The organism is Amycolatopsis nivea, assembly GCF_004522235.1.
GTDB classification, from domain to species: Bacteria; Actinomycetota; Actinomycetes; order Mycobacteriales; family Pseudonocardiaceae; genus Amycolatopsis; species Amycolatopsis nivea.
Window position 1 is genome coordinate 1 of sequence record NZ_SDLT01000015.1, and the last position, 112,993, is coordinate 112,993.

Sequence of the window (112,993 nt, forward strand, 5' to 3'; positions counted from 1 at the left end):
CGCTTGACAAACAAAACCCAGGGATGTCTTCACGGACCTCAACGCACCCAATGTGGCATTCGGTGCATCTAACGCACCCAATGCCACATTGGGGCGCTAGCCCCAACCCACGAGACCGCAGCCGATACACCCAACGATCGAGCCACCAAGCCGCTCGCCGCAGCCGATGCGCCCGACGATCAGCGCACTCAGCCCTTGACCGCAGCCGATGCACCCAACCATCGAGGCACCCAGCCCCTCCCCCGCACCCCGATACGAAGCTCCCCTGCGGTTCGGGGGTGCTTGTCAAGGCATCTTTCCCGCCTTGACAAGCACCCCCGAACCGTCAGCACAATCAAGCTTCGGGGTGCCCCACGCAACCACTCCCGGCGCAATGTCGCCGCCAGGCGACGAGCCGAGACACGACCTTCACCGCCGCCGAAACGCCTCCTCAATAACCCCCCACCGCTGCAAATTATGCCGAGCATCAGCCAACGCATCGTGCTGATCCCCAGGCGCAGCAGGCAACTTAGGCTTCCCCGCATCCTCCCACCGCTGCCTCAAATCCCGGGTGAACCGTGGCAACTGCCGAGGCAACGCAGGCATCGGCCCCCACAACTGCGCCAACGCCACATGGTCATACGCCGCGAACCAGGCCCACAGCTCGATCCCCCCAGGCGGCTTCCCGAAGAACTCCAGCAGATCCGCCCGGATCCGCTCCCGGCTCCGCCAAGCCGGATCCGCCGGCGAGGGCAGCTTGGGCAGCACATTCTCCCGCACCCAAGCCCCGGCCCGCCCGGGGTCGAAATCAGTGGACACGGCATAGAACTCGCGTCCGCGCTCGTCAACGACACCGATCGACACCAGGTCAATCGTCACGCCGTCCTCAATAAACTCGGTGTCGTAGAAAAAACGCACCGGGGAACTCTAGTGGGGCCCTACCCGGCCTTCGTCTCCGGCACCCGATCGGCGTCCAGAGCCCTCGGCTGGGCCGGCACCGCGGGCTTCACCCCGGCCGCCTCGGCGGCGAGCAGTTCCTTGGCCTTGGCCGCGTAAATGTCCACGTACTCCTGGCCGGACAGCTCCATCAGCGCGTACATGATCTCGTCGGTGATGGACCGTTCGATGAACCGGTCGCCGGCCAAGCCCTCGTAGCGGGAGAAGTCGAGCGGCTTGCCGAAGCGCACCTCGAGCCGCCGCGGCCACCACATCTTGGAACCGATCGGGTTGACCTTGTCCGTGCCGACCATCGCCACCGGGACCACGACGCCGCGCGATTCGAGCGCGATCCGGGCGACGCCGGTCTTGCCCTTGTACAGCCGTCCGTCCGGGGAGCGGGTGCCCTCGGGGTAGATGCCGAGCAGGTGCCCGTCCTTGACCAGCCGGATCGCGGTGTCGAGCGCGGCCTGCGCGGCGTTGCCGCCGGAGCGGTCGATGGGGAACTGGCCGACGCCGGTGAAGAACCACTTCTTGAGCAGGCCCTTGAACCCGGGCTCGGTGAAGTACTCCGACTTCGCCGGGAAGGTGACCTTGCGCTTGACCCGCAGCGGCATGAAGAACGAATCCGCGACCGCGAGGTGGTTGCCGGCGAGGATGGCGCCACCCGTCTCGGGGATGTTTTCGGCGCCGACGACTTTCGTGGGCCACAGCGTCTTCAGCAGCGGCCCGATGAACACCCACTTCATCAGCCAGTACAGCACCGGGTTCCAGTCCTTTCCTGCCCGCGCGGGCCCCGGCAGGTCAGCGTACGGAACAAGCACCGGCCCGCACAACGCGAGAGCGGGCGGTCACCCGGGGGCAGCGACCGATCTCACAGCGGAACCGGACGGATCCTCGCTTCCGCGACTAGGCCACACAACCCGGCTTCGGCGTGAGAGCATGGAGAGACTCCACCGCTTCGATTCGGAAGGGCGTTCGTGATGGGCGTGCTCGTCGGCGCGGAACCGTTCTCCCACCCGGGTTCCTCCGGGGCCGGCTTCCTGCTCTGCCACGGATTCACCGCGACGCCCGACGGCATGCGCGCCTGGGGCGGGCACCTGGCCGGCGAAGGCTTCGCGGTGCGCTGCCCGCTGCTGCCCGGCCACGGCACGCACTGGCGCGACCTCAACCGCACGACCTGGCAGGACTGGTACGCCACCGTCCGCGAGGCGCTGCTGGCCCTGCGCGCGGAATGCGACCAGGTGTTCGTCGGCGGGATGTCGATGGGCGGGACGCTCAGTCTTCGCCTCGCCGAGGAGTTCGGCGCGGACATCTCCGGCCTCGTGCTGGTCAACCCGTCGGTCACCCGGCTGAGCCTGGACGCCAAGGTGCTGCCGCTGCTGTCGCGGGTGGTCCCGTCGATCCGCGCGATCGGCAACGACATCGCGAAGCCCGGCGAGGTCGAACTGGCCTATCCGCGCACCCCGGTGCGGGCCGCGGCGAGCCTCGCCCGGCTGTGGAAGATCGTGCGCGCCGACCTGCCGAAGGTGACGCAGCCGGTGCTGCTGCTGCACTCGCGGGTCGACCACGTCGTCGAACCCGAGAACTCGCAGATCGTTCTGGACGGCATCTCGAGCACGGACGTGACCGAGGTGGTGCTGGAGAACAGCTTCCACGTCGCGACGCAGGACCACGACGCGGAACTGATCTTCAGCCGCAGTGTCGACTTCGCCCGGCAGCTGCGGGCGGGACAGGTGGGTGCCGGATGAACCGGGGGAAAGGCGCGGACGGGCCCGAGGACGTCGACGCCACGTTCGCCGAGATCGTGGCCGACCTCCGGGCCGAGGGCGTGGGCGTGTTCCTGGACGAGGACCCGTTCTCCGGCGCCGGCCCCAAGACCGCCGAGCCCGAGGCGTCCTCCGGAGCCGAACCCGAAGCGGGCAAGACCAAGCCGAAGCCCGCCGCGGACCCGCCCGCCGCTCCCCCCGTGTCGTCCTCGGAGGGCTGGCGCACCGGCGGCACCGACTGGGACACCACGATGTTCTCCGGCGACCCGGCCGAGGACGACGAGCACTACGTGCCCCCGGAGCCGCCGCCGCTGCCGCGCTGGCGCAAGGGCGCGTTCATCGTGCTGCTGTTCTTCGTCGTCGGGCTCCTGCTGCTGATCGTGCCGAGCCTGATCGGGGTCGGCCCGGCGCTCGCCACCCCGCTCGGCATCCTCTCGCTCGCCACCGGCATCGCGCTGCTCCTGCTGCGCGTGCGCCAGGGCCCGCCGCCCGGCGCGGACCCCAGCAACGGCGCCCAGGTCTGACCGGACGGGCATGCGGATCGACTTCCGGGCGTCCCGGCGTTCCACCGTCGGCGCGGAATGGGAACTCGCGCTGGTGGACCGGCGCAGCGGCGAACTGCGGTCGGTCGCGGAGGAACTGCTCGCCGCGGTCCGCCCGGACGGCGCGCCCGAGCATCCCCGGATCAAACAGGAACTGCTGCTCAACACCATCGAGGTGGTCAGCGGCGTCTGCCGCACGGTCGGCGAGGTGAAGCACGACCTCGCCGAGGCGCTCGACGAGGTGCACCGCGTCGCCGACCCGCTGGGCGTCGAGCTGTTCTCCGCGGGCTCGCACCCGTTTTCCTCGTGGTACCGCCAGAAGGTGACCGACAAGGAGCGCTACGCCAAGCTGATCGACCGCACCCAGTGGTGGGGCAGGCAGATGCTGATCTACGGCGTGCACGTCCACGTCGGGCTCGACCACCGGGACAAGGTGCTGCCGGTGCTCGACGGGCTGCTGCGCTATGCGCCCCATCTGCAGGCGCTGTCCGCGTCGTCGCCGTACTGGTCCGGCGAGGACACCGGGTACGCCTCGAACCGGGCGCTGATGTTCCAGCAGCTGCCGACCGCCGGGCTGCCGTTCCAGTTCCGCGAATGGGCGGAGCTGGAAGGCTACGTCGAGGACATGTTCACCACCGGCGTGATCGACCATTTTTCCGAGATCCGCTGGGACATCCGCCCGGCCCCGCATTTCGGCACCATCGAGATGCGCGTGTGCGACGGCCTGCCGACGCTGCAGGAGGTCGGCGCGATCTCGGCGCTCACCCAGTGCTTGGTGGACGATTTCAGCGACCGGCTCGACAAGGGCGAGACGCTGCCGGTGCTGCCGCCGTGGCACGTGCAGGAGAACAAGTGGCGCGCCGCCCGCTACGGCCTCGACGCGATCGTCATCCTCGACGCCGCCGGCCGCGAACGGCTCGTCACCGAAGACCTCGCCGAACTGCTGGACCGGCTGGAACCGGTCGCCAAGCGGCTGGACTGCGTCCGCGAGCTGCGCGATGTCGAGAACATTCTCCGGGTCGGCGCGAGTTATCAGCGGCAGCGGGCGGTCGCCAAGCAGTACAACGGATCCTTGAAGGCCGTGGTCGCCGCGCTGGTCACCGAGATGCGCGAGGGCGTCCCGCACGTTTAGCTGTGGCCCGGGAGGCAGCGATGTCGCATACGTTCAGCACGCTTGTCGAGCTCAACGGCAAGACCGCCACCGGATTCCGGGTCCCGGCCGACGTTGTCGAGGCGCTCGGCCAGGGACGGCGGCCGAAAGTGCGGGTGACGATCGGCCCGCACACCTACCGCAGCACGGTCGCGGTCTATTCCGGCGACTTCATGCTGCCGCTCAGCGCGGCGAACCGGGAGGCGGCCGGGGTCGCCGCCGGGGAGACGGTCGAGGTCACGCTCGAAGCCGACCTCGCCGAGCGGACCGTCGAACTGCCGGATGAGCTGGCTTCGGCGCTGGCGGCAAGGCCCGGTGCGCGGGCCGCATTCGACAAGCTTTCCTTTACTGCCCAACGGGAACGGACTGAAGCGGTCACCTCGGCCAAGCGCGCCGAGACCCGGGAGCGGCGGATCGCGAAGATCGTCGCCGAGCTCGCCGGGGACGGGCTCCCCTAGCTGATCGTGACGCCGGGTTTGCCGAACCCGCCGAGCACGGTGTCGACGACGCGGGTGGCCAGCGCGTCCGGGTCGGCGGAGTCCTGGTCCTGCGCTGCTTCGTGGATGAGCGCGCAGTAGACGCGGCGCGCCCAGACCAGGTCGACGCCGGGCCGCAGCGCGCCGCTTTCCTCCAGCCGGCGGAAGAAAACGTCGCATTGGGCGAGCACGTCCGGGGTCAGGACGCCCTCTTCGGCCGGGTGCGCGTTCATCGCGAAGCCCCACCGGAGCTTGACGCTCAGCACCTTCGCGGTGACCTGGTAGAGCGCGACCAGCGGCGGCGTGACGTCGGGCCGGACGCTGGCGAGCGCGTTGTGGAACTGCTGCGTCGCCCACAGGGTCATCGCGTCGACCAGCGCCTCCCGGCTGGCGAACCGGCGGTGCACCGTGGTCCGCGAGACGCCAGCGGCCTCGGCGATCTGCTCCATGGTCGCCGCCGGGTTGTCGCTGAGCACCCGTTCGGCCGCCTCGAGGATCGCCTGGGCCGTCCGTTCCGAGTCCGCGCGCAGGGCCCGTTTCTCCATGCTGCCCAGTTTACGCCATGGTTGCCACTCGGTTCATAGTTGCGACACTGATGTTGCAACTGCTAGCTTAGCTGCATCGCCTTTGACACGACTTTTTGGGGGTTTCGCGATGGACCTGCAGCTGACCGGCAAGACCGCGGTAGTCACCGGAGCGAGCCGGGGAATCGGCCTGGCCACGGTTTCCGCGCTGCTCGGCGAAGGAATGCGCGTGGTGGCCGCGGCCCGGACGATCACGCCGGAACTCAAGGAAACCGGCGCGGTGCCGATCTCGGTGGACCTCTCCACACCCGACGGTCCCGGACGGTTGATCGACCAAGCCGTCGCGGAACTCGGCGGATTGGACGTCCTGGTGAACAACGTCGGCGGCGGCGACAGCGCCAGCGGACAGGCCGGTGGTTTCCTGTCGATCGGGGACCAGCAGTGGACGGACCTGCTGGAACTGAATTTCCTCGCCGCTGTCCGGGCTTCCCGAGCCGCATTGCCCCACCTGATCGAACGCCGGGGCGCGATCGTCACGGTGTCCTCGAACGGCGCGCGGATTCCGCATTCGGGCCCGATCGCTTACACCACCGCGAAAGCCGCGCTGACCGCTTTCGGGAAGGCACTGGCGGAGGAGTTCGGCCCCCACGGCGTGCGAGTCAACACGGTCTCGCCCGGACCGGTGCGCACCGCGCTGTGGGAAGGCCCGGACAGTTACGGTGCCGAACTGGCTTCGTCGATGGGGTTGGCGCACGAGGATCTGCTGGCCGCACTGCCCGCCGGTGCCGGGATGCTGACCGGACGGCTGATCGAACCGGATGAGGTGGCTACGTTGATCGCGTACCTGGCGTCGCCGCTGGCGGCGAGCATCACCGGAACGGACCACCTGGTGGACGCGGGCTCGGTGAAGACCGTGTGACGGCTAGCTCTGGCGGGGCGGATGAGTGGCTTGCCTGCTCGCGATTTGTCGCCGCCACCACGACACGAGCCGGAAGGTAGCCGCTCTCGGCTAGCTGCTCGATGCCTCGCGAGGGCGCGTTGCCGAGCGATTCACGATCGGCTGCCACGGGCGTGATCATGCGGAGCGCTGCCGGGCTATGGCCGGGGCCGGGCGGCGTTCGCTCGATCATGCCGCTCCCGCACCAGGATTCCCGACCCGGCCACGCGACTCGCGACCAACCACCACCACGGAGGTGATCCGCCGAAGCCCCATCGGACAGCAGTCGCATCCGCCCGACGTCCGCTCAGCTCGCGCGGCAAGATCGCCGACTCCGGCGCGCAGCTCGCGAGCAGCCGCCACCACAGGCGTGATCCCCCGCAGCGCTGCTGGGCAGCGGCCGAGACCCCGCGACGTTCGCTCACAGCGCCGCTCCCGCAGCAGGATTTCCCGACCCAGCCACGCGACTCGCGCCTAACCACCACCACGGAGGTGATCCCCGAAGCCACACCGAACAACAGCCGCGACCAAGCGAGCCCCGCTCAGCCGCCCAGTTCCCGCAGCAGCGTCCCCGGTCCGAGCACCAACGCGCCAAGAGCACCAACCCGGCCGCGCAGTTCTCGGTCGGCCGTCACCACCACGACGTGGTCGTCCGGGCGTTGGCGGGCGGCGGCGGTCACCTCGACGATCTTCGAATCGCCGTCCGTCTCCGCCGCGACGACCTCGACTCCGGGGATCGGCTCGACTCCCCTGGCCTTGCCCTCCACCACCAGCACCACCCGGGGCCACCAGGACCACGCCGGGCCCGCGCCGATTCCGGTTACGGCGTCGCGCAGACCTTGTTCGGCCGGACCGGTCAGCTGGTCGCGCAGTCGTTCCGCGGCGGCGTGGCGGTCGCGCCACCAGCCGTCGGGGCGGGAGCCCATCACGTTCGCCGCGTCGACGACCAGGACCAGTTCGCGGCCTAACTGCTCGCGCAGCACGGGCCAGGCGGCGGCGAAATCTCGGTGGAGGTCCAGGGCGGCCACCTCGTCCGGCGGGACCCAGCGCATCTCGGCGCTTTCCTCGTTCGCGACCTGGGCTTGCAGCGCGCTGTCGGCCAGGCCGAGGACCGTCGTGTACTGCCATTCGCCGTGGTCCAGCACCGAGGCAGACATCGCGCGGAACGCGGAGGCGGGGATGGCGGCCTCTTCCCACGCTTCCCGGGCAGCGGCTTCGTGCACGGTCTCGCCGACTTCGAGCGCGCCGCCGGGCAGGGCCCACGTGCCGCCGTTGTGCACCCACGACGCGCGCTGCTGCAACAGCACCCCGCGGCTGGGATCGCACAACAACAAGCCGGCCGCGCCGAACGCGCCCCAGTGCTGCCTGCCGCAGGAACACCGCACGAAGCGGTTGGCGGTCATCGGCGTCACCCGGCCCAGCCTTCCACAGAACGTCGTGCGTGTTAATCCCGGTGAGAACCGCACGAGACCCCTCGCCCTGCGGAACCTCGTGCGCGCCTAGGCCGGTTCTAACCGGCGTACGCACTCACAACGTGTCCATCGCCAACGCCGCCGCCCCGACGATCGCCGTGTCGTCGCCCAGGTGCGCGGTCCGGATCCGCGCCAGCGGACGGTGCCGCGCACCCGTGATCGCTCCGGAGTAGTGCTCCCGGGCCTCGTCCAGGAACAGCGGCGCGGACTCCGACACTCCGCCGCCGATCACGATGATCTCCGGGTCGAAGACGTCCGCCACCAGGGCCAGTCCTTCGCCCAGCCATTTCGCGAGTTCCGCCATGGCGCGCAAGGCGATCGGGTCGCCGTCGCGGGCCGCGCGGGCTACTCGGCGGCCGGTGACCGAACCGGGGTCGCCGGCGATTTCCCGGGACAGCACAGTGGACCGGCCGGGGTACCGGGCGAGCAGCTCGACGGCGGTCGCGGCCAGCGCGGTGCCGCTGCAATAGCGCTCCCAGCAGCCGTACTTGCCGCACGGGCACGCGCGACCGTTGCGCACCACCGTGAGGTGGCCGAGTTCCGGCGCGACCCCGTGGGCGCCCCGGTAGATCTCGCCGTCCAGCAGCAAACCCGCGCCGATTCCGGTGCCCAGCGCGACCAGGGCCGCGACACCCGCACCGCGGGCGGCGCCGAAGCGGTGTTCGGCGACGACCGCCGAATTGACGTCGTGCTCCAGCGTCACCGAGAGTCCGACGCGCTTCGCGATCCGGTCCGCCACCGGGGCATTGCGCCAGGCGAGATGCGGCGCGAACATCACCGAGCGCCGGTCGCGGGTCACGAAACCGGCCACGGCCAGGCCGACCGCGGCGACGTCGTGCCGGTTGCGCAGGTCTTCGACGACCCCGGCGATGGCGTCTTCGAGCGCGTTCTCCTCGCTCGGCGTCCCGACGCGCGCCGTGTCGAGCAGCGAGCCGCGCTCGTCCACGACGCCGGCACGCACGCTGGTGCCGCCGACGTCCACCCCTACGGTCAGCAATCAGTTCTCCCGCTCCGGCTGCCAGTCCGCGCGCTTGCGGACGGCGATGTGCTGGACCCGCGACGCCGACTCCGAAGAGGACGCCGCGGTCGCGGGCGGATGCGCGACAGGCCGGAACCCGGGCATGTGCACGCCCTCCTCCGGCTCCCACCGGTCCGCGAGCACCGCCCGCAGCAGCGCGACGAGCTGGGCGGCCTGTTCGAGGACCCTCGCCACGAACTCCGGCCGCTCGCCGCGCACGACGGCGACGATCGCACACAGCGGGCACCACCCGCATCCCGAAGTGCTGTCCTCCACACCGGACCCGCCCGGCGCGCCCGGTTCCTCCGGCGAACCGTGCCCGGCGGCCATGACGCCTTCCAGCCACGGTGCGGCCCGTTCGATCACCATCTCGACCAGCAGCCGGATCTCCTCGGCCAGCTTCAGGCCGTCCGAAAAAGACCCCGCCGCCTGGTCGTCGCCGTGTTCTTCGCTCATCCGGCCCCCCGGTTCCCGGCCAGGCTGACCACCAGGCCGTCGGCGTCGGATTCCGCGCCGGTGATCCGGCACGGGCGCAGCGTCTCGGGCAGGGCGACCAGGCGGCGGAACCCGTCCACGGTGATCGCCAGGTCGTCGTCGACGCGCGCGAGGTCGACCGCCGAATCCCGGTCCAGCGGGAGCGCGACCCGCAGCCGGAAACCGTCCCCGTCGGCGGCCACCGACAACAGCGGCGTGACCGGTTTCCCGTTGCCGGACAACGGATCCCGGGTGCCGTACAGTTCGCGGGCCAGTTCGGCGAGCGCCTCGGCGCCCACCGGTTCGCTCGCCCGGTGCTCGACGCGGGCCAGTTCGCCGGGGCCGAATCCGGCCTCGGCCAGTTCCGCCAGCACCGCGTCCTGCTGGTCCCGCCGGGTGCGCAGCCATTTCGCCGCCGATCCGCGCCAGAATCCGGGCGCGGGCATGAGCCGGTTGGCGATCAGGCCGTCGACCGCGATGCCGCGCAGCGCCAGCGACGTCAGCGTGCGCCGCGCCTCGGCGACCACCACTCGTTCCGGCGTCAGCACCAGCCGCACGGTCGTCACGCGCGGGTCGGTGAGCAGTTCGCGCAGCGCGTCGAGATGCGCGCCGAGCCGACGCACCGAAGCCGCGACGCGCCGGTTGCCGAACACCCGGCCCAAGTAGCCCGACACGGCTTCCGGCAGCGAAAGCAAGCGCAGCGTCTCAGCGGTCGGACCGCAGTCGACCACCACGGTGTCCCACGGACCCTGCGAAGCCAGCCGCCGCACCTCGCTCAGCGCGAGCAGTTCGTCGACGCCGGGCAGCACGGTCAGCTCTTCCGCGTCCAGCACGTCCAGACCGGCTCCGGCCAGCACTTTCCGCAGTTCGCCGCGCAGCTCGTGCCAGGTGCGGTCGGCCAACGCGCGCGAATCGACCTGCGCCGCCCAGAGACCGGCCGGCGTGCCGTCGCGGCGGAGGTCCACTTCGGAGGGTTCGGCGCCGAGCGGCGTGCCGAACGCGTCGCCGAGCGAATGCGCCGGGTCGGTGGACACGACCAGCGTCTTCCTGCCGCGGCCGGCGAGCGCGGCAGCGGTAGCCGCGGCGAGCGTCGTCTTCCCGACACCCCCCTTGCCGGTGAACAGCAGGATGCGCATCTAGCCCTCAGCCCTGCGCTTGAGCTCCTTGAGCGCGGTGTCCATGACCATCTTCTCCGCCTTGCGCCGCAGCAGCCCGATCATCGGCAGCGCCAGCTCGACCGACAGCGTGTAGGTGACGCGGGTGCGCCCGCCGCCGAGCGGCTCGAGCGCGTACCGGCCGTTCTGCGCCTTCTGCATCTGGCCCTTGACCAGGTGCCAGCTGACGCCGAGACCGGAATCGTCCCAGTCGTATTCGAGCGTGTACACGTCCTTGATCGGCCCGGCGTCGAGGGTGAGCTTCACCTGTTTCGCCCGGCCCGCGTCGTCGGTCGCGAGCACCTCGGTCTCGCGGACCGCCTTGGCCCACTCCGGGTACGCGGGGAAATCGGAGATCACCGACATGACCCGCGCGGGCTCGGCGTCGACCTCGATGGACTGCGTGGACTGCTCGGCCATGGGACGAAGCGTAGCCGGACCGCACCGTCACCAGCGCAGCACGTAGGGCTGCCCGGTCTCCTTGAAGTGACCCACGTTACGGCACTCGGTGTGCCCGACCCGGCGCCGCACGGCCAGCGGCTGGTGCACGTGCCCGAACACCGACCAGCGCGGACGCTGCCGCCGGATCAGGTCCAGCAGCGCCTTCGAACCGAGTTCGGCGCGGCGCGCGACCACGTCGTAGGTCAGTTCGGGCACCGCGGGAGGGATGTGCGTGCACAGCACGTCGACCTCGTCCAGCAGCGAAACCGCCGCGTCGAACTCCTCGCGCGCCCGCAGGTACGGCCGCCACGCCGCGCCCTTGCGCGGACGCGGGAGCACGCCGTCGGGCAGCACCGCGCCGCCCGCGAAGCCGAACCGCAGCCCGCCGATGGTGACGACCTCGCCGTCGACCAGGTGGACGCCCTCGCCGGCGAACTCCGGCCACGCCGAAGGCGCGTCGACATTGCCGGGGATCGCGTACGTCGGCGCCGTCATCGACGCGAACAACGTGGAGTACTGCTCGCGGACCGCTTCGTCGACCGCGGCGGCCGGGTCGTCCAGGGTGGCCCACAGCGTGCGCGAATAGGCGACCGTCTCGTCCCGGGTGCCTTCGCGGCGCAGGCGGGCGAACTCGCCGACCTTCTCCGCGCCGAACAGCACGCCCATGATGCCTTTGTCGTGGTCGTGGTAGTCGACGAAGTCGAGCAGGTCGCCCAGCACGACCAGCGCGTCCGCCCCGTCCCCCGCCCGCTTCAGCGCGTCGGCGTTGCCGTGCACGTCCGAAACGACGTGAACCCGCACAAGAGCCTCCTACTCGACGGGCCGGGGCGGGATCCCCGGCTCGCGCCCGTCCTCGAGGATCTCCTTCAACCCCAGCGCCACGTCCTTCGCCGCGCGCGCCCGCCGGTCGAATTCGCGGCGCAGTTCGCGCGGGCTCAGCTCGCGCGGGACGCCGCCGGGACCGGCAGGCGTGGCCCGCAGGAAGTAGTGCAGCACCGTGCCGTCGAGAACAGGTTCCAGCCAGACCTCCATGGTACCGATCAAGGCGCCCGTGACGGTCCAGCGCAGGCCCTTGTCCCCCCGGTCGGTGTAGACCTGCAACTCCAGGTCGGGCCAGTAGCGCCGCCACGAACGGGGCTCGGCGAAGGCGGCCGCGACGGTCGACGGGGGCACGACGAGGAAGGTCTCGTCGACAAGATCGAGAGCTGGCGGTTCGTGCACCCGGACACGATGTCACGACCTCGCCGCGCGCCCCGTGCCAGCATGGTCTTAAGGTCTACGGCACGCTAAGTTGACTGGCGGGTAACCGCACGCGTCGAACACGGAGGTCCACGTGCGCGAATACAGCGCCCCCGCCGGGAAACCGGTGACCGACGACGAGAACCTGGCCGATGTCGTCTGGGCGAACGCGGAGCGGTTCTCCGACGTGGTCAGCTTCCGGAGGCAGGTCGAGGGCACCTGGCTGGACGTCACCGCGAAGGACTTCGCAGACCAGGTCGCGGCCGTGGCCAAGGGCCTGATCGCGGCGGGCGTCGGGCACGGCGACCGCGTCGCGCTGATGTCCAAGACCCGCTACGAGTGGACTCTGGTCGACTTCGCGATCTGGGCCGCGGGCGCGGTCACGGTGCCGATCTACGAGACCTCGTCGCCCGAACAGGTGCACTGGATCCTTTCCGACTCGGCGGCCAAGGCCGTCGTCGTGGAGACCGGCGCGCACCGCAAGGCGGTCGACGAGATCAGCGGGCGGCTCAGCACGCTCGAGAACATCTGGCAGATCGAGGGCGGCTCCCCCGCGGTCGACGAGCTGACCGCGCTGGGCGCCGAGGTCTCCGACGAGGATCTGCACACCCGCCGCCGCGGCGTGACCGCGAACGAGACGGCCACCATCGTCTACACCTCGGGCACCACCGGGCGGCCCAAGGGCGTCGAGCTGACCCACCGGAACCTGCTCGCCGAGATCCGCGCGGACATCGAGGCCTTCCCGGAGCTGATGGAGCAGGGCAACTCGCTGCTGTGCTTCCTGCCGCTGGCGCACATCCTGGCCCGCGCGATCGCCATCACCGCGCTCACCGCCCGGGTCACCCTGGGCCACACGCCGGACGTGAAGAACCTGGTCCCGGACCTCGGCACGTTCCGGCCGACGTTCGTGGTCGCCGTGCCGCGCGTGTTCGAGAAGGTCTACAACACCGCCAAGCAGAAGGCGCACGCCGACGGCAAGGGCAAGATCTTCGACGCCGCCGAGGCCACCGCGGTCGCGTACAGCGAGGCGCAGGAAAAGGGCGGCGCCGGACTGAGTCTGCGCGCGAAGCACCTGGTGTTCGACAAGCTGGTGTACGGCAAGCTCCGCGCCGCGTTGGGCGGCCGCTGCATCGCCGCGGTGTCCGGCGGGGCCCCGCTGGGCGCGCGGCTGGCGCACTTCTTCCGCGGCATCGGCGTGCCGGTGTTCGAGGGCTACGGCCTCACCGAAACGTCGGCCGCGGCGAACGTGAACACCAGCGCGGCGTTCCGCGTCGGCACCGTCGGGCGTCCGGTCGCGGGCACCTCGGTGCGCATCGCGGAGGACGGCGAGGTCCTGCTCAAGGGCGACGTCGTGTTCGGCCGGTACTACAACAACCCGGAGGCGAGCGCGGAAGCCCTCACCGACGGCTGGTTCCACACCGGCGACCTCGGCGAGCTGGACGCGGAAGGCTTCCTCAAGATCACCGGCCGCAAGAAGGAGATCATCGTGACGGCGGGCGGCAAGAACGTCGCCCCGTCCGGTCTCGAGGACACCATCAAGGCCTCGCCGCTGGTGAGCCAGGTGATGGTGGTCGGCGACCAGCGGCCGTTCATCGCCGCGCTGGTGACGATCGACGAGGAGTACTTCCCGGCCTGGAAGTCCCAGCACGGCAAGCCGGAAGCGGCGACGGTGTCGGAACTGGCCGAGGACGCGGACCTGCGCGCCGAGATCCAGGCGGCGGTCGACGAGGCGAACAAGCAGGTGTCGCACGCGGAGTCGATCAAGAAGTTCACCGTGCTGGCGAACGACTTCACCGAAGCCGGCGGCGAGATCACGCCGAGCCTGAAGCTGAAGCGGAACGTGGTGAACAAGAACTACGCCTCCGACATCGAGGCGCTGTACCGGAAGTGACCCGGTCCCGCGAAAACGGGCCCGCGCCGATCGCCGGCGCGGGCCCGTTTTCCGTCTGTCGCCCAGGCTGCGGGAGTCAGGCCTGCGGCGGCTGAGCCTGGTACTGCTGCTGCGGCGCCTGCGCGTACTGCTGCTGCGGGGCGGCCTGCTGCTGTTGCTGCGGCGGCTGTTGCTGCTGAGTGCCGTCCGGGACCACGTACACCGCGGTGCCGTAGGCGGCGATCTCACTGGCCGTGCCGGCGATCTCGTTGCAGTCGAAGCGCAGCGCGAGCACGGCGTTGGCCCCGTGCTGCATGGCCTCCTGGCACAGCCGGAAAAGAGCTTCGTGGCGCGAGTCGGACAGCAGCTTGGTGAGGCCCTTGAGCTCGCCGCCTCCCATCGCCTTGAACCCGGAACCGATGTTGGAGAACATGTTGCGGCTGCGGACGGTGAGCCCGAAGACCTCGCCGAACACGCGGACGACGCGGTACCCGGGCAGATCGTTCATGGTCGACAGCAGGATCGGGAACTGCTGCGGTGGCGCGGCTTGAGTCATGCGCGGATCGTATCGTCGGCGGGCCGCTCACGCTGTGATTCGCGCGGTCCAGTCCAGATGATGCCGATATGCCCAGCCTCGTTCCTCGCCGACGTCCTGGCCCGCGCTGGCCGCCACGAGCTTCTCGACCCGGGCGCGGCGCAGCCGGTCGTAGGCCGCGAACGCCGCGGGCGCGTCCGGCAGATCGCGCAGGCACTGGCCGAGCACCACCGCGTCTTCCAGCGCCATCGACGCGCCCTGTCCCGCTGCTGGCGACGCCGCGTGTGCGGCGTCGCCGGCCAGCACCATCGACGGCGTCGACCAGATGCGGGTGGTCGGCAGGTCGTAGGAATGGCCGCCGTGCACGTCGTCGCCGGTCGCGGCCACGATCGCGGCGCACGGCAGCGGGTCGTCCGCGAACGCGGCGTGGGTGAACTCACGCCAGCCTTCCGGGGTGACGGCGGCGATCTCGGCGCGCGAGCGTTCGGAGTCGGGGACGCGGGCGAACCAGAACGTCGCGCCGTCGGGGTCGGTGGTGTAGCCGAACGCGGCGCGGCTGCCGCGGAACATCCGGTAGCTGCCCTGTGCGGCAGGAAGTCCTTCAGCGCGGGTGTAGCCGTAGACCACGGTCAGGCCGGTGAAGCGCGGCGGCTCGGCCTGCGGATCGATGAGCGTACGGACGACGGAATGCAGGCCGTCCGCGCCGACGAGCACGTCGCCGGACGCGGTGGTGCCGTCCTGAAAAGTCGCGGTGACGCCGTCGGTCGCGGAAACCAAGCGCTTGCCGTGGATGATTTCGACGCCGCGGCGTTCCGCTTCCTGTTGCAGCGCACGGTAAAGCGCGGCGCGGGTGAGGGTGCGCGGGCCGTCGAGTTCGCGGTCGAACTCGTGCGCGCCGAGCGTGGTCCCGTCCGGGCCGACGAGTTCCATGCCGGTGGAGGGGAAGGACGCCTCGATCACCGGGGTGTCGGCGTCGATCGCACGCAACGCGTTCATGCCGTTGTGCATGACGACGAGGAACGCGCCCGCGTCCGCTCCCCCGCTGGGATGCGCCTCGTACACGACCGGCTCGTGCCCGGCGCGCTGCAGCGCCATCGCCGCCACCGTGCCCGCGACTCCGCCGCCTGCGATCAAAACCCGCATCGTGCCCCCCTGGAAACGACCGTGCCGCCGCCACCGTAGCGGGTGGCGGCGGCACGGAACCAGCGAAGATCAGGCGCGCTGCGCGACCGCGAGCCGCTGGGGCGAGGTTTTGCCGTCTGTGAGGGCCTCCCTGAGGGAATCAGATTCCCTCAGGGAGGCCCTCACAGACAAGCAGAAACGGTCATTCGGGGATGAAACCGGTCATTTCGCCGCCTGATTGCGTCCTTTGTGGACGGTCAGCATGCCGGGAGCGGTCGGGCCAAGTCCCTGGCAGGGGAATCAGATCCCCCTCAGACCTGAAGACGCATTTCGCGCGCGGCACGGAACCAGCGAAGATCAGGCGCGCTGCGCGACCGCGAGCCGCACGCAGACGGCGAGGGCGCGGACGGCCTCCTCCNACGCAGACGGCGAGGGCGCGGACGGCCTCCTCCACCTCGGCCAGCTCGGGGAAGGTCGGCGCGATGCGGATGACCGCGTCGGCCGGGTCGTCGCCGTGCGGATGGGTGGCCCCGGCCGGGGTCAGCGCGACGCCCGCCTCCTTGGCCAGCCGCACGACCTCCTTCGCGGTGCCCTCGGGCACGGTCAGCGAGACGAAGTACCCGCCGGTCGGCTTGGTCCAGGTCGCCAGGTCGCTCAGCTCCTCGGTGAGGATGCGCTCCACGGCGGCGAACTTGGGCGCGATCACCTCGGCGTGCTTGCGCATCAGCGCGCGGACGCCGTCGGCGTCCTTGAGGAACAGCGCGTGGCGCAGCTGGTTGACCTTGTCCGGGCCGATGGTGCGCTTGCTCAGCACGCTCTGCCACCAGGCGAGGTTCGCCTCGGACGCGCCGAAGAAGCCGACGCCGGCCCCGGCGAAGGTGATCTTCGAGGTGGAGCCGAACACGAACGCGCGGTCCGGGTTCCCGGCCTCGGCGCAGAGCGCGAGGATGTCGGCCAGCTCCGGCTCGTCCTCGGTGAGGTGGTGCACCGCGTAAGCGTTGTCCCAGATGATCCGGAAGTCCGGCGCGGCGGTGGGCATCGCGGCGAGTCGGCCCGCGACCTCGGCGCTGAAGGTGACGCCGGTCGGGTTGGAGTACTTCGGCACGCACCAGATGCCCTTGACCGCGGCGTCCTCGGCGACCAGCCGCTCGACGACGTCCATGTCCGGGCCGGTCTCGGTCATCGGCACCGGGACCAGTTCGATGCCGAACCGCTCGGCGAGCGCGAAGTGCCGGTCGTAGCCGGGCACCGGGCACAGCATCGCGATCCGGGGCTCGTCGGCCCAGCGGCGCGGCGCGCCCGGCAGGGTGCTGAGCATCGCCTGCGCGATCGTGTCGTGCATCAGCTCCAGGCTCGAGTTGCCCGCGGCGAACAGCTGCTCGACCGGCACCTGCAGCGCGCCGGCGAAGATGCGGCGCAGCTCCGGCAGCCCCTTGAGCCCGCCGTAGTTGCGGGTGTCGGTGCCGTCCTCGGCCTTGTACTGGCCGTTCGGCAGCGTCAGGAGATCCGCGGAGAGGTCGAGCTGCCGGGGCGACGGCTTGCCGCGGGTGATGTCCAGGGACAGTCCGCGCTCGACCAGCGCGGTGTAGTCGCGACGGGCAGTGTCGACATCGACAGGAGCTGTGGTCATACCACCACGCTAAACCGCGAGCGCAAGCCAGTTCGGGTGACCCCCGGCTCTTGTGGGCTAGCGTGGGGCCCGTGCGGTACCTGGTGCATGCCGAGCAGCGGCAGTTCTCCTTGCGGGACAAGGACGCCTGGCGTCCCGGCGACGGCGGGTGGACCGACGAGGCGGTGTCGGCGCACCGCGTCGCGGTAGAGCCGTCGTCGCTCTCCGTGGCGACCGCGCGCTCCGACTGGGTCGAGGTCGATGTGTCGGTAAGCACAGCGATGCCGCCGGTGCTGCCGGACGCGTCCCACGTGGTGGAAGCCGATCTCGACGTCCCCGGCGGCGTGGCGACGCTCGCCGGACCCGCCGATTACGCCCGCCGGGAACACCGGATCGCAGTCCCGCCCGGGCGGTACCGGGTCCGAGTGTCCTATGTGGAGAGCGGCCCGCCGGACGCGGAATGGCACGACCACGAGTTCGGCGAGCATTTCCGGTACGTGCTGGACCTGTGGCCGTCCGCTGGGGCCGCCCCGGTCGCGGTGCTGCGCGCGGGCCCCGGGGTCTGGGACGGCTGATATCCCGTTGGCGGCGAGGGGCCGCGGACGGCAGACTCGGCGGCATGCAGTGGATCACCACCGAGATCGGCGAAGAGTTCGTGCGCGGTGCACTCGAGCTGGAACGCACGCCGCAGGGCTTGCTGCCGCACCGGCTGACCGCGCGGGCGCGGGCGCAGAACACCGACAGCAGGCTCGCGATGGCGGAGACCCAGCCGTCCGGCGTGCGCCTGACGTTCCGCACCGAGTCGACCGCGATCGAACTGGACACCCACCGCACGAAGGTCGGCTACGTGGGCGTGCCGCCCTTGCCGGACGGCCTCTACGACCTGGTGCTGAACGGGCGTCCGGCAGGCTCCGCGACCGTCTCCGGCGGCGACGAACTGATCCTCGACATGATGACCGGCGAGGGCGAAACCCGCCCCGGCCCGCCCGGCACGGTCCGGTTCTCCGACCTGCCTTCGGGCGTCAAAGACGTCGAGATCTGGTTGCCGCACAACGAAACCACCCGGCTGGTCGCGTTGCGCACCACCGGCCCGATCACTCCGCTGCCGCGCGATCGGCGCGTCTGGCTGCACCATGGCAGCTCGGTCAGCCACGGCACCGGCGCGGCAGGCCCGTCGCAGACATGGCCCGCGCTGGCCGCCGCTGCCGCCGGGGTCGATCTGATCAACCTGGGTTTCAGCGGGAGCGCTCTGCTGGACCCGTTCACCGCGCGGGCTCTTCGCGACACACCCGCCGATCTGATCAGCGTGAAGCTGGGAATCAACATCGTGAACGCGGACCTGATGCGGTTGCGTGCTTTCGGCCCGGCGGTGCACGGATTCCTGGACACGATCCGGGAGGGCCATCCGGACGTTCCGCTGGTGGTGGTTTCCGCATTGCTGTGCCCGATCCACGAGGACACGCCGGGTCCGGGAGCGCCGGATTTCAGCACCGGAACGCTCCGGTTCAAGGCCACCGGCGATCCCGCCGCCGTCGCGGAGGGAAAGCTGACGCTGAAGGTGATCCGGGAGGAACTGGCACGGGTCGTCCGGGACCGGGAGGATCCGGCACTGTCCTACGTGGACGGACTCTCGCTGTACGGGGAAGAGGATTTCGCCGCACACCCGCTGCCGGACGCGCTGCACCCGGACGCGGCGACGCACCGGTTCGTGGGCGAACGGTTCGCCAAGCAGGTCTTCGGACCAGGCGGTCCCTTCGCCGGTTGAGGCGCGCTGCTAGTTTTCGAACCATGGCGGACCACACTCTCCGGACACAGCTGACCCACCCCGATCGCGGCGTCCTGCTGTTCGGCATCACGCCGCCCCGCCTCAGCAACACCCCCGAGCGGATCCGGGAGATCACCGCCGCCACCCTGGCGCGGCTGAGCGACCTCGACGTCGACGGCCTCGCCCTGTACGACATCGACGACGAGAGCGACCGCAACCCCGAGGAGCGGCCGTTCCCCTACCTGCCGACCCTCGACCCGGTGCGCTACCACGCGGACTATCTCAGCGAGTGGGACCGTCCGGCGGTCATCTACCGGTGCGTCGGCAAGTACCCCGAAGGCGAGCTGCGGGACTGGCTGCGGAACGCCGACGCCGACCGCGTGCTGTCGGTCTTCGTCGGGGCTTCGTCGAAGGGCAAGGAGGTGCACACCCGGCTGTCCGAGGCACAGGCGTTGCGCCGGGAAGTGCGCCCCGACCTGCTGCTCGGCGGCGTCGCGATCACCGAACGGCCCGACGAGCACCTGCGGCTGATCGCCAAACAGCAAGCTGGCTGCGCGTACTTCATCTCGCAGGTGATCTACAGCGCCGACGCGGCGAAGAGCATGGTCTCCGACTACTTCTACGCGTGCCGTGAGCAGGGCCTCGAGCCGAAACCGGTCCTGTTCACGCTTTCGGTCTGCGGTTCGGCGAAGACGCTGGCGTTCCTCAAGTGGCTCGGCGTCCACGTCCCGCGGTGGCTGGAGAATTCCCTGCGCCACGCGGACGACACGCTGGCCGAGTCGTATGACCAATGCCTGGCGAACGCCCGGGAACTGGCTGCGTTCTGCCGCAAGCTCGGGATGCCGTTCGGGTTCCTCGTGGAGAGCGTGTCCATCCGGAAGGTCGAGATCGAGGCATCGGTGGCTCTCGCGCGCGAGGTGAGCGGGCTGCTCGGCCGGAGCACTACAGCGGATCCAGCGCAGTGATCTTCCACCGCCCGTCAGTCCGATGCGCAGTCACCGACAACTGCCCCACCGACGACTGAGGCGCACCACCACCCGGCAGAATCGTCTGCTGATCCAGGAAAAGCAGCAAACTCGCATCATCACCGTGCAACGAACGAACCCCGATCGCCCGCACCGTCGTGGTCCGGACGAGCTTCTCAGTCGCCGCACGCTGCCGAGCCGCGGTGAACTGGCTCTGGTACTGCCCCACCGCCGAACCAGTCAACACGTCAGCCGCCGCCCGAGCAGTACGGTCCAAATTCGCGTAGTCGTAGGAAAAAAGCGCCTTCACCGCAGCACTGACCTGGTCGGTGACCTGCGACGTCGCCTCCGTATCGACCATCGCCTCGTCGTCCTCAGGCTGCAGCAACGACGCCTGCACCCCGAACCACACCGCGCACGCCAGCGCGACTGCGGTCACTCCCGCTGCGATCGTCCGTCGGTTCACGAGCCCACCGCCTGGACGCCGCCGATTTTCCACGCGTCGCCGTCTCGCGCGAAGTCCACGGCCAAGCGCGCCTGCTTCGCCGAAGGTGCGCCGTCGCCGGTGCTCACGCGGACGTTCAGGACCGCGATCAGCCGGGCGGTTCCTGCCGAAGGATTCAGGTCGGTGACGGCGGCCTGCACCAGGGAAGCCGTCGACACGGTTTTGGTGCGTTTGGCGCGGTCGATCTGCAGTTGCCGGTCGCCGGAGAGGTCCTTGCCGTACTGCCCGGTCGTCGCGGAGATCCAGCGATCCACGTCGACCGCGCTCGTGCGGTAGTCGATCGTGTTGAGCGTGACCAGTTCCGTGCTCGCGGCGGCCAGCACGGCGTCGCGCGCGCGGCCGCGGGCGAGGCTGTCGTCCTGCGCCGCGCTCCACCACGACCAGCCGAACCACGCGGCGGCCAGCACCGCGACGACGGCCAGCGCGGTCAGCACCCGTCCGCTCAGGAAGGAACCCTCAGCCGAATCAGCCATCACGAACCGCCCAGCAACGCCCCGAGCCCGCCCTTCAACGGCGCGGTCAGCTGGCCCAGCAGACCCGGCAGCTGCTGCTGCGAACCCTGGTCCGAAGGCGCGGAAGCCTTGGGCGCGGCCGGAATCGCGGGCGGCTTCCCCGCGTACGGCGCGTTCTGCGCACCCCGCACCTCAGTCGGGCTGCCCGGCGGCTCCGCGCAGTAGGCGTTCATGTTGACCGGCGCTTCGCTCGTGTCGTTGGCCGGACGCTGTTTCGTGCCCTCGTACCCCTTCGTGCACGAATGCGGATCGAAGAAGTTGAACACCACGCCAAGGTGCCCGGTGCCGTCCGGCGAGGTCGACGGCGAGAACGCCGAGATCACCGGGTACGCCACCAGCAGCTCCTCGATCGCGTCCTTCCGCATCGACGTGACCTGCGCGGTGGTGAGCGAGTTCGCGAACAGCACCCCGAGGTCGGTCCCGGACGTCGCGAGCACGTCGCTGATCTGCCGGCTCAGCTGCGGAGCCTCGTCGATCACCTTGCGCACCGCCGGATCCGACGACTTCAGCTGCCCGGCGATCGTCTTCAACCCGGACGCGAACGCCGTGATGTTCTGCGCCTGCCGCTCCTGCGTGGCGAAAACCGTGCGGGAATTCGCCAGCAACCCCTGCGTGTCCGGCACGTACTGGGCGGCCGTCGCGGTGAGCGAACTGGTGCTGTCCAGCAGTTTCTGCAGCTGCGGGCCGGAACCGGCGAACGCGTCGTACGTCTCGTCCACCACGGTCTTCAGCGATTCCGGATGGACGCTCGCAACCAGTCCGTCGAGATGCGTCAGCACCGAATCCGGCGTCGCGGGCAGCGACGCGCGGTCCTGCGTGATCACCGCGCCGTCCTCCAGGTACGGCCCGGATTCGCGGTCCGGCAGCAGGTCCACGAACTGCTCGCCCACCGCCGACCGGTTCGCGACCTGCGCGTGCAGCGCCGACGGGATGTCCGGGCCGCCGGAGTCGATGTCGAGCCGGACGTCGATGCCGTGCGGGGTGAGCGTCATCGCCCCGACCCGGCCGACCGTCACGCCGCGGTAGGCGACCTCGGAGTTCACGAAAACCCCGCCGGAGTCGGGAAGCTGGAGCGTCACGTGATAGCCGCGGTTGCCGAAAATCCGGTCGAGACCGGCGTAATGCCCGCCCGCGTACGCCACCGAAACGACGGCGATCGCGAAGAACACCAGCAGCTGGATCCGGACCTTGCGCGTGTTCATCAGCCGCCTCCCACCAGACCGCCGAGCAATCCGCCCAGTACCCCGCCGTAGCCGGGCTTCGCTCCGCCCGTCGCCGGGGTGTTCGGCAGCGGCAACGGCAGCTCCGGCATCCCTTGCCCGGCAACAGGCGGGGCGGCGCCGGACGTCGAGGGCGTCGGCAGCTGGAACGGCGGCTGCGACGAGTTCGTGAAGTTCTGCACGAGCTTGTCGAGATCGAGGTTGATCCGCGCGTCGACGTTCGCGTAGTCGCCCTTGATCACGTTGCCCGCGTAGTCCGGGAACGGGTAGGTCAGCAGGATCCGCAGCGCGTTCGGCAGGTCCTGGCCCGCCGCGCTGAGCTGGCGCAGCGTCGGCTCCAGCGCCTTGAGGTTCGCGACGAGCTGGTCGCGGCTGCGGTTGACCGTGTCCACCGCGACGCCGGACAGCTTGTTCAGCGCGTTCAGCATCCCCACCAGCTGGTCGCGCTGGTCGGCGACGATCTTCAGCCCGGGCGCGAGTTTGTCCAGCGCGGTGGCGAGGTTCTGCTTCTGCCCGACGAGCGTGGTGGACAGCTTGTCCAGTCCGTCGATCGCGCGCAGGATCTCGCCCTTGTGCCCGTCGAGCTGGGTGGCGAGTTCGTCCACCCGGGACAGCAGCGCGCGCATCTGCGGTTCGTTGCCCGACAGCGCGTCGTTGAGTTCGTGGCTGATGTTCTGCAGCTGGTCGACGCCGCCGCCGTTGAGCAGCAACGACAACGCGCCCAGCACCTCTTCGATCTCCGGGTTGCGGTTCGTGCGCCCGAGCGGGATCTGCGCGCCGTCGGCGAGCTTGCCCGCCGGCTTCTCCGCGGTCGGCGCGCTCAGCTGCACGAACTTCTCGCCGAGCAGACTGGACTGGCGCAGTTCGGCGTGCGCGTTGGCGGGCAATTGGACGTCGCCGTTCACCGTCATCGACACGAGCGCGGACCGGGTGTCCGGGGTGAGCGCGATCCGGTCGATCCGGCCGACCGCGACGTCGTTCACCTTCACGTTCGCCTGCGGCACCAGGTCCAGCACGTCGGTGAACAACGCGGTGACGTGGTACGGATGGTCGCCGACGTCCGGGCCGCCGGGCAACGGCGTCGAGTACAGCCCGTTGAACCCGCCGTCGCTGCACCCGGCGAGCACCAGCACCCCGGCGAGCACGCCCGCCAGTCGTTTCCGGAGGCGTTTCACTTGCCACCCCCGGGTTTCTGCGTCAGCACGTCCGACAACGGCAGCGGCAACGGCGGCAGCTGGCCGTTCTGCAGGGAGTTCAGCGCCTGCGGGATGGACGGCAGTTTGAGCGTGCCGTCGAGCACCGGCGCGAGCTTCTTGCAGATGTTGCCGAGCGTGTCCGGCAACGGCTTCGGCGTGCCCGCGCTGATCAACCGGCAGACCGTGAGGATCGGCGGGTTGGTAATCTCGTTCAGGTTGTCGCGCACCGCGATCGTGCCGGACGCCGCGTCGTAGGTGTTGATGAAGTTCGTCGCCCCGGTCGGCGCGATGTCGAGCACCTCGGCGAGCGCGGCGCGCTGGTCCACCAGCACCTTCGTCAGCGACGCCAGTTTGGCCACATTGGACGAAAGCCCGTTCTTGTTGTCCGCCACGAACTGTTTCACGTCCTGCAGCGACGTCGACAGCGATTCGAGCGCGGCCCCGACGTCGTGCGAATCGTCGGCGAGGAAGCCGCTGACGTCCGCGAGCCGCTGGTAGAACTCGTTCAGCTGACTGTCGCTTTGGGACAGTGCGGAGGTGAAGGAATTCAGGTTCTTCACCGTGGAGAACAGGTCGTCCTTCGAATCGTCGAGCGTGCCGGCCAGTTCGGCGAGCCTGCTGACGGTCGAGTTCAGGTCCTTGCCGTTGCCCTTGAGGTTGGCCGCGGCCGTGTCCAGGAGATCGGAGAACGCGCCGTTTTTGTTGGCCCCGTTGGGTCCCAGCGCGGTGGACAGCTTGTCGAGGCTCGCGTAGAGGTCGTCCAGTTCGACCGGCGTCGCGGTTTTGTCGCGCGCCAGCACGGTTCCGCTCGCGAGCGTCGGACCGCTGTCGTACGCCGGGGTCAGCTGGACGTACCGGTCGCTCACCAGGCTCGGCGACACGACGACCGCGCCGACGTCCTTCGGGATCGGGACGTCGTCGTTCACCTTCATGTCCACGCGCACCGCTTGGCCTTGCGGCGTCACCGCGGTGACCTCGCCGACCGCGACGCCCAGCACGCGCACGGACGAACCGGCGTACAGGCCGACGGTCTTCCCGAAGTACGCCGAGATTTTGGTGCCGCCAGTGTCGCGCAGCACCAGGTAGATGCCCGCGGTGAGCAAAAGCGCTGCCACACAAGCGAAGCCAAGCCAGGTGACCAGACTCCGTCCTGCGCGAGTCTCGACAGTCATCGTCCACCCACCCCCTGGTCAGGCGCGGAGATCGGCGGCGTGCAGCCCTCCGGGTTGATCGAGATCCCGCCTGCCGTGATCGTCGGCGGCAGCAGACCGCACAGGTACCCCTCGAACCAGCGCCCGTTGCCGGTCGCGTTCGCGCCGACCCGGGCGAACGGGGCCATCAGCTGCAAGCTCCGGTCGAGGTTGCCCTGGTTGCGCTGCAACACGTCGGTCACCTTCCCGAGCGCGGCGAGCGTCGGCCCGATCTGCGTGCGGTTGTCCGCGACCAGCCCGGACAGCTGCTTCGAGATTTCCTGCGTGCCCTTGAGCAGCGTGCTGATCTGCTCGCGGCGCTGCTGCAGTTCGCTGAGCAGGAGGTTGCCGTCGCTGATCACCTGCTGCAGCTGCGCGTTCCGGTCGGACAGCGTCTTCGAGATCTTGCTCGTGTTGGACAGCAGCGCGTGCAGATCCGCGTCGCGCGAGGACACCGTCTTCGACAACGCCGACAGCCCGGACAGCGTGTCCTTCAAGTACTTCGGACTGTCCTTGAGGGAATCCGACAGCGCGGTGAAGCTCTGCGCGAGCTGCTGCGTGTCGATGTCGCCGACCGTGGTGGACAGCTGGTTGAACGCGTCCTGCAACTGGAACGGCGTCCGCGTGCGCTGCACCGGGATCGTGTCGCCGGGCTTCTGCGTGCCGCCGCCCTTCGTGTCCAGCGCGAGGTACTTCTCCCCCAGCAGCGTCTTGATCTCGATCGACGCCGTGGACGCGTCGCCGACCCGCACGCCCTTCACCCGGAACTTCACGAGCACCTGCTTGTGCCCCAGCTCCACCGACGTCACCTGCCCGACCTTGACGCCGGCCACCTGCACCTCGTTGTCCGGCGCGAGCCCGGCGGACTCGGCGAACGCCGCGGTGTAGGTGGTGCCGCTGCCGAACATCGGGATGCTGTCGGAAAAGTACGTCACGGCGGTCACCAGCACGATGAGCACGAGCGTGACCGCGCCGACGCTCGCCTGGTTCCGGTCCTTCAGTCGTTTCACGGGCCACACCTCGGCGCGCGTTCGGTGCCGGGGATCGGCACGATCGGCAGCGTCACGTCCAGCGAGGAAATGCCGATGGTGCCTTCGATCCCGCACAGGTAGTAGTTGAACCAGCTGCCGTAGCTCAGGGTCCGGGTGAACTTCTCCAGGTTGCCCGGCAGCACTTGCAGCAGATGCTCGACGAGCGGCTGCGCGTCGTTGAGGTTGTTCGCCAGCTTCCCGAGCTGGGTCACGTCCTGCTGCACGGCGGGACGGGCGTCGGCGAGCAGTCCCGCGGTCGCGTTGGTGAGGTCGCCGAGCGCGCCCACCGCGTCGCCGATCGGCTTGCGCTGCTCGGCCAGGCCGCTCACCAGCCGCTGCGTCTGGTCGACGAGGTCGCCCAGCTGCGGGCCGCGCGCGTTGACCGTGCTGAGCACCTGGTTGAGGTTGTCGATGACCTGCCCGATCACCTTGTCCTTGCCCGCGATCGACGTCGTGATCGACGCGGTGTGCGACAGCAGGCTGGTGATCGTGCCGCCCTCGCCCTGGAACACCTGCACGATCTCCGCGGAAAGCTGGTTGACCTCCTTCGGGTCCAGCGCCTTGAACAGCGGCTTGAACCCGTTGAACAGCACGGTCAGGTTCAGCGCCGGCTTCGTGCGCTCCGGCGGGATGGTGTCGCCGGGAGACAGCGTGTCGCCGCCGCTGACGTCGGTGCCGAGCGAGAGATAGCGCTGGCCGACGAGGTTGCGGTACTTGATGGTCGCGGTCGCGAGCGAGGGCAGCTTGTACGCCGATTCGACGAGGAACCGCACCTCGGCGTAGTTCTGCTCGCCCTGGTCGACCCCGATCGTCTCGACCTGGCCGACCTTCACGCCGGAGATCCGCACGTCGTCGCCTGCTTGCAGGCCGGACGCGTCGGTGAACTTCGCGACGTAGGAGGCGGTGTTGCCGAAGTTCGTGTTCGCGATCGTGGTGGCCAGGACCCCGGTGAGCAGCACGGTGACCACGGCGAAAATGCCGATCTTGATCAGCGCGGGAACGAACGACCTCATTTCAGCTCCACCTCCGCCCCGCGGTACAGCGGCCCGACCAGCAACGCCGACCAGCCCGGCACGTTCTCCGGCGCGGTGTTCAGCGTCGGCGAGGCGAGCAGGTCGAGCAGCTTCTGCTCGTCGGCCGACCCGACGATGCTCGGCGCGCCTCCGGTCGACCCGGACCCGCCGGGCAGCGGGCCGTTCGTGAAGTCGCTGGGCAGCGTCCCGTCCGGATCGTGCGGCGGCGCGGGCTTGCTGGCCCCGTCCTTCACCGCGCCGTCCGGCGGATACTGCGGCCAGCGCCCGGGTTTCGGCACCTGCGGATAGCAGCGCGGCCCGCGTTTGTCGTCGTACTTCGGCTCGTCGACGCCGGGCAGGTACTTGCCGCGGCTCGCCGAGAACTCGATCGTCACGCGGCTGACCTCCGGATGCGCGGTGCCCTTGCCGAACGCCAGCTCCGCGTTCGGCACCGTCCCGGCCAGCTGCTTGAGCAGGCACGGGTATTCCGGCGCGTACTTCGCGAGCACGTCGAGCGTGGGCTGCACGGCGGTGGTGAGGCGGATGATGTTGTCCTTGTTCACTTCCAGGAAGCGCGTCAGGTCGGTGGCGGTGCCGGCGACCGAGGAGTACAAGTCGGTCAGGCCGCGCTGTTTCTCCACGATGGTCTGCGTCGTCGTGGTGAGGTCCGCCAGCGCCTGCAGCGCGTCCGGCGCGGCCTTGTCGTAGATGCCGGAAACGTTGGCCAGCCCGGTGATGTCCGCCTTGAGATCGGGCAGCGACGGGTTGAGCTTGCCGAGGTAGTCCGACAGCTGGGTCAGCGTCTCGCCGAGCTTCTTGCCGCGTCCGTCCAGCGCGGTGGACACGGCGTTGAGCGTGCTGGACAGCTTTTCCGGCTGCACCGCCTGCAACAGCGGCATGACGTGGTTGAGCACCTGCTCCAGTTCGATCGCGGTGCTGCTGCGGTCCTGCGGGATGACGTCGCCCGCCTTGATCGGCCGCTGCGGCCGCTCGGGCAGTTGCAGCGCGACGTACCGTTCGCCGAACAGGGTTTTCGGCAGCAGCCGCGCCGAAACGTTCGACGGGATCACGTCGGTCTTGTCCGGCTGCAGCGCCAGTTCCAGCTCCGCGTGGTCGCCGACCGGCCGCACGTCGCGGATCTCGCCGACGAGCATGCCGCGCACCTTCACGTCGCCGCCGACGCGCAGCTGGCTGCCGACGTGGTCGGTCTCCAGCTTCACCATCGTGACCGGCGTGAACACCTTCCGGTACGCGGCGATCGTCGTGGTGAAGAACAACGCCGCCACGACCAGGAACACCAGCCCCAGCAGCTGGTACTGGAGCCGTTTGCGCAACTCTCGACGGGTGCTCATCCGGATATCCGCACTGTCGTGTTCGCGCCCCAGATCGCGAGGCTCAGGAAGAAGTCCAGCACCGAGATCAGCACGATCGACGTCCGCACCGCGCGGCCCACCGCGATGCCCACCCCGGCCGGCCCGCCGGACGCGGTATAGCCGTAGTAGCAATGGGAAAGGATCACCAGCACGCTGAACACGATCACCTTGGCGAAGGACCACAGTACGTCCTCCGGCGGGAGGAACAGCGTGAAGTAATGGTCGTACGTGCCCGCGGACTGGCCGTAGAGCCAGATGGTGATCTGCCGCGACGCGAGATACGAGGACAGCAGGCCCACCGCGTACAGCGGGATCACCGCGGTCACGCCGGCGAGCACGCGCGTGGTGACCAGGTACGGCATGCTCGGCACGGCCATCACTTCGAGCGCGTCGATCTCCTCGGAGATCCGCATCGCGCCGAGCTGGGCGGTGAACCCGCAGCCGACGGTGGCCGACAGCGCGAGCCCGGCCGACAGCGGTGCGACCTCGCGGGTGTTGAAGTAGGCGGAAATGAACCCGGTGAGCGCGGCGGTGCCGAGCTGGTTCAGCGCCGAATACCCCTGCAGGCCCACGATGAGGCCGGTGAAGAGCGTCATGCCGATCATCACGCCGAGCGTCCCGCCGATCACCGCGAGGCCGCCGGTGCCGAAGCAGACCTCGGTGAGCAGCCGCGTGGTTTCGCGGCCGTAGCGGCGGATCGTGCGCGGCGACCAGGCGAGCGCCCGGCCGTAGAACGACAGCTGTTTCCCGAGTCCTTCGAGGCTCGCGCCGGGGCGCGCGATGATCTCCAGCGTCCGGTCGGACGCGCGCGTCTGCTCGATCGGTTCGGCCGTCATGTCACAACGCCTTCGGGGGCACGACTTTGAGGTACACGGCGGTCAGCACGACGTTGATCAGGAACAGCAGCAGGAAGGTGATCACCACCGCCTGGTTCACCGCGTCGCCGACGCCCTTCGGCCCGCCCGCCGGGTTCAGCCCGCGGAACGCGGCGACCACGCCCGCGACGAAGCCGTACAGGAACGCCTTGATCTCGCTGATCCAGAGGTCCGGCACCTGCGCGAGGGCGTTGAAGCTGGCCAGGTACGCGCCGGGCGTGCCGCCTTGCAGGACCACGTTGAAGAAGTAGCCGCCGAGCACGCCGACCACGCTGACCAGGCCGTTGAGCAGCACCGACACCACGATCGCGGCGAGCACCCTCGGCACCACGATGCGCTGCACCGGGTTGACGCCGAGCACTTCCATCGCGTCGATCTCTTCCCGGATCTTGCGCGCGCCGATGTCCGCGCAGACCGCGCTGCCGCCCGCTCCGGCCACCAGCAGCGCGGTGATCAGCGGGCTCGCCTGCTGCACGATGGCGAGCGCGCTGGCCGCGCCGGTGAAGGACTGCGCGCCGATCTGCGTGGTCAGCGATCCGAGCTGCAGCGCGATGACGGCGCCGAACGGGATCGCGACCAGGGCCGTCGGAAGAATGGTCACGCTCGCGAAGAACCAGCACTGCTGGATCCATTCGCGGAACTGGAACGGGCGCTTGAAGATTGCCCGCAGGACCTCCCAGGACAGCGTGGCGAGCCTGCCGACCTGGGTCAGCGCCGCGGTGCCCGGGAGAGTGACCGAGCCGCTTCCGCCCACCGCACCTCCCAGTAGTCACCCCCGAGTCTTGCCCATCCCCGCCCGCCGATTTCGGTTAGCGGTGTTCACTCCCGTCCCTTCAGCCCCCGGCGGTCACCCTAGGCGCACCAGCACCCGACCTGCTCACAATTTCAGCGCGTGCGTGGCGGTGGCCCCGCCGTCGGCGACGAACTCGCCGCCGGTGCAGTACGAACTCTCGTCGCTGCCGAGGAACACCAGCAGCGGCGCGATCTCGTCGGCGCGGCCCACCCGGCCGAGCGCGACCTTCTTGCCCACCCAGGACACGTCCACGTCCGCGCCCGCCGCGTCGGACACCATCTTCGTGTCGATCATGCCCGGGTGCACCGAGTTGACCCGGATCCCGCGCGCGCCCAGCTCCAGCGCGGCGACCTTGGTCATCCCGCGGATCGCGAACTTGGTCGCGGTGTAGGCGACGAGGAACGGCATCCCGGCCAGACCCTCCACAGAGGACACATTGACGACGGAGCCGCCGCCGGCCCCGGCCATGGGTTCAACGACCGAGCGCATGCCGAGAAACGCCCCGATCTGGTTGATCCGCACGACGCGTTCGTATTCGGCGAGCGGCGTCTTCGCGAGCTCCGAAAAGTACAGCACCCCGGCGTTGTTGACCAGCACCGTCGGCGGTCCGAACTCGGCCACCGTGGTCTCGACCGCGGCGGTCCAGCCGTCCTCGTCGCTCACGTCGAGATGGCAGAACACCGCCGCCTCGCCGAGTTCCGCGGCGAGCGCTTTGCCTTCGTCGTCGAGGACGTCGGCGATCACCACCTTCGCGCCCTGCGCGACGAACGCTCGCGCGGCGGCGGCGCCCTGTCCGCGGGCCGCGCCGGTGATGAGGGCGACCTTGCCGGACAGCCGGTGCTCAGTCATGCGTCCTCCGGGTTCAGGGCAGCGAAAGCAGATCGGTCGCGGCGAACATCCGCTCCGGGTCGCGGCCGGCGAAGTGCCCGCCGACCTTTTCGGCGAGTTCTGCGGTGGTCCAGGCACCGTTCGCGGTGTCGAACCGCTCCTCCACCGACGGCGGTTTCAGCAAGGCGACCATGCCGCCGTGCACGACGAAGACCTGGCCGTTGATCGCGTCCGCCTCCGGCGAGGCGAGGAATGCGACAAACGGAGCAACGTGCTCTACCGACAACGGATCGAGCCCGTCCTCGGGTGCTTCGCCGAAGACATCCGCGGTCATCGCGGTGCGGGCGCGCGGGCAGATCGTGTTGGCGCGCACGCCGTACTTCGCGAGCCCGCGCGCCGCGGACATGGTGAGCGCCGCGATCCCGGCCTTGGCCGCCGAGTAGTTGGGCTGGCCGGGCGAACCGACCAGGAACGCCTCGGACGCGGTGTTCACGAGCCTGCCGTACACCGGCTGACCCTCCATTTTGGAGCGATCGCGCCAGTACGCGGCGGCGTTGCGGGACAGCAGGAAATGCCCTCGCAGGTGCACCGCGATGACCTTGTCCCAGTCCTCGTCGGACATCGAGAACAGCATCCGGTCGCGAAGCACGCCCGCGTTGTTCACGACGATGTCGAGGCTGCCGAAGTGGTCGACCGCGGCCGACAGCAGTTCCTTCGCGGTTTCGGCCGCCGAGACGTCCCCGGCCACCGCGAGCGCCTTGCCGCCCTGCTTTTCGATCTCGGCGACGACATCTTTCGCCTCGCCGATGTCGTTGACCACGACGGACGCGCCTTCGCGGGCCAGCGCGAGCGCCTCGGCCCGGCCGAGCCCCGCTCCGGCCCCGGTGACGACAGCGACCTTGCCTTCGAGCGTCATCGAACCGCCCCAGCCCGGTCGCCGTGCGTGTTCCCTGCGGTCGGTTCCACCCGCGAGCCTCCTCGTCGAAGCCTGCCTGACGCAGCACAGACTAGAATCTGTTCTCGTATTGGGCAAGCCCTGATTAACCGGTCGTGAACAGGGCGTTCTTCGGGCAGTTCGTCACCGCTTGCGAAACACGTTCTACTTCTTCGTCCGGAACCGGTCCGATCACCAGGTTCTCGTCGTCGTCGAGATCGAACACCTCCGGCGCGAACCCGACGCAGACCGCGTTCGCCTCGCAGAGCGACCGGTCGACACTGACCTCCATGCTTCCTCCCGTCCGCCACTCCTGGTACAACTAGAACAGGTTCTAGCTTACCGCCGGGGCCCGGTACGACACCACAACGAGACCGGCGGGGTGGAGGTGACGGGTGCGGATCGACTACACGCCGCGGCAGCGGGAACTGGCCGCTGAGCTGCGGGAGTACTTCGCCGAACTGATGACCCCGGCGCGACGGGAAAGCCTCGCCGCGCCCGGCGGCGAGTACGGCGACGGCTTGGCGTACAAGGAAATCGTGCGGCAGCTCGGCAAGGACGGGTGGCTCGCGCTGGGCTGGCCGCGCGAGTACGGCGGCCAGGACCGCAGCATGCTCGACCAGCTGATCTTCACCGACGAGGCGGCCGTCGCCGGGGTGCCGGTGCCCTTCCTGACGGTGAACACGATCGGCCCCACGATCATGCGGTTCGGCACCCCGGACCAGAAGGCGTTCTACCTGCCGAAGATCGCCGCCGGCGAACTGCATTTCGCGATCGGCTACTCCGAACCGGGCGCGGGCACGGACCTCGCGTCGCTGCGCACGCGGGCGACCCGCGACGGCGACGAGTACGTGGTCAACGGGCAGAAGATGTGGACCAGCCTGATCGAGTACGCCGACTACGTGTGGCTCGCCGCGCGCACCGATCCGGAGGCGCGCAAGCACAAGGGCCTGTCGATCCTGATCGTGCCGACCTCCGCGCCGGGGTTCTCCTGGACGAAGGTGCACACCGTCGCCGGCCCGGGCACCAGCGCCACCTACTACGACGACATCCGCGTGCCGGTCACGTCGCGGGTCGCCGAGGAGAACGCGGGCTGGCCGCTGATCACCAACCAGCTCAACCACGAACGCGTCGCGCTGACCTCGGCCGCGCCGGTGCGGAAAGCGCTGGCCGACGTCGTGGAATGGGCGCGCGCGGAGTCGCTGACTGACCGCGAGTGGGTCCGGACGCATCTCGCGCGCGTGCACGCCTGCGCGGAGTATTTGAAGCTGCGGAACTGGAAAATCGCCTGGGCCGCCGCGGCCAGCGAGCTCGGCCCGGCGGAGGCGTCGGCGACCAAGGTGTACGGCACCGAGATGGCGATCGAGGCGTACCGGCTGCTGATGGAGGTGGTCGGCGCGGCCGCTGTGGTGCGCGACGGCTCCCCCGGCGCGGTGCTCGCGGGACGGCTGGAACGGCTGCACCGCTCGGCGTTGATCCTCACTTTCGGCGGCGGCACCAACGAGGTGCAGCGCGACATCGTCGCCGCCACCGCCCTCGGCCAGCCCGTGACCCGTTAATAACCCGACCAAAAGTAGGCCGACCCCCCGCACGGCACGTAACCGTTGCCACGAAAGCCATTCGGCCGTGGCTGTGGTCGGGTTATTAACAGTCTGCACAGTAAGGAGTTCTCACGGTGGACTTCTCTCTCACCGAAGCACAAACCGACCTCGCCGCACTGACCCGGCGCATTCTCGCCGACCAGGTCACCGCGGAATCGCTGGGCCCGCACGGATCCGGCGGTTTCGAGGCTCCACTGTGGACTACCCTGGCCCGCTCCGGCGTCCTCGACGCGGCCCTGCCCGCGACGGTGGGCGGCGGCGGTTTCGGCTTGCTGGAACAGTGTTCAGTCCTGATCGAGATCGGCCGCGCGGTCGCTCCGGTCCCCTATCTGTCGTCCGTCGTCCAGGCTGGCTCGGTGCTCACCGATCCATTGCTGGCTGAGCGCTGGCTGCTGCCGGTTTCGCGCGGTAAAGCCGTGCTCGCGGTCGCTTTGGGCGGTTCGTTCGTCGCTTCAGACGGACGCCTCACCGGTACGCAGACCGCGGTCCCCTTCGCAGCCTTCGCAGACGCCTTACTCGTCGAAGCCAACGACGGCGTGTACATCGTCGAGAAGGACGCTGTCGGGGTCTCGATCGAAGCGCAGTCCACCACGGACCACGCCGACGCGGCTTTGGTGACGCTGTCCGACACCCCCGGGATCGCTCTCGGTGACGTCGGCGAGCAACTGCGCCTTCGCGGCACTCTCGGCGCTTGCGCGCAGCAGTTGGGCGTCTTGGAACGCGCGCTCGAACTGACAGCTGCGTACACGCGTGAGCGCAAGCAGTTCGACAAGGTGCTGGGCAGCTTCCAAGCCGTCCGACATCGTCTCGCCGACGCGTACATCGACGTCGAAGCCGTACGGCTGACGCTGTGGCAGGCAGCCTGGAAACTCTCCGAAGGCCTCCCCGCCGCCGCTGACGTGGCCACCGCGAAGTTCTGGGCTGCCGAAGCCGGACACCGCGTCGCGCATACCGCAGTGCACCTGCACGGCGGCGTCGGCATCGACGTCGAGCACCCCGTGCATCGCTACTTCGCCGCCGCGAAGCGCCTGGAGTTCACCAGCGGCGGCGCAACAGAGCAACTGCTGGGTCTCGGCGAACTGGTGGTCAGTCCACCGGCGTGATGTGCCGCAGCCGACGCGGTCCGGTATCCGGCCGCGTCGGCGGTGCGCCCACCACCAACCGCGCGTTGGCGACAAACGCCCCGTCCGGCGACGCGAGGATCGGGTCCAACGCCAACGACCGCACCTCCGGGTTGTCCTCCGCGAGCGCCGCGACGCGCAACACCATGTCCTGCAACGCCGCGAGGTCCGCAGGCTCGTCCCCGCGATACCCGGTCAACAAGGGCGACGTACGCGGCTCGCGGATCAGCGTCGCCGCGTCAACGTCCGTCAACGGCACAGCCCGGTACGCACGGTCTCCGAGCAGCGTGCTGACCAATCCCGACAGCCCGAACGAAACCAGCGTGCCGAACGACGGGTCGTCCTGCAGCCCAATGGCGCACGACAGCCCCTTCGGTGCCATCTGTTGCACGTACACGTCTTCGTCGCCAGACACCGCACACAGGTCTCGGTACGCGACACGTACGGACTCTTCGGACATCAGGTCAAGCCGTACGCCAGCGAAGTCCGGCCGCCCGCGCAACCGCTCATCGACGGCTTTCAGCGTGACCGGATACCCCAGCTCCGCCGCCGCGGCCACTGCCTTGCTTTCGCTGGCCGCCACCCGGAACGGCACCACGTCCACGCCGTAACAGCTGAGCAGCCGCACCACATCGTCGTCGGAGAGCAGCGTCGAACTGCCGTCCTCCGGCAGCAACTCGCGCACGATCTCCTGCGCCTGCTCCACGTGCAGACCGCTAGGCCGCACCAACGTCCCCTGCGGCCGCTGCCGCCACGCGGCGTACCGCACGACGCGCGCCAACGCGTTCACCGCACGCTCCGGACTCGAGTACGACGGAATCGACCCACGCGTCGGCACCCCGTCGTCCGAAAGCACCGCCAACTCGTGCGGCACGCCTTCCGCGGCGAGGAACGTCGAGACGATCGGCTTCGACTGCTTCACCTCCGACACCGCTTCGCGCAACGCTCGCGCGTACGCGGCCCCAGGAATCGCCACCGGCGGCGCGAACACCGCGATCAACGCGTCGGTGTCCGGCGAATCCAACGCCTCCCGCACCGCCGTCGCGAACTCGTCGGGCCCAGCCTGCGGCCCGATGTCCACCGGATCGAACGCGAGCCGCAGCCCCTCCGCACGGGCGGTGTCGGCGGCCAGCAACCCGATCGCACTGGAGTTCCCGACAATCCCGATCCGCGGCCCCGCCGGCAACGGCTGATGCGCGAACACGAGCGCCGTGTCGAACAGCTGCGCCAACGACTCCACGCGCACGACGCCAGCCTGCTCGAACAACGCCTGCACACTGGCTTCGTCGACCTCCGCCGACGTCGCCGCGAGCTGCGGCCGCACCGCATGCCGCCCCGACTTCACCGCGACGATCGGCTTCGACCGCGCCAACCTGCGCGCCAGCCGCGCGAACTTGCGCGGGTTGCCGAACGATTCCAGATACAGCAACACCAAATCGGTATCCGGATCGGTTTCCCAGTACTGCAGCAAGTCGTTGCCGGACACATCCGCCCGGTTGCCCGCCGACACGAACGTCGACAACCCGAGCCCACGCGATCCCGCGTCGGCCAGAATCGCCGTCCCCAACGCCCCCGACTGGCAGAAGAACCCGGTCCGCCCCCGCTTCGGCAACCGCGGCGCAAGGGTCGCATTGAGCCGCACGTCCTTCGCGGTATTCAGCACGCCCAGCGCATTCGGCCCGACCACGCGCATCCCGTGCGCCCGAGCCTCGCCGACCAGCCGCAACTCCGCGTGCAACCCCAGCGGCCCCGACTCCGCGAACCCGCCGGACACGATCACGAGCGTCTTGACGCCCTTGGCCAAACAAGCGTCCAGCACGGACTCGACGGCCTCCGCCGGAACCGCCACCAACGCCAGATCCACCGGATCCGGAATGTCCAGCACCGACGGATACGCCCGCACCCCGCGCACCGACCGATGCTCCGGATTGACCGGATACACCGCCCCCGCGAAGTCGGCCGCGAGCATGTTCGCGAACGCGACATGCCCGACCTTGGTGGGATCGGCGGACGCCCCGATCACCGCCACCGTGTTCGGATGAAGCAGATTGTGCACACTCCGCGCCTCGGCGGCCTGCTCCCGCGACCGCGCGACCGCGAGCGACTCCTCCGTCGGATCGATGTCGAACTCGAGATGCAGCACGCCTTCCTCGATCGCACGGCTGACCTGGTAACCCGCGTCGCGGAACACGCGCACCATCGCCGCGTTCTCGCTCAACACCTCGGCGACAAACCGCCGCAACCCGCACTCCGATGCCGCGGCGGCGAGATGCTCCAGCAGAATCGACCCGAGCCCGCGCCCCTGATGCTTGTCGTCGACAACGAACGCGACCTCCGCCGAGGGCCCGTGATCGAGCCGCTCGTAACGCCCCACCGCGACCACGTCGTCCCCGAGCAAGGCCACAAACGCGACCCGATCGTGGTGGTCCACAGTGGAAAACCGCTCCAGATCCCGCGGCGGGATGCGAGGATAGGCACCGAAATACCGGAAATACCGGGTGCGGTCGGAGAGCCTGCTGTGCAGGGCCACGAGCCCGTCAGCGTCGCTCGGCACGACGGGTCGCAAGTGGACAGTGCCACCGTCGGAGAGGACTACGTCGGCTTCCCAATCGCGGGGGTAGTCGTAGGGATCACGCTTCCCATCGGGGGCGGAGCTTTGCGTCTCTCCCGACGGGCCGCCCGCCGTGTCCGGTTTCGGTGGCTCTCCCGACGCGCTGCTCGCGTCCGGCCTCGCTGCCGCAGACTCTCCAGGTGCTGCCTTGCCTTCTGCCGCAACGGAATCAGGCCGTTCCGATGCCGCGCCACCCGCAGCCGGGTCCGCGCCGGACTCGCCCCGGGCAGGTCCGCCCGGCGAACCGCTGTCTCCGTGCCCGCCCTCCGCAGCCGATGCAGCCGCTCCGGCCGGCGTCCCGGCTGCACTGGGCCCGCCCGCGGCGTAGCGGATGTCGCGTCCGGAAGTGGGCGCACCAGTTCCGCCGGGCTCCCCGGCCACGTTGGCCCCGCCAGCCGCGTGACGAGCGTCCCGTCCAGAAGAGCCCCCGGGAGTCGGAGCATCAGTTCCGCCGGACTCCGGCGTTCCGGCCGCGCCGGGCCCGCCCGCCGCGTAACGAGCGTCGCTCCCAGGGTTCGGAGCATCGGTTCCGCCGGGGCCGCTCATCGGATGAGTATCGGGAGCGGGGTCGCCCGGGCCGGGGTTGCCGGGGCCGGGGCGGCGAGGTTGGTCGGGCATGGTCAGTCCCTCGGATCGTCCGGGTCGAGGCCGTGCAGCGGGAAGATCGCGCGGCGGGTGTCGCGGATCGCGATGTCCACCGGGTCGTCCGCGTCGTCGCCCCACGGTTTGAAGGCGGTGTCCTTGCCGTCGGTCATCGCGGCGGGGAGGTCGGCGGCCGGGGCGGCGCGGCGGACCGTCGAGACCCAGCCGGGCGGCAGCGGCGTTTCCGGCGGGACGTCGCGGTCCAGCACTGTCGCCATCAGGTGCGTCCACGAGCGCGGCACGACGCGGATCAGCTGGTATCCCCCGCCGCCGACGGCGAGCCAGCGGCCGTTCGCGTAGCGTTCGGCCAGGTCGCGCAGCGTGGAGTAGATGGTGCGGTGGCCGTCGACCGACAGGGACATGTCGGCCATGGGGTCTTCCTCGTGCGAGTCCACCCCGCACTGGGTGACGAGCAGCTGCGGCTGGAACTCCTGCAGCACAGCCGGAACCACCGCGTCGAACGCCCGCAGCCACCCGGGGTCCTGCGTGTGCGGCGGCAGCGGGACATTCACCGCGGTCCCCGCTGCCTTGCCCTTGCCGACCTCGGCGGAGTAGCCGGTGCCGGGCCAGAGCGTGAACGGGTGCTGGTGCATCGAAACGGTGAGGACGCGCGGGTCGTCGTAGAACGCGGCCTGGACACCGTCGCCGTGGTGCACGTCGGTGTCGACGTACGCGATGCGGTCGAAGCCGTGGTCGAGCAGCCACGAGATGGCGATCGCGCAGTCGTTGTAAATGCAGAAGCCGGACGCGTGATCGCGCATCGCGTGGTGCAGCCCGCCCGCGATGTTGACCGCCCGCCGCACCTCGCCGTCGGCGATCTTGCGCGCGGCGAGCAGCGTCGAGCCGACGACCAGCGCGGTCGCGTCGTGCATCCCGGGGAACACGGGATTGTCGTCGGTGCCGAGCCCGTGCCCGACGTCCCACCCGACATCCGGCGCTTCCCGCACGGCGGCCAGGTACTCGGGTGCGTGCACGCGGAGCAGTTCCTCGTCGCCCGCGGCGGTGGGCACGAGCAGTTCGACGCCGTCGAGCACGCCCAGCTCAGTAGCGAGCCGCACGGTGAGGTCGAGCCGGACGGGGTTGAACGGATGCTGCCCGCCCAGGTCGTACTTCAGCAGCGACGGATCCCAGACAACTGCAGGCGACGACATGCTTCGCACTGTACTTCCCCGCCACGCCCCGAGCCGGGTTTCGCGGCGGGGCAGGACTCACCCGCGCGTCACTCCGCATCGCCTCCCCGAGTTACGCAGCAAGACAGCCTCGGCTGCGCGTCATGCCCTAAGCCGGATTTCGCGGCCAGGCAGGTTTCAGCCGCGCGTCCAGACGACGCCGCGTGCTTCGTATTCGAGCATCTCCTCCAGCCCGGCCGCCGCGTCGGAGCCGAGTTCTCGTTTCACCAGCCACAGGGCCAGGTCCAGCCCGCTCGTGATGCCACCCGAGGTGACCACGTCTCCGTCGTCGACCACGCGGGCTTTCTTGAGCACGCCGCCCTGCTGAACGAGCGTGTCGACCGCGCCGTGGTGTGTCGTGCACGGGCGGCCGCGCACCAGTCCGGCCGCGCCGAGCAGCAGGGTGCCAGTGCAGAGCGACGCGAGCGTCAGCCCTTTGCGCGGCGCGGCCGCGAGCGCGTCTGGCAGCACCTTGCGGTCGATCTCCGCCCAGATGCCCGGGCCTTTCCGCTTCCCGTAACCGCCGCCCGGCACGACGATGACGTCGGCGTCCTGCGGTGACCAGCCGCGCTCGACCTCGACCTTCGTCCCGTACGCCGCGCGCACGACGCCCGGCCCGTCCACGCGCACGTATGACACGTCCGTGCCGCGCTTCGCGTGCATGCCCGCTGCGGAGAACACCTCGTACGGACCGGCGAAGTCCTGCTCCTCGACGCCGTCGAACAGCACGACCTGGACCCGCAACGGTCGACGCTCGGCCGTTGCCCCGGTCGTCGCCGCAGCCTCGGCCGGCAACGCAGCCATCGCCGCTCCGGCTGCCGCCGACCCGCGCAGGAATGTTCTCCGCTCCATGAACGCCGCCTCTCGCCTGGAAAAGCCTTCCGGACGAGAAGTCGGTGCACGGCGCGGAAAGTTCCGGCGGAGTCAGCCGCGTTCTGGACCGGTGGCCGCGGGACGCTCCGGATCGCGCGACCAGTGCGACCACGACCCCGCGTACAGCGCGGCCGGCTCCGGATGCCCGGCGACCTCCAGCGCGAGCACCACCGACGACGCCGTGACGCCCGAACCGCAGTAGGCGCCGACCGGGACCCCGTCGGCCAAGCCCAGCGACGCGAACCGCTCGGCAAGCTCGGACGGCGACTTCCAACGCCCGTCCGCACCGGCGTGCTCGGACGACGGCGCGCTGACCGCACCGGGGATGTGCCCGGCACGCGGGTCGACGGGCTCGGTATCGCCGGTGTAGCGGACGTGCGCCCGCGCGTCGAACAGCACGCCTTCGCGAGCGAGCGCCGCCGCGTCGTCCGCCGACAGGACCGGCATCGCGCCCGGCCGGACCTCGATGTCGCCCGGCTCCGGCGAAGGCACTTCGGTCGTCACTTCCCGCCCCTCGGCCAGCCACGCTGCGTAACCGCCGTCGAGCACCGCGACCTCCGGATGGCCGACCCAGCGCAGCAGCCACCAGGCGCGCGCGGCGACCGAACCGTCGGCGTCGTCGTAGACGACCACCGGACGCCCGGCCCGGACCCCGGCTTTCCGCAGCTCACGCTGCAGCACCGCCGGATCGGGCAGCGGGTGGCGGCCGCCCTCGCCGGGCGGCGCGGCCAGCGCCGTGTCGAGGTCGGCGAACACCGCCCCGGGCACGTGTCCCTCCTGGTAAGACTCGGCTCCCGGCGGTCCGCCGAGCCGCCAGCGGACGTCCAGCACGACAGGACGGTCTCGGTCGGGGAACGCGGCGAGCTCAGCGGGCGAAATCAACGGTCGCATGCCCCCATCCTGCTGGTCCGGACGCGGTTCGCGCATCAGGGCAGGACTTTTCGCCGGGGCCGGGCCGTTACGCCGAGGCGGGCCGTCGCTGTCGGGGCCAACGACTACGATGAGCTACGCGGACGAAGGGGACAGCGTGAACGATCTCATCGACACCACCGAGATGTACCTGCGTACCATCTACGAGCTCGAAGAGGAAGGTGTCGTCCCGCTGCGGGCCCGGATCGCGGAGCGCCTGCAGCAGAGCGGGCCCACCGTGAGCCAGACCGTGGCCAGGATGGAGCGCGACGGGCTGGTCGTCGTCGCGGACGACCGGCACCTGCAGCTCACCGACCACGGCCACGACCTCGCCGTCGCGGTCATGCGCAAGCACCGGCTCGCCGAGCGCCTCCTCGTCGACGTCATCGGGCTCGAGTGGGAGCACGTGCACAACGAGGCGTGCCGCTGGGAGCACGTGATGAGCGAGGCCGTCGAGCGCAAGCTGGTGAAGCTGCTCGACCACCCGACCACGTCGCCGTACGGCAACCCGATCCCCGGCCTCGACAAGCTCGGCGACGGCGATCCCGCGCCGCGCGCCGAGGACGGCCTGGTGCGCCTCGACGAGTTCGCCCGCACCGGCGGCGGCGAGGTGGAGATCCGCCGCATCGCCGAGCACGTGCAGCTGGACGAGTCGCTGCTCACCGAGCTGCGGACGGTCGGGATCGTGCCCGGCGGCCTCGTCACGGTCGGCAAGGCCGTCGGCGGCAGCGTCACCGTCGAGGTCAAGGGCACCGAAACCACGGCTCAGGTGTCCACCGCGGCGCTGCACGCCGTGCTGGCGCTCGCCAAGTGACCCCGGCTGCCGACGCGGCGCGCGCGTTCCAGGAAGTCCACGGGCGGGCCCCGGCAGGCGTGTGGTCCGCGCCCGGCCGGGTGAACCTGATCGGCGAGCACACCGACTACAACGACGGTTTCGTGCTGCCCTTCGCCCTCCCGCACCGGCTGGCCGCGGCCGCGGCCCCGCGCGAGGACGGCAAGCTCCGGGTCGCCACCCTCGGCGACGACGGGCAGCTGCAGCACTCCGGGCCGCACGACATCGCCGCGCTCGAACCGGGTTCGGTCGACGGATGGGCCGCGTACCCCGCCGGGGTGGCGTGGGTGCTGCGCGACCAGGGCTACGCGGGCGGCGCCGACCTGGTCATCGCGGGCGACGTGCCGTCCGGGGCGGGGCTTTCCTCCTCTCACGCGCTGGAATGCGCGGTTTCGCTGGCCCTGCTGGGCGTGGCCGGGGTGGAACTCGAAGACGGCGGAGCGGGCACTCCCGCACGACCCGAGATCGCGCGCTGGGTGCAGCGGTCGGAAAACGACTTCGTCGGCGCGCCCACCGGGCTGCTCGACCAGACGGCGTCGCTGTGCTGCGAGGAGTCGCGGGTGCTGTTCCTCGACGTCCGCTCGGGCGAGATGGAGCAGGTGCCGTTCCCGCTCGGCGAGGCCGGGCTCCGGGTGCTGATCATGGACACCCGCACCAAGCACTCCCACACCGACGGCGGCTACGGCGCACGGCGGAGCGGAACCGAGCGCGCGGCGGAACTGCTCGGCGTGAAGGCCCTGCGCGACGTCGCGCTCGACGGGCTCGACGAGGCCCTCGCGCAGCTTCCCGAGGACCTGGTTCCGCTGGTGCGCCACGTGGTCACCGAGAATCAGCGGGTGCTCGACGTGGTCGCGTTGCTGCGCGAGAAGAAGCTCGCCGAGATCGGGCCGCACCTCGACGCCTCGCACGTGAGCATGCGCGACGACTACCGCATCTCGACGCCGGAACTGGACCTCGTGGTCGATTCGGCCCGCTCGGCCGGTGCGCTGGGCGCACGGATGACCGGGGGCGGGTTCGGCGGCTCGGCGATCGCGCTGGTCCGCGACGAGGATCTGGACGGAGTGCGCACCGCGGTCGAAACCGCCTGCGAGCAGGCCGGGTTCCGCCGCCCGCGGATGTTCACGGCGGTGCCGTCGCGCGGCGCGGGCCGCGACGAAACCTGATTTCCGGAGCAACCCCCGGAGGGTCCGTCGCGTCGCTCTGAGGGGAGACTGTGCCGCAGAGTCGCCACCCCTCAGCAGAAAGGCCTTGACGTGACGGACCAGCAAAGCCCCCTGAAGCTCATCGTGACGGGCGGCGCGGGGTACGTGGGCAGCGTGTGCGCCGCCCGCCTCATCGAAGCGGGTCACCAGGTCACCGTCGTGGACGACCTGTCGACCGGGCACGCGGACGCGGTGCACCCGCAGGCGCGCTTCGTCGAGGGCGACGCCGCCGAGGTCGCCGCGGACCTGCTCGGCGAAGGTTTCGACGGCGTGCTGCACTTCGCCGCGAAGTCGCTGGTGGGCGAGTCGATGGCCGACCCGGCGAAGTACTGGGAAGGCAACGTGGTGACGTCGCTGCGGCTGCTGGAGGCGATGAAGAAGCACGGCACGCCGCGCCTGGTGTTCTCCTCCACTGCGGCGACCTACGGCGAGCCCGACGTGTCGCCGATCCCGGAAACGGCCCCGACGCAGCCGACCAACACCTACGGCGCGTCGAAGCTCGCCATCGACCACGCGATCACCAGCTTCGCCCGCGCCCACGGCCTCGCCGCGGTCAGCCTGCGCTACTTCAACGTCGCCGGCGCGTACGGCGCGTTCGGCGAACGGCACACCACCGAAACCCATCTCATCCCTCTCGTCCTCCAGGTCGCGACCGGCGACCGCGAGCACATCTCCATCTACGGCGACGACTACCCGACGCCGGACAAAACGGCCGTCCGCGACTACATCCACGTGGTCGACCTCGCCGACGCCCACCTCCTCGCCCTGCGCCACGCCGTCGGCGGCGAGCACCGCATCTACAACCTCGGCAGCGGCACCGGGTTCTCGGTGCTGGAGGTCGTGGAAGCCTGCCGCCGGGTCACCGGGCACGCGATCCCCGCCGTGGTGGCCCCGCGCCGCGCCGGCGACCCGTCGGTGCTGGTCGCGTCGAGCGACAAGGCCAACGGCGAACTCGGGTGGACGCCCAAGCTGACGGACCTGGACGGGATCGTGTCGGACGCTTGGCAGTTCACTCAGTCGCGTCAGTCCTGACGGCGGTTTCCGGCCGCTGCGGGCCGGGTGTGCTTTTCGGTGCGGGGCGGGGATTCGGAGGGATCCCCGCCCCGGCATCGTTGCGGCGAGCATTGTTCGGGCACACCGACGCCGGACGCCGAAAGTCCACTTAGGACTCACCGGTGCCACGGCAACGGTGGGTGACGCGGACGGAATTCGGCTCGCCCGCTTCCATCACGGGCCGCAAGGTTCCGCACCGCGCGTAACGGGCCAGGCGGAATCCGCCGCGGGTGGCGGAGTTCGGATCCATGCGACCGCTGGTCCGCGCGATGGAGTGCCAAACGGAAGACGACTCAAGCGCTTTCACCGGGCATGGTGAGGTTTCGCCTGCATCCGACCGCCGCCCCGCACCGCGCGCAACGAGCACCACGCAGTCCGGCTCGACCGAAGCCATTCCGGCGCACTGCCAGGAAGCCTCATCCCGTCACCGTGGCGGTCAAACCATGGCTCACCGCGGCTGGCGAGGAAATCGGGCTCCGGCAACCGTCATCTCATCCCCCTCGGCGGCCCCGATCTTCGCCCCTGGCCAGGATCCTCGGCGCTCCCCGGCTCCGGCGGCGGGGTCAGACCGAGATCAGCCGCCGTGCTGAAGTCGGCTAGGCCGGTCAGTTTCGCTGGGTCCGTGCCGATGTTCCAGGCAGTCTGCAGCAGTTGCGCCACCAAATGCTCCGGATCGGCTTCCACGGCGTTCGCCAGTGCCATCCCGGCTAGTGCGCCTTCCCCGCACATCAAGGCGGTATAGCCGAGATGCAGTGCGGCTTCGGCTCGGTGCGGCGGGGGCAGTTCGCGGACCAGCGTCAGCCATACCTCCTCCACCTCGCGGGTCAGCGACGTGTGCGGCGGGACCGCGAGGGCCATGCAGGCGTCGCGGATCGGGGTGAGCATCAGCGCGTGGGCGAGCCGCACCGCTTGGTCGTCGTCGGGAGGGCCTTCGCCGTGGCGTTGGCGGAGGAATGCGGCGCGGAGTTCGGTTACCGCGGCGTCCAGGACGTCGCTCGCTGACATGTCCGGGCCGCACAACGGTTCTGGGGACGCCGCCAGCAAGTCGGCGCGACGGGCGATCGCTTCCGGGGAGCGGGGTTCCAGCACCGCGGCCAGTTCTTCGCGGCTGCGGAAGACGACGAAGCCAGCCTCGGTGGTCGCGGCGGCGAGGACGGTTTCCTGCGGATCTGGCAGCACACCGCCGCAGTCCGGGTCCCGGTAGCACAACCATGGCGCGCCGGGTTCGATCTCGGGGGTCCACAGTGCGTGGAACAGGCGAAGGTTGTGCCGTGCCAGGCCGCGTTCCAGTTCGGCTGCGAGTGTCTGGTGGGGTGGGCCGTTTTCGTCTGCTGAACCGCCGACGATGACGGCGGTGACACCGTTGTGCTCGGGGTCGTCGAAGCGTGGGATCAGCGCATCCGCTTGCTGTGCTTGGAGTTCTCGCGGCGGGAGGTCGGCGCGCACCATCAGACCGATCGTCGTGCCGGGGACGCGGTGGCCGAGCAGCACAAGGGAATCAGCGGGACGGAAACCGAGGAGGTACGGGAGCGAGGCGATGAGGTCGGCCGGGTTGCTGAGGGTGGCCCGGGAGAGGCCGGGCGGCGTCGAGGTGGTCACGCCTCCACTCTGCGCCGCGCACAAGCGAATCGGGGCTGGCAAAGCAAATCTGTGGACCGCAGCAGGCAGTTGTGGACAACCAGGTCCCAAGCGAGGAGGACCGAGGGAAATTGTCGGTGCCGTGTGCATCGAAGACGAGCGTCCACAATAGACAAAAATGCTGCCGGAGCCGATCGGGCTCCGGCAGCATTGTCAGAGGAAACTCAGCCGCAGTGTTCGAACGGGCTCTCGTACGCGGACGAGCCGACCGAACCGCCCCACCTGACGCACGTCGAACCGGCGCTCTTCTTCACCGGGCCGGCGTAATAGGTGAAGTTCCCGGAATCCGTCGCCCTGGTCGAGCCCTTCACCTCCAGGAACGCCGAAACCGGGCTGGCCGTCCCGAGGGAGACCGCCTTCAGGGTCGTCACGCAGTTCTCTTTGGAGGACGAGTTGTACAGCAGGTACGCGGTGCCCGCTGTCCCCAGCGCCTGCTGGTCGATCACCGAGAAGCCCGACCCGCACACCTGCGTCGCCGAGTACGGGTTGCCGCCGCAGCCGTTCTTGCTCGTGAAGTCCTTCTTGCCGTAGTATGGCACCGCGACGCCGTTCAGCACGGCCTTCTGCGTCACACCGTTCAAGTTCTCCTCGAAATGCAGATGAGGCCCAGTCACGCCGCCGGTCGCGCCCGCTTTGCCGATCTCCTTGCCCTGCCCGACGCTCTGGCCCACCGAGACTTCCTGCTCGGACAGGTGCGCGTACCGGGTCCGCCAGCCGCCGCCGTGGTCCAGTTCGATCCAGCGGCCGTAGCTGGTGCTGCCCTCGTTCGCGACGCGGGTGACCGTCCCCGGCGCGGCCGCGAGGACCGGCATGCCGGTGATGCCGGACTTCTGGAAGTCGACCGAGTTGGCCGGGTTGTGGCCGCTGAAGGTCGCCGCGGTGACCGTGACGCCGCATTTGAACGGCACCTGGAAGTTGGGGGCCGCGGACGCCGTCGACTGGGCGGCGAGCGTCAGGCCGCACGCGGGCAAGGCCACCGCGGCCGCGACCGCCGCGAACCGTCTCAATCTGGACATGGGGCGTACCTCCTGGTGGGGGAAATGTCCGAGCGCCTCCAGCCAAGCCCGAGCCAGTACATTTTCCGTACAAGACGACTCGGGAGGGCCCATGGGCACACCGGCGGCCTCGCTCGCGAAGGCGCGGCGGCGGTTCGAGGGCGCCGACTGGGTGCGCTGGGGCGTGCTCGCCGTGCCGGCCCTGTTCGCGATCCCGAACGCGCGCCCCTGGTCGTGGCCGCTGATCGGGCTGGTCCTCGTCCTGTCCGTCCCGGCGCTCTGGCTCACCCGCGAGTCGCGGCCGCGCTGGCTGATGCCCGCGACCATGATCGCCGTCGTCGCGGCGGCGGGCGCGCTCTGGATCCTGCAGCCGGGCAGCTGGACCTCGACGACGATGTTCGGCGCGACCTTCTACGCCCTGCGCGTCTCCGGCCGGATCGCGGCGGCGATCTCGCTCGCCGCGGCTTCGGCGACGATCCTCACCTGGTCGATCGTCTACGACCTCGACTGGCTGAACGCTGTCGCGCTCTTCGCGATCCTCGTCGTGATGGTGCTGCTCGCCGCCAACCGCCGGAGCCGCGCGGAACGGCTGGAGCAGACCGAGCTCGCGCTCGCCAGGGCCCAGACCGCCAGCGAGGAGCACGCCCGCGCGGCCGCCCTCGCCGAACGCACGCGCATCGCTCGCGAGTTGCACGACGTCCTCGCGCACTCGCTCGCCGGTCTCGCGCTCAACCTTCAGGGCGCACGCCTGATGATGGTCCGCGACGGTGCGAGCGAAGAGTCTCTCGCGCAGATAGAACGCGCGCAGAAGCTGGCGACCGACGGTCTCGCCGAAGCACGCAAGGCTGTCGCTGCGCTGCGCGAAGACGCCGTACCCGTCGAGCGCTCGGTCTCGGACCTTGTCGCCGCGTACAGGCTCGACACCGGCTCTCGCGCCGACTTCGTGATCGAAGGCGAACCGCGCGAGCTGGACGCAGCTGTCGGCACGACGCTCGTACGCGCCGTACAAGAAGCCCTCGCCAACTCGCGCAAACACGCCGCAGGTCCCGCTGTAGACGTCACGGTGGCCTTCAAGAACGAAGAAGTCGACTTAACGATCATCGACCACCAGGGCCGCCGTCCGCCGGAGCCGCCGTCGCCGGGATACGGTTTGCGAGGCATGGGCGAACGGGTCGCGCTGTTGAACGGGAAGCTCGAATGCGGCCCTGGGGAGGACGGATGGCGGATTCACCTGACGGTGCCGGCGTGACGCTGCGCGTGGTGCTGGCCGATGATCAGGCTGTAGTGCGCGAAGGTCTCGTCACGCTCCTCGGGCTGCTGCCCGGCATCGAGGTGGTAGGCGCGGCCGTAGACGGCGTACAGGCTCTCGAGCTGGTCGCCGAGCATCAGCCGGACGTACTGCTCGTCGACCTGCGCATGCCGCACCGCGACGGCGTCGAGACGACTGAACTGGTGCGCGCGCAGCATCCGAAGACCGAAGTCGTCGTCCTCACCACCTACGCCGACGACGACTCCCTGCTCGCCGCGCTCAAAGCCGGCGCGCGCGGGTTCCTCACCAAGGACGCCGACGCCGAAGCGATCGCCCGCGCCCTCCGCTCAGCGGCCGCTGGTCAGTCCACTGTGGACGGCGCGCTCCAGCAACGGCTGGTAGCCGCCGCGACGAGCCGCGCACCGGTCCGCACGAAGGAGCTGGAAGGCCTCACCGCGCGCGAAGTCGAAGTGTTGCGGCTGATCGCGGCCGGTCTGTCGAACACGGAGATCGCGCGCACCCTCGTGGTCAGCGAGGCGACGGTGAAGACGCACGTCAACCACCTGTTCTCCAAGGCGGGCCTGCGCGACCGCGCGCAGGCCGTCGCCTTCGCCTACCGCGCCGGGATCGCCGAGTAGAACGCCTTCTTCCCGCCGACGATCGGCAACGTCACCGTCGTCCCGGTCAAGTCCAGCGACAGCCCGGCACCCGGCTGCGGCCGCAGCGTGAAGTCGTGATCGCTGGACGCCAGCACGAACTCCAGGCGATGCCCGGCGGCCACGATGTAGTCCTTCGGCATCAGCGAAACCTCGATGCGGTACCGCTGTCCGGGGGTGATCGGCGACGTGACCGACGGACTGATCCGGTTCTGCGGATCCGTCCAGCCGCGGCTGATCACGTGGGAGGTGCCGTCCGGCGCGCGGTCAAGCAGCACCGCGGTGACATTCGCGGCCGGACGGTCGAACGACAGCCGAAGCTCGGCCTTCGCGGTGCCGGACAACCGGACCGGCTCCGTGGTCGCGGAAGTGCGGTAGCGCAAGCGGTTCCCGGACGACGCCGCGTCGGCGAGCTGTTCGATCTTCTTGCTCGCGTCGTCGGCCAGCGTTTCGACGGTCGGACGGCCGGGCACGGGCTGCCGGTCGAGTGCCCCGGTCGAACGTCCGCCCGGCCACGGGTGCAGCTCGACGTCGGAAGTGCCCGGCGCGGGCCAATCGGCCTCGTCGACCCACGACTTGTCCTCGCGCTGAATGGTCGCCTTCGGCTCGCGTTCGATGCCGTTGTCGACCCCGTAGAGGTAGTGCGACATCCACTTGTTCAGCGTCGTGAGCCAGACGTCGCGGCGCAGCGAAATCGGGTCCGCGTGGCCAGATTGGTGCAGCCAGATCTTGTGCTCGACGCCGTGCTTCTTCAGCGCTTCGTACCAGGTGGCGACCTGCTCGGTCTTCACGTTCCAGTCGTTCAGCCCGTGTACTGCGAGCACCGACGCGTGCACCTTGCCGACGTCGTTGCGGTAGTTCCGGACGTCCCAGAACTTGCTGTAGTCCCCCGTCAGCCGGTCCTGCGCGGCGGTGAGGCCGTCGAGCACCGGACGGCAGATCTGCTGGTCAGCGCGCGAGTAGACGTAACCCGCGAGCACGTCCGTGTCCTCGCCCTGATAGCCGCCGGGTGCCACGACCGCGCCGGCGTTGCGGTAATAGCCGTACCAGCTCGAAATGGCGGCGATCGGCACGATCGTCTCGAGTCCTTCGACGCCGGTGCTGGCGACCGCGTTGGGCAGTGTGCCGTTGTACGACACGCCCATCATGCCGGTCTTCCCGGTGCTCCAGCTCGCCGCGACAGACGCTCCGGCCTGGTTGTGCGCGGAAGCGCGGCCGTTCAGCCAGTCGACCACCGAACGCGCGCCGATCGTCTCGTTCACGTCGCCCGTCGTCGGGCAGCCGGTGGACAACCCGGTGCCGAGGGATTCGCCGTACACGACAGCGAATCCGCGCGCGGTGAAGTAGTTCTGGTAGCTCCAACCGATCGGTGCCGCGACGTGCGGGCCCGGCACGTACAGCTCGGTGTCGACGTTGTGGTTGGGTACGTCGTTGCCGCCTGCGAAGTACGGGCTCGCTTCGTACACGACCGGCACCTTCATGCCCTGCTCCGTGGCGCGCGGACGCACCACTTGCGCGTGTACGAGGTCAGGCTTGCCGTCGTGGTCACTGTCGACGGGCGCGGTGACCCAGACGTCTTCGCGGATGACGTCAGCCGGATCGAAGACCGGCTGCGCCTGACCGTCGGTGAAAACCGGCGCTGGCGGCGAAGCAGCTTCAGCGACCGCGGGCACGGACAATGTGGCCACTGCGACGAAAACGGCAGCGACCCGAGCGGCAACTCCCACCAGAACCCCCAAGCTGGACGAAGCAGGCGAGCAAGTTGAGAGTTCCGTCAACCGCAACTCGCGTCAACCGACTAACGTCGGAGCCATGGACGCACCGATAGTCACGGTCACGGTCTATCCGCAGCACGCGCGCGTCACCCGCCGCTGTCAAGTCACTCCGGCCGACGGGTCCCGCGTAGAGATCACGGGTCTCCCCCTGTCGCTTGACGCTGCTTCAGTGCGCGTCAGCGGCGCGGGCGACGCGTTGGTCACGGGCGTCGACGTCGCGTACGCGCAACACGCTGCGCCTGCGGACCCAACGCTGCGCGCGCTCGTGGAGCAGCGTCGCGCGGACCAAGCGACTGTCGACGAGGTTGCGGACGACGAGAGCGCAGCGGCGGCGCGCGTCGACCTGTTGACGGGCGTCTCGCGACGCAGCGGAGCAAGCTTCGCGAAGGCGTTGGCTGGCGGCGACGCGGAACCGGGGCGTGTCCAGGAAGTGAGCGAAGCGCTCAGCACGCAATTAGCCGCAGCGCTCAAGCAACGTCGCGCGCTCGCCACGAGGCTGGAACGGCTGCGCGAAGACCTCGCCGCGCTAGACCGCCAGATCGAAACTCGCAGCGCACAGTCCGAACAGGACAGTTCGACCATCGTCGTGGAGCTGGAATCCCCTGCCACCGCGGAAATCGAACTGTCCTATGTGGTCCCCGGCGCGCGCTGGGAACCCGGGTACGACGTGCGGGTGCGCGGCACCGACGTCACCGTCACCTCGTACGGGCTGGTCAGCCAGCACACCGGCGAGGACTGGCCGGAGTGCGAGCTGACGCTGTCCACCGCGCGCCCGGCGAACACCGTCGTGATCCCGGAACTCCAGCCCTGGTACCTGGATCGGCAGCAGCCGGAACGGCGCTCGATGGTGCCGCCCGCACCCGCCGCGATGGCGGCCTACGGCGGTGCCGCACCCGCCGGTCGGGACGGCTTCGCCGCGCACCTCTCCGAAGTCGAGCAGGGCGCCACCGCGGTCACCTTCCGGCCCGCCCGCCCGGTCGCGATCCCGTCCGGCGCGCAAGGTCACCGGACGACGCTCGCGCAGCTGGACTTCACCGCGGAACTGGACTACGTCACCGCGCCGACGCAGGCCGAAGAGGCGTATCTGCGCGCGAAGGTGGTCAACACCGGCGAGCACACGCTCCGCGCCGGTCGCGCCGCGGTGTTCCACGAAGCCGAATTCGTCGGCAGCACGCAGCTGGAACTCTGGGCTCCCGGCGAGGAACGCGAACTCGCGCTGGGCGTCGACGACCGGATCCGCGTCGAACGCGAACTGGTGAAGCGCAGCGCCAGCAAGGCGACGTTCTCCGCGCAACGCCGCCGCGAAGCCGATTACCAGACGACGGTGACCAACCACAGCCCCCGCGAAGCCGTGGTGGCCGTGCTCGACCAGGCCCCGGTCTCGCGGGACGACGCGATCACCGTGCGGGACCTGCGGCTCAGCCCGGAGCCGGTCGAGCGCACCGAGCTGGGCCAGTTCACCTGGCGGCTCACGATCGCGCCCGGGGCGTCCGCGACGGTCTCTCTCGGCTACCGGGTGGACGTCGCGAAGGGCGTCGAACTCAGCGGCTGGCGCGAGTGAGCGCTCAGCCCTGCGAGATGTAGGCCTCCAGCTGTTCCTGGCTCTGTTCCAGCTGCTCCATCCGGATTTTCACCACGTCGCCGATGCTCACGATGCCGGCGAGGCGCCCGCCGTCGAGCACCGGCACGTGCCGGATCCGCCGTTCGGTCATCACGACGCTGAGCTGGTCCACCGGATCGTCCGGGGTGCAGCTGGCGACCATGGTGGTCATGATGTCCGCGACCGGCCCTTGCAGGACGGCGGGCCCGTGGTCGTTGAGCTTGCGCACGACGTCGCGTTCGGACACGATCCCGGCGATCCCGCCCTCGGCGTCCACGACGACCATCGCGCCGACGTTGTGCCGGGCGAGTCCCGCCAGCAGCTCGGCGACCGTCGTCCCCGGCGACACAGTGGCGACCGTCGCGCCCTTGCGCTGAAGCACATCCGCAATCCGCATGGCGATGCCCTCTCCTCGGTGAGTCGGGTCACATCAGGTTAGGGCCCCGGTGCCGACTGCGAAAGTCCAGCGGGACGCGTCCGTTCGTGGTAACGGGCTCAGCCGTCGAACACCCGGCGCAACCGGGCGAGACCGGGTCCGATCTCCTCCGCCGCGATCGCGCCGTAGCCGAACAGCAGCCCGTGCCGCCGCGACGCCACGGAGAAATCGCCGAGCGAAAACAGCCGCACGCCCGCCCCGGAGGCCTTCCGCGCGAAGCCGCGCAGATCCCGGTCCGCCGACGCGCTCAGGTGCAGACCCGCCGACGCGGGAACCGGCTCCAGCACGTCGGCGAATTCCGCCCGGAGGCGGTCGACGAGGAGGTCGTGGCGGGCGCGGTAGATGCCGCGCATCCGGCGGACGTGCCGGGCGAACCCGCCTTCCGCGATGAACGCCGCGACCACCGCTTGTTCGATGCCCGGGGAATGCCAGTCGGCGAGGTATTTCGCCTTCACGATCGCTTCCGCCAGAGCGGGCGGAGCGGCGAGAAAACCCAGTCGCAGCGCGGGAGACAGGACTTTCGAGAACGAGCCCACGTAGACCACCCGGCCGTGAGAATCCAAGCTGTGCAACGGTTCCAGCGGTCGCCCGGAGTAGCGAAACTCGGTGTCGTAGTCGTCCTCGACCACGACTGCGCTGTTGTCCTCGGCCCAATCGAGCAGCTCTCGGCGGCGAGCCGGCGACATCGCGACACCGAGCGGGTACTGGTGCGACGGCGTCACGTGCACCAGACGAGTGCCCCGCAGGATCGCGTCGACCACGAGGCCCTCGTCGTCCACCGGAACCGGCGCGACGCGCACCCCGAGCGTGCCCAGCAGCAGGCGCGGCGGCGGGTAACCGGGATCCTCGACGGCAGCCAGGTCGCCGGGTCGCAAGAGGACGCGGGCGACGAGGTCGATCGTCTGTTGCGCGCCCGAAGTGATCACGAGGTGTTCCGGGCGCACGCGAACGTTCCGGGACACCGCGAGGTGCCGCGCGAGTTCGGTGCGCAGCCGGGGATCGCCCTGGGGCTCGCCGTAAGTCATCAGTTCGGCGTGGGAGCTGCGCAACGCCTGGGTCGTCAGCCGACGCCAGGTGTCGAACGGAAACAGCCGTACATCCGGTACTCCGGCACGGAAATCGAACTCCGGCGGGTTCGTGAACGCTTTCGGCGGCGCGGGCACGTCTGTCCACTCTGGACGCGGCTGGACGCCTTCGGCGAACCTGGCCGGTTCGGCAAGCCGTGGCGCGGCGCCGGTGCGCACGTAGGTACCCGCGCCGACTCGGCCGGCGAGGAATCCTTCCGCGGTGAGGCGTTCGTACGCCGCGGTGACGGTGGTGCGCGAAACGGCCAGCTGGCGTGCCAGTTCCCGGGTCGGCGGCAGCACGTCGCCGTCGCGCAGCCGCCCGTCGAGCACCGCTTCGCGGATCTGGCGGTAGATCTCGTCGCGATGGCCGCGAGCGCCGGACAGGTCCAGGTGCAGGTCCACGCGTCCAGCCTAGATTGGTCCACCGCAGTTGGCCCGGTTTTGGCTCTCTTCCTGGACCGATCTGGCGGTTAGCGTGAGCCCATGACCACGTTCGACCTCGACCGGCAGTCCCTGCTCGTTCTCGACCCGATCGTCTCGGAGATCACCGCGGCGGACCTCGACCGGCCCACGCCGTGCGCCGGCTGGACGCTCGCCGACCTGCTCCGCCATCAAGTCAGCGAAAACCACGCCTTCGCCGAAGCAGCGCGCAACGGCTCCGCGAAGGACTGGGACAGCGGTCAGCTCGGCGAAGACCCGTACGCCGCGTACGCAGCTTCGGTGACCGACTACCTCGCTGCGTACGGAGAAGCCGACGTCGCGGAACGAGAGATTGCCATCAACACCTTCGGCACCTTCTCGGGCACAGTCGCGATGGCCATGCACCTCGTCGACACCGTGGCGCACGGCTGGGACCTCGCCAAGACTCTCGACGTCGCGTACAACCCGGTGCCAGACGCGGTGCACGCCGCCCTACAGTTCGCGCTCATGATCCCGACCGACCCGAAGGAACGCGTCGAACGCGGGACCTTCGCGCCGGTGGTGCCCGTCGACACCGGCGAAAGCGAACTGGACCAGTTCCTCGGCAGGCTGGGCCGCGACCCGCGGTGGCGCGTCAGCTGACCTTGTCCGCCGGGGCCGACCAGGTGTCGCAGGCCGCCGGACCGGCTCCGGTGTAACCGGCCTTCGCCCAGGCCAGCTGGTTCGCGCGGGTGCCGTGGTCGCCGCTGTCGTCGGCGCGGCCGTAATCGGCGACGGCGGCGTTCGCGGTGGCCCGGCTGATCGACCCGCGGTCCGCCGCGGCGTTGAGGAACAACGCGCCGAAACAGTTCGCCTGGAGCTCGATCCGGCGCACGACCGCCTTGTCCGCGTCGCTGCTCGGTTCCGGCGAACCCATCTCCGTGCTCGCCGCGTCGAGGATGCCGCTCTCGCGCTGCACGTGGTGGCCGTACTCGTGCGCGAGCGTCGCCAGATGCCGGGCTCGGCTCAGCCCGGCGTCCGACAGCATCCACTCGGTGGGCGCGTAGATCGTGGCGTCGCCGCCGCAGTAGTACGCGACCGCCTCGTTCCGGGACGGCGCGCTGCCGCACGCACTGGTCTTCGGCAGCGTGACCGACACCTTGACCGGCAGGTTCGGCTCGTCCGCTTTGTCCAGCGCGGGCTGCCACGCCTGCTTCAGGCAGCCCACGAGCGCGGTGTAGAAGGTCTTGAGCTGCTCCGGGTCCCGGCTCAGGTCCGGCAGGTCGCACGACACCGGACCGAGCGCGACGCCCTCGGCCAGCAACGGGTTGCCGCTGAGCTTGCGCACCGGTTTGGCGTCCTGGCGGTCCGGCATCGCGTCGGCGTCCGGGGCCGCGATCGCGTGCCCGGACACCTCGTGCGGCACCACGGCCATGAGCGCGAGCGTGACCGCGACGATGGCCACCGCCGCCACGGCGCCCAGCGCTTTGCCCGCCTTCCGGCGCGGCGGCGGCTGCGGTGCTGCGGGAGGCCACGGGCCCCCGGCGTAATACGTCATTCCTCCCCCTCCCGACCAGCATACGGAGACCGCGCGCGGGCCTGGATCACGAAACGGGAACGCCGGGATCCTGGCCGGATCCGCGAGCGGCAGCGAGACTGGACGCTATGACTGTCGAAGATCCGTACCTGTGGCTTGAAGACGTGACGGGCGACGAGGCGCTCGAATGGGTCCGTTCGCGCAACGCGGAGACGCTCGACGCGCTCACCGCGAGCGAGAGGTTCGGGCAGCTGCGGGACTCGATCCGCGAGGTGCTCGACGCGGGCGGGCGGATCCCGTACGTCGCGCGCCGGGGGACGCACTACTACAACTTCTGGCAGGACGCCAACCACCCGCGCGGGCTGTGGCGGCGCACCACGCTGGAGCAGTACCGCACCGCCGAACCGGACTGGGAGATCCTGCTCGACGTCGACGCGCTCGCCGCGGCCGAGGACGAGAACTGGGTCTGGAAGGGTGCCGCGGTGCTGCGTCCCGGGCACCGGCTCGGCCTGGTCCAGCTGTCGAGGGGCGGCGCGGACGCGACCGTCGTCCGCGAGTTCGACCTCGACGCGCACGAGTTCGTGGAGAACGGCTACACCCTGCCCGAGGCGAAGCACCGGATCGGGTGGATCGACGCCGACCGGGTGTACATCGGAACGGACTTCGGCCCGGGCTCGCTCACCACGTCCGGCTATCCGCGGCTGGTGAAGGAATGGCGGCGCGGCACCCCGATCGAGGACGCGGTGCTCGTCGCCGAGGGCAAGCCGGACGACGTCGCGGTGATGGCGTACCACGACCCGACCGAGGGTTTCGAACGCGATTTCGTACGCCGGGCGATCGATTTCTACCGCACCGAGTACTTCGAGCGGACCCCGTCCGGGCTGGCCAAACTGGACCTGCCCGAGGACGTCGAGGTGTCCACGCACCGCGAATGGCTCCTGGTGCACCCGCGCAGCGCGTGGACTGTCGGCGGCACCGAACACCCCGCGGGCACGCTGCTCGCGATCGGCTACGAGGCGTTCAAATCGGGCGACCGCGAGTTCACCGCGCTGTTCACCCCGGACGCGCACACGTCGCTGGACTACTACACGTGGACCCGCAACCACCTGCTGCTCGCGACGCTGCACGACGTCAAGTCGGAGCTGCGCGTGCTGACTCCCGGCCCGGACGGCTGGGCCGAAGCGGAACTGGGCGGTGCGCCGGAATTCGGCAGCGCGCAGATCGTCGACACCGAACCGGACGTCGACGACGAGTACCTGGTGGATTCCTCCAGCTACGTCCAGCCGTCCACGCTCACCCGCGGCGTCGTCGGCGGCGACGTCGAGGTGCTGAAGCAGGCGCCCGCGTTCTTCGACGCGGCCGGGATCGAGGTCAGCCAGTACTTCGCGACGTCGGACGACGGCACGAAGATCCCGTACTTCGTCGTCCGCCCGCCGGGCGCGGAAAACGGCCCGACGCTGCTGTACGGGTACGGCGGTTTCGAGGTTTCGCTGACCCCTTCGTACGGCGGGGTCGTCGGCCGGTCCTGGCTCTCGCGCGGCGGAACGTACGTGGTCGCGAACATCCGCGGCGGCGGCGAGTACGGCCCGGAATGGCACATGCAGGCGGTGAAGGAGAACCGGTACAAGGCGTTCCAGGACTTCGCCGCGGTCGCGCGCGATCTCGTCGCGCGGGGCATCACGACGAAGGAACGGCTCGGCATCCAGGGCGGCAGCAACGGCGGGCTGCTGATGGGCGTCATGCTCACCCGTTACCCGGAGCTGTTCGGCGCGATCGTGTGCCAGGTGCCGCTGCTCGACCTGAAGCGTTACCACCTGCTGCTGGCCGGTGCGTCGTGGATGGCCGAATGGGGCGACCCGGACGTCCCGGAGGAGTGGGAGTACATCTCGAAATACTCGCCGTACCAAAACGTTTCCGCGGACGGCGAGTACCCGCCGATCCTCTTCGTCACCTCCACCCGCGACGACCGCGTGCACCCGGGGCACGCGCGCAAGATGTTCGCGCGGATGCGGGAGCAGGGCCACGACGTGGAGTACTTCGAGAACATCGAAGGCGGCCACGGAGCGGCGGCGGACAACGAACAACTCGCGTTCCGTTCAGCGGTCGCGTACGAATTCCTCTGGTCGAAGCTTTCCTAGACCAGCCCCCGGGGCCGCGCCCGCACGCGCGGCCCCGGGCGGATCGACGGTCCTCTGTGGGCCTCCGCGAGCGCCCGCTCGAACCGTGCCCAGGCGTCGGTGACGAACGCCAGCCACGGCACGCCGAGCCGCCGCAACGCGCGCCCGTGGCCGACTAACACGCCGCCGGTTTCCACGATCGCTTTGGCTCGCCATCTCGCACTCGCTGAGATTCGTTGCCGCCGCAACCGATCCACGTGATAGCTGAGCTGCCGTTCCACCCCGGCGGACACCCGGGCGGCGACCTCCACGGTGACCGGGTCGCGGGTGCCGTCCCGCAACGCGCTGTAGTAGCCGAGCGCGAGCACGTCGGAGATCAGCTGGCTCATCACGTCGCTTTTCGCTGACTGGCTTGCGGTTTCGAGAAGCCTCAGCTCTTCCGGCGGGTGCCGGAACCTCCGGACGCTGCGCGCCACCACCGGATCCAGCGGAACCCCGCTCCCCCACACCGGCCGCGGCCGGACCTTCCGTCGCCGAGCCTCCGCCTCGAACACCGCACTCCAGTCCACGGCAGCCATGCTGCCGCCCGGATGTGCCGGTGCCGCGGGGAGAATGTGGAGATTCAGTGGGGGCGAGTTCGCACCCGGCCTTGTTACTGTACCTACTAGTATGTACGGTGACCTTATGTCCACGAGAGACCAGCTCATCGCGAGCACGCAGGACCTGCTGTGGGAGCGGGGGTACGTCGGCACCAGCCCGAAGGCGATCCAGCAGCGCGCCGGGGCCGGGCAGGGCAGCATGTACCACCACTTCACCGGCAAGGCCGACCTGGCGCTCGCCGCAATCCGGCAGAACGCCGACGATCTGCGCGCCTCCGCCGAGACCGCGTTCGCCCAGGGCACGACGGCGGTCGAACGCGTTTCGGCCTATCTGCTGCGCGAGCGGGACGTCCTGCGCGGCTGCCCGGTCGGACGGCTGGCGCTGGACCCCGAGATCGTCACGAACCCGGAATTGCGTGCGCCGCTGGAGGAAACGTTCGACTGGCTGCGCGGCCGTCTCGCCGAAGTGCTCGCTGAGGGCATCGCGAACGGCGAACTCCCGAGCGACCTCGACCCAGCGGCAACGGCAACCACGCTGGTCGCGGTGTTGCAAGGCGGGTACGTCCTCGCCCGATCATCCGGGACGGTCGAGCCGTTCGACCAAGCGATCCGTGGCGCGCTCGCACTCCTCGGCCAGCGGTGACGTCGATGTACGCCATGCAGTACGAGATCGATTTGCCCGCTGGATACGACATCGAGCGCCGAGTCGCGACCCGAGGCCACCGCACTGACGCGTTCCCCGGCTTGGGACTGAAGGCATATCTGGTGCGCGACAACCAGTACGCGCCGTTCTACCTGTGGGCCGACACCGCCGGCATGAGCCGATTCCTTTGGGGAGGCGGCGGATTCGACGGCATAGTCCAAGATTTCGGCCGACCGCCCGTACACCATTGGACCGGCGCGCGCTGTCTTCCCGGCCCAGCGCGCGCGGCCGCTCCGACGTTCGCGACTAAACGTGTCGGGCAGTTTTCGGAAGACATCGACCGCGAACTAGCCGAACTCGCGCAGCTGTCCCAAAACCCAGCCGTGCACACGACCGCACTGGCCATCGACCCGAAGCGCTGGGAAACCGTGCGCTTCACCCTCTGGGCCACCATCCCGGACGAGGACAGCGACGTCCAGTACCGGGTGCTTCACCTGTCCCGCCCCGAAATCGACCAGCTGAGCTGAGAGGTCCCCATGCCGCTCGTCCGCATCGACGTGCTGTCCGAACCGAACGCCGACCGTCTCCCCACCATCGGCGAAGCCGTGCACCAGGCGATGACCGAAACCATCGACGTCCCCGCCGACGACCGGTTCCAGATCCTGAACAGCCACGCCCCGGGCCGATTGCGTTACGACCCAGGCTATTTCGGCGTCCAGCGCGACGACGACATCGTGTACATCGCCATCACAATGCGCGCCGGCCGCACCAACGAACAGAAAACCGCGTTGTACCGGCGAGCGACCGAACTCATCGCCGAGGCAACGGGGATCGAACCGCGGAATGTGTTCTTCAGCCTGACGGAAAACCACGAGGTGGACTGGTCGTTCGGCGAGGGTGTCGCGCAAATGCTTTCTTGACGCTTTCTTGCGCAAGGAACTGCCGTGACTCCTCATCGCGGAAACCGCTCCCCGGCAAGGCACCGCTGTGCCAAACTGCGGTTGGTCGTTTGCCGTTGAGGGGGTCCCCGTTGACCGAGGAACGTTACCAGCCCGATAGTCGCGCTAACCACCTCGAAGCTTGGAAGCTCACTCGGTCAGGATCCGCGTGGTTCCTCCAGTATCGCGGCGTCCCGGCGGTCACTGATCACGTTCTCGGTATTCTTCCCAGGGCGAAAGCCGTCGGCACCCTCAGCCACGACCCTCAGTGGCCTTACCGGATCCGCATGGATTTCAAGCCGGACGGATCCTTGGCGGAGTTCCTGGATTTCTTGCAGGAAGTTCTCGTCATCCACATCAGGCAAAAAGGCTGTCTGGATGCCGCGATTGCACTGGACTTCTACACGCGACCAGCCAAGAACGGGTCAGGCGACCTGGTTTACACGTCGACAGCGCAGTCGATCCGGCTGATCAAGCATTACGAATCCGCCGAGCAAGCCGAAGTGGACCGGGCCGGGCAGGAGCTGTGCCGTTCGCTGAGCGACGCGATAGTTCGCCACGAGTGGTTCAACGAAGCCACTCGGATTCTCGCCGTTCCCGGACATGCCCGAGACAAGCCGTCCGTCAGCGTCCTGCTCGGCACGCTGCTGTCGCGGGAGCTCGGCATCGAACTGACCTCGGTCAGTTGCACAACCCCGCTGCGGAAACCCGCCAAACTCATGTCTCCGCGCGAGCGCGCCACCATGCTCCATGAGTTTCGAGTCGACGAAGACCTTGCCGGCGAGACAATCCTTGTCTTGGACGACGTCTACCACACCGGCTACACCATGGCGGGCGTCGCGAACGCAGCGCGAAGGGCCGGGGCCGGCACAGTGCTCGGACTCGCCGCCGCTAGGAATCTACGCCGCTAGCTCGCGTGTACGTCCGATTCCTGCCGGGACAAACGTCAGCCGGGAAGGGACAGGCACACTGCCCCTTCCCGGCTGTGTCTCGCTTAACGACCGATCAGCTGCAGCCGGACGTCGCCCCGCAGCCCTCGCAGGCGTAGCACGATCCAGCGGGCCGCATCTTCGTGCCGCAGGTCATGCAGAGCGGTGCGTCCGCGGCCTTGCCGAGGTGCAGTTCCATCAGCTCGGCGGTGCTGTGCGCGTCGCGTCCCGAAGTGTCCGTTGTGGACTCTTCGGTGCGGGCTGGCGACGCGTCGACACTGCTGCGCAACGCGTCGATGTCGAGGCTCTGGCCGCCGTAGTTCGCCTCGACCTCGGCCGAGCGCTCGTCCGCGGTGAAAATGCCCAGCTGCGCACGCTTTTCGTACGGCAGGTAGTCGAGCGCCAGGCGGCGGAACAGGTAGTCCATGACGCTCGTGGCGATCCGGATGTCCGGGTCGTCGGTCATGCCTGCCGGTTCGAAGCGCAGGTTCGAGAACTTCGAGACGTAGAACTCGAGCGGGATGCCGTGCTGCAGGCCGACCGAGATGGACATCGAGAAGGCGTCCATCACGCCGGACAGCGTGGAGCCCTGCTTGCCGAGCTTCACGAAGATCTCGCCGAGGCCGTCGTCCGGGTACGAGCCCGCGTGCAGGTAGCCCTCGGCGCCGCCGACGGTGAACGACACCGTCTGGCTCGGGCGCTTCTTCGGCAGGCGGCGGCGCACCGGGCGGTATTCGACCACCTTCTCCGGCTCTGTCTCCGCCGCGGCTTCCTTCTTCTTTCCCGTCGACAGCGGCTGGCCGACCTTGCAGTTGTCGCGGTAGATCGCGAGCGCCTTGAGGCCGAGTTTCCAGCCCTGGAAGTAAATCTCCTCGACATCCTCGACGGTCGCCGACTCCGGCATGTTGACCGTCTTCGAGATCGCGCCCGAGATGAACGGCTGCACCGCGGCCATCATCCGCACGTGGCCCATCGGCGCGATGGACCGGTCGCCGACCGCGCAGTCGAACACCTCGTAGTGCTCGGGACGCAGGCCCGGCGCGTCGACCACGTGGCCGTGCTGCGCGACGTACTCGACGATCGCCTCGACCTGCTCGGCCTGGTAGCCCAGCACCTGCAGCGCGCGCGGCACGGTCTGGTTCACGATCTGCATCGACCCGCCGCCGACGAGCTTCTTGAACTTCACCAGCGAGAAGTCCGGCTCGATGCCCGTGGTGTCGCAGTCCATCATGAAGCCGATGGTGCCGGTGGGCGCGAGCACCGAGGCCTGCGCGTTGCGCCAGCCGTTGCGGGTGCCGAGCTCGATGCCCTTCTGCCACTCCTCCGACGCGAGCGCGCGGACCGCGGCGTCGTTGCCGTGATAGGTGCGGACGAGTTCATTGGCCGCGGCGTGCTTGCGCATGACGCGCTGGTGCGCTTCGGCGTTGCGCGCGTAGCCCTCGTACGGCCCGACGACGCCGGCCAGCTCGGCCGAACGACGGTAGGACACGCCGGTCATCAGGGACGTGATCGCGGCGGCGAGCGCGCGGCCGCCCTCGGAGTCGTACGCGTGGCCCAGCGCCATCAGCAGCGCGCCGAGGTTGGCGTAGCCGATGCCGAGCTGGCGGAACTTGCGCGTGGTGTCGGCGATCGGCTCGGTCGGGAAGTCGGCGAAGCAGATCGAGATGTCCATCGCGGTGATGACGAACTCGACGGCCTTCGCGAACAGCGGCGCGTCGAACGTGCCCTCCTCGGACACGAACTTCAGCAGGTTGAGCGACGCGAGATTGCAGCTCGAGTTGTCGAGGTGCATGTACTCGCTGCACGGGTTCGACGCGGTGATCCGGCCCGATTCGGGGCAGGTGTGCCAGTCGTTGATCGTGCTGTCGTACTGGACGCCCGGGTCGGCGCATTCCCACGCCGCCTGCGCCATGCTGCGGAACAGCTTCTTCGCGTCGGTGCGGTCGATGACCTCGCCGGTGAGCCGGGCGCGCAGGCCGAAGTCCGTGCCGTTCTCGACGGCGTGCATGAACTCGTCGGACACGCGGACCGAGTTGTTCGCGTTCTGGTACTGCACCGAGGAAATGTCGGAGCCGGAGAGGTCCATGTCGAACCCGGCGTCGCGGAGGACCTTGATCTTTTCCTCTTCGCGCGCCTTGGTCTGGATGAATTCCTCGATGTCCGGGTGGTCGACGTCGAGCACGACCATCTTCGCCGCGCGCCGGGTCGCCCCGCCGGACTTGATGGTGCCCGCGGACGCGTCGGCGCCGCGCATGAACGAGACCGGACCGGACGCGGTGCCGCCGGAGGTGAGCAGTTCCTTCGAGGACCGGATGCGCGAGAGGTTGAGGCCCGCGCCGGAACCGCCCTTGAAGATCAGGCCTTCCTCGCGGTACCAGTTGAGGATCGACTCCATCGTGTCGTCGACGGCGAGGATGAAGCAGGCGGACACCTGCTGCTTCGAGGACGTGCCGACGTTGAACCACACCGGGGAGTTGAAGCTGAAGACCTGGTGCAGCAGCATCCAGGTGAGCTCGTGCTCGAAGATCTCGAGGTCGGACGGGCCGGCGAAGTAGTCGTGCTCGGCGGCGGCCTTCACGTAGGTGCGCACCACGCGGTCGATGAGCTGCTTGAGGCTGCTCTCGCGCTGCGGGCTGCCGACCGCGCCGCGGAAGTACTTGCTGGTGACGATGTTGGTCGCGTTGACCGACCAGAACTCGGGGAATTCGACCCCGCGCTGCTCGAAGTTGACGCTGCCGTCGCGCCAGTTGGTCATGACGACGTCGCGGGTCTCCCACGCGACCTCGTCGTAGGGGTGGGTCCCCTCGGTGGTGAAGACCCGCCGGACGGTGAGGCCCTTGTTCGGCTTCTTGTTCTGTCCGGCCGCGGCGCCGGTTCCCACGGTTTCGGTCATGCGGTCCTGTCCCTCGCTCCCCGCGACCCGGTGACGGCTCAGTCGTCGCCGGCGCGCTCGCCTTCCTGGTCCTCCGCAGTTCCCGCCATGGCTTTCCGCAGGTCGGAGATCTCCTTCTCGAAGTCCTCGACCGAGGAGAAGGAGCGGTAGACGCTGGCGAACCGGAGATACGCGACGCCGTCCAGTTCCCGCAGCGGGCCGAGGATGGCGAGGCCGACCTCGTGGCTGGGGATCTCGGCGAGCCCGGCGGACCGGATCGACTCCTCCACGCGCTGCGCGAGCTTCTGCAGCGCGTCGTCGTCGACCGGGCGGCCCTGGCAGGCCCGCCGCACTCCGTTGACCACCTTGTCCCGGCTGAACTGCTCGGTGGCGCCGGACCGTTTGACCACGGCCAGCACCATCGTCTCCGACGTGGTGAAACGTCGTCCGCACTCGGCGCACGAACGCCGCCGCCGGATCGCCTGTCCCTCGTCCACCTCTCGGGAGTCGACGACCCGAGAGTCCGCATGCCGGCAGAACGGGCACCTCATCCGCCGATCACCTTCCCCTCCGCGCCGGTCGATTCCTGTCCCGACCGGCCCCTGCCGCCACGCTACGGCCTGGACCGCGGTCACCGCGCGCGACCCCGCGCCTGGTGATCGACTTGTGGACATCCGGTGGGCAACTGCCGACCAGCTGTGGACAACTGCCGCCAGTCTACCCCTACCTGTGGACCAACTACAGCGGTGTAACTACTAGATATAGGGGTAGACCATAGATCGCCTCCGGGGCGGGCGCAAGAAACCCGAGAGGGTGAAAGAGCGGTTGCGCAAGATGCGACCGGGTGGTTTCCGAGAGTCATGACCCGGACGCGCCCCCTGTTTCTCCGCCCGAACCGGCCCCGGACCAGGCGACCGGCACGGTGAGCGGCATGCCGGGCAGCAGCGCGGTGTCGTCGAGGTTGTTGAGCTCCTTGATCCGTTCGACGACCGCGCTCTGGTCGGCGTTCGGCGCGAACCGGGCGGCGAGCGCCCCGAGCGAATCGCCGGGCTGCACGGAAACGGACGCGGTCCGCGACGGCACCGGGCCGCTGGACACGCCGGCGCCGAACACGCCGAGCCCGGTGACGATGAGGCAGGCCGCGAAGGCGATCGCGAACAGCCACGGCCACCGCACCGACGGCCGGGCCTCGGTACGGCAGGCCACGCCACCGCGCCGCCCGGCGACGACCCGCTCCCGAGACGGCGGCCGCAACGGCTCGCCATGCCGCTCGCGCGCGGTGCGCCCGGGGTTGGCCGGGACGGCGGCGGGGATGTGCCGGACTGTGCGACGGGCCTCGCGAGGAAGGGGCTCTTCGGTTTCGACGGCGGAGGGGGCGGAGGTCTGGAATCCGGCTCGTTCGGCGGACCGGACCGCCGCGCGGCCGCGCGCCGCACGCTCTTCAGTTTTGACGCCAGAGGGAGCCGAGGTCTGGACCCCGGCACGCTCGGCTGACCGCACCGCAGCGCGGCCGCGTGCCGCACGGGTCGGGTGTGCTTCGGTTCCGACAACAGAGGGGGTCCGGAACCCAGCTCGCTCGACAGGCCGCGCCGCACGCTCTTCAGCTTCGGCACCAAAGCGGGCGGATGCCTGGAACCCGGCCCGCTCACCAGAGCGCACCGCAGCGCGGCCGCCGACCGCACCGGTCGGGCGCTCTTCAGCTTCGACAGCAGAGCGCGCGGACGTCTGGAACCCAGCCCGTGCGACGGACCGAACGGCGGCGGCAGAGCGCAGTCCGGCATCATCGCTCGGCACCGATCGCTGGAGATCGGCTCGCTCGCCGCCTCCGAGTCCGGCTTCCTCTGCTGCCAGCCAGGCACGCCGCCGCCCGGCCGCGCCGCGTGCGCCTTCCCGGGGCTCGCGCGCACCGCGTCCGCGCCGTGCGTCAACCCGGACGGACTCGCCGCGCGCAGCCTCGCCGGACCGATCCGTGCCAGGGCCGCGCCGGGCGCCGGTCCGGTCGCGAAGGTCGACCACCTCGGCGGAACCGGCCGCGGAGCCCGGAACCTCGCCGGATTCGGCTTCGGAGCCCGAAGGAACACCATCCTTTCGGGTGGCGTCTATCCGCTCCGCGCGGCGCCGCGAACGGCGCGTCGGGCCGCCCCGCCCGGGTTCCCTCCGGGCGGGGGCCGTCCCGTCCGACGCGGCGCCGCCCTCGACAGGGCGGACGGCAGGGACGGGCCGAAGCGGGCGGACCAGCCCGCGATCTGCCAGGATCGACATTCCGGAACCTCCTCGTGACCTGCGAATCCGTCCGGTCCGGGCCGTACACCTGCGCCGCAGCGGTCCAGATCGAACAGGCGTTCTATCGAACGTCCGTGCGAAGGTCTACCACCCCGCACCGACAAAATCGAGAGGACACGGCGTGTCGATCGAACAGATGTTTGAAATCGTCGCGCGCGGTGGCTAACGTCGGTGACCAGGACATCTGCCGGACCGGCTCCGGCGGGTGCCGCCGGACGGGCGTTCGCGGAAAACGCGGATCCCGGACCGGCGCACGCGGACACGCGCGGGACGCCGACACGGCGACCGCGGGACGGCTGGAGGCGACGCAGCGTTGGAGAAGGACACGGTGAAGGGCACCGCGGCGAAGGGGGCCAAGACGGCCTCGCGAGGCAAGGCGTCCGCACAATCCGCGCGCGAGTCCGGCCACGAGAGCACGGGGAAGGTGAGCGCCATGCCGGAGGTGTACGACGTGGACGAGACGCTGACCGTCCGCCAGCAACAAGTGCTCGACGTCATCCGCACGTGGGTGAGCCGCTTCGGCTACCCGCCGAGCGTGCGCGAGATCGGCGAGGCGGTGGGACTCACGTCCACGTCGTCGGTGTCGCATCAGCTGCGGGCGCTGCAGCGCAAGGGCTACCTGCGCCGTGACGCGAACCGGCCGCGTGCGGTGGGCGTGCTCGCGTCCACCGACGACAACCCGATGGGCATCGACATCGACCAGCAGCCGTCCGTGCCGAAGGCGGCGTACGTGCCGCTGGTCGGCCGGATCGCGGCAGGCGGTCCGGTGCTCGCCGAGCAGGCCGTCGAGGACGTTTTCCCGCTGCCGCGCGAAATCGTCGGCGAGGGCGAACTGTTCCTGCTGAGCGTCACCGGCGATTCGATGGTCGACGCCGCCATCACCGACGGCGACTGGGTCGTCGTCCGGCAGCAGCCCGCCGCGGAGAACGGGGACATCGTCGCCGCGATGATCGACGGCGAGGCCACGGTGAAGACGTTCAAGCGCAAGGACGGACACGTGTGGCTGATGCCGCACAACGAGGCGTACGAGCCCATTCCCGGTGACGACGCTTCGATCCTGGGCAAGGTCGTGGCAGTACTGCGGCGACTCTGAGCCGTGGCGCGCTCCCCCTCCCCCGAGGCCGGGGTGAGGGGAGCGCGCGCTGGGGTTGGGGTTCGCCGCCGACGGTCGTGAGGCTGAGGCGAGGCCGGAAGCAGTGCTACGGCAGGAACGGCGGCAACTCTGACGCAGTTCGTGCGGAGCGGTGGCGCGGCGGGAGCGGTGGCGCAGCGACGGGCGGCACGCAGGAGCAGCGCGCCTGAGCGGTGTTCCGGTTCGGTGTTGCGGCAGGAACGGCGGCGTGCAAAAGCGGTGCGGCGAGCGTGGTGCCGCGCAAGAGCAGTGCGGCAAGAGCCTGCCGTCAAGAACGGTGCTGCGGCGGGAGTGGCGGCGCGTGAGGAACGGTGCCGCGCCCGGCGGGTAGCACCTCTGGAACGGCGGCGCGCGGAAGAGCGGCATGTCAGAAACCGCGCCACAGCAAGAACGGCGTGTCAGGAACGGGCGTCACGGCGGGAGCGGCGCGCAAGAACGAGCAGCGAGTCGTGGCGAGCACGGCGGCGAGTCAGGCGCGGCGGCGTTTCCTGGCCAGCAGGAACCAAGCACCAAGAACAACCACCGCAGCAACGGCAGCAGCGGGAATCAGCGGAAACCCGCCGGACTCCTGCTCCGCTGGCTGAGGAGTAGCAGCACCACCCGGCTTAGGCGCAGGTGCTTGCGGCGTGACCAAAGACGTCGCGTTCTTGATCGCCCGCACCGGTTCGCCGACGCCTTCGCTCGCGGACAACAACGTGCCATCCGGCTCGAAAGCAACAGCCTCGCCCTGCTTTTCATTCGGCAGCGGAATCCGGACCGGCTCTCGTTGCAGAGCAGCCGCGACGTCGCCGTCCGGAGCCGCGTACAAGTACGCGTCCGTGTAGGTCCGCAGAGCGATGACCTTCCCGTCCGCGCTCGTCGCGCCTCCGGTGATCAGCGCCGACCCGAACGAGCCCACTGGGCCGCCTGGGGTGTCGGTGCTGTGGACGCGCAGGGTGCCGACCTGCTCCAGCTTCGTCGGGCCGGGAGTCGCCAGCGGGACTGACGGCCGATAGACCTTGGAAGTGCCCAGCAGATCCTTGGTCACCAGGAACGGCGTGCCGGACTGGTCCAGAACCAGGGTCTCCGTGTCGTGCGGGCCGTCCGGGTAGGTCAGGCGATGCACGACGGCCGGGCCGCCAGTGGGTTTCAGTTCCAGCAGGGCGATCGTTTCGCGTTTGGCGCGGTTGTCGCCAGTATCCGAAAGCCACAGGGTGCCGTCTTTGCCGCGGGCCAGGTCCTCGACGTCGTACGGGTCCGTCGAGTCGGTCAGGACGTCCGTCACCTGGCATTTCCGGTCCAGGACGAAGACCTGCACCTTGGTGCCGCCGTCGTTGATCGCGTACCAATGCTCGCCGTCGGAGGTCAGGCCGGACAGCTCGTTGAGGCGCTTGTCCTTGACCTGACACAGCGTCTCCGGGGCGGGAGCAGCCGCAGCGGGGACAGCTCCCGCGAGCATCAGGACAGCCGTCAGTGCCAGGACGACCCGCACCAGTTCACCTCCGTAGTGCACGGCCCGCTCGGACCGTGCACTACGGAAGACGTTCAGAGCGCCGAGGCGTTGGTCTCGAACGCCCGCAGAGCCGCGGCGAGATCCGGCCGGACTCGCACCTTCAGGCGCGTGCCGTCGGCGACGTGCTCTTCTTCCAGCACCTCGCCTTCCGCGTGCGCCCGGGACACGAGTTCGCCACGCGCATACGGGACCAGCACGTCGATCACCGTTTCCGCGCGCGGCAGCCGTTCGGCCAGCACCTCGGCCAGGTCCGCCACGCCCGAGCCGGTGCGCGCGGAGATCTGCACCGAACCGGGCAGCGCGTGGCGCAGCCGGGCCAGGGTGACGTCGTCGGCCGCGTCGGCCTTGTTGATCACCAGCAGCTCCGGCGGGAGCGGCTCCTTGCGGCTGCGGGTGATCTCGGCGAGCACCTCGCGCACCGCGTTGACCTGGTCCTCCGGGGCCGCGTCGGAACCGTCCACGACGTGCACGAGCAGGTCGGCGTCGGCCGCCTCCTCCAGCGTCGAGCGGAACGCGTCCACCAGCTGGTGCGGCAGGTGCCGCACGAACCCGACGGTGTCGGTGAGCGTGAAGGTGCGCCCGTCGGCCGTCTGCGCCCGGCGCGTGGTCGGGTCGAGGGTGGCGAACAGCGCGTCCTCCACCAGCACCCCGGCCCCGGTCAGGGCGTTGAGCAGGCTCGACTTGCCGGCGTTGGTGTAGCCGACGATCGCCACGCTCGGCACCTCGTTGGCCACGCGCTTGCCGCGCTTGGTCTCGCGGATGGTGTCCATCGCGGCGATCTCCCGGCGCAGCTTCGCCACGCGCTTGCTGATCCGCCGCCGGTCCGTCTCCAGCTTCGTTTCACCAGGTCCGCGCAGGCCCACGCCGCCGTTCGCGCCGCCCGCGCGGCCGCCGGCCTGCCGGGACAGCGCCGAACCCCACCCGCGCAGCCGCGGGACGAGGTACTGCAGCTGGGCCAGCTCGACCTGCGCCTTGCCCTCCTTGGACCGGGCGTGCTGGGCGAAGATGTCGAGGATCAGGGCGGTCCGGTCAATAACCTTGACCTTGACCTTCTCCTCCAGCTGGCGCAGCTGGCCGGGCGAGAGCTCGCCGTCGCAGATCACCGTGTCGGCGCCGGTGGCCACGACCACGTCGCGCAGCTCGCGGACCTTGCCGGACCCGACGTACGTCGCCGGATCGGGCTTCTGCCGCCGCTGGACGAGGCCTTCGAGCACCTCCGAGCCCGCCGTCTCGGCCAGTCGCGCCAGTTCGGCCAGCGACGCCTCGGACTGCTGGGCGGTGCCTTCAGTCCACACGCCGACCAGCACAACGCGCTCCAGCCGAAGCTGCCGGTACTCGACCTCGGTGATGTCCTCGAGCTCGGTGGACAGGCCCGCGACCCGGCGCAGCGACGCGCGGTCCTCGAGCTCCATCTCCCCGACCGAGGGGTCGTAGGGGTCGTTGTCGTCGTAAAAGTCTTCGTGTGTCTGTTCTGTCATCGTGCCTCCATGGTCCCACGTTTCGGCGCGGGAACCGAACGGATTACCTGCTGGGATAAACCGAGACGTACACGGCCGTGCGTTCCGAGGCCGGATCGCGGGGCCTGGCCTTGAATTCTTCGAGCAGCCCCTCGAGCCGCCGCTTGAACTCCGCGACGTCCTCGGCGCCCACCTGGACCACGAGCCGGGTCGTCTCCGTCTCCGCCAGGTCGGCCTCCGCCATTTCGGCCAGATAGGCCTCGAGCATGGCCTGGTTGACCGCGACCGCTTCGGCTTCGGCGTTGTCCAGCTGCCACGAAAGCCCGGTGGACAGGTACGGGATCTCCTTCGCCCCGCGCGCACCGCGCCGAGGTTCCTGTGCCACGAGAAAACCGGTGTCGACCAGGCGCCGCACGTGGTGCAGCGTCGTCGCCGGGTCGCGGCCGAGCCGGGCTGCCAGCTCCTTGTTCGTCATCGCCTCGAAAGAGGTCAACCGGATGATGCGCAGCCGTATTCCGGACGCGAGCGCGGCGGCCTCGGCTTCGGTGGAGGGACGTCGGTGCAACGGCATCCCCGCAGCCTAGACAAAGTGATTGACACTTTCCAATCACTCGGCAACACTCGATCGGGTGCGTCGCGACTCACTCTTCTTCCACGCCGATTTCCGCAGGCTGTGGGCCGGGGACACGGCGAGCCAACTGGGGATGTTCGTCGGCGTCACGGCCATTCCGCTGCTCGCCGCCGTCACGCTGGCCGCCACGCCGTTCGAGATGGGCCTGCTGACCATGGCCGAGACGCTCGGCTTCCTGGTCCTCGGCCTTCCCGCGGGCGTGTGGGTGGACCGGATGCGCAAACGGCCGCTCATGCTCGCCGCCGACCTGGTCCGCGGGGTGCTGCTGCTCAGCGTCCCGTTCGCCTGGTGGGCCGGCGTGCTCACGATGGCGCAGGTCCTGGTGGTCGTGCTGTTCGTCGGGTTCGCGACGGTCTTCTTCGACGTCTCCTACCAGGCGTATCTGCCCGCGCTGGTCGGCCGCGAGAAGCTGCTGGAGGGCAACGCGAAGCTGCAGGGCGTGCAGTCGTCGGCGCAGATCGCCGGGCCGAGCCTCGCCGGCGTGCTCGTGCAGTTCATCGGCGCGGCCAGCACGGTCCTGGTCACCGGGCTCGGCTACCTCACTTCCGCGCTGTGCCTGTGGCGCATCCGCACCGTCGAAACCCTCCCGGAACGCACCGAGCAGGACCGCCTGGTGCCGCAAATGCTCGAAGGCCTGCGGTTCGTCGTCGCCGACCGGCCGCTGCGCGCGATCGTCGCCTGCACCGCCACGTCGAACTTCTTCGGCGGAGTGGTCCAGGCCGTTCAGGTGCTGTTCCTGACGCGCACGGCCGGGCTGAAACCGGCCGAGGTCGGCGGCCTGCTCGCGGTGAGCGGCATCGGCGGCATCGCGGCCGCGCTCTGCGCCGGGCCGATCATCCGCAAGATCGGGCAGGCCCGGTCGATCTGGCTGGTCCCGGTGCTGTTCTGGCCGGGCGAGATCCTGGTCCTGACGGCCGCGCCGGACTGGCGGATCGCGCTCGCCGGGCTCGGGATGGCCGCGTTCGGGTTCGGCGTGATCCTCTACAACATCGCGCAGGTGTCCTACCGCCAGGCGATCACGCCGGACCGGCTGCTGGGCCGGATGAACGCGAGCGTCCGGTTCGTCGTCTGGGGAGCGCTGCCGCTCGGCGGGCTGCTGGGCGGCGGGCTCGGCGAATGGCTCGGGCTCGCCGGCGCGCTGTGGATCGGGACCGCCGGGCCGATCGCGGGCGCGCTGTGGGTGATCTGCTCGCCGCTGCGGCGCATGCGGGACCTGCCGACGGGCGGGGAAATCGCTGTACCCGCCCCGTAAAGTGCGGGCATGGACGAGAAGATCCCGCACAAAGCCGGCGTCGACGGCCTGACCGCCAAATGGGTACCGGTGTGGGAACGCGAAGGCGTATACCGGTTCGACCGGACGCGCCCGGACGTCTACTCGATCGACACGCCGCCACTGACCGCGAGCGGTTCGCTGCACATCGGGCACGTCTTCTCCTACACGCACACCGACGTTCTCGCGCGCTACCAACGGATGCGCGGCCGTTCGGTCTTCTACCCGGTCGGCTGGGACGACAACGGCCTGCCCACCGAACGCCGCGTGCAGAACCATTTCGGCGTGCGCTGCGAGCCGTCGCTGCCCTACGACCCGGCTTTCACCCCGCCGGAGAAGCCCGGCAAGAACGCGATTCCGGTCTCCCGGCGCAATTTCGTGGAACTGTGCCGCCAGCTGACCGAAACCGACGAGAAGGTGTTCGAGGAGGTCTGGCGGAGCATCGGGCTTTCGGTGGACTGGGCGCTGGCGTACCAGACGATCGACCCGGCGACCACGGAAATCTCCCAGCGCGCGTTCCTGCGCAATCTCGCGCGAGGCGAGGCGTACCAATCCGAAGCCCCGACGCTGTGGGATGTCACCTTCCGCACCGCTGTTGCGCAGGCTGAACTGGAAGACCGCGAACGGCCCGGCGCGTATCACGACCTCGTGTTCACCGCGGAAGACGGCGCGGAAGTGCTCATCTCCACCACGCGGCCGGAATTGCTGCCCGCGTGCGTCGCGCTCGTCGCGCATCCGGATGACGAGCGCTACCAAGGCCTTTTCGGGAAGACCGTGCACACGCCGGTGTTCGGCGTCGAGGTGCCGGTGCACGCGCATCACCTCGCGGATCCGGAAAAGGGCACCGGTATCGCGATGGTCTGCACCTTCGGCGACACCACCGACGTCACCTGGTGGCGTGCGCTGCAGCTCGAAACGCGTCCGGTGCTGGGCCGCGACGGCCGGTTCCGCGCAGAACCGCCGCACGGCGTCCCGGCCGACAAATACGAACCGCTGGCGGGCAAGACTGTCCACACTGGACGCCAGATTCTGGTGGACCTCCTGCGCGAGGCGGCCGCGCTGCGCGGCGAGCCGAGGCCGATCACGCATCCGGTGAAGTTCTACGAAAAGGGCGACAAGCCACTGGAAATCGTCACGAGCCGCCAGTGGTACCTGCGCAACGGCGGCCGCGACGACGCCTTGCGCGCGAAACTGCTGGAGCGCGGCGAGGAGCTGAACTGGGTCCCGCCGCACATGCAGGTCCGCTATCGCAGCTGGGTCGAAGGCCTGACCAGCGACTGGCTGGTGAGCCGCCAGCGGTTCTTCGGAGTGCCGATCCCGGTCTGGTACCCGCTGGACGCCGACGGCGAGCCGGATCACGACGCGGTGCTGACGCCCGACGACGCCAGCCTGCCGGTGGACCCGAGCACCGACGTCCCGCCGGGCTACACCGAGGACCAGCGCGGCGTCCCGGGCGGCTTCGTCGCCGAGGCGGACGTGATGGACACCTGGGCGACGTCGTCGCTGACGCCGCAGATCGCCGGCCGCTGGAGTCTCGACGACGACCTGTTCCGCCGCGTGTTCCCGTTCTCGCTGCGGCCGCAGGCGCACGAGATCATCCGCACCTGGCTGTTCTCCACCGCGGTCCGCGCCGAACTGGAGGAAGGCGTGCTGCCGTGGCGGGACGCGGTGATCTCCGGCTGGGTGCTCGATCCGGACCGGAAGAAGATGTCGAAGTCCGTCGGCAACGTCGTCACGCCGGCGGATCTGCTGGACCGGCACGGTTCCGACGCGGTGCGCTACTGGGCGGCGAGCGCGCGGCCGGGCGTCGACACGGCGGTCGACGAAGGCCAGATGAAGGTCGGGCGACGACTGGCGACGAAGCTGTTGAACGTGAGCCGGTTCGTGCTCGGGCTCGGGATCCCCAAGCCGGAGTCAGCCGTCACGGAGCCGCTGGATCAGTCTGTGCTCGCCACGCTGGCGAAGGTGGTCGAGGAAGCGACGGCCGCGTTCGAGGCGCTCGACCAGGCGCGTGCACTGCAGGTGACCGAGACGTTCTTCTGGACGTTCTGCGACGACTACGTGGAGCTGGTGAAGGGCCGGGCGTACGGCGATCTCGGCGCCGAGGCGGCCGAATCGGCCCAGGTGGCGCTGCGGACGGTGCTGTCGGCGCTGGTGCGCATGTTCGCCCCGGTGCTGCCGTTCGCGACCGAGGAGATCTGGTCGTGGTGGCAGGAAGGTTCGGTGCACCAGGCGGCGTGGCCGTCGGTGCCGGTGGTCGACGGTGACCCGTCGCTGCTGACGCTGGCGGGCGAGGTGATCGCGGCGGTGCGTCGGGCGAAGTCGGACGCGAAGGTGTCGATGCGCTCGCCGGTCGAGACGCTGACCGTGGGCGGCCCGGCGGAGACGCTGGCCCGGTTCGCCGAGGTGGCCGCGGACGTCCGGCTCGCCGGGGCGATCGGCGAGATCACCACGCGCGACGGCGACTTTTCGCTCGATGCCAAGATCGTGACCCCGTAGGGTGGTTTCCGTGGATTCCTACGTGCTCGTCGTCGCCGATGTGTCCAGCAGCCCCGAGAACTCCGAGGAGTTCGGCCGCGCGCTGCACGAGTTCGCGGCCGCGTGCCGCGAAGAACCGGGCTGCCTGTCGTACGAAGTGTTCCGCTCCGACGAAACGCCGGGGCGGTACGTGAGCATCGAGAAGTACGCCGACGACGCGGCGTTCAAGGCGCATCGCGAGTCGGACCACTTCCGGGAGATCGGCCTGGGCCGCGTGCTGCCGCTGACCGTCGACCGCGATGTGCGGATGTACGACCGGCCACGGGAAATCCCGCCGGCGAACTGACTCCGCCGCGGCTGGCCTTGAGCGGCGAGCCGGGTTACGACCCCGGCTTGCCGCTCACAGCGGCGAACCGGCGGCAGCCCACCAAGCCTCGTCGATCTCGCCGCGGGCCACGATCTCCGCGGGGCCGGACAGCGTCGAATCCCCGCGCGAGATCGTCACCGACACGCGGCCGCCCGGGATGTCCACTGTGGACTCGCCGGTGTCCTTGCCCGCGAGGTGCAGCGAGGCGGCCACCGCGGCGACCGTGCCGGTGCCGCAGGCGCGCGTCTCCCCCACGCCGCGCTCGTGGACGCGCATCCGCAGCGCGCCCTCGCCGAGCACGTTGACGAACTCCAGGTTGACCCCGGCCGGGAAGACGTCGTGGTCGAAATCAGGCTGGTCGCGCAGGTCGAGGCCGGCGATGTCGGTGTCGGTGACCGACACGAGGTGCGGGTTGCCGACGTTCACCGCGACGCCGGAGAACGCCTGCCCGGCGACCATGGTGACCGACGTGCCGGTGATCGCCGCCGGGCCCATCTGCACGGTGACCGAACGGTCCGGGTGCACGACGACCGGCCGGTCGCCCGCCCGGGTGCCGATGACGAACTCGCCGTCCGATTCCAGACCGGCGTCCACCAGGTAGCGCGCGAAAACGCGGGTGCCGTTGCCGCACATCTCGGCGATCGAACCGTCGGCGTTGCGGTAGTCCATGAACCACTCGCCGGCCGATTCTTCGCCGATCGCCTTCGCGCGCACGACGCGCAGCACGCCGTCCGCGCCGAGGCCCCGCTGCCGGTCGCACAGCGCCGCGACGCGCTCCGCCGTGAGGTCGAGGCGGCCGGCCGCGTCAGGCAGCAGCACGAAGTCGTTCTGCGTGCCGTGGCCCTTGAGGAATTCGATGCCGCCCATGCGTCCAGGTTACTGGTCGAGCGCGGCGCGGACCCGCGCGGCCAGGTCCGCCGATCCGCCGTCGAACCACCGGATCCGCTTGTCCCGGCGGAACCAGGAACGTTGCCGTCGCACGAACCGGCGGGTGGCCTGCGCGGTCGCCGCCGCGGCTGCCGCGAAGTCGCCTTCGCCGTCCAGTTCGGCCAGCACCTGCTGGTAGCCGAGCGCCCGCGAAGCGGTTTTCCCGTCCCGCAGCCCGCGGCCGAGCAACGCGCGCACCTCGTCCACGAGACCGGCCTCGAACATCCGCTCCACCCGCAGGTCGACGCGCTCGTCCAGCTCGGCGATCTCGCGGTCGATCCCGATCAGCACGGTGTCCCAGCGCGCCGGACCCGGTTTCGGCAGGTTCGCGGAGAACGGCTCGCCGGTGATCTCGATGACCTCCAGCGCCCGCACGATGCGGCGGGTGTTCGTGGGCAGGATCGCCGCCGCCGCGACCGGGTCGCGCTCCCCCAGGCGGGTGTAGAGGGCGGCGGTGCCGAGTTCGGCGGCCTCTTCGTCGAGCCGCGCGCGCACCGCGGGGTCGGTGCCGGGGAAACGGAGGTCATCCAGCACCGCTTGCACGTACAGCCCCGAGCCGCCGGTCAGCACCGGGACCCGGCCCGCGTCGAGAATCCGCTCGATCGTGCTGCGGGCGTCACGCTGATAGGCGGCGACCGACGCGGTCTCGGTCACGTCGAGTACGTCCAGCAGGTGGTGCGGGACCCCTCGCTGTTCCTCCGCGGTCGCTTTGGCGGTGCCGATGTCCATGCCCCGGTAGAGCTGGAGCGCGTCGGCGTTCACCACCTCGCCGTCCAGCGCCAGCGCGAGTTCGACGGCCAGTGCAGTCTTCCCGGTGGCGGTGGGGCCGACGACGGCCACCGGACGGGGCCGTTGAGCTGGGCTGATCACGCCGCAGAACGGTACCCGGCCGGGGCGGGACGCGGGCACGGAGCGTCAAGGAGAAGTAGGATCAACGCTTTCAGGCGGCTCATCCAGTACCACGGCGCGCGCTGAGCTGCTTGAATGCCGCTGGGGCCCCATGCCCCCGGCAGAGCACGACAACAGCGTAACCCGGCCCCGCTCACGCGGCGGGGCGCCCGCAGCCGCGGGCGTACAGGCGATAAGGAGCCTGCGATGGCCCAGGAGAACACGTCCCCCGGCACCCCGGCACCGCACCCGGTGCCGCACGCGCAGGGCGCCGGCCATGCCGCGCCTCCGGTGCCGCCCGCCGAGCCCGCCCCCGCCACCTGGGGCCGGGTCGACGGGGAAGGCACCGTTTACGTCTTCACCGCCGACGGCGAACGCGAGGTCGGGGTCTGGCAGGCAGGCACGCCCGAGGAAGGCCTGCTGCACTACGCGCGCCGCTTCGACGACGTGCGCACCGAGGTCGAACTGCTCGAAACGCGGCTGAACTCCGGAGCGGGCGACCCGAAGCACGCCCTCTCCAGCGCCACCCAGATCCGCGACGGGCTCGGCGAGGCGGCCGTGGTCGGCGACCTGAAGGCGCTCGCCGCACGGCTCGAGTTCGTGATCGGGCTGGCGGAGAAGGCGCTGGTCAACGTCAAGCACGAGCGAGAGGAAGCGCGGGCGGCGGCCGTGGCGCGCAAGCAGGCGCTGGCCGACGAGGCGGAGAAGATCGCCGCCGAGTCCACCCAGTGGAAGGCCGCGGGCGACCGGCTGCGCGCGATCCTCGACGAGTGGAAGACGGTCAAGGGCGTCGACCGCAAGACCGACGACGAGCTGTGGAAGCGCTTCTCGAAGGCGCGCGAGGCGTTCAACCGCCGTCGCGGCTCGCACTTCGCCGAGCTGGACAAGCAGCGGGCGAGCGCGAAGCAGCGCAAGGAAGAGCTGATCGCCGAGGCCGAGGCGCTGTCCGACTCGGACGACTGGGGCGCCACCGCGGGCCGGTACAAGGACCTGATGGCCGAGTGGAAGGCCGCCGGACGCGCGCCCAAGGACAGCGACGAGGCGCTGTGGCAGCGGTTCCGCGCGGCGCAGGACGCGTTCTTCGCCCGCCGCTCGGCCGTGTTCTCCGAGCGCGACGCGGAGTTCGCCGGCAACGCTCAGCGCAAGGAAGAACTGCTGGTCGAGGCCGAGAAGATCGACGTGGCGGCCAACCTCGAGGCGGCCAAGTCGGCGCTGCGGCGGATCCAGGAGCAGTGGGACGAGATCGGCAAGGTCCCGCGCGAGCGCATCCGCGAACTGGACGGGCGGCTCAAGGCGGTGCAGGACGCGGTGAAGTCCGCTGAGGACAGCCGCTGGCGCCGCACCGACCCGGAGGCGCAGGCGCGGGCCGCGCAGTTCCGCGAGCGCGTCGAGCAGTTCGAATCGCAGGCCGCCAAGGCCAGGGCCGCCGGCGACGAACGGCGGGCGAAGAAGGCCGAGGAGCAGGCCTCCCAGTGGCGGGAATGGATGGAGGCCGCGGAAGCCGCGGTCGCCGATCGCTGATCCGCGGACGTAAAAGGGCCGGTACCCGCGGGTACCGGCCCTTTTTATGCAGTTGGGTTCAGGTGCGCGAGAACGCGGTGCGCATCCAGAGCGTCGCCAGGACGATCGTCGCGATCCAGGCCACGATCATGCCGATCCCCGGACCGTCCCCCGCCGCTCCGCTGGCGTGCGCGGACTGCTGCGACCAGATCGCCAGCAGGCCGTCGACCGAGGCGAACCAGCCGCCCGCGGCGCAGCACCACGCGACCCACCAGCGGCGCGACACGAGCGCGACCGCGCCGATGAACACGCCGACGCCGGTGGACGTCACGGCGAACAGCTGCGGAACCCCGCCCGCCTCGCCGGCCAGCGTCTCCCAGCCCGCGCGGCCCTGAGCCCACGGCAGGATCTGCGCCACGAGCAGCACGAACATCAGCACCGAGATGGTGAAGCCGCGCCTGCCCAGCTCCACCGTGCGCGCGGCGCGGCGGCCCGCGTCGTCGATCTCGTCGCTCAGCCTGCGGTCGACCTCGGCCGGCGTTCCCGGTTCGCTCATCCTGCACACCCACTCACCGGGGCCGGCTGCGCCGCCGGGGCTCCGAAGCCCGGCAGTCCCAGGGTGACCCCGCTCGTCTTGGGCCGAAGACCGGCTTCGGCGTTGTCGCCCGCTCGCGTGCGGCGATGGGTCAGGAGGTCGCCGTCCGCGACCAGGTGGTGCGGCGCGCCGTAGCTGATCACCGTCTCCACGACGTCGCCCGGCCGGACCGAACGGTCGACGGCCGCACCGGACGGCGTGAAGTGCACCAGCCGTCCGTCGCGGGCGCGTCCGCTCATCCGGTGCGTCTCCGCGTCCTTGCGCCCCTCGCCCGCGGCGACCAGCAGCTCGACCCGGCGGCCGACCAGTTTGCGGTTCTCTTCCCAGGAGATCTCGTTCTGCAGCTCGACCAGCCGGTCGTAGCGCTCCTGCACGACCTCCTTCGGCAGCTGGTCCGCCATCTCCGCGGCGGGCGTGCCGGGGCGCTTCGAGTACTGGAAGGTGAACGCGCTGGAGAACCGCGCGGCGCGGACGACGTCGAGCGTCGCCTGGAAGTCTTCCTCGGTCTCGCCGGGGAAACCGACGATGATGTCGGTGGTGATGGCGGCGTCCGGCATCTTGGCGCGCACCTCGTCGAGGATGTTCAGGAACCGCGCCGACCGGTACGACCGGCGCATCTCGCGCAGCACCCGGTCCGAACCGGACTGCAGCGGCATGTGCAGCTGGTGGCAGACGTTCGGGGTCTCGGCCATCGCGTCGATCACGTCCGAGGTGAACGCGGCCGGATGCGGCGAGGTGAACCGCACGCGCTCCAGCCCGTCGATCCCGCCGGTCGCGCGCAGCAGCTTGCCGAACGCGAGCCGGTCGCCGAACTCGACGCCGTAGGAGTTCACGTTCTGGCCCAGCAGGGTCACCTCGAGCACGCCCTCGGCGACCAGCGCCTCGACCTCGGCGAGGATCTCGCCGGGACGGCGGTCGCGCTCCTTGCCGCGCAGCGACGGCACGATGCAGAAGGTGCAGGTGTTGTTGCAGCCGACCGAAACCGACACCCAGCTCGCATAGGACGATTCGCGGCGCGCGGGCAGCGTGGACGGGAACGTCTCGAGCGATTCGAGGATCTCGACCTCGGCCTCGGCGTTGTGCCGCGCGCGCTCCAGCAGTGCCGGCAGCGAACCGATGTTGTGCGTCCCGAAGACGACGTCGACCCACGGCGCGCGTTTGACGATGTCGCCGCGGTCCTTCTGCGCGAGACACCCGCCGACGGCGATCTGCATGTCCGGATTGGCGACCTTGTCCGGGCGGAGGTGCCCGAGGGTGCCGTAGAGCTTGTTGTCCGCGTTCTCCCGCACGGCGCAGGTGTTGAACACGACCAGATCCGGCTTCGCCTGCCCGGGAGCGGGGACGTAGCCGGCTTCCTCGAGCTGCCCGGCGAGCCGTTCGGAGTCGTGCACGTTCATCTGGCAGCCGAACGTGCGGATCTGGTACGTTTTCGCGTTCATCGCGCTCCAGCCTAAACCCCGGGTCCCGCGCCGGACCCGGCACCCGGTCGGCGGACGTTATGCGACGCGGTCCGCCATGTATTCCGCTAATCGGGAAATGTGCCGTTGACCGGGAACGGAAATGCGCCGGAACGGTCGCCGGCAAACAATTTTCGCTATTGTTTTCCGCGCCCGCCCGAAGATAAGATCATCGCCATTGTTCCGAATCGGACCGCCGCCGCTCTGGAGGAAAAGTGCGCAAGGTTTTCGCCTGCTCCGCGGCCGCTGTCGCGAGCACGCTCGTCGTCGCCGCGCTGGCGGCCGCCCCGGTCTCCGCGGAACCGGTTCCGCAGTCGGTCTCCTGGTCGGCCGACCCCGCCGACGGCCCCGGCGCGTTCAACTCGGTCCAGTGCGCCGACGGCCACTTCAAGACCGCGACCGACGCCGCGAAGGGCAAGGTGTGGGTCGCCGAGCAGCTCGCCCAGGAGGAGCGCTGCGAGGCGGTCGGCCCGGATCTCGCCGCGGGCAAGACGTTCTACCTCGGCTGGTCGTCGAAGTACCGGATCACCGACTCCACCAGCCGCTACGTGTTCCAGCTGAAATGCAGCCCGAGCACCGGCACCGCGAACCATCCGATCGTCCTCAAGATCTCCGGCGGCAAACTCCAGCTGGAGGAGTGGACGACCGACCACACCAGCGTCAAGCTGTGGAACGCGCCGGTCTCGAACGACGAGTGGCACGACATCGCGTTCCGGATCTCGACCGACCGCACCCAGGGCACCATCCAGTTCTGGTTCGACGGCAAACGGCAGACGTTCGCCGACGGGTCCACCACCTACACCGGAACCACGATCGACGGAACGCGGAACTACCTGAAGTGGGGCGTCTACCACCAGGCCGACGAGACGGCGACGCAGTGGTTCAGCAAGATCCGGATGGGCGACAGCCTGGCCGACGTCACCGGCTGACCTCTGGCACCATCGCTGCATGCGATGGAGGCTGACGGCGGCGCTGGCAGTGCTCACGGTGCTGCTGAGCGCGTGCGGGCCGAGCTTCGCGAACCTGCACCTGCGCGTCGCGGCCGGGTCGGTGGGCGGCGTCTACCACGATCTGGCCGGGCCGCTGGCGTCGGCGTGGGCGGGCGAACTCGGCATCGAGACGCCCGAGGTGCTCGCCACCCAGGGGTCGCGCGACAACCTCAACCGAGTGCTTTCCGGGGGCGCGGACGTCGCGTTCGTCGCCGCGGACCTGGCCGCGGACGCGGCGGCCGCGCACCCCGGCAAGCTCGCCGCGCTGGCCCGCATCCACGACGACTACCTGCACATCGTCGTCCGCAAGGACTCGCCCTACACGTCGGTCTCCATGCTGCGCGGCCGCCACATCGCGGTCGGCTCCCCGGAGTCGGGCGTCGAGTACATCGCCGACCGGGTGCTGCAGGTAGCCGGGCTGAAAGGCGCGGTCTCGGTCAATCAGCTGAGCCTGGAGGACTCGCTCACCGCGCTGGAGAACCGCAAGGTCGACGCGATGTTCTGGTCCGGCGGGCTGCCGACGCCGCTGATCACCGAGTACAACCGCAAGGTCGGGCTGCGGCTGCTCGACATGTCCAACCTGATGCCGGGCATGCAGCGGTTCAGCCCGGTGTACGGCACCGCGACCATCCCCGGCAGCACCTACGACCAGCCCGGCCCGGTCACGACGCTCGTGGTGCCGAACTTCCTGGTCGTGCCCACCTCGATGTCCGCCGACGTCGCCGAAGCGCTCACGAAGGGCCTGTACGACGCCCGCCCGCAGCTCGCGGCGGTCAACCGGGCGGCCCTGTCGATCGACGTGCATCCGGGCATCGAGACCGGGCCGCTGCCATTGCATCCCGGCGCGCTGGCGTATTACCGCGCGGAGAAGGTCTAGCGCGCGACCGGGAAGTCCATCGCGATCCGCAACCCGCCGCCTTCCGGCAGGGACAACTGGATCTCCCCGCCGGAATGCCGGACGATCTCGGTCACGATCGCCAGCCCCAGCCCCGATCCGGGCACGTTCTGATGCGCCGTGCTCCGCCAGAACCGGTCGACCGCCCGCTCTAGCTCGTCCTCGCGCAGTCCGGGCCCGTGGTCGCGCACCGAAACCGTCACCCGGTCCTCGGCAACGCTCGCGGCCACCTCGACGGAAGTACCGGAAGGGCTGAATTTGAGCGCGTTGTCCAGCAACGCGTCGAGCACGACCTCCAGCCCCCTCGGCGGCACGAGCACGCGCGCGCCGCCGACGTCCACCGCGCTCTCCAGCGAGACCTCGCGAGCCGCCCCGACCACCGACCAGTCGGCGACGCGATCGGCGATCACCTCGGCGAGGTCTTCGGAAACCAGCTCGCCGCCGGCGGATTCCGCGCGGGCCATGGACAGCAGCTCGTCGAGGATCTGGTTCAGCCGCTTTGCGTCCACCTGCGCCGCTTCGAGATCGGCCGCCGCGGCTTCGTCGGTGACCTGGCCGTCGAGATTGCCCAGCCGGATCTTCAACGCGGTCAACGGATTGCGCAGCTGATGCGAGGCGTCGGCGACGAACGCGCGCTGCGCGGCCAGCGCTTCCGACACACTCGCCGCCATCCGGTCGAACGACCGTCCCAGCTGCCGCAGCTCCGGCGGGCCGCCGCTCTCCCCCACCGGCTCCGCTTCCCGGCCGCTGACCACGGACGCGACCAGCGCGCCGGTCGCCTCGTCCAGCCGCCGCACCGGGCGCAGCGTCCAGCGCACCACCGGCAGCGCCACGAGCAGCGCGAGCCCGAACGCGACCAGCGCGCACGCGGCCAGCAGCAGCCACTGCCACAGCAACTGGGTGCGGACGTGATCGGTCGCGGACTCCGTCACCACCGCGCCGCGCACCTCGCCGTCGATCAGGATCGGCTCGGCCAGCACCAGCGGTTTGCTCGCCCACGGCATCAGCAACGGCCCGGCCTCGGGCGGACGGGCGGCGAGCGCCTCGTTCACCGGCACCCGGATCGCGGTCCGGTCGACGGTGCCGCCCACCGAGCTCAGCACCGGCTCGCCGTCCTGGTTCACCACGACCACTTTCACGCCGTAGACCTCGGTGTACCGGCGCAGTTTGGGTTCCAGCAGCCCGAGCTCGTTGTCGAGCAGCGGACGCTGGGCGAGCGAGGCAAACCGCGAAGTGTCGGTGAGCCGGTCGAGGAAGAGCTTCTGCTGGAGGCTGCTCGCGATGCTGAGCGCGAGCGGGATGCCGAGCCCGAACACGAGCAGGGCGACGAGCGTGACGACGATGCCCTGCAGCCGGACGCGCACCGGTCAGTCCCGTCCGTTGCCCAGCCGGTAGCCGACGCCGCGCACCGTCTCGATCAGCGCCGGACGGCCGAGTTTGGTGCGCAGGGTGGCGACATGGACGTCCAGCGAACGGCTCTCGGCCGCGCCGCGGTGCCCCCACACCTCGTTCAGCACCTGTTCGCGCGAGCACACCGCACCGCCCGCCGCCGCGACCAGCGCGAGCACCTGGAACTCCTTGCGGGACAACGCGATCGGCTCGCCCGCGACCAGCACCTCGTACCGGGCGAGGTCGATCCGGACGTCGCCGACCTCCACCACCGGCACGGACGGCGCGGGCCGTTCGACCCGCCGCCGGCGCACCGCTTCGACGCGCGCGAGGAGTTCCTCCACGTCGTACGGCTTGACCAGGTAGTCGTCGGCACCGGCACGCAGGCCGTGCACCCGGTCGTTCACCTCGCCGCGCGCGGACACGACGATCACCGCGACGTCGCTGACCGCGCGGATCTGCCGGCACAGCACCACGCCGTCGACGTCGGGAAGCCCCAGGTCGAGCAGGATCACGTCGACGTCGTGGACCCGGTCGAGCACCCCGGCCCCGGACGGCAGCCGCTGCATGGTGAGCCCGCGGCGGACCAGCGCGGGCACGAGCGCCCCGGCGACCCGGTCGTCGTCTTCCACCAGCAGCACGCGCACGCTTGCTCCTCCCCGGTGATCCAGACCACGGTAGCCGGACTCTAGGGCGCCACGCCCCGCGGACACGGTGCGTGGCGGCCGCCACAGTCCGGACTAGGCTGAACGCCGCCACGACGGCCGCATCCGATACGTAGTTGAAACCCTAAGTATTGCTCAAGCCGTCTTTACAAGAGATGTCCCGGTAGTAGGTTTCCGCAAGCGTTGCGGAACCCCGGTTCCGCGGACGCCGACGACCAACGGAGCTCTGGAGGCCACGATGACCACCGAGGTGGCGACGCCGATGATCAAGGCGGCCGCCGTGAACAAGTACTTCGGCGAGCTGCACGTGCTGCGCGAGATCACGCTCGAGGTGCCGCGCGGCCAGGTCGTCGTCGTGCTCGGGCCGTCCGGGTCGGGCAAGTCGACGCTGTGCCGCGCGATCAACCGGCTCGAGCCGATCAACTCCGGCGAGATCGCCGTCGACGGCGTGCCGCTGCCCGAGGAGGGCAAGGCGCTCGCCTCGCTGCGCGCCGACGTCGGGATGGTCTTCCAGCAGTTCAACCTGTTCGCGCACAAGACGATCCTCGAGAACGTCATGCTCGCGCCGGTGAAGGTGCGCAAGACCGCGCAGGCCGAGGCCCGCAAGACCGCGATGGAACTGCTCGAGCGCGTCGGCATCGCGAACCAGGCCGACAAGTACCCCGCCCAGCTGTCCGGCGGCCAGCAGCAGCGCGTCGCGATCGCCCGCGCGCTCGCGATGAAGCCCAAGGTGATGCTGTTCGACGAGCCGACCTCGGCGCTGGACCCGGAAATGGTCCAGGAGGTGCTGGACGTGATGACCGGCCTGGCGAAGGACGGCATGACCATGCTCGTGGTCACCCACGAGATGGGCTTCGCCCGCCGCGCCGCCGACCGGGTCATCTTCATGGCCGACGGCGAGATCGTCGAGGACACGACGCCGGAGGAGTTCTTCACCAAGCCGAAGTCCGACCGCGCGAAGGACTTCCTCGGCAAGATCCTGACCCACTGACCCGTTCGGGGGAATCCCCCGGCGCCCCGCGTCCGGGATGGCTGTAATCGGCCGTACCCGGACCGGTCCCGACGTTCCCGGACAGATGTTTCCCGGACAGATATTGGAGAGACTGACATGAGGATCCGCACCCTCGCGGCCGCTCTGCTCGCCGGCGGGCTGCTGCTCACGGCCTGCGGCAAGGAAGGCACCCCGGCCGGCCCCGGCGGGGACAACAACGCGAGCGCCGCGCCGCTGCCCACCTACGAGGTGGCCAAGGACGTCAAGCTCGACGGCTCGCCGACCTTCACGAAGATCAAGAACGCGGGCACGATCACGATCGGCGTCAAGGACGACCAGCCCGAGCTGGGCCAGAAGGACCCGAAGACCGGCAAGTTCCAGGGCTTCGACATCGAGATCGCCCGGATGGTCGCGGCGGGCCTCGGCTTCAGCGAGGACAAGATCAAGTACACGACGGTCGACTCGGGCGCCCGCGAGCAGGCCATCTCCAACGGCCAGGTCGACCTCTACGTCGGCACCTACACCATCAGCGACAAGCGCAAGAAGCTCGTGTCGTTCGCCGGCCCGTACTTCCAGGCCGGGCAGGACCTGCTGGTGCGCAAGGACGACAACTCGATCACCGGCCCGGAGACGCTGAAGGGCAAGAAGGTCTGCTCGGTCACCGGGTCGACCCCGATCCAGCGCGTGCGCGAGCAGAAGCTGACCGACCAGATCGTCGAGTTCCAGAAGTACTCGCAGTGCGTCGAGAAGCTGCAGACGAAGGACGTCGACGCGGTCACCACCGACGACGCGATCCTCAAGGGCTACGCGGCACAGGACCCGGACACCTTCAAGGTCGTCGGCAAGCCGTTCTCGAAGGAGCCCTACGGCATCGGCCTGAACAAGGACGACAAGGTGCTGCGCGACAAGATCGACGACCTGCTGCAGGCCGCCGAGACCAACGGCACCTGGAAGAAGATCTACGACGCGACCCTCGGCAAGTCCGGCGCGCCCGCGACGCCGCCTGCCATCGAGCGGTACTGATCTGACCCGGCGGCCGGTGGGCGAAGCTTTCGCCCACCGGCCGCGGTACACCCACTATCGGCACACGGACGCGGGGAAGGCTCCATGGACGTCCTGCTCGACAATCTGGACCTCTTCGGTCCGTTCTTTCTCACCACGATCGAACTGTTCCTGATCGCGGGGGCGTGCAGCCTGGTGCTGGGCACGATCCTCGCGATGCTGCGGGTGAGCCCGGTCCCGGTGCTGCGCGCGATCGGCACGACCTACGTCACCGTCCTGCGCAACACGCCGCTGACGCTGGTGTTCGCGTTCCTCGTGTTCGCCTACCCGCTGCTCGACATCGTCAAGATCGACTACTTCCCGACCGCCGCGGTGGCGCTGACGATCTACACGTCGGCGTTCATCTGCGAGGTCGTGCGCTCGGGCATCAACACGGTGCCGATCGGCCAGGCCGAGGCGGGCCGGGCGCTGGGCCTGTCGTCCGGGCAGATCCTGGGCGGCATCGTCCTCCCGCAGGCGCTGCGGTCGGTCGTCCCGCCGCTCGTCAGCATGCTCATCGCGCTGCTGAAGAACACGACGATCGCCAGCGGGTTCTCGGTCGCCGAGGCCGGCGCGATCCGGCAGTACGTGTCCGAGCGCGGCGACAACCAGATGATCGCGCTGCTGTGGGTGGCACTCGGCTTCATCATCCTCGTGTCGGTGCTGTCGCTGGTGCAGCGCAGCCTGGAGAAGCGCTGGAGCGTGGCCCGATGAGCACGGTTCTTTTCGACACCCCGGGCCCGAAAGCGCGGGTGCGGCACCGGATCTACGCGGTGCTGGGCATCGTCGTGGTGGCGGCGCTGATCGCGTTCATCGTCTACCGCTTCGTCGACAGCGGCCAGTTCGCCGGACGCAAATGGGAGTGGCTGCAGTACTCCCAGGTGCAGAGCGACCTCGCGAACGCCGTGCTGGCGACCGTGAAGGCCTTCGCACTGGGCGCGGTGCTGGCCATCGTGTTCGGCGCGGTCTTCGCCGCCGGACGGCTGTCCGATCACGCGTGGGTGCGCGGGATCTGCACGTTCGTCGTGGAGTTCTTCCGCGCGATCCCGCTGCTGATCCTGATGTTCCTGTTCTACTACGGCCTCCCGACCCTCGGCGTGGACACGTCGCCGCTGTTCGCGGTGGTGCTCGGCCTGACGCTGTACAACGGCTCGGTGCTGGCGGAGGTCTTCCGCGCGGGCATCCTGTCCCTGCCGAAGGGCCAGAGCGAAGCCGCGTACGCGCTCGGCATGCGCAAGACCCAGGTGATGTTCACGGTCCTGCTGCCGCAGGCGCTGCGCGCGATGCTGCCGACGATCATCAGCCAGCTGGTCGTGCTGCTCAAGGACACCGCGCTCGGCTTCCTCGTGACGTACCCGGAGCTGCTGTACTACGCCCGCTACATCGGCAGCCAGGGCGCCTTCGGCCGCCCGATCGTCCCGTCGACCCTCGTGGCCGCCGCGATCTACATCGCGATGTGCCTGCTGCTGACCGCGCTCGCGACGTACCTGGAGCGGCGCAACCGGCGCAGCAAGAAGCACATCGACACGGACGCCGGCATCGAGCAGGCGGGGCTCACCGCTGCCGCGGGCAGCAACGTGATCGGTGGCGCTGGACCTGGCTGACGGTTCGTTCCGTCTCTCTTGAAACCCCTGGCGCTGCTTTCCCCGCGGCGCCGGGGGTTTCTTGTTTCAGCCGTGCGCTGTCGGGTGCCGCGGCTGATACAGGGGCAGCACGCTGCCGCTGGGGAGGCGGATCGATGCTCGCGTGCCCCAGGATGCTGTGGTCGCCTCGCTCTCCACTTCGGCTCCCTTCGCGGTTAGCTGCCGGACTGTTTCGGCTAGGTCGTCGCACATCAGGTAGAACTCTTGCTGCGGCGTTCCTTCGGTTGGGTGCACGGCTAGTTCTGTTGGGGGCAAACGGAAGATGAGCCAGCCGTCGCCTGCGTCTACGTTTCCTAGGTCCAGTACGTTCCTGAGGAACTCTCGGTCTGCTGCTGCGTCTTTGCTGTAGAGGATGACGTGGGCACCGGTGATCATGGTTCTTGTCCTTCCGGGAAGTCCTTTGACCGCAACGGAAATCGGCCCCGCCGCGGTCGAGCCGATCGAGTGATGCCGTCCGGTCGCGGGTGGTGCTAACGTTGATTTTGTTGAAGTAAGTACATCGCATGTGATGTGAGCCCGCGAGCGTTCTCGTGGCGGCCGTCGCGATTCCCTTTCTCTCCCAATGCGTTGGCCAGCGCATTGGTCGGTGCGATCTTGCCTGCGCGCGGTGAGTTCACGCTGTCTGGGGATCGCGACGTTCCGCTCGGGAGCCAGCCGCCGGGGACAGGCCGTTGGGACCGTCCCGGTGATCCGCCATCACGACCAGACTCATCAACCGCCAGGAGGACTGCCTATTGCCCACCCACAACTGAATACGCCTGAATACGCCCGCAGCGCATGCGCGTAGTGGACTGCGTCTGCGAGAGCCCCGGCCCGCGGTCTCCGAACGGGCAAGGCCACTGTCGGCACTGTGCATGCCTGTCGTTCGCGGGAGGGCAAGGCTGCTGTCGGCAAACGTTGCAGGCCCACCGCTCGCGAGAGAGCATGCTCGCTGTCGCCAACAGCGCCCGCTCGCCGCTGCGAGAAGCACGCCCACTGTCGGCAACGTTGCAAGCCCGCCGCCCGCGAGAGAGCACGCCGCTGTCGCCAACAGCGCCCGCTCACCACCCGCGAGAACGCAAGCCCGCTGGCACCGCGTGTGCCCGCTCGCCGCCCGCGCCCGCTCGACGACTGCGAACGAGCAAGCCTGCCGTCGGCAACTGCAGACGCCCGCGGTCGACGAGGGCACGGAACCGCCGTCCGCAAAAGGGCAAGGCCGCTGCCGTGGTCAAGCAAGCCCGCCGCCCGCGAAAGCAGCCCTGCCTCCCGCGAACGGGGCAAGCCCGCAGCCGTCACGCCGCCAGGCCCGCACCCGCGAACCCGGCCACCGTGGCAGCGGACATCACCGATTGCGGCGGAACAGCTTGTCCCCCAGCCAGACAATCGGGTCGTACTTGCGGTCGGCGACGCGTTCCTTCATCGGGATCAGCGCGTTGTCGGTGATGTGGATGCCTTCCGGGCACACCTCAGTGCAGCATTTGGTGATGTTGCAGAACCCGAGCCCGTGCTCGTCCTGGGCGGCGTCGCGGCGGTCGGCGACGTCCAGCGGATGCATCTCCAGTTCGGCGATCCGCATGAGGTAGCGCGGCCCGGCGAAGCTCTCCTTGTTCTCCTCGTGGTCGCGCACGACGTGGCAGGTGTTCTGGCACAGGTAACACTCGATGCACTTGCGGAATTCCTGCGAGCGCTCGACGTCCACCTGCTGCATCCGGTACTCGCCGGGCTTGAGCCCCTCCGGCGGGGTGAAGGACGGGATCTCGCGCGCCTTCGTGTAGTTGAACGACACGTCGGTCACGAGGTCGCGGATCACCGGGAAGGTGCGCATCGGCGTGACCGTCACGATCTCGGCCTCGGTGAACGTCGACATGCGCGTCATGCACATCAGCCGCGGCCTGCCGTTGATCTCCGCCGAGCAGGAGCCGCATTTGCCTGCCTTGCAGTTCCAGCGCACCGCGAGGTCGGCGGCCTGGGTGGCCTGCAGCCGGTGGATGATGTCGAGCACGACCTCGCCCTCGTTCACCTCCACGGTGAAGTCCTGCAGGTCGCCGCCGGTCGCGTCGCCTCGCCACACGCGGAACTTCGCCTGGTAGCTCACGCGGTCCTCCCGGGGTGGGTCTCCAGCTCGCCGTCGGTGAAGTACTTGCCCAGTTCGTCGAGTTCGAACAGCTCGAGCAAGTCCGGCCGCATCGGCACCTGCTCCTCCACCGACACGTCGACGTCCGGCACGAGCGGGTTGTCGCCCGGGCGCGCGGAGCAGACGAGCAGCCGGTGCCGCCATTCCGCGTCCATGGACGGATAGTCGTCGCGGGTGTGGCCGCCGCGGCTTTCGGTGCGGGTCAGCGCCGCGCGGGCGACGCATTCGCTCACCAGCAGCATGTTCCGCAGGTCGAGCGCGAGGTGCCAGCCGGGGTTGAACTGCCGGTGGCCCTCCACCGTCACCTGACCGACCCGGCTGCGGATGTCCGCGAGCTTGTCCAGCGCCTGCCGGATTTCCCCGGCCTTGCGGATGATGCCGACGAGATCGTTCATCGACTGCTGCAGCTCGGTGTGCAGCGTGTACGGATTCTCCGGCGCGCCGCCCGCAGGCGGGTTGAACGGCTCGAGCGCCATCGCGGCCGCCGCGTCCACATCGGACTGCGAGACCGCGGGCCGGTCCTTGAGTCCGTCCACATAGGACGCCGCGCCCAGTCCGGCCCGCCGGCCGAACACGAGCAGGTCGGACAGTGAGTTGCCGCCGAGCCGGTTCGACCCGTGCATGCCGCCGGAGCACTCGCCCGCCGCGAACAGGCCGGGGACGCTCGCCGCACCGGTGTCCGGGTCGACCTCCACACCGCCCATCACGTAGTGGCAGGTGGGGCCGACCTCCATGGCCTCCTTGGTGATGTCGACGTCGGCGAGTTCCTTGAACTGGTGGTACATCGAGGGCAGCCGCCGCTGGATCTCCTCGGCGGGCAACCGGCTCGCGATGTCGAGGAACACGCCGCCGTGCGGGGATCCGCGCCCCTCCTTGACCTCGGAGTTGATCGCCCGCGCCACCTCGTCGCGCGGCAGCAGGTCCGGCGTGCGGCGGTTGCTCTCCTGGTCGGTGTACCAGCGGTCGGCCTCGTCCTCGCTGTCCGCGTACTGGCCCTTGAACACCTCGGGCACGTACTCGAACATGAACCGCTTGTCCTCGGAGTTCTTGAGCACCCCGCCGTCGCCGCGCACGCCCTCGGTGACGAGGATGCCCTTGACGCTCGGCGGCCAGACCATCCCGGTCGGGTGAAACTGCACGAACTCCATGTTGATCAGCTTCGCGCCGGCGCGCAGCGCCAGCGCGTGCCCGTCGCCGGTGTACTCCCACGAATTCGACGTCACCTTGAACGATTTGCCGATGCCGCCCGTCGCGAGCACCACCGCGGGCGCCTCGAACAGCACGAACCGGCCGCTCTCGCGCCAGTAGCCGAACGCACCGGCGATCGCGCCGTTGTCCAGCAGCAGTTCGGTGACCGTGCATTCGGCGAAGACCTTGATCCGCGCCTCGTAGTCGCCGTACTTCTTGAAGTCTTCCTGTTGCAGCGAAACGATCTTCTGCTGCATAGTGCGAATCAGCTCAAGCCCGGTCCGGTCGCCGACGTGCGCGAGCCGCGGATACGTGTGCCCGCCGAAGTTGCGCTGGCTGATCCGCCCGTCCGCGGTGCGGTCGAACAGCGCGCCGTACGTCTCGAGTTCCCAGACGCGGTCCGGCGCTTCCCGGGCGTGCAGTTCGGCCATCCGCCAGTTGTTGAGGAATTTCCCGCCGCGCATGGTGTCGCGGAAGTGCACCTGCCAGTTGTCGTTCGAGTTCGCGTTGCCCATCGACGCCGCGCAGCCGCCCTCGGCCATCACCGTGTGCGCCTTGCCGAAAAGGGATTTGCACACCACCGCGACGCTGAAACCGCGTTCGCGCGCTTCGATCACCGCGCGCAGACCGGCGCCGCCGGCACCGATCACCACCACGTCGTAGCTGTGCCGTTCGACCTCGGTCATGGAATAAGCCACCTCACGAGCTGGGGAGAACTGCCTTGCGCTGCTGGATTTCCGGGGGTCAGCCCACGAATCGCAGGTCCGAGATCGCGCCGCTGGACACGAGCATCACGTAGAAGTCGGTCAGCACGAGCGTGCCGAGCGTCGTCCACGCGAGGGCCATGTGCCGGGTGTTGAGCTTCGTGACCTGCGTCCAGATCCAGTACCGGACGGGATGTTTCGAGAAATGCTTGAGCCGCCCGCCGGTGACGTGCCGGCACGAGTGGCAGGACAGCGTGTACGCCCACAGCAGCACGACGTTCAGCACGAGAATCACGTTGCCGAGCCCGAAGCCGAACCCGGTGGGACTCTGGAAGGCGACGATGGCGTCGTAGGTGTTGACGAGCGAAACGACGCACGCGACGTAGAAGAAGTACCGGTGCACGTTCTGCACGATCAGCGGCAGCCGCGTCTCTCCGGTGTAGCGCGCGTGCGGTTCGGCGACCGCGCAGGCCGGCGGGGAAAACCACACCGAGCGGTAGTAGGCCTTGCGGTAGTAGTAGCAGGTCAACCGGAACCCGAGCAGGAACGGCAGCACGAGCACGCCGAGCGGCAGCCAGGACGGCATCTCGCCGAACCAGTGCCCGAAGTGGCTCGAGCCCGGGACGCAGGAAGTGGACACGCAGGGCGAGTAGAACGGCGTCAGGTAGTGGTATTCGGGCACCCAGTAGGCGGTGCGCACGAATGCCCGGACTGTCGCGTAAACGACGAAAGTGGCCAGCCCCAGCACAGTGAGCAGGGGCGACAGCCACCACCGGTCGGTGCGCAGTGTCCGGGCGGCGAGGCGCGCCCGCCCCGGCGCTCGAACACCGGTGCGGGCGCGGCTGACGTCGTTGTCAGCGGGGGCGCTCACCGCTGGTCGCGCTTGTAGCCACCGACACCTTCGTCGTCAGCGCCGCTCCACAGCGCCGGATCGTAGGGAGTATCCGGGACAGGCACGCGTTCGACAGGCTTCGCCTGCGCGGGCACAGCGGGCGGGTGCCCGTCCAGATCGGCGGTGTCGATGTCGAGCCGCTCGACGTCGTTGGCCAGCCGGCGCACCGCGGACGCGTCGCCGTAGCGCGATCGCAATGCGCCCACGCACTGCCGCAACTGGCCGATGGTGCGCCGGAGTTCGGCGATCTCTGTGGTGGACATCGGAAGCCTCCCTGATGGTGGGGCCGGCAGTTCGGGTGACGATCAACGTCGCCAAGTACGACTCTGCCTCGCGCGGTGCACTGTGACAAGTAGCACATTTACCAGCGTGTTGCCTCCTGACCTCGGATTCGAGCCTCAATCAGGGGTCTCCGGAGGGGTCTGGGCCGTCTCTGGGCCGTCAGCCGCGCAGGTCAGGCCGCCGACGGTAATTCGACGGTCGGACGGAACACGCTGTCGATCGCCGCGCGAGCCCTGTCATAACTCGTCTCCATGAGATGGGTATAGACACGGAGAGTGAAGGCTTCACTCGAATGTCCTAGGTAAGCAGAGAGTTCCTTGATGCTCACGCCACGTGACAGCATCAGCGAGGCGAACAGATGCCGGAGCGCGTGCATGCCGTCCCGGTCACCGACATAGTCAAGCCCCGCCGCAACGAACGCAGGCAGCCACACGACCATGTGAAATGTCTGGTTCTTGTAGGGCATCCCGCTCGGCTTGGTCATGAGCAGCTTGACCGTCTCGAACTCCTGCCCGTCCCGCTCTCCCCAGGGAAGCGTGACCGCCACGGGCCGGTACTTCTCCAGGTAGGCGTCGATCTTCTCCAGCAGCCCGTAGCCAAGCGGGATCTCCCGCACCTTCCGCCCCTTCGGAAGCTTGAACTTCTGGACACCCTTGACCACCACGAGCTGCCGGGTGCACCGGTAGACCATCTTCTTCCGGTCGATGTTGTCCGGGCTGAACGCCAGCACCTCGCCCGGACGCAGCCCAAGGCCCGCACCGATGGCAACCGCTGGCCTGAACCGGGCGTCGACGGCCTTTTCGATGGTGTGAACCCTCTTCTCCGGCCAGACCTGAACCTCCTTGGCTGTCGCCTTCGGCCGCGGAATGGTCGCCTTCTTGAGCGGGTTCGACCGCATCTTCTCGTCGACGACCGCAGCGTCCCAAATGGACAGCACGAGGTCGAACACCTGACGCTGATAGACACCGGAGAGGTTCCGCTCACTGTCGTTGAGCCATGCCAGCCACTTCCGCGCAAGACCAGAGCTTTCGCACGCGTCGAGGCTGCGGTCTCCAAAGAACGGAAACACATACTTTTCGAGCTGTGACGTCATCGTGTTCAAGGATGATTCACCGAGCGGACGACTCTGTAGCACTTCCGTGGCATAGGACCGAAATGCTTCCTTGCCCGCGTTCGGATCCCGGTACACCCCGGCGTAAAGCTCGTTCTCGATCTTGGTCTTGAACTCTTTCGCCGCACCGAGCTTCTTGTCCGGGAAGACCTTGGAACCCTCCGACATGTCCGGCTGGGTCCAACGCACCCGGTACCGCGCGCCTTTGCCGTAACGGTTGGTGCGCTCCTGAACCGGCTTGTTCTTGGCATCGAGGACGACCTCACCGGTCTCCGGGTCGATCTTGTCTCGAAACCAACGATCTTGAATGTGCGCCATCAGAATCCCCCTATGCAGCAGGCATCGTTTCGGGGCCGTCGAGCCAGCCCCGGACAGCGGCCGGGTCATAGCGGACGTGTTTTCCCATCCGTCGCCACGGCGGGCCGTAGTTCTTGTGCCGCCAGTCCTTGAGCGTGTCCTCCGGGATGCCGAGGTAGGCGGAAAGGTCTTCGGGGCTCCACAAGCCCTCAACGCTGACCAGCCGCACACGCGGGTTGTCGCTCATGTGTCTCCCCCTTTCCAGGTCAGGCCGCCAGCGCCGGAGTTGCCGAAGTTTCTGGCGCGGGCGGTGAGCCGGAAGCGGCGAGCCGGGCCGCTTCGTACTCGGCCTTCCAGATGCGGCGCTCAGCGATGGCGCGCATCACGAGCTGATCCCGGGGCGGACACTGGGGGTCGCCGGGCTCGACCTTGCGCCAGGCCAGCTTGTCCGGATCAGGGCGTGGTTTCTCGATCCCGACCGCCGCCAGGGCGGACAGCACGAACCCGACCCGGTCGGCCTTGTGATCAGCCACGGTCTTGCCCGACCACTTCCGCGACACCAGCACCCGCCGACCCGGCAGTCCGAGAGTGGTCCGCCTATGCGCGCGACCCCGGCAGTGCCCAGGGGTGGTCTTCGCGTTGGCTCCCTTGGGGTTGATGCCGTAGAGCAGCCACACGGGGCAGCGCGGCGAACACGGGGTCACCGCCAGTTCAGCGTGAAGCCGGTCGTGGTGGTCCCGCTGCGCCGAGGTGTCCGCGTCCACGACCTCACCCGTGGATTTGGTGAGGTACTTGGTCAGGTAGCCGATGTGCCGCCCGGCTTCCTCGGTGCCGCCGAGGATGCCCTTCGAGTGCACTTGTTCCCCGAACCGCACGACGTGCGCCGGTTCCTCCACTTCGGACACAGCGTCATCCCACGCCGTCAACGGCTGCCGGGTGTCCGGGTCCACAAAGGAACGAACATCCGGGTCCCACAAAGGTTTACGGTCCCCGCCATAGACCATCACGTCATGGCTCGGCCACCACACCTGGTGGTAGGTCGCTTCGGTGACCATCCGGATGACCTCGTGTGAGATCGCTCCCCGCAGCGCCGTATGCAAGTGGGGCGCGGCCCGACGCTGGGGTTCCACGGTCGCGAAGTACTGCACCTCGAACCCGACCACCCGGCGCAGGTTCTGCCACCACCGATCCACCAGAGCCGCGAAGTGCACCGCGTCCCGAGCCGCCCGCCGATAGTCGTACGAGGCTGGATCGACCGGAGAACCGTCCGGCCGGACGCGGCCGTAGGTGTCGCAGGTGAGCGTGACGAACATCGACGGCCGGAACCGCCCCGCGAACTCCCGCCCCACCGTGGTTTTCGCGACTTTCTTCCGAGGCAGGTTCGGCGCGTCCTGCCGCCGACGCGTGGAGCGCTTCACCGGACGTTTCTCTGGAGCGTCGAGGGCCGGGAGCCGTCCCTTCAAACCAGATTCCCTCAGTTCGGTGTCCACGCTGGACACTTCCGCGCGCAGTTCCTCCGCCTTAGGCTCGTTTCCGGCCTCGACCGCATCCCGGTAGTGCGCGGCCAGGTCCGCCCGGTAGGTCAGCAGCTCCCGTTGAGTCTCGGTGGGCTCCGCGCGGGTGATCACGGGTTCTTCGGCGAGGTGCCAGCCTTCCCGGCACTGGGCCTGCCTCAGAGCCTTGGCCTTGCGGGCACAGGGCAGGCACACCGATTCCACCGTCGAGCCGCACGGCACCGGGACGTAGCGCAACTTCCCCGTGTCGGTGTCGGCGACCTCCATCGTGAACGGCCGCACGCACACCCCGTGCTGCTCTGCAGTCGCCTTCACCACGTCGGAAGCCAAGGCACCGCGGATTCGTTCCCGGGGCTCCGCAGCCGGCATTGCCTGACCAGCGGTTTCCCGTGCAGAGGTGGTCATGCGGCCTCCTCTCCGGCGCGTGCCCACTGCCGCAACAGCCAGACCGGCATCTCCTGGTCGGTCTGCGGAGGCAGATCCGGGAAGGTGGCCGGGTCGTACGGCGCATAGCCCCAGACGTAGACGGGGACGCCGCACGGGGTACGTCCGGTCAGCGCCAGGCGCACCCGCGTCCCGCCCGGTGTCCGCCACAGGCTCATTCGTGCCCCGTCGAGGGTGGCCGACCAGGTGGCCAGCCCGGACACGACGCCGGTCAGGGTGTCGGTGTCCAGAGCGACCGTGACGGGCGAGGACCAGGCGGTGACCTCCACCGAGCAAGCCGGAGGCAACGCGTACGAGTCGAGGTGATCGCGGATCGCGTCGAGGAAGACCATCAGCCGGTTCATGCGGCCCCCTTCCCGTTGCTGTCACGGTGGTTGTGGGCGAGGTTGACCACCGGTGCCCCGCCGTTGGTGACGTAGTTCTCCAGCGCCTTCACCGTCGCGTCCGACACCCATCCGGCGCGGACCCGCAGGGGTTCGCGGATGCCCTCGCCCCACGCGTAGCCCACGCCCGGAGTGGATTCGGGGATGCGGTTGGCCCAGGCCCCGCGTTCGTACGCGCCGTCGCCCAGCACCATCGACACCTGAGACTTCGACGTCACCCGCAAGCACACCCGGCGGGTGAACAACTCTCGCACCGGAACCGTTTCCTTGGTCGGGTCCTGGACGTAGCCGCGCACCGAGATCAGCGCCGCCCGTCCTTGGGTGTTGAGCACCGAGACGTGTTCGGTGATCGCGTCGCGGGTCTTGCGGTCGGTGTAACGGGTCAGCGCCGCCAGCTCATCGAACTCCAGCAGTTCCAACGGAAACTCCCGCGAGAGCGGCACTTCCCGCGTCTGCCCCGCGAATGCCCGCTTGCGCCGTTCCAGTTCGTCCCGCAGCGCCTCCAGCACTTCCAATACCTCTTTGCCCGAGACCGCGTAACGGCAGAAGATCCCGCGCCCGTAAGCGAGTTCCATGCCCTTCGGGTCCACACCGGACACCCGCACCAGCCCCGACCGGATCGCCGGAGCAGCCGACACCAGCGGCGACCACATCACCGAGTTCTTCCCCGCACCCGACGCACCGGCCACGAGAGTGTGCGCGCCGCCGCCGAGCAAAGGCAGCCGCCAGGCCGTGCCGTACTCGGTGGAACCGGCGAACACGCGCCGCAGATCCACCGCCGATGCCTCGGCCACGTCCGGCAGCGGCAGGCAGGACACAGCGGAGGCGAGCAGGTCCCGGCGCATGAAGTCCACCGAGACGACGTCCGGGGAGATCTCCCGCACCTGCACCCGCGTGACCCGCCGAGCCGTCGCCAGTGCACGGGCAGCCTCGCCGAAATCCTCCGGAGTCTGGCCGGGCACGAGCCGTACCCGCACCTCATCCCACGACGGGCCGGAACGAACCCGCAGCACGAGAGGGAAGGCCACGCCCGCGTCACGCCGGGACTGGGCCACCGCTTCGCGCTTGCGACGGCGAGAGACCAGGTTCACGGTCACGTCCACCGGGATCGCTTCGTCCCGCACGGTCAGCCCGCAGGCGTGCAGCCAGCCCGGGAGCTTGCGCCCGTAGACGGCCCAGCGCAGCCACCACGCCCGCACCCAGCGCCCACACCAGCGCTCGAATCCCACCGGCCAGCCCTGCCGCCACACGAGCGCCACCAGGCCGACAGAGCCCGCCGTAATCGCGAGCGAAGGCCAGCCGAGGCAACGCCACCAAGCGCCCAGAGCGAGCACAGCTAAGCAAGTCCGCCAATGCGTGGCCAGTTGCCGAACAATCCAGCCACCCACATGCACGAGACCCCACAGGGCCAGGCCGAGGAATGCCAGCGCGGCCACGGTTTCCGCGATAGCCGCGAGCGCACGGCCGAGTTTGGCCAGCACCCACACCAGCACCGCCAGGCCCGCGCCGCCGATCAGCACCGTCGCCGCGTTCATCGCCGCTCACCACCCTCAGCCGCGGTGAGGTCAAGCGGCAGCATTCCTTGACAGGAAGCACATTTCTTCTCGCCCGGAACGAGCCGAGCGAACTTCTTGCATGCGGCGCAACGCATCCGGGTGACCCCCGTTGACGCACGCCGTCCAGAACCGGTTATGTTCGTCATTGTTCACTTCCCAGTGGACAGCGCAGAACCGGTGAAGGTTGGTAGCCAGAGGCCGGTTCTGCGTTTATACGGAACAATTCCAAGCGCACATGGGCGCGTTGAACACAGCACACGTCGCCGTGCGCTTTTTTCAGTAGTCGCTGAGGTTTTGCCGCTAGTCTTCGGGTTCCTCGCCGGTCAGGAGCCGGTTCAGCCCCGCGTCAGTCGCCCGCCGCTGCGCCTTCACCTCTTTCAAGAGCTGGTCGACCACGACCGACAGGCGCGCCTGCGATTCCGCCGGGGACAACGCCGCCGCCGAAAGCCGCTCGATCGTCACCTTGTACGAGGCCGCTTCATCACCGACCAGGAACACGCCCATCGCGCGATGCGGGCAGTACACGACGTCCGAAGTGTCCTTCAGCGTGTACCGACTGAACGCCTCTTCCGTCACCGCCTGACTCGGTGCCAGCCGGATCGTCATCGTCCGCGACAACCCGATCAGGTCCTTGAGGAACCGGGTCTGCCGCAGCATCACCTCCGCGTCGCCGAAATGGTTCCGCAGCGCCTCCGACCCGATGAACATCTCTGCTTTGACCGCGCCCGCGCCGAACAAGATCCGGTTGCGGTCCATCCGGCTCTCCACCACCTGCTCCAGCTTCTCCTTGTCCCGCAAATCCGGGCCGAAGACGAGCCGCGCGTAATCCGGGACCTGCAACAGATCCGGGATCAGCAGCGGAGCCCACACCGTCACCGACCTCGCGACACGCTCGTGCGCGGTCAACATCGTGTAGTGCGCCGGGTCCGCCTGCGACCCCACCGACGACCAGCTCGGCCCCGTCACACCGTGAGCCAGCAGCATGATCCAGGCTTTCCGCTCACCGATCACGCCGAGCGCGCCGAGCACGTTCGACACCTCCTCCGGGGTCGGGACCCGCTGCCCGAGTTCCCAGTTCGACAACAACGCCGGGTTCACTCCGATCCGCCGCGCCAGCTCCCGCAGGCCGAACCGCGCCTCGATCCGCGCATCCCGCAACGCCGCACCCAGGCCACGGGCACGCGGGCTCGCCATCTCCGTGCCACGCATCAACCACACCTCCGGCCCGGGATCGTGCCTGTCTGCAAACCGAGAACACCCATCTACGCCGCCTTGCCCTCACCAGACGCAGGCGACGCACCGGTCGACCGCGACGACGACTTGCCCGCAGCAGCCTTGAACCCCGTCGCCCGGAAGACGTACGTCTGATACTTGAACTCGCCCTGGCCGCCGACACGTGGCTCCGCCGTGAGCCCGTCCAACTCCACCGACCGCATCCCCGGCAACGCCTCCGCCGTCGTCGGCACCGGCTGCACATCCGCCAGAAACGTCACCTCGAACGACGCCCGCTTCGCCCGCGTCTCACCCGGGTCCGTCACCGCAGCCCGCCACTGCCGCTTCCCGGTCGCTTCGTCAATGCGCTGCCGGACCGGTCGACCAGCAGCCCGGTCCTCCCGCGACTGGTACTCGTTGTCCGGAATCACTTCCCCCACCATCACAAGCCCCTGCGGGAACGCCTCGTCGAAGTCGATCGCGAACCGGTGTCCCTTTTCGATAGCCATAACCGCTAGCTCCCTGTGTTCTCTGTCAGTCAGTCAGTCGTTTCCGGCGCCTCGCCGCCGTGGTTCGTTCGTGTCGCCGCGCCCAGCGCCATCCCTGCTTCTTCGAGTTGCTTGCCCAGAACCGCGATCGCGTCGGAGTCGACGAGAAGAACCACGGGGAACGCCTTGCCGAAGCGGATCTCCGCTCGGTTCGCGTACGTCAGCGCGCGGACGCGGATCGGCAGGTCTGCCGTCACGTGGATCTGGACCGTGTCGCGCATGTCGCCCGCGCCTAAACCACGTGCTTGCGCGACACCTGCGCAGCCGGACCGCTCGACCAGTCGCCGAGCGTCGACGCCGTGCTTGCAGTCGTCATGTCTGCCTCCCTTGGGCTCTGCCGCCGAGCGAGTCTCGGCAACGTGCCACCCAATCTCCGCCAAAAGACGGGACATGATCACCACGTGGCAGGACATCTTGGGACGTCCCTGGTACGGTCGAAGACGTCCCTAAAAGTCCCAAGGGGGTGCAGGATGCCGAACGAACGGCTGCGTGACGCACTGCTGCGCAACGGGCTCACGCTGGAACAGGTGGCCAAGGCGCTCAGCGTCGACCAGAAGACCGTCGAGCGGTGGATCACCAAGGGCCGCACCCCGTATCCGAAGCACCGGCACAAGATCGCGGCGATGGCGCGCGAATCGGAGACCTACCTGTGGCCGGACTCCGTCGCTCCGGAGCGCAGGGCCGAGACGGCCGCCGCCGAGGTCGTGAGCGTGTTCCCGCACCGGAACGCGATCCCGGTCGAGCTGTGGGACCGGCTGATCAACGACGCGTCAGAGACCGTGGAAATCCTGGTACACGCGGCCCTGTTCCTGGTCGAGCGGCCGCGGTTCATCAAGGACATCGCAGCCAAGGCCGCGGCCGGCGCGAAGATCCGCCTGGCGTTCGGCGACCCGGACGGGGACAGCGTCGCCCTGCGCGGAGAAGAAGAACAGCTCGGCGACGGGACGCTCCCCGCGCGTGTTCGCAACGCGCTGGCGTTCTACCGGCCGCTTGTCGGCATCGAGGGGGTCGAGATGCGGTTCCACAACACGACGCTCTACAACTCGATCTTCCGCTTCGACGACGAAATGATCATCAACACGCACGTCTACGGGTTCCAGGGCGCGCACGCGCCGTCGCTCCACCTGCGCCGACTCTCCGCCGGAGACCTCTTCGAGACCTACTCGGAGAGCTTCGAGACCGTCTGGAACCTCGCCAAGCCCGCCACCATCTAGGAGGCACCACATGGCACGCGTCGACTACTACAACGACCCGAACGCTCCCAAAGCCAACAGCATCGCCGTCGCAGTGTCCGCCTTCATCCAGGACGACAAAGGTCGGATCTTGATGATCCGACGCACCGACAATGACCTATATGCCATTCCGGGCGGGCAGCTAGAGTTAGGAGAGACTCTCAGCGAGGCCGCAATCCGCGAGGTTCGAGAAGAGACCGGCATCGAGTGCGAGGTCACAGGAGTAATCGGCCTATACTCGAACCCGCACCATGTCATCGCCTATGACGACGGCGAAGTCCGCCAGGAATTTTCAATTTGCTTCCGCGCCACGCCCATCACCCGAAAATTACAAACAAGCAATGAAAGCAAAGAGGTGCTGTGGGTTGCAGTACACGAAATCTCGTCACTCAACATCCACGAGTCCATCGCTTTGCGTATTCAACACGCGCTCAGCTATAACGTAACCCCGTTCTTTACGTGACCAAAATGTAGTACTAGGCCAGTAACGTTCACCACAGCCGCGCCGACTGAACTTGCATGTCCACGTCGGCCCTCCTCTCGACTGTTGCACTAGTCACGCAACAGAATGAAGCCCCCAGCAACGTCGCAGGCCCCTTAATCACCGCAAGTGCAACTGTTTCCGTTGCTTTTATATCTGCAGCATTGATATACCTAGCCGGAAAACGAGACCGACGGCGCGAACTGTACGGAAAAGCATTTCAGGCCGCGATAGCGTGGGAGGAACTCTACTTTCGCGTGCTCAGACGCGAACAGGGCTTTGACAAAGAGCTGGTAGACAGGTTTCATACCATACAGGAGGACATCGCTTTTCACACCGGCTGGATTGGCAGTGAATCCGAAATAATGAGGCGTCGATACCTCCGACTCGCAACACTAGTCAAATCAACTCTCGCTCCCCATATCAGGGACGCCTGGAGCACGCCTCCCCGACCACCAAACGAAACCGTGCAGCCAGTAAATGAGATCCCTTTCCCGTCACTGAATGCCGAGCACGAGAAATATCTTCGAGACGTGCGTTCACACCTATCTATCTTCCTCATTCCACGCTTAGCACTGGCCATTAGAGAACATTTTGAAGAGTTAGCGAGGCCGAAGTGACTTCGACACCTGATCAATTCGAGGAAATGCTCGCGCGTATTACGCTGACAACCACACAGGCTACGCGAATCGAGAGCGCCGTATCCGGTCTCAAGAGCTATCTTGCCTCCACTTTCTCACTTGACGACGATGAAGTATTTCTCCAAGGTTCCTACGCTAATGGGACCGCGATTAAGCCGAGGCCTGGAGGCGAGTACGATGTGGATATAGTCGCCTGCACAGGGGTTTCAAATCAGACCACAAACGACGCGCTTAACAGCATGGCCGAGCGCCTAAGAGACAACGGAACATATCGCAACCGAGTAGAGCCGAAGGAAAGATGCGTAAGACTGAGATACGCAGACGAAGGCTCCATCAAGTTCCACGTTGACGTAGTACCTGTCAGGCTTACCTATCCCAACTATCTTGAGGCGCCGAAGCGCAGCGGCGACTGGTCTCAGACCACTCCGCAAGAGTTTGCAGAATGGTGCGAAACGCGAGGTGAAAGGTTTCAGAACCTAGTCAAAATCATCAAAAGATGGCGAGACGAGCAGCAAGAAGTTCGAGCAGCGATAAAATCGATTACACTGCAAGTCCTGGTTTCCAAATGCATGTCCACGGCTAGCGATCAGGCACAACTAGTCGTGGATACGTTTCGCGCGATGCATGAGTACCTTATGCGGCCCGGTATTCCTGCAATCTATAATCCAACCCTACCCAGCGAGAATCTTTCGTCCAGATGGACGCTCTACAACTGCGATAGGTTTAGAAAACAAGTCGAAGCAGCGCTGGATACCGCCGAGCGAGCACTAGCGGAGCCTGATCCAGACAAGTCGCAGCTACTATGGAAAGAAGTTTTCAAAACCGCTTACCCCGACAGCCCAATGACCAATAAGGTGGACGCTCTCAACAAGAGGGCCGCATCTGTCGCAAAGGGCCACTCTGAGAGACCCCGAGATAGGGGATGGACTGAATCCCTCAACCGTGACTACCAAGTGAACATAACCGCCGATGTATACAACAATGACCGCAAGACGTTACTTTCGGTTAATATTCAGAATGATCACATGGGGCTTGCGACAGGCTGGTTTATCAGATTCGAAGCAAATGTAACGTCTTCCGATGATGCGAAGGTATGGTGGAAGGTCGTCAACACTGGAGAAGAGGCGGAAGAAGCTAAAGATTTTCGCGGACACTTCTTCAAGGCGGAAGATCGAAGCGACAATGATAGCCCCTTAGTGAACTGGGAAAGACTCAAGTACCGCGGTCGCCATTGGATAGAGTGCTACATAGTTAAACGGTCGACCATCGTAGCAAGGAGCGGCTTGTTTTACGTCAATGTCATTTAGATGGGTCTATAGCATTGCGTGGCTGCCGAATTTAGCTCTATGGGATCAAGGCGCGCCGCCTGCGGCGGCGCGCAACCGGTCGCCTCGCGTACGGCGAGACTCGCCGGTTGGCTGGGCGGGCCTCCGCTGGCGCTCCGGCCGGCCCGCCCGGCGAGCCCGCCGCAGACTCGCCCCAGGTGCGCACACCGCCGCAGGCGGCGCGGAAGGCTCCTCAGAGCCGCGACAAGGCAGCCACAGCCTTAGCCCAGCTACCCACCTCCGGCGTCGGGCCGTCATCCTCGCTCCCGATGATCGAACGCCGCGCCACCGGCATCAAGGGCGCCTTCGGCGTCGCTGCGCGATGAGCTTCGCTCGCCCTTGACCCCGGCACCGCAGCACTCAAGCTGGCAAGGGCGAGAACGACGGATCAGACCGCCCGACGCCTCCCGCGGCCGCCACTCCGCGTAGGCAGTCGACAGACACAGCTAAGGGCCGGTCCGCGCCATCCACAAAGGACTCAGGCAGACCGGCCTTGGGCCGTCTGTGGGCCGTCAGAGGTCCAAACCGGACCAGACTCAACCAGACCCGATCGACCCGAAACATGCAGGCCAGAGAGCTACGCGGGCAGAGACCCGCAGGTCAGCGAGCCCGGTCGGCAGAAGTAGCACATTTACCAGAGCGGGGCATGTTGTATCGGTTGACCTGGGGGTTTATCGCCAGATAGGGGCCGAAAGTGGGGTCCAGGACGGCACCAGGACGTCAGATGCCCGGCTCAAGCCCAGCAGTAGGACAGAGAGTCATCCGGCGATCACCCCAAGCGACAGCCGCTATTCAGCCGGATCCTCGCCCGTCAGGAGCTTCGTCAGTCCGGTCTCGTTCGCGAGCCGCTGGGCCTTCACCTCCTCCTCGAAACCGGCAGCCGCGGCCGACAGATGGTGCAGCGAATCCTCCGGGGACAACGCGGACGCGGCTAACTGCTCGATGATGTCCGCGTACGGGGCGGCCTCCCGACCGGACAGGAAGACACCCGCGTGTTGGTGCGGGCAGTACACGACTTCCGTCGCGTCCCACAGCCGGTACCAGCTGAACGCGCCCTCCGTCACGGCCTCGCTCGAGACGAGCCGGATCTTCACAGTCGGCGAAATCTCGATGAGGTACCGCACCTGTCGCAGCATCACCTCGGCATCTCCGAAGTGCTGCCGCAGCGCCTCGGTCCCGACGAAAATCTGCGCATCGGCGGGCCCCGCTTCGAACAGAATCGCTTTGCGGCTCAGGCGATTCTCGACGACGTGTTCCAGGATTTCGTTGTCCCACAAGGCCGGGCCGAACACCAGCCGCGCGTAATCGGGGATTTGCAGCAGCTCCGGGATCTGCAGCGGAGCCCACACGGTCATCGACTCGGCGTTCCGCTCGTGCCCGGCGACCATCGTGTAGTGCGCCGTGTCCGCCTGCGACCCGTACATGATCCAGCTCGCCCCGGCGACCTCGCGCGCCAGTTCCATGATCCGCGACTTCTTCTCGCCGACCACTCCGAGCGCGCCCAGTACCCCGGCCACGTCCTCCAGTGTCGGAACTTCCTGGCCCAGCTCCCAGCTCGACAGCTGGTCCGGCTCCACCCCGACCCACCGCCCCAGCTCGCGCAAACCGAAGCACGCCTCGAGCCGGGCGTTTCGCAACGCCATGCCCAAAGCGCGCTCGCTCGGGCCGGGCATCTCCGAATCTCGCATCCACCGTCACCTCCAGCCGCGGATAGTGCCTGTTTCGCGCTGATGACACCTATCGATCGTCATCAGCCGCAGACACCGCCTTCCGCTGCGGCATATCTCCAGCTCAGCGGCAGTAGCCAGCGAACCTGCCGACAGCGGGGCACCCCGCCCATCGCTCCCGGCGACCCCACAGGGGGTTTCTGAATCGATTTTGTTTCCGGAGGGTTCTCGGGTTACCGTGTGCACCGTCACGTTCCCGCGACGCCAGCGCCGCCGTCTCGCGAACCCGTCACGAGCCGGGAGCTTGAGATGAGCAGCAGCCCGAACCCGACCGCCGCGGTGCACCGCGTGCTTGCCGACGTCACCGACCGGATCGCCGAGCGCAGTGCGGACACGCGGGCGGCCTACCTCGCCCGCAGCGCGGCCGCTTTCGAGGAGGGGCCGGTCCGCCGCGGCCTCGCTTGCAGCAACCTCGCACACGGATTCGCCGCTATGGACGGCGTCGACAAGCAGGCGTTGCGCCAGCTGCGCGCGCCCGGCGTGGCCATCGTGTCCTCCTACAACGACATGCTCTCCGCCCACCAGCCGATGCAGGAATACCCGGCGTGGCTGAAGAAATCGGTCCGCGAAACCGGTGGTGTCGCGCAGTTCGCCGGCGGGGTGCCCGCGATGTGCGACGGCATCACGCAGGGCCGTCCGGGCATGGAGCTGTCGCTGTTCAGCCGCGAAGTGATCGCGATGGCGACGGCGATCGCGCTGTCCCACGACATGTTCGACGCGGCGTTGCTGCTGGGCGTGTGCGACAAGATTGTCCCGGGGCTGTTGATCGGCGCGCTGTCGTTCGGGCATCTGCCCGCGGTGCTCGTGCCTGCCGGTCCGATGAATTCGGGCTTGCCCAACAAGGAAAAAGCCCGGGTGCGGCAGCTGTACGCGGAGGGGCTCGCGACGCGGGAAGACCTGCTCGACGCGGAAGCCGCGTCGTATCACTCAGCCGGCACCTGCACGTTCTACGGCACCGCCAACTCGAACCAGATGGTCGTCGAGGTGATGGGCCTGCACCTTCCGGGGGCCAGCTTCGTGCCGCCGAACACGCCGTTGCGCCAGGCGCTCACCGAAGAGGCCGGCCGACGCGTCGTCGAACTGTCCCGAGGCGAGGCGTACACGCCGATTTCGCAGGTGCTGGACGAAAAAGCGTTCGTGAACGGCATCGTGGCGCTGCTGGCCACCGGCGGGTCGACGAACCACACGATGCACTTGGTGGCGATCGCCGCGGCGGCCGGGATTCAGCTGAGCTGGGACGATTTCTCGGACCTGTCCGCGGTCGTGCCGCTGCTGGCGCGCGTGTATCCGAACGGCAGCGCGGACATCAACCACTTCCACGCCGCGGGCGGCATCCAGTTCCTCGTCGGCACGCTGCTCGACGCGGGCCTGCTGCACGAGGACGTGCTCACCGTCGCGGGTCCCGGGCTGCGCCGGTACACGCAGGAGCCGATCTTGTCGGACGGCGAACTGGTGTGGCGTGACGTGCCGACGCGCAGTCTCGACGAAGAGGTGCTGCGTCCGGCGTGGCGGCCGTTCGCGCCGGACGGCGGGCTGCGGATGGTGGAAGGAAACTTGGGCCGAGCGGTCACGAAGGTGTCGGCGGTCGCCCCGGAGCACCACGTCGTGGAGGCACCGGCGCGGGTGTTCACTTCGCAGGAGGCGTTCCGGGTCGCGTTCGAGGCCGGGGAACTGGACCGGGACGTGGTCGTGGTGCTGCGTCAGCAGGGTCCACAGGCGAACGGCATGCCGGAGCTGCACGGTCTGACGCCGGCGTTGGGAGTGTTGATGGACCGGGGTTTCCGGGTCGCGCTGCTCACCGACGGGCGGATGTCGGGCGCGTCGGGCAAGGTGCCGGCCGCGATTCAGGTGACGCCGGAGGCCGCGGTGGGCGGGCCGATCGCCCGGATCGCCGACGGCGACGTGGTCCGTTTCGACGCGCGGTCCGGAAGCCTGGACGTGCTGGTCGCGGACGACGAACTGGCGCGCCGCGACCTGGCGGACGCCCCGCCGTCGGAGGCCGCGTGGAGCGGGACCGGGCGGGAGCTGTTCGGGGCGTTGCGGCGCGCGGTCGGCCCGGCTGACCAGGGCGCGAGCGTGTTCGGGGCGCTCACTCCGGAGCTGGACCTCGCCCGGGGCGTTCCGCCATTCGGAAGCGGGACAATGGGCGAGTCCTCGTATGCTCTCCAGACCCAGGAGGTCGGTCAGTGACCACCGGCACGGACCTGCTCGCCCTGTCCCCCGTGATGCCCGTCGTGGTGATCGACGACGTCGACGACGCGGTGCCGACGGCCCGCGCCCTGCTCGCCGGCGGGATCGGGGTGATCGAGCTGACGCTGCGCACGCCGGTCGCGCTGACCGCGATCGAGCGGGTGGCCGCGGAGGTGCCGGACATCGTCGTGGGCGCCGGCACGGTGACGTCGCCGGAGCAGGCGAAGCAGGCCGCCGACGCTGGCGCGAAGTTCCTGGTGACGCCGGGCTGCACGGATTCGGTGCTGGACGCCGCGTTCGCCACCGGACTGCCGTTCCTGCCAGGCGCGGCCACGGTGTCGGAGGCGATGCGGCTGGCCGAACGCGGGCTGAGCGCGCTGAAGTTCTTCCCGGCGGAGGCCAGCGGGGGCGCGGCGTTCCTGAAGTCGATCGCCGGACCGCTGCCGGAGCTGCAGTTCTGCCCGACCGGCGGGATCTCGCTGTCGTCGGCCCCGTCGTACCTGGCGCTGCCGAACGTCGGCTGCATCGGCGGCTCGTGGCTGACGCCCGGGAAGCTGTTGGCGGCCAAGGACTTCGCCGCCGTCGAGAAGCTGGCCGCCGAAGCCGCCGCGCTGCGCTGAGCCCTTCCGGAAACCCGTCGTCTTCGTACCGGAGGCGGCGGGTTTCTCGGTGCCGCGAGGCGATCAGTCGACCGGCACGTCGTCCAGCATGCTGGATTCCGCCCCGAACTCGCGAAGTTCGTCGCGGATCACCGTGTACGCCAGCCCTTGCGGATAGCCCTTGCGCGCGAGGAACCCGAGCAGCCGGCGGATCGCGGTCTGCTCGTCGACGTTCCCGAGCGACCTGAGCCGTTTGCGCACCAGTTCGCGGGCACGCTGTTCCTCGGCTTCCCGGTCGACTTCCTCCGCCGCTTGCGTCGCGATCTCGTCGTCGACGCCCTTGCGCCGCAGCTCCGCGACGAGCGCGGTACGCGACAGCCCTTGGTTGGCGTGCCGGTCGCGGACCCAGGTTTCGGCGAACTCGGCGTCGTTGACGAGACCGGCGCGGTCGAGCTTGCCGAGCAAGGTTTCCACGGTATCGCTGTCGAAGCCCTTGCGCTGCAACGTCTGTCGCAGCTCCTCGACCGCCCTCGGCCGGGCGGCGAGGAGGTCGAAGCAGATCTCCTTGGCCTTCTTCGCCCGCTCCTCCGGAGGCAACTCCATCGGCTCGACCTTCGGCGCCCTGGCCACGACCACACTCCTTGTTCACGGTGCCGCCCTCGGACGACGGCACCTCCACCTCAACACCAGTTTCCCGGTGCCGAACACCGCGCTTCGCACGGTTCGCCACTCCGCCGACCGAAGCGCAGCCGCCGGAACTCGCACCGGCTCAGGCGACAGCCCGCACCGATGCTCGTCACCACCGGCCAGCGCTCACCCGCGGAGCTTGCCCACGCGCACACCGCTTCAGACCGGCCGCGCACGCCGTACCCGGGAGATCCCCACCGCACCGGCAGAGATCCCGGCCGCAATCCCCGCACGACCCACTGGCCGCGCCCAGCCGGAGATGGTCACGCCCCGCCACCTCGCACTCAGCCCGGAGATAGCCGCCCCAGCCGCCTCACACCCGGCCGGAGATGGCCGCACCCAGCCGCCGCGCACCCAGCCGCTGCCGCACACCCAGCCGGAGAACCGCCGGACAAGGGCCCACCTGCGCATCCGGAACACCGTCACGCCCGAAGATCCCGTCGCGGCGAAACCGCGCTGGTCCCCGGTTTCAGCGGCGGATCGGTGCGCGACCCGAGCACCGGGGAGGGAACCTGCCGATCCCCTCCCCTCCCCGGATCAGAAGTCGACCGGCGCGGGCGCTGCCTCGGCTTCGGCATCGACCTGCGGACCGATGTTGAGCTTCTCCTTGATGCGCTTCTCGATCTCGTTGGCGATGTCCGGGTTGTCGCGCAGGAACTTCCGCGCGTTCTCCTTGCCCTGGCCGAGCTGGTCGCCCTCGTACGTGTACCAGGCACCCGACTTGCGCAGAATGCCCTGGTCGACGCCCATGTCGATGAGCGAGCCCTCGCGGGAGACGCCCACGCCGTAGAGGATGTCGAACTCGGCCTGCTTGAAGGGCGGGGCCATCTTGTTCTTGACGACCTTGACGCGGGTGCGGTTGCCGACCGGCTCGCCGCCGTCCTTGAGCGTTTCGATGCGGCGGACATCGAGGCGGACCGAGGCGTAGAACTTCAGCGCCTTGCCGCCCGTGGTGGTCTCCGGCGAGCCGAACATGACGCCGATCTTCTCGCGCAACTGGTTGATGAAGATCGCCGTGGTGCCGGAGTTGTTCATCGCACCGGTCATCTTGCGCAGCGCCTGGCTCATCAGGCGAGCCTGGAGGCCGACGTGCGAGTCGCCCATCTCGCCCTCGATCTCGGCGCGCGGCACGAGCGCGGCCACGGAGTCGATGACCAGGATGTCGAGCGCGCCGGAGCGGATCAGCATGTCCGCGATCTCCAGCGCCTGCTCGCCGGTGTCCGGCTGGGAGACGAGCAGCGCGTCGGTGTCCACGCCGAGCTTCCTGGCGTACTCCGGGTCCAGCGCGTGCTCCGCGTCGATGAACGCCGCGATGCCGCCGTTGCGCTGCGCGTTGGCCACCGCGTGCAGGGCGACCGTGGTCTTGCCGGAGGATTCCGGGCCGTAGACCTCGATGACCCGGCCGCGCGGCAGGCCGCCGATGCCGAGCGCGACGTCGAGGGCGATCGCGCCGGTGGGGATGACGGAGACGGGCGGGCGGTTGTCCTCGCCGAGGCGCATCACCGAGCCCTTGCCGTACTGCTTGTCGATCTGCGCAAGGGCGAGCTCGAGCGCCTTGTCCTTGTCGGGTGCTGCTGGCATGGAAGTCCACCTCGCTGGTTGGGGCCTGTGTGTTCGGTTGTCCAGATCAAGCTTGTCCGGGGTCCAAGCTCTGTCCGGTCCGACGCTACGGGGAGGGACCGACAATTCCAGGCGCGGCGACTGATCTGTGGATCGCTGGCCCCGTTGTGCACAACACCATAGACGAACAGGTGTTCGAGGTTTACAGCGACACGCCCATCCGCCGAGGTTTTCGCCCTCCCCCGCGTCCGGACCCGGAACTCGCAGGTCAGCGCCGCTCCGGCGGCACCTCGAACTCGACGCAGACCGCTCGCCAGATCTCTTTGGCCGGCGTTCCCGCGCTCAGCGCCTCTTCGACCGTGCGCCCGCCGAGCCCGCTGAACACGTGGTCCTTGGCGAGCATCTCGGCGCGTCCGGACCCGAACTCGTCGGCCATCAGCCGTCGGAACACCGTGATACGCATCGGGCGAATGCTAGCTTTCCCGCTCCGGCGGGGATCACTCCCCCGGCTGGACGTTCTGCTCGAAGTAGTCGGCCAGTGCGCCCGGCGTGGCCGCCTGCCCGCCGGAATTCACCTGGTAGAGGAACCCGACGAGGGGCCGGTCCTTCACGGTGAACACGAGGACCGCCGACGACTGCCCGGCCGCCGCCGCGTAGTGCCCTTCGAGCGCGTTGCCCTTCCAGTCCGCTTCGGTGCGGTCGCCGCCCGCGGAGGAGAGCAGTCCGTCGGTGTACTGCTTCAGCTCCGCTGCCGACTGTCCCTGCACGTACGTCACCTGAGTGCCCGCGCGTCCCGGCGCGGCGCACGTCGACGCGGCCCCGAGGCTCTTCGCCGGCGCGGCGGGGCCGTTGCCCATACCGGGAGCACAGCCGCCGTTGTCAGCGACCTTGCCAGCGAGCTGACGCATGCAGCCGGTCAGTCCGGACGAATCGGCTTGGCCCGGCGTACGACACTCGTCGGCGGTGTACGTCTTCACTGACGAGCCCTGTGTTGTCAGGAACACGGTCAACCCCGCGGCGAGCACGACCACCACAGCTGCCGCGATACCGATCAACAGCTTGGTGCGGCTCTTCTTCTCCGGCTTAGCGGGCGTGTACGTCGGGAAGTTGGACGGTGCCGGCGAAGGCTGGAACGGCGGCATCTGCTGTGGTTGCGTCGGCGAGTACGCCGGGTAGCCGCCCTGCGGCGCGGCAGGCGGCGCGTACGGCGCACCTGACGCCACCTGGCCCTCGACGTTCTGCGTACGCATCGACAGTCCGTCTTTGGCGACGTGCTGCGCACCCAGGGCGACAGCCGTCTCAGGCTGGTCAAGACTCGTGGGAACGACGCCGAGCTTCTCCGCGATCATCGACCCGACCAGCGGCAACCGGCTCGAACCGCCGACGAGGTAGATGCCGACGAGACGCTCCGAGGTCAGCCCAGCCGAACGCAGTGTCCGCGAAAGCAGCTCTACGCTGCGCAGCATTGCCGGACGCACCAGGCCTTCGAGCTCTCCGCGCGTGACGAGCACGTCCTTGAACGGCTCCGGCATCGGCACCTCTGTCTGCGGATGCCGAGACAGTGCCTCCTTCGCGGCCTTCACGTCTTCTTGCAGCGCGCGTCGCGTACGCCGGTCCGCAGTGGACTCGGGGCGAAGCAGCCGCTGCCAGCGCTGCGGGTCCGAGTGGGACACCTCACGGCCTACGTGGACCATCAGCGCCTGGTCGACGTCGAGGCCGCCGAGGTCGGGCAGACCGTCCTCGGCGAGCACTGTGTAGCCGTTCTGGTTCGCGCCGACGACTGCGACGTCGAACGTGCCCGCGCCGAGGTCGTACACCGCGAGAGCCTGCCCTGGAGCCAACGCGCGCTCGGGGAACGACGCGAAGTGCGCCGCGGCCGCGACGGGCTCCGGCACGAGGATCACGTTTCCGCGGATGCCAGCGAGCCGCGCCGCGCTCAGCAGCACGTTGCGGCGCACCGGACCCCACTGCGCGGGGTGGGTGAGCCGGACCTCGTCCGGCTGTTCGCCGCCGAGCTGGCGCGTGGTCTCGTCGAGCACCCGGCGCAGGATCGCGGCGAGCGCTTCGTTGACCGGCACGACGTCTGTGCCGAGCAGCAGCGTCTGCTCGTCGATGCGCCGTTTAGGGTTGGGCTCGAACCGTGTCGGGTCGAGCCGCGCACGACGTTCGGCGTCCCGGCCGACCATGAGCGTGCCGTCTTCCCCGGCGAACACCGCGGAGGGCATGTTGGCCGACCCGTCGACCTCGACGACGCGTGGCGGCCTGCCGTGCGCGGAAAGGACGGCAACGGTGTTGGACGTCCCGAGGTCCACCGACAGGATCCGCACAGTAATTTCCCCTCGACTCAAGCAGCGCTGGCGGAGATGCTGCCACGTGCCCGGTCACCGTGCGTGCGGACCCGCGAAACTCGCGACGCGCGCAACCCCGGGGAACAACGGAACGTCTCGTCTTCCGAGGACGGGGAGGCAATGACAGAGCTAGTGGACAAGACCCGCCGGGAGCAGTTCGAACGGGCAGCGGACGGTCCGGCGCACTCGCTGCGGGTCGCGGCGGGCAGATGGAGCCGCTCCGGCTACCTGCACGCGGCGGTGCTGTATCTCGTGGTGCGGCTGGTCGGCCTCGGCGCGCTCGCGGCGATGGCCGCGCCCCGGGACCTGCCGTTCGGCGAGCGGCTGAAGGCCTGGGACGGCTGGTGGTACCTGCAGATCGCGGAGCACAGCTACACCGGCGTGAGCAATCCGCTCGACGCCGCCGGGCTGCCGTATCCCGACGCGTCGTACGGCTACTTCCCGTTGTATCCGGCGTTGACCGGGCTGTTCGAGAAGCTGCCCGGGGTGACGTACTACGGAGCGGGCCTCCTGGTGTCGACGCTCGCCGGAATCGCGGCGGCGACGGCGATGTACCGGATCGGCCGGCTCGTCCACAGCCAGCTGGCGGGGTTGCTGCTCGCGGTGTTGTGGGGGGCCGCGCCGATGGCGATCGCCGAGAGCATGGTGATGACCGAGGCGCTTTTCACCGCGCTCGCCGCGTGGGCGCTGGTCGGCGTGCTCGAACGCAGGTGGTATCTCGCCGCGACCGCGACGCTGTTCGCCGGGCTCACCCGCTCCACCGCGTGCGTGCTGGTCGCCGTCGTGGTGATCGCCGCGGCCGTCGACGTGTGGCGGAACAGACAGCGGTGGAACGCGCTCGTGTGCGTCTTCGTCGCGCCGCTCGGCCTGCTCGGGTACTGGCTGTTCGTCGCGGTGCAAACCGGCAGTGTGACCGGCTGGCAGGACGTGGAGCTGCGCGGCTGGAACACGCGTTTCGA

107 protein-coding genes and 1 pseudogene (1 of these 108 cut by a window edge) are annotated in these 112,993 nt (G+C 69.1%); 41 read left to right on the forward strand and 67 right to left on the reverse strand.

Annotation, left to right across the window (positions count from 1 at the left end):
* Nucleotides 1–408: 408 nt before the first annotated feature.
* Both EIZ44_RS19055 and EIZ44_RS19060 read right to left on the reverse strand, forming a co-directional pair.
* Entirely contained in the window at nt 409–897 is a 489-nt protein-coding gene (locus EIZ44_RS19055) for a polyadenylate-specific 3'-exoribonuclease AS (protein WP_067595152.1), read from the reverse strand.
* A gap of 20 nt (nt 898–917) precedes the next feature.
* Nucleotides 918–1,679: a lysophospholipid acyltransferase family protein gene (locus EIZ44_RS19060; protein ID WP_037809856.1), complete on the reverse strand. Its 762-nt coding sequence runs from the start codon at nt 1,677–1,679 to the stop codon at nt 918–920.
* 219 nt (nt 1,680–1,898) lie between these two features.
* Here EIZ44_RS19060 and EIZ44_RS19065 point away from each other — a divergent pair, with 219 nt between their 5' ends.
* From EIZ44_RS19065 to EIZ44_RS19080, 4 genes are read left to right on the forward strand one after another with little or no spacing between them, the layout of a single operon-like run.
* Nucleotides 1,899–2,666 (forward strand): alpha/beta hydrolase, encoded by a 768-nt coding sequence (locus tag EIZ44_RS19065; protein ID WP_134730176.1) that lies wholly within the window; start codon nt 1,899–1,901, stop codon nt 2,664–2,666.
* Nucleotides 2,663–3,208 carry a hypothetical protein gene (locus EIZ44_RS19070; RefSeq protein ID WP_134730178.1) on the forward strand — a complete coding sequence of 182 codons (546 nt, stop codon included), beginning with the start codon at nt 2,663–2,665 and terminating at the stop codon, nt 3,206–3,208. The genes EIZ44_RS19065 and EIZ44_RS19070 overlap by 4 nt, the downstream gene beginning before the upstream one ends.
* Nucleotides 3,209–3,218: 10 nt before the next feature.
* Entirely contained in the window at nt 3,219–4,358 is a 1,140-nt protein-coding gene (locus EIZ44_RS19075) for a glutamate--cysteine ligase (RefSeq protein ID WP_134730180.1), read from the forward strand.
* Between the two features lie 20 nt (nt 4,359–4,378).
* Entirely contained in the window at nt 4,379–4,834 is a 456-nt protein-coding gene (locus EIZ44_RS19080; protein WP_043829118.1) for a YdeI/OmpD-associated family protein, read from the forward strand.
* Here EIZ44_RS19080 and EIZ44_RS19085 read toward each other — a convergent pair.
* Nucleotides 4,831–5,397, reverse strand: a complete 567-nt coding sequence (locus EIZ44_RS19085) for a TetR/AcrR family transcriptional regulator (protein ID WP_043829116.1) — start codon at nt 5,395–5,397, stop codon at nt 4,831–4,833. The two genes, EIZ44_RS19080 and EIZ44_RS19085, sit on opposite strands and share 4 nt — an antisense overlap.
* Nucleotides 5,398–5,506: 109 nt before the next feature.
* Here EIZ44_RS19085 and EIZ44_RS19090 point away from each other — a divergent pair, with 109 nt between their 5' ends.
* On the forward strand, nt 5,507–6,295 hold the full coding sequence (locus EIZ44_RS19090; protein WP_134730182.1) for an oxidoreductase: 789 nt from the start codon (nt 5,507–5,509) through the stop codon (nt 6,293–6,295).
* 560 nt (nt 6,296–6,855) lie between these two features.
* Here the strand turns inward: EIZ44_RS19090 and EIZ44_RS19095 are convergent.
* The 7 genes from EIZ44_RS19095 to EIZ44_RS19125 all read right to left on the reverse strand — a co-directional run bounded on the left by EIZ44_RS19095 (nt 6,856) and on the right by EIZ44_RS19125 (nt 12,093).
* Nucleotides 6,856–7,725: an NUDIX domain-containing protein gene (locus EIZ44_RS19095; RefSeq protein WP_134730184.1), complete on the reverse strand. Its 870-nt coding sequence runs from the start codon at nt 7,723–7,725 to the stop codon at nt 6,856–6,858.
* A 115-nt stretch (nt 7,726–7,840) separates the two neighbouring features.
* Nucleotides 7,841–8,767 carry an ROK family protein gene (locus tag EIZ44_RS19100; protein ID WP_037810117.1) on the reverse strand — a complete coding sequence of 309 codons (927 nt, stop codon included), beginning with the start codon at nt 8,765–8,767 and terminating at the stop codon, nt 7,841–7,843.
* Between the two features lie 15 nt (nt 8,768–8,782).
* Entirely contained in the window at nt 8,783–9,259 is a 477-nt protein-coding gene (locus EIZ44_RS19105) for a hypothetical protein (protein WP_051728704.1), read from the reverse strand.
* Complete coding sequence (locus tag EIZ44_RS19110; protein ID WP_037809842.1) at nt 9,256–10,413, reverse strand: ArsA family ATPase; 1,158 nt, start codon at nt 10,411–10,413, stop codon at nt 9,256–9,258. The genes EIZ44_RS19105 and EIZ44_RS19110 overlap by 4 nt, the downstream gene beginning before the upstream one ends.
* Nucleotides 10,414–10,851, reverse strand: coding sequence for an SRPBCC family protein (locus EIZ44_RS19115; RefSeq protein ID WP_037809841.1), 438 nt, complete (start codon nt 10,849–10,851; stop codon nt 10,414–10,416).
* Nucleotides 10,852–10,878: 27 nt separating this feature from the next.
* Entirely contained in the window at nt 10,879–11,673 is a 795-nt protein-coding gene (locus tag EIZ44_RS19120; protein ID WP_134730186.1) for a metallophosphoesterase family protein, read from the reverse strand.
* Between the two features lie 9 nt (nt 11,674–11,682).
* Nucleotides 11,683–12,093: a polyketide cyclase / dehydrase and lipid transport gene (locus EIZ44_RS19125; RefSeq protein ID WP_134730188.1), complete on the reverse strand. Its 411-nt coding sequence runs from the start codon at nt 12,091–12,093 to the stop codon at nt 11,683–11,685.
* Nucleotides 12,094–12,205: 112 nt separating this feature from the next.
* On the opposite strand from EIZ44_RS19125, the gene EIZ44_RS19130 reads away from it, so the two are divergent.
* Nucleotides 12,206–14,002, forward strand: coding sequence for an AMP-dependent synthetase/ligase (locus EIZ44_RS19130; RefSeq protein WP_037809837.1), 1,797 nt, complete (start codon nt 12,206–12,208; stop codon nt 14,000–14,002).
* Between the two features lie 76 nt (nt 14,003–14,078).
* Here EIZ44_RS19130 and EIZ44_RS19135 read toward each other — a convergent pair whose 3' ends face one another.
* From EIZ44_RS19135 to EIZ44_RS19145, 3 genes and pseudogenes are all read right to left on the reverse strand, one after another.
* Nucleotides 14,079–14,537 (reverse strand): YbjQ family protein, encoded by a 459-nt coding sequence (locus EIZ44_RS19135; protein WP_037809835.1) that lies wholly within the window; start codon nt 14,535–14,537, stop codon nt 14,079–14,081.
* A gap of 27 nt (nt 14,538–14,564) precedes the next feature.
* Nucleotides 14,565–15,659 (reverse strand): FAD-dependent monooxygenase, encoded by a 1,095-nt coding sequence (locus tag EIZ44_RS19140; protein WP_037809833.1) that lies wholly within the window; start codon nt 15,657–15,659, stop codon nt 14,565–14,567.
* A gap of 400 nt (nt 15,660–16,059) precedes the next feature.
* Nucleotides 16,060–17,268 (reverse strand): annotated as a pseudogene (locus EIZ44_RS19145) (aspartate aminotransferase type Ic); the annotation flags it as partial.
* 71 nt (nt 17,269–17,339) lie between these two features.
* Between EIZ44_RS19145 and EIZ44_RS19150 the strand changes: the two are divergent.
* The 3 genes from EIZ44_RS19150 to EIZ44_RS19160 are packed head-to-tail and all read left to right on the forward strand — an operon-like array spanning nt 17,340 to nt 19,977.
* Nucleotides 17,340–17,822: a hypothetical protein gene (locus EIZ44_RS19150; RefSeq protein WP_134730190.1), complete on the forward strand. Its 483-nt coding sequence runs from the start codon at nt 17,340–17,342 to the stop codon at nt 17,820–17,822.
* 44 nt (nt 17,823–17,866) lie between these two features.
* On the forward strand, nt 17,867–19,012 hold the full coding sequence (locus EIZ44_RS19155) for a GDSL-type esterase/lipase family protein (protein WP_134730192.1): 1,146 nt from the start codon (nt 17,867–17,869) through the stop codon (nt 19,010–19,012).
* Between the two features lie 23 nt (nt 19,013–19,035).
* Nucleotides 19,036–19,977 carry a methylenetetrahydrofolate reductase gene (locus tag EIZ44_RS19160; RefSeq protein ID WP_134730194.1) on the forward strand — a complete coding sequence of 314 codons (942 nt, stop codon included), beginning with the start codon at nt 19,036–19,038 and terminating at the stop codon, nt 19,975–19,977.
* Here the strand turns inward: EIZ44_RS19160 and EIZ44_RS19165 are convergent.
* The 13 genes from EIZ44_RS19165 to EIZ44_RS19225 all read right to left on the reverse strand — a co-directional run bounded on the left by EIZ44_RS19165 (nt 19,955) and on the right by EIZ44_RS19225 (nt 31,739).
* On the reverse strand, nt 19,955–20,443 hold the full coding sequence (locus EIZ44_RS19165) for a hypothetical protein (RefSeq protein WP_240691349.1): 489 nt from the start codon (nt 20,441–20,443) through the stop codon (nt 19,955–19,957). The genes EIZ44_RS19160 and EIZ44_RS19165 overlap by 23 nt on opposite strands.
* Complete coding sequence (locus EIZ44_RS19170; RefSeq protein ID WP_134730196.1) at nt 20,440–20,955, reverse strand: Rv1363c family protein; 516 nt, start codon at nt 20,953–20,955, stop codon at nt 20,440–20,442. Before EIZ44_RS19170 ends, EIZ44_RS19165 begins: the two co-directional genes overlap by 4 nt.
* Complete coding sequence (locus EIZ44_RS19175) at nt 20,955–22,196, reverse strand: MCE family protein (RefSeq protein WP_134730198.1); 1,242 nt, start codon at nt 22,194–22,196, stop codon at nt 20,955–20,957. The genes EIZ44_RS19170 and EIZ44_RS19175 overlap by 1 nt, the downstream gene beginning before the upstream one ends.
* Nucleotides 22,196–23,389 carry an MCE family protein gene (locus EIZ44_RS19180; RefSeq protein WP_037809824.1) on the reverse strand — a complete coding sequence of 398 codons (1,194 nt, stop codon included), beginning with the start codon at nt 23,387–23,389 and terminating at the stop codon, nt 22,196–22,198. The genes EIZ44_RS19175 and EIZ44_RS19180 overlap by 1 nt, the downstream gene beginning before the upstream one ends.
* The gene (locus EIZ44_RS19185; RefSeq protein WP_134730200.1) at nt 23,386–24,582 is read right to left on the reverse strand and encodes an MCE family protein; all 1,197 of its coding nucleotides are present in this window, start codon (nt 24,580–24,582) and stop codon (nt 23,386–23,388) included. The genes EIZ44_RS19180 and EIZ44_RS19185 overlap by 4 nt, the downstream gene beginning before the upstream one ends.
* Nucleotides 24,579–25,610 carry an MlaD family protein gene (locus EIZ44_RS19190; protein WP_167754205.1) on the reverse strand — a complete coding sequence of 344 codons (1,032 nt, stop codon included), beginning with the start codon at nt 25,608–25,610 and terminating at the stop codon, nt 24,579–24,581. Before EIZ44_RS19190 ends, EIZ44_RS19185 begins: the two co-directional genes overlap by 4 nt.
* The gene (locus EIZ44_RS19195; RefSeq protein ID WP_134730202.1) at nt 25,607–26,644 is read right to left on the reverse strand and encodes an MCE family protein; all 1,038 of its coding nucleotides are present in this window, start codon (nt 26,642–26,644) and stop codon (nt 25,607–25,609) included. The genes EIZ44_RS19190 and EIZ44_RS19195 overlap by 4 nt, the downstream gene beginning before the upstream one ends.
* Nucleotides 26,641–27,996: an MCE family protein gene (locus EIZ44_RS19200; RefSeq protein ID WP_037809820.1), complete on the reverse strand. Its 1,356-nt coding sequence runs from the start codon at nt 27,994–27,996 to the stop codon at nt 26,641–26,643. The genes EIZ44_RS19195 and EIZ44_RS19200 overlap by 4 nt, the downstream gene beginning before the upstream one ends.
* A complete protein-coding gene (locus EIZ44_RS19205) occupies nt 27,993–28,853 on the reverse strand; it encodes an MlaE family ABC transporter permease (protein WP_009075203.1) in 861 nt (286 codons plus the stop codon). The genes EIZ44_RS19200 and EIZ44_RS19205 overlap by 4 nt, the downstream gene beginning before the upstream one ends.
* Nucleotide 28,854: 1 nt before the next feature.
* On the reverse strand, nt 28,855–29,646 hold the full coding sequence (locus EIZ44_RS19210; protein WP_037353718.1) for an MlaE family ABC transporter permease: 792 nt from the start codon (nt 29,644–29,646) through the stop codon (nt 28,855–28,857).
* Between the two features lie 123 nt (nt 29,647–29,769).
* Entirely contained in the window at nt 29,770–30,534 is a 765-nt protein-coding gene (locus EIZ44_RS19215) for a glucose 1-dehydrogenase (protein ID WP_134730204.1), read from the reverse strand.
* A gap of 13 nt (nt 30,535–30,547) precedes the next feature.
* The gene (locus tag EIZ44_RS19220) at nt 30,548–31,429 is read right to left on the reverse strand and encodes a 3-oxoacyl-ACP reductase (RefSeq protein WP_037809817.1); all 882 of its coding nucleotides are present in this window, start codon (nt 31,427–31,429) and stop codon (nt 30,548–30,550) included.
* Between the two features lie 124 nt (nt 31,430–31,553).
* Complete coding sequence (locus tag EIZ44_RS19225) at nt 31,554–31,739, reverse strand: ferredoxin (protein WP_134730206.1); 186 nt, start codon at nt 31,737–31,739, stop codon at nt 31,554–31,556.
* 103 nt (nt 31,740–31,842) lie between these two features.
* On the opposite strand from EIZ44_RS19225, the gene EIZ44_RS19230 reads away from it, so the two are divergent.
* Together EIZ44_RS19230 and EIZ44_RS19235 are read left to right on the forward strand one after the other, a co-directional pair.
* Nucleotides 31,843–33,006: an acyl-CoA dehydrogenase family protein gene (locus EIZ44_RS19230; protein ID WP_134730208.1), complete on the forward strand. Its 1,164-nt coding sequence runs from the start codon at nt 31,843–31,845 to the stop codon at nt 33,004–33,006.
* 116 nt (nt 33,007–33,122) lie between these two features.
* Nucleotides 33,123–34,151, forward strand: coding sequence for an acyl-CoA dehydrogenase family protein (locus EIZ44_RS19235; RefSeq protein WP_134668594.1), 1,029 nt, complete (start codon nt 33,123–33,125; stop codon nt 34,149–34,151).
* Here EIZ44_RS19235 and EIZ44_RS19240 read toward each other — a convergent pair.
* The 4 genes from EIZ44_RS19240 to EIZ44_RS19255 form a co-directional block, all read right to left on the reverse strand.
* Nucleotides 34,135–37,161 carry a bifunctional acetate--CoA ligase family protein/GNAT family N-acetyltransferase gene (locus tag EIZ44_RS19240; RefSeq protein WP_276323734.1) on the reverse strand — a complete coding sequence of 1,009 codons (3,027 nt, stop codon included), beginning with the start codon at nt 37,159–37,161 and terminating at the stop codon, nt 34,135–34,137. The two genes, EIZ44_RS19235 and EIZ44_RS19240, sit on opposite strands and share 17 nt — an antisense overlap.
* A 239-nt stretch (nt 37,162–37,400) precedes the next feature.
* The gene (locus EIZ44_RS19245) at nt 37,401–38,573 is read right to left on the reverse strand and encodes an acetoin utilization protein AcuC (protein WP_037809812.1); all 1,173 of its coding nucleotides are present in this window, start codon (nt 38,571–38,573) and stop codon (nt 37,401–37,403) included.
* Between the two features lie 156 nt (nt 38,574–38,729).
* Nucleotides 38,730–39,443 carry a DJ-1/PfpI family protein gene (locus tag EIZ44_RS19250; protein ID WP_134730210.1) on the reverse strand — a complete coding sequence of 238 codons (714 nt, stop codon included), beginning with the start codon at nt 39,441–39,443 and terminating at the stop codon, nt 38,730–38,732.
* Nucleotides 39,444–39,515: 72 nt separating this feature from the next.
* Nucleotides 39,516–40,355: a sulfurtransferase gene (locus EIZ44_RS19255; protein ID WP_134730212.1), complete on the reverse strand. Its 840-nt coding sequence runs from the start codon at nt 40,353–40,355 to the stop codon at nt 39,516–39,518.
* Between the two features lie 109 nt (nt 40,356–40,464).
* On the opposite strand from EIZ44_RS19255, the gene EIZ44_RS19260 reads away from it, so the two are divergent.
* The 3 genes from EIZ44_RS19260 (at nt 40,465) to galE (ending at nt 43,439) form a co-directional block, all read left to right on the forward strand.
* Nucleotides 40,465–41,187, forward strand: a complete 723-nt coding sequence (locus EIZ44_RS19260) for an iron-dependent transcriptional repressor DtxR (protein ID WP_078870312.1) — start codon at nt 40,465–40,467, stop codon at nt 41,185–41,187.
* Entirely contained in the window at nt 41,184–42,368 is a 1,185-nt protein-coding gene (gene galK / locus EIZ44_RS19265) for a galactokinase (protein WP_134730214.1), read from the forward strand. Before EIZ44_RS19260 ends, galK begins: the two co-directional genes overlap by 4 nt.
* Nucleotides 42,369–42,458: 90 nt before the next feature.
* Complete coding sequence (gene galE, locus EIZ44_RS19270) at nt 42,459–43,439, forward strand: UDP-glucose 4-epimerase GalE (protein ID WP_134668602.1); 981 nt, start codon at nt 42,459–42,461, stop codon at nt 43,437–43,439.
* Nucleotides 43,440–43,946: 507 nt separating this feature from the next.
* Here galE and EIZ44_RS19275 read toward each other — a convergent pair.
* Nucleotides 43,947–45,059, reverse strand: a complete 1,113-nt coding sequence (locus EIZ44_RS19275; protein WP_134730216.1) for a DUF4192 domain-containing protein — start codon at nt 45,057–45,059, stop codon at nt 43,947–43,949.
* Between the two features lie 203 nt (nt 45,060–45,262).
* Nucleotides 45,263–46,114 carry a M23 family metallopeptidase gene (locus EIZ44_RS19280; RefSeq protein WP_037809802.1) on the reverse strand — a complete coding sequence of 284 codons (852 nt, stop codon included), beginning with the start codon at nt 46,112–46,114 and terminating at the stop codon, nt 45,263–45,265.
* Between the two features lie 91 nt (nt 46,115–46,205).
* Here EIZ44_RS19280 and EIZ44_RS19285 point away from each other — a divergent pair, with 91 nt between their 5' ends.
* A complete protein-coding gene (locus EIZ44_RS19285) occupies nt 46,206–47,342 on the forward strand; it encodes a sensor histidine kinase (RefSeq protein WP_134730218.1) in 1,137 nt (378 codons plus the stop codon).
* A complete protein-coding gene (locus EIZ44_RS19290) occupies nt 47,339–47,980 on the forward strand; it encodes a response regulator (protein ID WP_037810105.1) in 642 nt (213 codons plus the stop codon). Before EIZ44_RS19285 ends, EIZ44_RS19290 begins: the two co-directional genes overlap by 4 nt.
* Here the strand turns inward: EIZ44_RS19290 and EIZ44_RS19295 are convergent.
* The gene (locus tag EIZ44_RS19295; protein ID WP_240691350.1) at nt 47,956–49,686 is read right to left on the reverse strand and encodes a Xaa-Pro dipeptidyl-peptidase; all 1,731 of its coding nucleotides are present in this window, start codon (nt 49,684–49,686) and stop codon (nt 47,956–47,958) included. The genes EIZ44_RS19290 and EIZ44_RS19295 overlap by 25 nt on opposite strands.
* A 124-nt stretch (nt 49,687–49,810) precedes the next feature.
* Between EIZ44_RS19295 and EIZ44_RS19300 the strand changes: the two genes are divergently transcribed.
* Nucleotides 49,811–51,334 (forward strand): DUF4139 domain-containing protein, encoded by a 1,524-nt coding sequence (locus EIZ44_RS19300; protein ID WP_134730222.1) that lies wholly within the window; start codon nt 49,811–49,813, stop codon nt 51,332–51,334.
* A 4-nt stretch (nt 51,335–51,338) separates the two neighbouring features.
* Here EIZ44_RS19300 and EIZ44_RS19305 read toward each other — a convergent pair whose 3' ends face one another.
* Both EIZ44_RS19305 and pdxR read right to left on the reverse strand, forming a co-directional pair.
* Nucleotides 51,339–51,770, reverse strand: a complete 432-nt coding sequence (locus EIZ44_RS19305; protein WP_037809798.1) for a CBS domain-containing protein — start codon at nt 51,768–51,770, stop codon at nt 51,339–51,341.
* A 98-nt stretch (nt 51,771–51,868) separates the two neighbouring features.
* Nucleotides 51,869–53,278 carry a MocR-like pyridoxine biosynthesis transcription factor PdxR gene (gene pdxR / locus EIZ44_RS19310; RefSeq protein WP_134730224.1) on the reverse strand — a complete coding sequence of 470 codons (1,410 nt, stop codon included), beginning with the start codon at nt 53,276–53,278 and terminating at the stop codon, nt 51,869–51,871.
* Nucleotides 53,279–53,359: 81 nt separating this feature from the next.
* Between pdxR and EIZ44_RS19315 the strand changes: the two genes are divergently transcribed.
* The gene (locus tag EIZ44_RS19315; RefSeq protein ID WP_134730226.1) at nt 53,360–53,938 is read left to right on the forward strand and encodes a TIGR03086 family metal-binding protein; all 579 of its coding nucleotides are present in this window, start codon (nt 53,360–53,362) and stop codon (nt 53,936–53,938) included.
* Here EIZ44_RS19315 and EIZ44_RS19320 read toward each other — a convergent pair.
* Nucleotides 53,931–54,833 carry a neutral zinc metallopeptidase gene (locus EIZ44_RS19320; RefSeq protein ID WP_134730228.1) on the reverse strand — a complete coding sequence of 301 codons (903 nt, stop codon included), beginning with the start codon at nt 54,831–54,833 and terminating at the stop codon, nt 53,931–53,933. The genes EIZ44_RS19315 and EIZ44_RS19320 overlap by 8 nt on opposite strands.
* 107 nt (nt 54,834–54,940) lie before the next feature.
* Here EIZ44_RS19320 and EIZ44_RS19325 point away from each other — a divergent pair, with 107 nt between their 5' ends.
* Nucleotides 54,941–56,950 carry a prolyl oligopeptidase family serine peptidase gene (locus EIZ44_RS19325; protein WP_134730230.1) on the forward strand — a complete coding sequence of 670 codons (2,010 nt, stop codon included), beginning with the start codon at nt 54,941–54,943 and terminating at the stop codon, nt 56,948–56,950.
* On the opposite strand, the gene EIZ44_RS19330 is transcribed toward EIZ44_RS19325, so the two are convergent.
* Nucleotides 56,947–57,507, reverse strand: a complete 561-nt coding sequence (locus EIZ44_RS19330; protein WP_134730232.1) for a hypothetical protein — start codon at nt 57,505–57,507, stop codon at nt 56,947–56,949. The genes EIZ44_RS19325 and EIZ44_RS19330 overlap by 4 nt on opposite strands.
* Nucleotides 57,508–57,613: 106 nt before the next feature.
* Between EIZ44_RS19330 and EIZ44_RS19335 the strand changes: the two genes are divergently transcribed.
* From EIZ44_RS19335 to EIZ44_RS19350, 4 genes are all read left to right on the forward strand, one after another.
* Nucleotides 57,614–58,171, forward strand: a complete 558-nt coding sequence (locus tag EIZ44_RS19335; RefSeq protein WP_167754206.1) for a TetR/AcrR family transcriptional regulator — start codon at nt 57,614–57,616, stop codon at nt 58,169–58,171.
* Between the two features lie 5 nt (nt 58,172–58,176).
* Nucleotides 58,177–58,698, forward strand: a complete 522-nt coding sequence (locus EIZ44_RS19340; RefSeq protein ID WP_134730236.1) for a DUF4865 family protein — start codon at nt 58,177–58,179, stop codon at nt 58,696–58,698.
* A gap of 9 nt (nt 58,699–58,707) precedes the next feature.
* A complete protein-coding gene (locus tag EIZ44_RS19345) occupies nt 58,708–59,091 on the forward strand; it encodes a tautomerase family protein (RefSeq protein ID WP_134730238.1) in 384 nt (127 codons plus the stop codon).
* Nucleotides 59,092–59,201: 110 nt separating this feature from the next.
* Entirely contained in the window at nt 59,202–60,020 is an 819-nt protein-coding gene (locus tag EIZ44_RS19350) for a phosphoribosyltransferase (protein ID WP_134730240.1), read from the forward strand.
* Between the two features lie 94 nt (nt 60,021–60,114).
* Here the strand turns inward: EIZ44_RS19350 and EIZ44_RS19355 are convergent, their stop codons facing one another.
* From EIZ44_RS19355 to EIZ44_RS45560, 3 genes are all read right to left on the reverse strand, one after another.
* A complete protein-coding gene (locus EIZ44_RS19355; protein ID WP_134730242.1) occupies nt 60,115–62,931 on the reverse strand; it encodes a vitamin B12-dependent ribonucleotide reductase in 2,817 nt (938 codons plus the stop codon).
* A gap of 38 nt (nt 62,932–62,969) precedes the next feature.
* Nucleotides 62,970–63,461, reverse strand: a complete 492-nt coding sequence (gene nrdR, locus EIZ44_RS19360) for a transcriptional regulator NrdR (protein WP_037809784.1) — start codon at nt 63,459–63,461, stop codon at nt 62,970–62,972.
* A gap of 307 nt (nt 63,462–63,768) precedes the next feature.
* The gene (locus tag EIZ44_RS45560; RefSeq protein WP_134668646.1) at nt 63,769–64,116 is read right to left on the reverse strand and encodes a LysM peptidoglycan-binding domain-containing protein; all 348 of its coding nucleotides are present in this window, start codon (nt 64,114–64,116) and stop codon (nt 63,769–63,771) included.
* A 1,510-nt stretch (nt 64,117–65,626) separates the two neighbouring features.
* Here EIZ44_RS45560 and lexA point away from each other — a divergent pair.
* Nucleotides 65,627–66,286 (forward strand): transcriptional repressor LexA, encoded by a 660-nt coding sequence (lexA, locus tag EIZ44_RS19370; RefSeq protein WP_167754212.1) that lies wholly within the window; start codon nt 65,627–65,629, stop codon nt 66,284–66,286.
* Between the two features lie 508 nt (nt 66,287–66,794).
* Here the strand turns inward: lexA and EIZ44_RS19375 are convergent.
* Genes EIZ44_RS19375 through EIZ44_RS19385 form a run of 3 tightly spaced genes read right to left on the reverse strand, consistent with a single transcriptional unit; the run spans nt 66,795 to nt 69,845 of the window.
* Nucleotides 66,795–67,796: an esterase-like activity of phytase family protein gene (locus EIZ44_RS19375; protein ID WP_167754207.1), complete on the reverse strand. Its 1,002-nt coding sequence runs from the start codon at nt 67,794–67,796 to the stop codon at nt 66,795–66,797.
* A gap of 53 nt (nt 67,797–67,849) precedes the next feature.
* Nucleotides 67,850–69,295, reverse strand: coding sequence for a GTPase HflX (gene hflX / locus EIZ44_RS19380; RefSeq protein ID WP_037809777.1), 1,446 nt, complete (start codon nt 69,293–69,295; stop codon nt 67,850–67,852).
* Between the two features lie 43 nt (nt 69,296–69,338).
* Nucleotides 69,339–69,845, reverse strand: a complete 507-nt coding sequence (locus tag EIZ44_RS19385) for an ArsR/SmtB family transcription factor (RefSeq protein ID WP_134730248.1) — start codon at nt 69,843–69,845, stop codon at nt 69,339–69,341.
* Between the two features lie 58 nt (nt 69,846–69,903).
* Here EIZ44_RS19385 and EIZ44_RS19390 point away from each other — a divergent pair, with 58 nt between their 5' ends.
* Genes EIZ44_RS19390 through EIZ44_RS19400 form a run of 3 tightly spaced genes read left to right on the forward strand, consistent with a single transcriptional unit; the run spans nt 69,904 to nt 73,999 of the window.
* Nucleotides 69,904–71,157 (forward strand): MFS transporter, encoded by a 1,254-nt coding sequence (locus EIZ44_RS19390; protein WP_134730250.1) that lies wholly within the window; start codon nt 69,904–69,906, stop codon nt 71,155–71,157.
* A gap of 9 nt (nt 71,158–71,166) precedes the next feature.
* Complete coding sequence (gene valS, locus EIZ44_RS19395; RefSeq protein ID WP_134730252.1) at nt 71,167–73,674, forward strand: valine--tRNA ligase; 2,508 nt, start codon at nt 71,167–71,169, stop codon at nt 73,672–73,674.
* 10 nt (nt 73,675–73,684) lie between these two features.
* Entirely contained in the window at nt 73,685–73,999 is a 315-nt protein-coding gene (locus EIZ44_RS19400; RefSeq protein ID WP_043829343.1) for a putative quinol monooxygenase, read from the forward strand.
* Nucleotides 74,000–74,053: 54 nt separating this feature from the next.
* Here EIZ44_RS19400 and dapF read toward each other — a convergent pair whose 3' ends face one another.
* Together dapF and miaA are read right to left on the reverse strand one after the other, a co-directional pair.
* Nucleotides 74,054–74,887 carry a diaminopimelate epimerase gene (dapF, locus tag EIZ44_RS19405; protein ID WP_134730254.1) on the reverse strand — a complete coding sequence of 278 codons (834 nt, stop codon included), beginning with the start codon at nt 74,885–74,887 and terminating at the stop codon, nt 74,054–74,056.
* A gap of 9 nt (nt 74,888–74,896) precedes the next feature.
* Nucleotides 74,897–75,817, reverse strand: a complete 921-nt coding sequence (miaA, locus tag EIZ44_RS19410; RefSeq protein ID WP_167754208.1) for a tRNA (adenosine(37)-N6)-dimethylallyltransferase MiaA — start codon at nt 75,815–75,817, stop codon at nt 74,897–74,899.
* A gap of 225 nt (nt 75,818–76,042) precedes the next feature.
* Between miaA and EIZ44_RS19415 the strand changes: the two genes are divergently transcribed.
* Entirely contained in the window at nt 76,043–77,356 is a 1,314-nt protein-coding gene (locus EIZ44_RS19415; RefSeq protein ID WP_037809767.1) for a DUF349 domain-containing protein, read from the forward strand.
* Between the two features lie 58 nt (nt 77,357–77,414).
* Here EIZ44_RS19415 and EIZ44_RS19420 read toward each other — a convergent pair whose 3' ends face one another.
* Both EIZ44_RS19420 and miaB read right to left on the reverse strand, forming a co-directional pair.
* A complete protein-coding gene (locus EIZ44_RS19420) occupies nt 77,415–77,891 on the reverse strand; it encodes an Rv2732c family membrane protein (RefSeq protein WP_037809765.1) in 477 nt (158 codons plus the stop codon).
* Complete coding sequence (gene miaB / locus EIZ44_RS19425) at nt 77,888–79,369, reverse strand: tRNA (N6-isopentenyl adenosine(37)-C2)-methylthiotransferase MiaB (RefSeq protein WP_134730256.1); 1,482 nt, start codon at nt 79,367–79,369, stop codon at nt 77,888–77,890. The genes EIZ44_RS19420 and miaB overlap by 4 nt, the downstream gene beginning before the upstream one ends.
* Nucleotides 79,370–79,602: 233 nt before the next feature.
* On the opposite strand from miaB, the gene EIZ44_RS19430 reads away from it, so the two are divergent.
* Nucleotides 79,603–80,316, forward strand: a complete 714-nt coding sequence (locus EIZ44_RS19430) for a heparin lyase I family protein (protein WP_134730258.1) — start codon at nt 79,603–79,605, stop codon at nt 80,314–80,316.
* 19 nt (nt 80,317–80,335) lie between these two features.
* Nucleotides 80,336–81,253, forward strand: a complete 918-nt coding sequence (locus EIZ44_RS19435; RefSeq protein WP_134730260.1) for a TAXI family TRAP transporter solute-binding subunit — start codon at nt 80,336–80,338, stop codon at nt 81,251–81,253.
* Here EIZ44_RS19435 and EIZ44_RS19440 read toward each other — a convergent pair.
* Nucleotides 81,250–82,635: a HAMP domain-containing sensor histidine kinase gene (locus EIZ44_RS19440; RefSeq protein ID WP_134730262.1), complete on the reverse strand. Its 1,386-nt coding sequence runs from the start codon at nt 82,633–82,635 to the stop codon at nt 81,250–81,252. The genes EIZ44_RS19435 and EIZ44_RS19440 overlap by 4 nt on opposite strands.
* 3 nt (nt 82,636–82,638) lie before the next feature.
* Nucleotides 82,639–83,307 carry a response regulator transcription factor gene (locus tag EIZ44_RS19445; RefSeq protein WP_037809755.1) on the reverse strand — a complete coding sequence of 223 codons (669 nt, stop codon included), beginning with the start codon at nt 83,305–83,307 and terminating at the stop codon, nt 82,639–82,641.
* A gap of 280 nt (nt 83,308–83,587) precedes the next feature.
* Here EIZ44_RS19445 and EIZ44_RS19450 point away from each other — a divergent pair, with 280 nt between their 5' ends.
* From EIZ44_RS19450 to EIZ44_RS19465, 4 genes are all read left to right on the forward strand, one after another.
* The gene (locus EIZ44_RS19450) at nt 83,588–84,316 is read left to right on the forward strand and encodes an amino acid ABC transporter ATP-binding protein (RefSeq protein ID WP_199817444.1); all 729 of its coding nucleotides are present in this window, start codon (nt 83,588–83,590) and stop codon (nt 84,314–84,316) included.
* A gap of 117 nt (nt 84,317–84,433) precedes the next feature.
* The gene (locus EIZ44_RS19455) at nt 84,434–85,339 is read left to right on the forward strand and encodes a glutamate ABC transporter substrate-binding protein (protein WP_037809752.1); all 906 of its coding nucleotides are present in this window, start codon (nt 84,434–84,436) and stop codon (nt 85,337–85,339) included.
* Between the two features lie 84 nt (nt 85,340–85,423).
* Nucleotides 85,424–86,071, forward strand: coding sequence for an amino acid ABC transporter permease (locus EIZ44_RS19460; protein WP_037809751.1), 648 nt, complete (start codon nt 85,424–85,426; stop codon nt 86,069–86,071).
* Entirely contained in the window at nt 86,068–86,961 is an 894-nt protein-coding gene (locus EIZ44_RS19465; RefSeq protein ID WP_134730264.1) for an amino acid ABC transporter permease, read from the forward strand. The genes EIZ44_RS19460 and EIZ44_RS19465 overlap by 4 nt, the downstream gene beginning before the upstream one ends.
* 66 nt (nt 86,962–87,027) lie before the next feature.
* Here the strand turns inward: EIZ44_RS19465 and EIZ44_RS19470 are convergent, their stop codons facing one another.
* The 13 genes from EIZ44_RS19470 to EIZ44_RS45565 all read right to left on the reverse strand — a co-directional run bounded on the left by EIZ44_RS19470 (nt 87,028) and on the right by EIZ44_RS45565 (nt 99,645).
* Nucleotides 87,028–87,375 (reverse strand): VOC family protein, encoded by a 348-nt coding sequence (locus EIZ44_RS19470; RefSeq protein WP_134730265.1) that lies wholly within the window; start codon nt 87,373–87,375, stop codon nt 87,028–87,030.
* 946 nt (nt 87,376–88,321) lie between these two features.
* Entirely contained in the window at nt 88,322–89,074 is a 753-nt protein-coding gene (locus EIZ44_RS19475; RefSeq protein WP_037809745.1) for a succinate dehydrogenase/fumarate reductase iron-sulfur subunit, read from the reverse strand.
* Nucleotides 89,071–90,987 (reverse strand): fumarate reductase/succinate dehydrogenase flavoprotein subunit, encoded by a 1,917-nt coding sequence (locus tag EIZ44_RS19480; RefSeq protein WP_134730267.1) that lies wholly within the window; start codon nt 90,985–90,987, stop codon nt 89,071–89,073. The genes EIZ44_RS19475 and EIZ44_RS19480 overlap by 4 nt, the downstream gene beginning before the upstream one ends.
* 58 nt (nt 90,988–91,045) lie before the next feature.
* Nucleotides 91,046–91,876, reverse strand: a complete 831-nt coding sequence (sdhC, locus tag EIZ44_RS19485) for a succinate dehydrogenase subunit SdhC (protein WP_134665917.1) — start codon at nt 91,874–91,876, stop codon at nt 91,046–91,048.
* Nucleotides 91,873–92,160, reverse strand: coding sequence for an Rv0250c family protein (locus EIZ44_RS19490; protein ID WP_037809740.1), 288 nt, complete (start codon nt 92,158–92,160; stop codon nt 91,873–91,875). Before EIZ44_RS19490 ends, sdhC begins: the two co-directional genes overlap by 4 nt.
* Nucleotides 92,161–92,351: 191 nt before the next feature.
* The gene (locus EIZ44_RS19495) at nt 92,352–93,608 is read right to left on the reverse strand and encodes a tyrosine-type recombinase/integrase (RefSeq protein ID WP_167754209.1); all 1,257 of its coding nucleotides are present in this window, start codon (nt 93,606–93,608) and stop codon (nt 92,352–92,354) included.
* 10 nt (nt 93,609–93,618) lie between these two features.
* Nucleotides 93,619–93,834 carry a helix-turn-helix domain-containing protein gene (locus tag EIZ44_RS19500; RefSeq protein ID WP_134730271.1) on the reverse strand — a complete coding sequence of 72 codons (216 nt, stop codon included), beginning with the start codon at nt 93,832–93,834 and terminating at the stop codon, nt 93,619–93,621.
* A 19-nt stretch (nt 93,835–93,853) separates the two neighbouring features.
* Nucleotides 93,854–95,506 carry a replication initiator gene (locus EIZ44_RS19505; protein ID WP_240691351.1) on the reverse strand — a complete coding sequence of 551 codons (1,653 nt, stop codon included), beginning with the start codon at nt 95,504–95,506 and terminating at the stop codon, nt 93,854–93,856.
* The gene (locus tag EIZ44_RS19510; protein ID WP_134730273.1) at nt 95,503–95,889 is read right to left on the reverse strand and encodes a hypothetical protein; all 387 of its coding nucleotides are present in this window, start codon (nt 95,887–95,889) and stop codon (nt 95,503–95,505) included. Before EIZ44_RS19510 ends, EIZ44_RS19505 begins: the two co-directional genes overlap by 4 nt.
* The gene (locus tag EIZ44_RS19515) at nt 95,886–97,463 is read right to left on the reverse strand and encodes an FtsK/SpoIIIE domain-containing protein (RefSeq protein WP_134730275.1); all 1,578 of its coding nucleotides are present in this window, start codon (nt 97,461–97,463) and stop codon (nt 95,886–95,888) included. Before EIZ44_RS19515 ends, EIZ44_RS19510 begins: the two co-directional genes overlap by 4 nt.
* A gap of 321 nt (nt 97,464–97,784) precedes the next feature.
* Complete coding sequence (locus EIZ44_RS19520) at nt 97,785–98,693, reverse strand: helix-turn-helix domain-containing protein (RefSeq protein ID WP_134730277.1); 909 nt, start codon at nt 98,691–98,693, stop codon at nt 97,785–97,787.
* Between the two features lie 53 nt (nt 98,694–98,746).
* On the reverse strand, nt 98,747–99,205 hold the full coding sequence (locus EIZ44_RS19525) for a hypothetical protein (RefSeq protein ID WP_134730278.1): 459 nt from the start codon (nt 99,203–99,205) through the stop codon (nt 98,747–98,749).
* 29 nt (nt 99,206–99,234) lie between these two features.
* Nucleotides 99,235–99,645 (reverse strand): hypothetical protein, encoded by a 411-nt coding sequence (locus EIZ44_RS45565; protein WP_240691352.1) that lies wholly within the window; start codon nt 99,643–99,645, stop codon nt 99,235–99,237.
* Nucleotides 99,646–99,714: 69 nt separating this feature from the next.
* Here EIZ44_RS45565 and EIZ44_RS19535 point away from each other — a divergent pair, with 69 nt between their 5' ends.
* The 4 genes from EIZ44_RS19535 to EIZ44_RS19550 are packed head-to-tail and all read left to right on the forward strand — an operon-like array spanning nt 99,715 to nt 102,905.
* On the forward strand, nt 99,715–100,458 hold the full coding sequence (locus tag EIZ44_RS19535; RefSeq protein WP_134730282.1) for a helix-turn-helix domain-containing protein: 744 nt from the start codon (nt 99,715–99,717) through the stop codon (nt 100,456–100,458).
* A gap of 10 nt (nt 100,459–100,468) precedes the next feature.
* Nucleotides 100,469–100,939 (forward strand): NUDIX hydrolase, encoded by a 471-nt coding sequence (locus EIZ44_RS19540; RefSeq protein ID WP_134730284.1) that lies wholly within the window; start codon nt 100,469–100,471, stop codon nt 100,937–100,939.
* Nucleotides 100,940–100,995: 56 nt separating this feature from the next.
* Entirely contained in the window at nt 100,996–101,577 is a 582-nt protein-coding gene (locus EIZ44_RS19545) for a hypothetical protein (protein ID WP_134730286.1), read from the forward strand.
* Complete coding sequence (locus tag EIZ44_RS19550) at nt 101,574–102,905, forward strand: nucleotidyltransferase (RefSeq protein ID WP_134730288.1); 1,332 nt, start codon at nt 101,574–101,576, stop codon at nt 102,903–102,905. The genes EIZ44_RS19545 and EIZ44_RS19550 overlap by 4 nt, the downstream gene beginning before the upstream one ends.
* 806 nt (nt 102,906–103,711) lie before the next feature.
* Here EIZ44_RS19550 and EIZ44_RS19555 read toward each other — a convergent pair.
* Entirely contained in the window at nt 103,712–104,611 is a 900-nt protein-coding gene (locus tag EIZ44_RS19555) for a helix-turn-helix domain-containing protein (protein ID WP_134730290.1), read from the reverse strand.
* Between the two features lie 288 nt (nt 104,612–104,899).
* Between EIZ44_RS19555 and edd the strand changes: the two genes are divergently transcribed.
* Together edd and eda are read left to right on the forward strand one after the other, a co-directional pair.
* A complete protein-coding gene (gene edd, locus EIZ44_RS19560; protein WP_134730292.1) occupies nt 104,900–106,840 on the forward strand; it encodes a phosphogluconate dehydratase in 1,941 nt (646 codons plus the stop codon).
* A complete protein-coding gene (gene eda / locus EIZ44_RS19565; RefSeq protein WP_134730294.1) occupies nt 106,837–107,460 on the forward strand; it encodes a bifunctional 4-hydroxy-2-oxoglutarate aldolase/2-dehydro-3-deoxy-phosphogluconate aldolase in 624 nt (207 codons plus the stop codon). The genes edd and eda overlap by 4 nt, the downstream gene beginning before the upstream one ends.
* A 63-nt stretch (nt 107,461–107,523) precedes the next feature.
* On the opposite strand, the gene EIZ44_RS19570 is transcribed toward eda, so the two are convergent.
* The 4 genes from EIZ44_RS19570 to EIZ44_RS19585 form a co-directional block, all read right to left on the reverse strand.
* A complete protein-coding gene (locus EIZ44_RS19570; RefSeq protein ID WP_037810091.1) occupies nt 107,524–108,042 on the reverse strand; it encodes a regulatory protein RecX in 519 nt (172 codons plus the stop codon).
* Between the two features lie 621 nt (nt 108,043–108,663).
* Nucleotides 108,664–109,707, reverse strand: a complete 1,044-nt coding sequence (gene recA, locus EIZ44_RS19575) for a recombinase RecA (RefSeq protein WP_037809735.1) — start codon at nt 109,705–109,707, stop codon at nt 108,664–108,666.
* Nucleotides 109,708–109,954: 247 nt separating this feature from the next.
* The gene (locus EIZ44_RS19580; protein WP_037809733.1) at nt 109,955–110,149 is read right to left on the reverse strand and encodes a DUF3046 domain-containing protein; all 195 of its coding nucleotides are present in this window, start codon (nt 110,147–110,149) and stop codon (nt 109,955–109,957) included.
* 34 nt (nt 110,150–110,183) lie between these two features.
* Entirely contained in the window at nt 110,184–112,013 is a 1,830-nt protein-coding gene (locus EIZ44_RS19585; RefSeq protein WP_134730296.1) for an Hsp70 family protein, read from the reverse strand.
* A 141-nt stretch (nt 112,014–112,154) separates the two neighbouring features.
* Here EIZ44_RS19585 and EIZ44_RS19590 point away from each other — a divergent pair, with 141 nt between their 5' ends.
* Nucleotides 112,155–112,993, forward strand: the 5' portion of a protein-coding gene (locus tag EIZ44_RS19590; RefSeq protein WP_134730298.1) for a putative hexosyltransferase. 367 nt of this gene lie beyond the right edge of the window; 839 of the gene's 1,206 nt are visible here — the first part of the coding sequence; its start codon is at nt 112,155–112,157; its stop codon lies off the right edge, out of view.

Bases quoted from the DNA above. Each gene is read 5' to 3' on its own strand.
- miaB (WP_134730256.1), bottom strand. From the start codon at position 79,369: ATGAACGCGAAAACGTACCAGATCCGCACGTTCGGCTGCCAGATGAAC.
- lexA (WP_167754212.1), top strand. From the start codon at position 65,627: ATGCCGGAGGTGTACGACGTGGACGAGACGCTGACCGTCCGCCAGCAA.
- EIZ44_RS19075 (WP_134730180.1), top strand. From the start codon at position 3,219: ATGCGGATCGACTTCCGGGCGTCCCGGCGTTCCACCGTCGGCGCGGAA.
- EIZ44_RS19200 (WP_037809820.1), bottom strand. From the start codon at position 27,996: ATGAGCACCCGTCGAGAGTTGCGCAAACGGCTCCAGTACCAGCTGCTG.
- EIZ44_RS19540 (WP_134730284.1), top strand. From the start codon at position 100,469: ATGGCACGCGTCGACTACTACAACGACCCGAACGCTCCCAAAGCCAAC.
- EIZ44_RS19170 (WP_134730196.1), bottom strand. From the start codon at position 20,955: ATGGCTGATTCGGCTGAGGGTTCCTTCCTGAGCGGACGGGTGCTGACC.
- EIZ44_RS19220 (WP_037809817.1), bottom strand. From the start codon at position 31,429: ATGACGCTCGAAGGCAAGGTCGCTGTCGTCACCGGGGCCGGAGCGGGG.
- EIZ44_RS19250 (WP_134730210.1), bottom strand. From the start codon at position 39,443: ATGGAGCGGAGAACATTCCTGCGCGGGTCGGCGGCAGCCGGAGCGGCG.
- EIZ44_RS19285 (WP_134730218.1), top strand. From the start codon at position 46,206: ATGGGCACACCGGCGGCCTCGCTCGCGAAGGCGCGGCGGCGGTTCGAG.
- EIZ44_RS19580 (WP_037809733.1), bottom strand. From the start codon at position 110,149: ATGCGTATCACGGTGTTCCGACGGCTGATGGCCGACGAGTTCGGGTCC.
- EIZ44_RS19325 (WP_134730230.1), top strand. From the start codon at position 54,941: ATGACTGTCGAAGATCCGTACCTGTGGCTTGAAGACGTGACGGGCGAC.
- EIZ44_RS19340 (WP_134730236.1), top strand. From the start codon at position 58,177: ATGTACGCCATGCAGTACGAGATCGATTTGCCCGCTGGATACGACATC.
- EIZ44_RS19455 (WP_037809752.1), top strand. From the start codon at position 84,434: ATGAGGATCCGCACCCTCGCGGCCGCTCTGCTCGCCGGCGGGCTGCTG.
- EIZ44_RS19515 (WP_134730275.1), bottom strand. From the start codon at position 97,463: ATGAACGCGGCGACGGTGCTGATCGGCGGCGCGGGCCTGGCGGTGCTG.
- EIZ44_RS19535 (WP_134730282.1), top strand. From the start codon at position 99,715: ATGCCGAACGAACGGCTGCGTGACGCACTGCTGCGCAACGGGCTCACG.
- EIZ44_RS19260 (WP_078870312.1), top strand. From the start codon at position 40,465: ATGAGCTACGCGGACGAAGGGGACAGCGTGAACGATCTCATCGACACC.
- EIZ44_RS19470 (WP_134730265.1), bottom strand. From the start codon at position 87,375: ATGATCACCGGTGCCCACGTCATCCTCTACAGCAAAGACGCAGCAGCA.
- EIZ44_RS19245 (WP_037809812.1), bottom strand. From the start codon at position 38,573: ATGTCGTCGCCTGCAGTTGTCTGGGATCCGTCGCTGCTGAAGTACGAC.
- EIZ44_RS19465 (WP_134730264.1), top strand. From the start codon at position 86,068: ATGAGCACGGTTCTTTTCGACACCCCGGGCCCGAAAGCGCGGGTGCGG.
- EIZ44_RS19105 (WP_051728704.1), bottom strand. From the start codon at position 9,259: ATGAGCGAAGAACACGGCGACGACCAGGCGGCGGGGTCTTTTTCGGAC.
- EIZ44_RS19520 (WP_134730277.1), bottom strand. From the start codon at position 98,693: ATGCGTGGCACGGAGATGGCGAGCCCGCGTGCCCGTGGCCTGGGTGCG.
- EIZ44_RS19160 (WP_134730194.1), top strand. From the start codon at position 19,036: ATGGCGGACCACACTCTCCGGACACAGCTGACCCACCCCGATCGCGGC.
- EIZ44_RS19525 (WP_134730278.1), bottom strand. From the start codon at position 99,205: ATGGCTATCGAAAAGGGACACCGGTTCGCGATCGACTTCGACGAGGCG.
- dapF (WP_134730254.1), bottom strand. From the start codon at position 74,887: ATGGGCGGCATCGAATTCCTCAAGGGCCACGGCACGCAGAACGACTTC.
- EIZ44_RS19195 (WP_134730202.1), bottom strand. From the start codon at position 26,644: ATGAGGTCGTTCGTTCCCGCGCTGATCAAGATCGGCATTTTCGCCGTG.
- EIZ44_RS19505 (WP_240691351.1), bottom strand. From the start codon at position 95,506: ATGACCACCTCTGCACGGGAAACCGCTGGTCAGGCAATGCCGGCTGCG.
- EIZ44_RS19185 (WP_134730200.1), bottom strand. From the start codon at position 24,582: ATGACTGTCGAGACTCGCGCAGGACGGAGTCTGGTCACCTGGCTTGGC.
- EIZ44_RS19090 (WP_134730182.1), top strand. From the start codon at position 5,507: ATGGACCTGCAGCTGACCGGCAAGACCGCGGTAGTCACCGGAGCGAGC.
- EIZ44_RS19255 (WP_134730212.1), bottom strand. From the start codon at position 40,355: ATGCGACCGTTGATTTCGCCCGCTGAGCTCGCCGCGTTCCCCGACCGA.
- EIZ44_RS19315 (WP_134730226.1), top strand. From the start codon at position 53,360: ATGACCACGTTCGACCTCGACCGGCAGTCCCTGCTCGTTCTCGACCCG.
- EIZ44_RS19320 (WP_134730228.1), bottom strand. From the start codon at position 54,833: ATGACGTATTACGCCGGGGGCCCGTGGCCTCCCGCAGCACCGCAGCCG.
- EIZ44_RS19065 (WP_134730176.1), top strand. From the start codon at position 1,899: ATGGGCGTGCTCGTCGGCGCGGAACCGTTCTCCCACCCGGGTTCCTCC.
- EIZ44_RS19140 (WP_037809833.1), bottom strand. From the start codon at position 15,659: ATGCGGGTTTTGATCGCAGGCGGCGGAGTCGCGGGCACGGTGGCGGCG.
- EIZ44_RS19490 (WP_037809740.1), bottom strand. From the start codon at position 92,160: ATGTCCACCACAGAGATCGCCGAACTCCGGCGCACCATCGGCCAGTTG.
- EIZ44_RS19345 (WP_134730238.1), top strand. From the start codon at position 58,708: ATGCCGCTCGTCCGCATCGACGTGCTGTCCGAACCGAACGCCGACCGT.
- EIZ44_RS19280 (WP_037809802.1), bottom strand. From the start codon at position 46,114: ATGTCCAGATTGAGACGGTTCGCGGCGGTCGCGGCCGCGGTGGCCTTG.
- EIZ44_RS19225 (WP_134730206.1), bottom strand. From the start codon at position 31,739: ATGGAGGTCAGTGTCGACCGGTCGCTCTGCGAGGCGAACGCGGTCTGC.
- EIZ44_RS19070 (WP_134730178.1), top strand. From the start codon at position 2,663: ATGAACCGGGGGAAAGGCGCGGACGGGCCCGAGGACGTCGACGCCACG.
- EIZ44_RS19115 (WP_037809841.1), bottom strand. From the start codon at position 10,851: ATGGCCGAGCAGTCCACGCAGTCCATCGAGGTCGACGCCGAGCCCGCG.
- EIZ44_RS19135 (WP_037809835.1), bottom strand. From the start codon at position 14,537: ATGACTCAAGCCGCGCCACCGCAGCAGTTCCCGATCCTGCTGTCGACC.
- EIZ44_RS19175 (WP_134730198.1), bottom strand. From the start codon at position 22,196: ATGAACACGCGCAAGGTCCGGATCCAGCTGCTGGTGTTCTTCGCGATC.
- EIZ44_RS19435 (WP_134730260.1), top strand. From the start codon at position 80,336: ATGCGATGGAGGCTGACGGCGGCGCTGGCAGTGCTCACGGTGCTGCTG.
- EIZ44_RS19300 (WP_134730222.1), top strand. From the start codon at position 49,811: ATGGACGCACCGATAGTCACGGTCACGGTCTATCCGCAGCACGCGCGC.
- valS (WP_134730252.1), top strand. From the start codon at position 71,167: ATGGACGAGAAGATCCCGCACAAAGCCGGCGTCGACGGCCTGACCGCC.
- EIZ44_RS19205 (WP_009075203.1), bottom strand. From the start codon at position 28,853: ATGACGGCCGAACCGATCGAGCAGACGCGCGCGTCCGACCGGACGCTG.
- EIZ44_RS19415 (WP_037809767.1), top strand. From the start codon at position 76,043: ATGGCCCAGGAGAACACGTCCCCCGGCACCCCGGCACCGCACCCGGTG.
- EIZ44_RS19110 (WP_037809842.1), bottom strand. From the start codon at position 10,413: ATGCGCATCCTGCTGTTCACCGGCAAGGGGGGTGTCGGGAAGACGACG.
- EIZ44_RS19385 (WP_134730248.1), bottom strand. From the start codon at position 69,845: ATGCCGTTGCACCGACGTCCCTCCACCGAAGCCGAGGCCGCCGCGCTC.
- EIZ44_RS19215 (WP_134730204.1), bottom strand. From the start codon at position 30,534: ATGACTGAGCACCGGCTGTCCGGCAAGGTCGCCCTCATCACCGGCGCG.
- nrdR (WP_037809784.1), bottom strand. From the start codon at position 63,461: ATGAGGTGCCCGTTCTGCCGGCATGCGGACTCTCGGGTCGTCGACTCC.
- EIZ44_RS19510 (WP_134730273.1), bottom strand. From the start codon at position 95,889: ATGAACCGGCTGATGGTCTTCCTCGACGCGATCCGCGATCACCTCGAC.
- EIZ44_RS19500 (WP_134730271.1), bottom strand. From the start codon at position 93,834: ATGAGCGACAACCCGCGTGTGCGGCTGGTCAGCGTTGAGGGCTTGTGG.
- EIZ44_RS19450 (WP_199817444.1), top strand. From the start codon at position 83,588: ATGATCAAGGCGGCCGCCGTGAACAAGTACTTCGGCGAGCTGCACGTG.
- EIZ44_RS19355 (WP_134730242.1), bottom strand. From the start codon at position 62,931: ATGACCGAAACCGTGGGAACCGGCGCCGCGGCCGGACAGAACAAGAAG.
- EIZ44_RS19305 (WP_037809798.1), bottom strand. From the start codon at position 51,770: ATGCGGATTGCGGATGTGCTTCAGCGCAAGGGCGCGACGGTCGCCACT.
- recA (WP_037809735.1), bottom strand. From the start codon at position 109,707: ATGCCAGCAGCACCCGACAAGGACAAGGCGCTCGAGCTCGCCCTTGCG.
- edd (WP_134730292.1), top strand. From the start codon at position 104,900: ATGAGCAGCAGCCCGAACCCGACCGCCGCGGTGCACCGCGTGCTTGCC.
- EIZ44_RS19480 (WP_134730267.1), bottom strand. From the start codon at position 90,987: ATGACCGAGGTCGAACGGCACAGCTACGACGTGGTGGTGATCGGTGCC.
- EIZ44_RS19335 (WP_167754206.1), top strand. From the start codon at position 57,614: ATGTCCACGAGAGACCAGCTCATCGCGAGCACGCAGGACCTGCTGTGG.
- hflX (WP_037809777.1), bottom strand. From the start codon at position 69,295: ATGACAGAACAGACACACGAAGACTTTTACGACGACAACGACCCCTAC.
- EIZ44_RS19545 (WP_134730286.1), top strand. From the start codon at position 100,996: ATGTCCACGTCGGCCCTCCTCTCGACTGTTGCACTAGTCACGCAACAG.
- EIZ44_RS19330 (WP_134730232.1), bottom strand. From the start codon at position 57,507: ATGGCTGCCGTGGACTGGAGTGCGGTGTTCGAGGCGGAGGCTCGGCGA.
- EIZ44_RS19460 (WP_037809751.1), top strand. From the start codon at position 85,424: ATGGACGTCCTGCTCGACAATCTGGACCTCTTCGGTCCGTTCTTTCTC.
- EIZ44_RS19420 (WP_037809765.1), bottom strand. From the start codon at position 77,891: ATGAGCGAACCGGGAACGCCGGCCGAGGTCGACCGCAGGCTGAGCGAC.
- EIZ44_RS19555 (WP_134730290.1), bottom strand. From the start codon at position 104,611: ATGCGAGATTCGGAGATGCCCGGCCCGAGCGAGCGCGCTTTGGGCATG.
- EIZ44_RS19570 (WP_037810091.1), bottom strand. From the start codon at position 108,042: ATGGAGTTGCCTCCGGAGGAGCGGGCGAAGAAGGCCAAGGAGATCTGC.
- EIZ44_RS19155 (WP_134730192.1), top strand. From the start codon at position 17,867: ATGCAGTGGATCACCACCGAGATCGGCGAAGAGTTCGTGCGCGGTGCA.
- EIZ44_RS19495 (WP_167754209.1), bottom strand. From the start codon at position 93,608: ATGGCGCACATTCAAGATCGTTGGTTTCGAGACAAGATCGACCCGGAG.
- EIZ44_RS19085 (WP_043829116.1), bottom strand. From the start codon at position 5,397: ATGGAGAAACGGGCCCTGCGCGCGGACTCGGAACGGACGGCCCAGGCG.
- EIZ44_RS19080 (WP_043829118.1), top strand. From the start codon at position 4,379: ATGTCGCATACGTTCAGCACGCTTGTCGAGCTCAACGGCAAGACCGCC.